Origin of the sequence: Mucisphaera sp., assembly GCF_965279675.1 — a bacterium.
In the GTDB taxonomy this organism is placed as follows: domain Bacteria; phylum Planctomycetota; class Phycisphaerae; order Phycisphaerales; family Phycisphaeraceae; genus Mucisphaera.
In genome coordinates, this window is sequence record NZ_CBDIIJ010000002.1 from 2,347,927 (window position 1) to 2,463,269 (window position 115,343).

Annotated in this window: 90 protein-coding genes, 3 tRNA genes and 1 pseudogene (2 of these 94 only partly in view); 47 read left to right on the top strand and 47 right to left on the bottom strand. The window is 62.4% G+C overall.

Translation table 11 applies throughout. The features are described from left to right. A protein-coding gene (gene lptE, locus ACQZAB_RS10095; protein ID WP_428389391.1) for an LPS assembly lipoprotein LptE crosses the window boundary here: on the top strand, window positions 1–213 show its end. The gene continues 264 nt to the left of window position 1, outside the view; only the last 213 of its 477 coding nucleotides appear in the window; the start codon falls outside the window, past its left edge; it ends in the stop codon at window positions 211–213. A 115-nt stretch (window positions 214–328) separates the two neighbouring features. Beyond that, a complete protein-coding gene (gene ftsH / locus ACQZAB_RS10100) occupies window positions 329–2,389 on the top strand; it encodes an ATP-dependent zinc metalloprotease FtsH (protein WP_428389392.1) in 2,061 nt (686 codons plus the stop codon). Between the two features lie 7 nt (window positions 2,390–2,396). Here the strand turns inward: ftsH and ACQZAB_RS10105 are convergent, their stop codons facing one another. Beyond that, entirely contained in the window at window positions 2,397–3,458 is a 1,062-nt protein-coding gene (locus ACQZAB_RS10105; protein WP_428389393.1) for an N-acetylneuraminate synthase family protein, read from the bottom strand. Between the two features lie 25 nt (window positions 3,459–3,483). Beyond that, window positions 3,484–4,533, bottom strand: a complete 1,050-nt coding sequence (rfbB, locus tag ACQZAB_RS10110) for a dTDP-glucose 4,6-dehydratase (RefSeq protein ID WP_428389394.1) — start codon at window positions 4,531–4,533, stop codon at window positions 3,484–3,486. 116 nt (window positions 4,534–4,649) lie between these two features. Here rfbB and ACQZAB_RS10115 point away from each other — a divergent pair, with 116 nt between their 5' ends. From ACQZAB_RS10115 to rfbD, 4 genes are read left to right on the top strand one after another with little or no spacing between them, the layout of a single operon-like run. Beyond that, the gene (locus ACQZAB_RS10115) at window positions 4,650–5,405 is read left to right on the top strand and encodes a sugar phosphate nucleotidyltransferase (protein ID WP_428389395.1); all 756 of its coding nucleotides are present in this window, start codon (window positions 4,650–4,652) and stop codon (window positions 5,403–5,405) included. Window positions 5,406–5,422: 17 nt separating this feature from the next. After that, complete coding sequence (locus tag ACQZAB_RS10120) at window positions 5,423–6,046, top strand: isopropylmalate isomerase (protein ID WP_428389396.1); 624 nt, start codon at window positions 5,423–5,425, stop codon at window positions 6,044–6,046. Then, on the top strand, window positions 6,036–6,599 hold the full coding sequence (gene rfbC / locus ACQZAB_RS10125; RefSeq protein ID WP_428389397.1) for a dTDP-4-dehydrorhamnose 3,5-epimerase: 564 nt from the start codon (window positions 6,036–6,038) through the stop codon (window positions 6,597–6,599). The genes ACQZAB_RS10120 and rfbC overlap by 11 nt, the downstream gene beginning before the upstream one ends. Window positions 6,600–6,604: 5 nt before the next feature. Beyond that, window positions 6,605–7,438 (top strand): dTDP-4-dehydrorhamnose reductase, encoded by an 834-nt coding sequence (gene rfbD, locus ACQZAB_RS10130; RefSeq protein WP_428389398.1) that lies wholly within the window; start codon window positions 6,605–6,607, stop codon window positions 7,436–7,438. A gap of 9 nt (window positions 7,439–7,447) precedes the next feature. Here rfbD and ACQZAB_RS10135 read toward each other — a convergent pair whose 3' ends face one another. From ACQZAB_RS10135 to ACQZAB_RS10145, 3 genes are read right to left on the bottom strand one after another with little or no spacing between them, the layout of a single operon-like run. Next, entirely contained in the window at window positions 7,448–9,235 is a 1,788-nt protein-coding gene (locus ACQZAB_RS10135; RefSeq protein ID WP_428389399.1) for an SLC13 family permease, read from the bottom strand. Between the two features lie 4 nt (window positions 9,236–9,239). Further along, window positions 9,240–9,878, bottom strand: a complete 639-nt coding sequence (gene cysC / locus ACQZAB_RS10140; protein WP_428389400.1) for an adenylyl-sulfate kinase — start codon at window positions 9,876–9,878, stop codon at window positions 9,240–9,242. Between the two features lie 3 nt (window positions 9,879–9,881). Beyond that, window positions 9,882–10,886, bottom strand: a complete 1,005-nt coding sequence (locus ACQZAB_RS10145; protein WP_428389401.1) for a 3'(2'),5'-bisphosphate nucleotidase — start codon at window positions 10,884–10,886, stop codon at window positions 9,882–9,884. Window positions 10,887–11,049: 163 nt separating this feature from the next. Here ACQZAB_RS10145 and cysD point away from each other — a divergent pair, with 163 nt between their 5' ends. Together cysD and cysN are read left to right on the top strand one after the other, a co-directional pair. Beyond that, a complete protein-coding gene (gene cysD, locus ACQZAB_RS10150; RefSeq protein ID WP_428389402.1) occupies window positions 11,050–11,994 on the top strand; it encodes a sulfate adenylyltransferase subunit CysD in 945 nt (314 codons plus the stop codon). Between the two features lie 17 nt (window positions 11,995–12,011). Then, a complete protein-coding gene (gene cysN, locus ACQZAB_RS10155) occupies window positions 12,012–14,000 on the top strand; it encodes a sulfate adenylyltransferase subunit CysN (protein ID WP_428389403.1) in 1,989 nt (662 codons plus the stop codon). Window positions 14,001–14,006: 6 nt separating this feature from the next. On the opposite strand, the gene ACQZAB_RS10160 is transcribed toward cysN, so the two are convergent. Genes ACQZAB_RS10160 through ACQZAB_RS10180 form a run of 5 tightly spaced genes read right to left on the bottom strand, consistent with a single transcriptional unit; the run spans window position 14,007 to window position 19,393 of the window. Further along, window positions 14,007–15,182 carry a glycosyltransferase family 2 protein gene (locus ACQZAB_RS10160; RefSeq protein ID WP_428389404.1) on the bottom strand — a complete coding sequence of 392 codons (1,176 nt, stop codon included), beginning with the start codon at window positions 15,180–15,182 and terminating at the stop codon, window positions 14,007–14,009. Next, entirely contained in the window at window positions 15,179–16,390 is a 1,212-nt protein-coding gene (locus tag ACQZAB_RS10165; protein WP_428389405.1) for a glycosyltransferase family 4 protein, read from the bottom strand. Before ACQZAB_RS10165 ends, ACQZAB_RS10160 begins: the two co-directional genes overlap by 4 nt. Further along, a complete protein-coding gene (locus ACQZAB_RS10170; protein WP_428389406.1) occupies window positions 16,387–16,989 on the bottom strand; it encodes a D-glycero-alpha-D-manno-heptose-1,7-bisphosphate 7-phosphatase in 603 nt (200 codons plus the stop codon). Before ACQZAB_RS10170 ends, ACQZAB_RS10165 begins: the two co-directional genes overlap by 4 nt. Next, the gene (locus ACQZAB_RS10175; protein ID WP_428389407.1) at window positions 16,986–18,056 is read right to left on the bottom strand and encodes a glycosyltransferase; all 1,071 of its coding nucleotides are present in this window, start codon (window positions 18,054–18,056) and stop codon (window positions 16,986–16,988) included. Before ACQZAB_RS10175 ends, ACQZAB_RS10170 begins: the two co-directional genes overlap by 4 nt. Window positions 18,057–18,067: 11 nt before the next feature. Then, window positions 18,068–19,393: an O-antigen ligase domain-containing protein gene (locus tag ACQZAB_RS10180; RefSeq protein ID WP_428389408.1), complete on the bottom strand. Its 1,326-nt coding sequence runs from the start codon at window positions 19,391–19,393 to the stop codon at window positions 18,068–18,070. A 98-nt stretch (window positions 19,394–19,491) separates the two neighbouring features. Between ACQZAB_RS10180 and ACQZAB_RS10185 the strand changes: the two genes are divergently transcribed. Further along, window positions 19,492–19,564, top strand: a tRNA-Lys gene (locus ACQZAB_RS10185). A gap of 59 nt (window positions 19,565–19,623) precedes the next feature. Beyond that, on the top strand, window positions 19,624–20,640 hold the full coding sequence (locus tag ACQZAB_RS10190) for a dipeptide epimerase (RefSeq protein ID WP_428389409.1): 1,017 nt from the start codon (window positions 19,624–19,626) through the stop codon (window positions 20,638–20,640). A gap of 15 nt (window positions 20,641–20,655) precedes the next feature. Here the strand turns inward: ACQZAB_RS10190 and ACQZAB_RS10195 are convergent, their stop codons facing one another. After that, window positions 20,656–21,732 (bottom strand): Gfo/Idh/MocA family protein, encoded by a 1,077-nt coding sequence (locus tag ACQZAB_RS10195; protein ID WP_428389410.1) that lies wholly within the window; start codon window positions 21,730–21,732, stop codon window positions 20,656–20,658. A gap of 107 nt (window positions 21,733–21,839) precedes the next feature. On the opposite strand from ACQZAB_RS10195, the gene ACQZAB_RS10200 reads away from it, so the two are divergent. From ACQZAB_RS10200 to secD, 11 genes are all read left to right on the top strand, one after another. Then, entirely contained in the window at window positions 21,840–22,775 is a 936-nt protein-coding gene (locus ACQZAB_RS10200; protein WP_428389411.1) for a hypothetical protein, read from the top strand. A gap of 56 nt (window positions 22,776–22,831) precedes the next feature. Beyond that, on the top strand, window positions 22,832–23,533 hold the full coding sequence (locus ACQZAB_RS10205; RefSeq protein WP_428389412.1) for a MotA/TolQ/ExbB proton channel family protein: 702 nt from the start codon (window positions 22,832–22,834) through the stop codon (window positions 23,531–23,533). 27 nt (window positions 23,534–23,560) lie between these two features. Continuing rightward, entirely contained in the window at window positions 23,561–24,046 is a 486-nt protein-coding gene (locus ACQZAB_RS10210; RefSeq protein WP_428389413.1) for an ExbD/TolR family protein, read from the top strand. Continuing rightward, entirely contained in the window at window positions 24,043–24,519 is a 477-nt protein-coding gene (locus ACQZAB_RS10215) for a biopolymer transporter ExbD (protein WP_428389414.1), read from the top strand. The genes ACQZAB_RS10210 and ACQZAB_RS10215 overlap by 4 nt, the downstream gene beginning before the upstream one ends. Further along, the gene (locus ACQZAB_RS10220; RefSeq protein ID WP_428389415.1) at window positions 24,516–27,086 is read left to right on the top strand and encodes a hypothetical protein; all 2,571 of its coding nucleotides are present in this window, start codon (window positions 24,516–24,518) and stop codon (window positions 27,084–27,086) included. Before ACQZAB_RS10215 ends, ACQZAB_RS10220 begins: the two co-directional genes overlap by 4 nt. A 41-nt stretch (window positions 27,087–27,127) precedes the next feature. Then, entirely contained in the window at window positions 27,128–28,198 is a 1,071-nt protein-coding gene (locus tag ACQZAB_RS10225) for an aldo/keto reductase (protein WP_428389416.1), read from the top strand. Then, window positions 28,195–28,728: an NUDIX hydrolase gene (locus tag ACQZAB_RS10230; RefSeq protein ID WP_428389417.1), complete on the top strand. Its 534-nt coding sequence runs from the start codon at window positions 28,195–28,197 to the stop codon at window positions 28,726–28,728. Before ACQZAB_RS10225 ends, ACQZAB_RS10230 begins: the two co-directional genes overlap by 4 nt. After that, entirely contained in the window at window positions 28,725–29,609 is an 885-nt protein-coding gene (locus ACQZAB_RS10235; protein WP_428389418.1) for a rhomboid family intramembrane serine protease, read from the top strand. Before ACQZAB_RS10230 ends, ACQZAB_RS10235 begins: the two co-directional genes overlap by 4 nt. Before the next feature lie 24 nt (window positions 29,610–29,633). After that, window positions 29,634–30,914 (top strand): tRNA guanosine(34) transglycosylase Tgt, encoded by a 1,281-nt coding sequence (gene tgt, locus ACQZAB_RS10240; RefSeq protein WP_428389419.1) that lies wholly within the window; start codon window positions 29,634–29,636, stop codon window positions 30,912–30,914. Continuing rightward, window positions 30,907–31,326, top strand: a complete 420-nt coding sequence (yajC, locus tag ACQZAB_RS10245) for a preprotein translocase subunit YajC (RefSeq protein WP_428389420.1) — start codon at window positions 30,907–30,909, stop codon at window positions 31,324–31,326. Before tgt ends, yajC begins: the two co-directional genes overlap by 8 nt. A gap of 66 nt (window positions 31,327–31,392) precedes the next feature. After that, window positions 31,393–35,214 carry a protein translocase subunit SecD gene (gene secD / locus ACQZAB_RS10250; RefSeq protein ID WP_428389421.1) on the top strand — a complete coding sequence of 1,274 codons (3,822 nt, stop codon included), beginning with the start codon at window positions 31,393–31,395 and terminating at the stop codon, window positions 35,212–35,214. A gap of 82 nt (window positions 35,215–35,296) precedes the next feature. Here the strand turns inward: secD and ACQZAB_RS10255 are convergent, their stop codons facing one another. After that, the gene (locus ACQZAB_RS10255) at window positions 35,297–36,085 is read right to left on the bottom strand and encodes a class I SAM-dependent methyltransferase (protein WP_428390156.1); all 789 of its coding nucleotides are present in this window, start codon (window positions 36,083–36,085) and stop codon (window positions 35,297–35,299) included. Window positions 36,086–36,090: 5 nt separating this feature from the next. Continuing rightward, window positions 36,091–37,017, bottom strand: a complete 927-nt coding sequence (locus ACQZAB_RS10260; RefSeq protein ID WP_428389422.1) for an MBL fold metallo-hydrolase — start codon at window positions 37,015–37,017, stop codon at window positions 36,091–36,093. A gap of 249 nt (window positions 37,018–37,266) precedes the next feature. On the opposite strand from ACQZAB_RS10260, the gene ACQZAB_RS10265 reads away from it, so the two are divergent. Continuing rightward, window positions 37,267–38,535 (top strand): ATP-binding protein, encoded by a 1,269-nt coding sequence (locus tag ACQZAB_RS10265; protein WP_428389423.1) that lies wholly within the window; start codon window positions 37,267–37,269, stop codon window positions 38,533–38,535. Window positions 38,536–38,629: 94 nt separating this feature from the next. Beyond that, a complete protein-coding gene (locus ACQZAB_RS10270; RefSeq protein ID WP_428389424.1) occupies window positions 38,630–39,259 on the top strand; it encodes a response regulator transcription factor in 630 nt (209 codons plus the stop codon). 104 nt (window positions 39,260–39,363) lie between these two features. Here the strand turns inward: ACQZAB_RS10270 and ACQZAB_RS10275 are convergent, their stop codons facing one another. After that, window positions 39,364–40,128 carry a DUF6503 family protein gene (locus ACQZAB_RS10275; RefSeq protein WP_428389425.1) on the bottom strand — a complete coding sequence of 255 codons (765 nt, stop codon included), beginning with the start codon at window positions 40,126–40,128 and terminating at the stop codon, window positions 39,364–39,366. Between the two features lie 191 nt (window positions 40,129–40,319). Here ACQZAB_RS10275 and ACQZAB_RS10280 point away from each other — a divergent pair, with 191 nt between their 5' ends. The 4 genes from ACQZAB_RS10280 to ACQZAB_RS10295 all read left to right on the top strand — a co-directional run bounded on the left by ACQZAB_RS10280 (window position 40,320) and on the right by ACQZAB_RS10295 (window position 45,231). After that, window positions 40,320–40,883, top strand: coding sequence for a TetR/AcrR family transcriptional regulator (locus ACQZAB_RS10280; RefSeq protein WP_428389426.1), 564 nt, complete (start codon window positions 40,320–40,322; stop codon window positions 40,881–40,883). A 411-nt stretch (window positions 40,884–41,294) separates the two neighbouring features. Continuing rightward, a complete protein-coding gene (locus tag ACQZAB_RS10285; protein ID WP_428389427.1) occupies window positions 41,295–42,323 on the top strand; it encodes a glutamine synthetase beta-grasp domain-containing protein in 1,029 nt (342 codons plus the stop codon). Window positions 42,324–42,460: 137 nt separating this feature from the next. After that, window positions 42,461–43,651 (top strand): serine/threonine protein kinase, encoded by a 1,191-nt coding sequence (locus ACQZAB_RS10290; protein ID WP_428389428.1) that lies wholly within the window; start codon window positions 42,461–42,463, stop codon window positions 43,649–43,651. 182 nt (window positions 43,652–43,833) lie between these two features. Continuing rightward, the gene (locus ACQZAB_RS10295) at window positions 43,834–45,231 is read left to right on the top strand and encodes an aminopeptidase C (RefSeq protein WP_428389429.1); all 1,398 of its coding nucleotides are present in this window, start codon (window positions 43,834–43,836) and stop codon (window positions 45,229–45,231) included. Between the two features lie 16 nt (window positions 45,232–45,247). On the opposite strand, the gene ACQZAB_RS10300 is transcribed toward ACQZAB_RS10295, so the two are convergent. The 6 genes from ACQZAB_RS10300 to ACQZAB_RS10325 all read right to left on the bottom strand — a co-directional run bounded on the left by ACQZAB_RS10300 (window position 45,248) and on the right by ACQZAB_RS10325 (window position 51,504). After that, complete coding sequence (locus ACQZAB_RS10300; RefSeq protein ID WP_428389430.1) at window positions 45,248–45,724, bottom strand: PEP-CTERM sorting domain-containing protein; 477 nt, start codon at window positions 45,722–45,724, stop codon at window positions 45,248–45,250. Between the two features lie 219 nt (window positions 45,725–45,943). Further along, entirely contained in the window at window positions 45,944–49,033 is a 3,090-nt protein-coding gene (locus ACQZAB_RS10305) for a hypothetical protein (protein WP_428389431.1), read from the bottom strand. 85 nt (window positions 49,034–49,118) lie between these two features. Then, complete coding sequence (locus tag ACQZAB_RS10310) at window positions 49,119–49,874, bottom strand: polysaccharide deacetylase family protein (RefSeq protein WP_428389432.1); 756 nt, start codon at window positions 49,872–49,874, stop codon at window positions 49,119–49,121. Window positions 49,875–49,911: 37 nt separating this feature from the next. Further along, window positions 49,912–49,984, bottom strand: a tRNA-Thr gene (locus ACQZAB_RS10315). A gap of 16 nt (window positions 49,985–50,000) precedes the next feature. After that, window positions 50,001–50,073 (bottom strand) — tRNA-Thr (locus tag ACQZAB_RS10320). A gap of 72 nt (window positions 50,074–50,145) precedes the next feature. Beyond that, complete coding sequence (locus ACQZAB_RS10325) at window positions 50,146–51,504, bottom strand: DEAD/DEAH box helicase (protein ID WP_428389433.1); 1,359 nt, start codon at window positions 51,502–51,504, stop codon at window positions 50,146–50,148. Window positions 51,505–51,837: 333 nt separating this feature from the next. On the opposite strand from ACQZAB_RS10325, the gene ACQZAB_RS10330 reads away from it, so the two are divergent. The 4 genes from ACQZAB_RS10330 (at window position 51,838) to ACQZAB_RS10345 (ending at window position 62,164) form a co-directional block, all read left to right on the top strand. Then, window positions 51,838–56,844, top strand: coding sequence for a hypothetical protein (locus ACQZAB_RS10330; protein WP_428389434.1), 5,007 nt, complete (start codon window positions 51,838–51,840; stop codon window positions 56,842–56,844). A gap of 77 nt (window positions 56,845–56,921) precedes the next feature. After that, window positions 56,922–58,613, top strand: coding sequence for a PQQ-dependent sugar dehydrogenase (locus ACQZAB_RS10335; RefSeq protein WP_428389435.1), 1,692 nt, complete (start codon window positions 56,922–56,924; stop codon window positions 58,611–58,613). Between the two features lie 25 nt (window positions 58,614–58,638). Beyond that, complete coding sequence (recQ, locus tag ACQZAB_RS10340) at window positions 58,639–60,513, top strand: DNA helicase RecQ (protein WP_428389436.1); 1,875 nt, start codon at window positions 58,639–58,641, stop codon at window positions 60,511–60,513. A gap of 76 nt (window positions 60,514–60,589) precedes the next feature. Then, on the top strand, window positions 60,590–62,164 hold the full coding sequence (locus tag ACQZAB_RS10345; protein WP_428389437.1) for a serine/threonine-protein kinase: 1,575 nt from the start codon (window positions 60,590–60,592) through the stop codon (window positions 62,162–62,164). Here ACQZAB_RS10345 and ACQZAB_RS10350 read toward each other — a convergent pair. The 9 genes from ACQZAB_RS10350 to ACQZAB_RS10390 form a co-directional block, all read right to left on the bottom strand. Next, window positions 62,161–63,390, bottom strand: coding sequence for an OmpP1/FadL family transporter (locus ACQZAB_RS10350; protein WP_428389438.1), 1,230 nt, complete (start codon window positions 63,388–63,390; stop codon window positions 62,161–62,163). The two genes, ACQZAB_RS10345 and ACQZAB_RS10350, sit on opposite strands and share 4 nt — an antisense overlap. A gap of 67 nt (window positions 63,391–63,457) precedes the next feature. Beyond that, window positions 63,458–64,249, bottom strand: a complete 792-nt coding sequence (locus ACQZAB_RS10355) for a polysaccharide deacetylase family protein (RefSeq protein ID WP_428389439.1) — start codon at window positions 64,247–64,249, stop codon at window positions 63,458–63,460. Beyond that, a complete protein-coding gene (locus tag ACQZAB_RS10360) occupies window positions 64,246–65,238 on the bottom strand; it encodes a hypothetical protein (RefSeq protein WP_428389440.1) in 993 nt (330 codons plus the stop codon). Before ACQZAB_RS10360 ends, ACQZAB_RS10355 begins: the two co-directional genes overlap by 4 nt. 34 nt (window positions 65,239–65,272) lie before the next feature. After that, the gene (locus tag ACQZAB_RS10365) at window positions 65,273–67,315 is read right to left on the bottom strand and encodes a hypothetical protein (RefSeq protein WP_428389441.1); all 2,043 of its coding nucleotides are present in this window, start codon (window positions 67,313–67,315) and stop codon (window positions 65,273–65,275) included. Between the two features lie 130 nt (window positions 67,316–67,445). Then, window positions 67,446–68,420 (bottom strand): S1C family serine protease, encoded by a 975-nt coding sequence (locus ACQZAB_RS10370; RefSeq protein WP_428389442.1) that lies wholly within the window; start codon window positions 68,418–68,420, stop codon window positions 67,446–67,448. Continuing rightward, window positions 68,417–70,618 (bottom strand): hypothetical protein, encoded by a 2,202-nt coding sequence (locus tag ACQZAB_RS10375; RefSeq protein ID WP_428389443.1) that lies wholly within the window; start codon window positions 70,616–70,618, stop codon window positions 68,417–68,419. Before ACQZAB_RS10375 ends, ACQZAB_RS10370 begins: the two co-directional genes overlap by 4 nt. A 186-nt stretch (window positions 70,619–70,804) precedes the next feature. Next, window positions 70,805–71,350, bottom strand: coding sequence for a type II secretion system protein (locus tag ACQZAB_RS10380; protein ID WP_428389444.1), 546 nt, complete (start codon window positions 71,348–71,350; stop codon window positions 70,805–70,807). Between the two features lie 82 nt (window positions 71,351–71,432). Then, complete coding sequence (locus ACQZAB_RS10385; protein ID WP_428389445.1) at window positions 71,433–71,744, bottom strand: P-II family nitrogen regulator; 312 nt, start codon at window positions 71,742–71,744, stop codon at window positions 71,433–71,435. Then, window positions 71,744–72,709 (bottom strand): sodium-dependent bicarbonate transport family permease, encoded by a 966-nt coding sequence (locus tag ACQZAB_RS10390; RefSeq protein WP_428389446.1) that lies wholly within the window; start codon window positions 72,707–72,709, stop codon window positions 71,744–71,746. Before ACQZAB_RS10390 ends, ACQZAB_RS10385 begins: the two co-directional genes overlap by 1 nt. 148 nt (window positions 72,710–72,857) lie before the next feature. Here ACQZAB_RS10390 and ACQZAB_RS10395 point away from each other — a divergent pair, with 148 nt between their 5' ends. Together ACQZAB_RS10395 and ACQZAB_RS10400 are read left to right on the top strand one after the other, a co-directional pair. Next, a complete protein-coding gene (locus ACQZAB_RS10395; protein WP_428389447.1) occupies window positions 72,858–74,012 on the top strand; it encodes a trans-sulfuration enzyme family protein in 1,155 nt (384 codons plus the stop codon). Window positions 74,013–74,153: 141 nt separating this feature from the next. Further along, window positions 74,154–75,860 carry a 2-oxoadipate dioxygenase/decarboxylase family protein gene (locus tag ACQZAB_RS10400; protein ID WP_428389448.1) on the top strand — a complete coding sequence of 569 codons (1,707 nt, stop codon included), beginning with the start codon at window positions 74,154–74,156 and terminating at the stop codon, window positions 75,858–75,860. Between the two features lie 139 nt (window positions 75,861–75,999). Here ACQZAB_RS10400 and ACQZAB_RS10405 read toward each other — a convergent pair. From ACQZAB_RS10405 to ACQZAB_RS10420, 4 genes and pseudogenes are all read right to left on the bottom strand, one after another. Beyond that, window positions 76,000–77,413: pseudogene (locus tag ACQZAB_RS10405) on the bottom strand (GH1 family beta-glucosidase). A 55-nt stretch (window positions 77,414–77,468) separates the two neighbouring features. Then, a complete protein-coding gene (locus ACQZAB_RS10410) occupies window positions 77,469–78,623 on the bottom strand; it encodes a glycosyltransferase family 4 protein (RefSeq protein ID WP_428389449.1) in 1,155 nt (384 codons plus the stop codon). 21 nt (window positions 78,624–78,644) lie between these two features. Continuing rightward, on the bottom strand, window positions 78,645–79,892 hold the full coding sequence (locus ACQZAB_RS10415; RefSeq protein ID WP_428389450.1) for a radical SAM/SPASM domain-containing protein: 1,248 nt from the start codon (window positions 79,890–79,892) through the stop codon (window positions 78,645–78,647). A 5-nt stretch (window positions 79,893–79,897) separates the two neighbouring features. Further along, entirely contained in the window at window positions 79,898–81,298 is a 1,401-nt protein-coding gene (locus ACQZAB_RS10420; RefSeq protein WP_428389451.1) for an O-antigen ligase family protein, read from the bottom strand. A gap of 210 nt (window positions 81,299–81,508) precedes the next feature. Here ACQZAB_RS10420 and ACQZAB_RS10425 point away from each other — a divergent pair, with 210 nt between their 5' ends. Continuing rightward, entirely contained in the window at window positions 81,509–82,618 is a 1,110-nt protein-coding gene (locus tag ACQZAB_RS10425; protein ID WP_428389452.1) for a hypothetical protein, read from the top strand. Window positions 82,619–82,628: 10 nt separating this feature from the next. Then, a complete protein-coding gene (locus ACQZAB_RS10430) occupies window positions 82,629–83,540 on the top strand; it encodes a sulfotransferase (RefSeq protein ID WP_428389453.1) in 912 nt (303 codons plus the stop codon). A 92-nt stretch (window positions 83,541–83,632) separates the two neighbouring features. On the opposite strand, the gene ACQZAB_RS10435 is transcribed toward ACQZAB_RS10430, so the two are convergent. Next, the gene (locus tag ACQZAB_RS10435; protein WP_428389454.1) at window positions 83,633–84,823 is read right to left on the bottom strand and encodes an aminotransferase class V-fold PLP-dependent enzyme; all 1,191 of its coding nucleotides are present in this window, start codon (window positions 84,821–84,823) and stop codon (window positions 83,633–83,635) included. Window positions 84,824–84,911: 88 nt separating this feature from the next. Between ACQZAB_RS10435 and ACQZAB_RS10440 the strand changes: the two genes are divergently transcribed. Next, window positions 84,912–85,886 carry a peptidylprolyl isomerase gene (locus ACQZAB_RS10440; protein WP_428389455.1) on the top strand — a complete coding sequence of 325 codons (975 nt, stop codon included), beginning with the start codon at window positions 84,912–84,914 and terminating at the stop codon, window positions 85,884–85,886. Window positions 85,887–85,962: 76 nt separating this feature from the next. Next, the gene (locus ACQZAB_RS10445) at window positions 85,963–87,165 is read left to right on the top strand and encodes an aminotransferase class I/II-fold pyridoxal phosphate-dependent enzyme (RefSeq protein ID WP_428389456.1); all 1,203 of its coding nucleotides are present in this window, start codon (window positions 85,963–85,965) and stop codon (window positions 87,163–87,165) included. Between the two features lie 10 nt (window positions 87,166–87,175). On the opposite strand, the gene ACQZAB_RS10450 is transcribed toward ACQZAB_RS10445, so the two are convergent. Beyond that, window positions 87,176–87,838, bottom strand: a complete 663-nt coding sequence (locus tag ACQZAB_RS10450) for a hypothetical protein (protein WP_428389457.1) — start codon at window positions 87,836–87,838, stop codon at window positions 87,176–87,178. A gap of 95 nt (window positions 87,839–87,933) precedes the next feature. Here ACQZAB_RS10450 and ACQZAB_RS10455 point away from each other — a divergent pair, with 95 nt between their 5' ends. The 8 genes from ACQZAB_RS10455 to rsmG all read left to right on the top strand — a co-directional run bounded on the left by ACQZAB_RS10455 (window position 87,934) and on the right by rsmG (window position 98,481). Next, window positions 87,934–89,046, top strand: coding sequence for a Nif3-like dinuclear metal center hexameric protein (locus tag ACQZAB_RS10455; RefSeq protein WP_428389458.1), 1,113 nt, complete (start codon window positions 87,934–87,936; stop codon window positions 89,044–89,046). A gap of 112 nt (window positions 89,047–89,158) precedes the next feature. After that, complete coding sequence (gene rpsR, locus ACQZAB_RS10460) at window positions 89,159–89,401, top strand: 30S ribosomal protein S18 (RefSeq protein ID WP_428389459.1); 243 nt, start codon at window positions 89,159–89,161, stop codon at window positions 89,399–89,401. 101 nt (window positions 89,402–89,502) lie between these two features. Further along, window positions 89,503–92,529, top strand: coding sequence for an excinuclease ABC subunit UvrA (uvrA, locus tag ACQZAB_RS10465; RefSeq protein ID WP_428389460.1), 3,027 nt, complete (start codon window positions 89,503–89,505; stop codon window positions 92,527–92,529). A gap of 177 nt (window positions 92,530–92,706) precedes the next feature. Then, entirely contained in the window at window positions 92,707–93,852 is a 1,146-nt protein-coding gene (locus ACQZAB_RS10470) for a hypothetical protein (protein ID WP_428389461.1), read from the top strand. 5 nt (window positions 93,853–93,857) lie between these two features. Next, window positions 93,858–94,121 carry a F0F1 ATP synthase subunit epsilon gene (locus ACQZAB_RS10475; RefSeq protein ID WP_428389462.1) on the top strand — a complete coding sequence of 88 codons (264 nt, stop codon included), beginning with the start codon at window positions 93,858–93,860 and terminating at the stop codon, window positions 94,119–94,121. 150 nt (window positions 94,122–94,271) lie between these two features. Continuing rightward, complete coding sequence (locus tag ACQZAB_RS10480; RefSeq protein WP_428389463.1) at window positions 94,272–96,521, top strand: peptidoglycan D,D-transpeptidase FtsI family protein; 2,250 nt, start codon at window positions 94,272–94,274, stop codon at window positions 96,519–96,521. After that, window positions 96,521–97,741: an FtsW/RodA/SpoVE family cell cycle protein gene (locus tag ACQZAB_RS10485; RefSeq protein WP_428389464.1), complete on the top strand. Its 1,221-nt coding sequence runs from the start codon at window positions 96,521–96,523 to the stop codon at window positions 97,739–97,741. Before ACQZAB_RS10480 ends, ACQZAB_RS10485 begins: the two co-directional genes overlap by 1 nt. Further along, window positions 97,738–98,481 carry a 16S rRNA (guanine(527)-N(7))-methyltransferase RsmG gene (gene rsmG / locus ACQZAB_RS10490; RefSeq protein WP_428389465.1) on the top strand — a complete coding sequence of 248 codons (744 nt, stop codon included), beginning with the start codon at window positions 97,738–97,740 and terminating at the stop codon, window positions 98,479–98,481. The genes ACQZAB_RS10485 and rsmG overlap by 4 nt, the downstream gene beginning before the upstream one ends. Before the next feature lie 9 nt (window positions 98,482–98,490). Here the strand turns inward: rsmG and ACQZAB_RS10495 are convergent, their stop codons facing one another. Next, entirely contained in the window at window positions 98,491–99,675 is a 1,185-nt protein-coding gene (locus ACQZAB_RS10495; RefSeq protein ID WP_428389466.1) for a DegT/DnrJ/EryC1/StrS family aminotransferase, read from the bottom strand. A 65-nt stretch (window positions 99,676–99,740) separates the two neighbouring features. Here ACQZAB_RS10495 and hisC point away from each other — a divergent pair, with 65 nt between their 5' ends. Further along, window positions 99,741–100,829 (top strand): histidinol-phosphate transaminase, encoded by a 1,089-nt coding sequence (gene hisC / locus ACQZAB_RS10500; protein ID WP_428389467.1) that lies wholly within the window; start codon window positions 99,741–99,743, stop codon window positions 100,827–100,829. Between the two features lie 21 nt (window positions 100,830–100,850). Further along, window positions 100,851–101,471, top strand: a complete 621-nt coding sequence (hisB, locus tag ACQZAB_RS10505) for an imidazoleglycerol-phosphate dehydratase HisB (RefSeq protein WP_428389468.1) — start codon at window positions 100,851–100,853, stop codon at window positions 101,469–101,471. A 3-nt stretch (window positions 101,472–101,474) separates the two neighbouring features. Here the strand turns inward: hisB and ACQZAB_RS10510 are convergent, their stop codons facing one another. From ACQZAB_RS10510 to ACQZAB_RS10560, 11 genes are all read right to left on the bottom strand, one after another. After that, window positions 101,475–101,900, bottom strand: a complete 426-nt coding sequence (locus ACQZAB_RS10510) for an HIT family protein (RefSeq protein WP_428389469.1) — start codon at window positions 101,898–101,900, stop codon at window positions 101,475–101,477. Window positions 101,901–102,149: 249 nt separating this feature from the next. Next, window positions 102,150–105,734 (bottom strand): hypothetical protein, encoded by a 3,585-nt coding sequence (locus ACQZAB_RS10515; RefSeq protein ID WP_428389470.1) that lies wholly within the window; start codon window positions 105,732–105,734, stop codon window positions 102,150–102,152. A gap of 29 nt (window positions 105,735–105,763) precedes the next feature. Continuing rightward, a complete protein-coding gene (locus ACQZAB_RS10520) occupies window positions 105,764–107,275 on the bottom strand; it encodes a PulJ/GspJ family protein (protein ID WP_428389471.1) in 1,512 nt (503 codons plus the stop codon). Then, window positions 107,275–108,399, bottom strand: coding sequence for a type IV pilus modification PilV family protein (locus tag ACQZAB_RS10525; RefSeq protein ID WP_428389472.1), 1,125 nt, complete (start codon window positions 108,397–108,399; stop codon window positions 107,275–107,277). The genes ACQZAB_RS10520 and ACQZAB_RS10525 overlap by 1 nt, the downstream gene beginning before the upstream one ends. Then, window positions 108,400–109,179, bottom strand: coding sequence for a prepilin-type N-terminal cleavage/methylation domain-containing protein (locus ACQZAB_RS10530; protein ID WP_428389473.1), 780 nt, complete (start codon window positions 109,177–109,179; stop codon window positions 108,400–108,402). It abuts the gene before it with no gap. Window positions 109,180–109,198: 19 nt separating this feature from the next. Further along, window positions 109,199–109,894: a type II secretion system protein gene (locus tag ACQZAB_RS10535; RefSeq protein ID WP_428389474.1), complete on the bottom strand. Its 696-nt coding sequence runs from the start codon at window positions 109,892–109,894 to the stop codon at window positions 109,199–109,201. A 9-nt stretch (window positions 109,895–109,903) separates the two neighbouring features. Beyond that, window positions 109,904–110,923 (bottom strand): type II secretion system protein, encoded by a 1,020-nt coding sequence (locus ACQZAB_RS10540; RefSeq protein WP_428389475.1) that lies wholly within the window; start codon window positions 110,921–110,923, stop codon window positions 109,904–109,906. A 49-nt stretch (window positions 110,924–110,972) separates the two neighbouring features. Next, on the bottom strand, window positions 110,973–111,503 hold the full coding sequence (locus ACQZAB_RS10545) for a hypothetical protein (protein ID WP_428389476.1): 531 nt from the start codon (window positions 111,501–111,503) through the stop codon (window positions 110,973–110,975). Between the two features lie 41 nt (window positions 111,504–111,544). Then, complete coding sequence (locus tag ACQZAB_RS10550; protein WP_428389477.1) at window positions 111,545–112,753, bottom strand: type II secretion system F family protein; 1,209 nt, start codon at window positions 112,751–112,753, stop codon at window positions 111,545–111,547. A 175-nt stretch (window positions 112,754–112,928) separates the two neighbouring features. Further along, window positions 112,929–114,668, bottom strand: a complete 1,740-nt coding sequence (locus ACQZAB_RS10555; protein WP_428389478.1) for a GspE/PulE family protein — start codon at window positions 114,666–114,668, stop codon at window positions 112,929–112,931. 180 nt (window positions 114,669–114,848) lie between these two features. Beyond that, window positions 114,849–115,343 carry the end of a type IV pilus twitching motility protein PilT gene (locus ACQZAB_RS10560; RefSeq protein ID WP_428389479.1) on the bottom strand. Its footprint extends 630 nt past the window's final position, so 495 of the gene's 1,125 nt are visible here — the last part of the coding sequence; the start codon falls outside the window, past its right edge; its stop codon occupies window positions 114,849–114,851.

Genomic DNA, 115,343 nt, shown 5'->3' on the forward strand with positions numbered 1-115,343 from the left:
GGACTGCCTCAGGAACTCGAACTCCGGGTCCGGGTGGATTTCGAATGGCGTGACCTTCGCGACGGGACCGAGCGGGCCGGTATTCGCGGACTCATGGGGGTGGGACGGCAGGTGGCCGCCGGCCCGGCCGTTGAGCGGCTGGAAGTGGCCAGGCACACCGCGGCTGAGAACCTCGCACGGACCATGGTCTCGGAGATGCGAGCCGATTGGTGAACCCCGGACGGGGGACCGATGTAAGGATGGGGATCTTCCAGGCCCGATGCCTGCGGCTGAAGCGGTCAGGCGGCTATGATTCGGGTGGATGAGACGCACGCCAGTAAGGAACAGCATGTCCGATCCGGATCGAGACCTCGACAAGCAGCACCGACAGGACCAGGACGAGACCACGCCCGAGCGCGGCGACTCCGATCCGAAGAACCCGCAAGGGCCCAAGCCGCCGAACATGATGTCGCGGGGGCTTTTCGGCTGGATCATGGTTGGCACGCTGCTGATCACCGTTCTCTTGCTTGCCGGCAACGTCCAGCAGCAGGCCAAGGAAATCAGCTGGAATGAGTTCCTGAGTCTGGCCGAGACCGGTCAGTTCGAGGAAGCCGTGACGGTGCACGACGCCAAGATTGTCGGCAAGGTTCGACCGGAAGCGCCGGGCGTGGCTGGTGAGGGCGACAACCGGCTTCGGCAGACCGTGATCAGCCCAGAATCCAAGCCGCTCCGTCTGCATCAACTCGACGAAGCCAAGCAGGAGGTGGTTGAAGAAGTCAACAACTCCATCCTCATGCCCTTCCTGCTGGCATGGGGCCCGATCCTCTTCATCGTTATCCTGATCTACTTTTTCTTCATCCGGCCGATGCGCTCGGGCGGGGCCGGTGGTGGGATGCTTGGCGGCTTCGGCCGCAGCCGTCACAAGCTGATGACCAAAGAGCTCTCGACCATCCGGCTGGATGACGTTGCGGGCATCGAAGAGGCCAAGGACGAGGTGACCGAGGTCATCGAGTTCCTCAAAAACCCCAAGAAGTTTCAGCGGCTTGGCGGGCGTGTCCCGCGAGGCGTGCTGCTGATCGGTTCGCCCGGTTGCGGCAAGACCCTGCTGGCCAAGGCCGTCGCCGGCGAGGCCGACGTGCCCTTCTTCTCAATCAGCGGCTCCGACTTTGTCGAGATGTTCGTCGGCGTCGGTGCCAGCCGCGTCCGCGATCTCTTCAAGCAGGCCAAGGAATCGTCGCCCTGCATCATCTTCCTCGATGAGATCGATGCCGTGGGCCGCAAGCGTGGGTCGGGCTTCAGTTCCGGCGGTCATGATGAGCGCGAGCAGACACTCAACGCCATCCTCGTCGAGATGGACGGCTTCGAGTCCAGCGATCAGGTCATCGTCATGGCCGCGACGAACCGTGCCGACGTGCTCGACCCGGCACTCATACGGCCGGGCCGATTCGACCGCCAGATCCAAGTGCCTCTGCCCGACGTGGCGGGGCGGCTGGAGATCCTGAAGGTCCATGCGCAGAAGATCAAGCTCGATCCTTCGGTCGACATGGAGAAGATCGCCCGAGGCACGCCGATGTTCTCCGGTGCCGACCTCTCGGCGATCATCAACGAGGCTGCGATCTCGGCGACCATGCAGGGCAAGGAGTTTGTCGAGCACGTCGACCTTGAAGAAGCGCGCGACAAGGTTCGGTGGGGCCGGTCGCGCAAGAGCGCCAAGCTCGAAGAGGAAGAGAAAAAGGTCATCGCCTACCACGAAGCCGGGCACGCGATCATCATGAAATACGATGACGACGCCGAACCTCTGCACAAGGTCACAATCATCCCGCGAGGCCGGTCCCTCGGCAGCACCTATATGTTGCCCGAGAAGGACAAGCACATCCTCTCGAAGAAGCAGCTGCTGGGGCACATGCGTGTCGCCTTTGGTGGCCGGATTGCCGAGGAGATGTTCACCGGCGATCAGTACAACGGGACGGCCGGCGACATCCGCCAGGCGACCGAGATCGCCCGATCCATGATTACCGAGTACGGCATGAGCCAGCGGATGGGCTTCCAGTTGTTTGGTGTAGACGACGCCAAGAACCCCTGGGAACAGCCCGATCGGCTCTACTCGGACGAGACCGCGAAGATGATCGATGAGGAGGTCCGCGGGCTCATCGATCGGACCTACAACGAGGCCAAGACGCTGATCGAGACGCATCGGATCGAAACCGAGCGGCTGGCCGAAGCGTTGATGAAGTACGAGACCCTCACGGCGGAGGAGGTCGATAAGGCCGTCAACGGCGAGCCCATCGGCCGCAAGACGGTCACCGATGTCATCGAGGCCGAGAAGCAGCGTGACGACAGCAAGCCGGCTAAGCCTGCGTCGCCCCCTGAGCCCGATCTGCCGCCAGGGTCGATGCCTAGCCCGGCCTGATACGACGTCAGATCAGGTCATCATCAACCAGCAGTTCATTCGCCCCCTTGTCACGTCGCATCGAGCGGCCGAGAACTTCTTTCAGGCGCTTTGGTCGGATGCCTTCGCCGGGCCGTTTGATGGTCAGGTCGGCAGCGGTCAGCCGGTCGCCGGCTGAGACGGCTCTCGTTAGGCAGAGGCTCTGCCGAGAGAGACGGCGAACATCCTCTTCTTCCGGACCCGCGGATTTGTCGATCCTACCAAGTGCCTGCGCGGCTTCCCGAGCCCCTGAGACATAGGTCCTCATCTGCTCGGGATTCAGGCTGGCGGCGTGGTCAGGGCCTTCGGCCCCGGTGTCGTAGGTCAGGTGCTTCTCGAGCAGACAGGCACCCGCCGCGACCGCCAAAGCGCCGGTCAGGGTCTCGCTGGTGTGATCCGAGTAGCCGATGGGGAGCTGGTGCCGGTCTTGGAGCCAGCGGATCCCGCCTAAGGCTGCTTTCTCCATGGGGGTCGGGTACGAAGAAACGCACTGCAGAAGGGCCCCGCCCGGTTCGTAATCTGACAGCCATTCAGCGGCCTCACTGATCTCGTGCCCCTCGCTGGCACCGGTGGAGATGAGCACGGGCTTGTCGAGCTTCAGCACGCGCCTGATGAGTGGGCGATTAATGACGTCCGGCGAAGCGATCTTCACGGCATCCAGTTCCAGGTCGGCAAGCTCCTCCACATCCTCCAGACTGAAAGGCGTAACCACCAAGCCCAGCCCGGCTTCGCGAGCAGCCTCGCGCAGGGTCTTCAGTTCTTTCAGACTCAGAGTCAGCTTGCCGAGCAGGTCCTCCGCCGACTTCGCAGACCCCTGCTGATAGGCCGCCAACTCAGCCTGCTTCGATAGCAGACGCTCCGGGCGGAAGTACTGGAATTTGACGGCATCGCAGCCAGCGCCTTTGGCCGATTCGATCAGGGTTTGGGCACGCTCCAGAGACCCGTCGTGATTGACGCCGATCTCGGCAATGACGCAGACCTTTGCCGGGTCGTGCTCGCCGGCGTGGGAAAAGACCAGGGGGCGTGGTTGGTTGGTTTCGGACTCGCTCATACGAGCGTTGTACCCAGCAACCGTTTCACGTGCTCAAAGACCCGCTGCCGGCCTCGTACTGCTTGGCGTAGTACTCGCGATAGGCGCCCGACCGGATCCGCTGCCACCAATTGGCGTTTTCCTGATACCAACGGCAGGTCGTCTCGAGAGCCTCGGGCCAGGCCGACCGGGAGGGTTCCCATCCGAGTTCACGGGCGATCTTGCTGGCGTCGATGGCGTACCGACGATCATGCCCCTTGCGGTCGGCAACCCGTTCGATCATCTCCTCGCCATGGCCCATGATCTCGAGGATCGCGTGGGTCAATGCGAGATTCGAACGCTCGTTATTCCCGCCGATGTTGTAGGTCTCGCCCGGCTCGCCCTTCTCAGCAACCAGCAGCACGGCCTCGCAGTGATCTATGACGTGCAGCCAGTCGCGCACGTTCTGCCCGTCGCCATACAGAGGCACCTTCATCCCCTGGATCAGGTTGGTGACAAACAGCGGGATGACCTTTTCAGGGAACTGGTAGGGCCCGAAGTTGTTTGAGCAGTTGGTGATGCAGGCCTGGATCCTGTGCGTGTGCTGACAGGCTCGGACCAGGTGGTCCGAAGCGGCTTTGCTCGCCGAGTAGGGGCTGCTCGGGGAATAAGGCGTCGTCTCCGTGAACTTGATCTCAGGACGATCCAGCGGCAGATCGCCATAAACCTCATCCGTCGAGACGTGCACCAGACGTTTCTGATTCTTCGGATCGGCCCGCCTGAGCGCATCCAGCAGACACTGCGTGCCCAGGACATTGGTCTCGACGAAAGGCCGCCCGTCGATGATCGACCGGTCCACGTGGCTCTCAGCGGCCATGTGCACCAAGACATCGACCTCAGCGATGAGGGAGGTCATCAGCTCAAGATCCCGGATATCACCCTTCACGAAGCGGTACCGATCCGGGAATCGGCTCTCGATGTCCGCCAGACTCTCGGGATTTCCCGAGTACGTGAGCGCATCGAGATTGACCATCGCCGTGTCGTCGCGGGATTCGAGCGCAAAACGAACAAAATTAGACCCGATAAAACCGCAGCCGCCGGTGATCAGGATCTTCATGCGTGTTCTCCAGGTCTTCGGGAGGTGAAATCAGTCCGTCGTTAAACCATCGGCTTGACCCTACCCCCGGATTGACCGATCCTCAATCCTAAATCGACCTAACTTAGGGGCTACCGATGAAGGGTGTCATTCTTGCAGGCGGACTCGGGTCACGTCTCCGGCCGCTCACGCTGGTGACCAACAAGCACCTGCTGCCGGTCTACGACCGACCGATGATCTATTACCCGATTCAGTGCCTGATCAACGCCGGGATCAATGAGGTCCTCATCGTGACCGGTGGCGAGCACGCGGGCGATTTCCTCAAGCTCCTCAAAAACGGCAAGCACCTCGGGCTCAAGCAACTGGCCTACACCTATCAGGAGGGCGAGGGCGGCATCGCCGATGCCCTCAAACTCGCTGAGGACTTTGCCGACGGCGACAAGATCTGCGTGATCCTGGGCGACAACATCATCGAAGGGAACATCCGCAAGGCCGCGGGCGATTTCTTCACCCAGGGCTCCGGTGCCAAGCTGCTGCTCAAGGAAGTCTACGATCCCGAACGCTTCGGGGTGGTCGCTTTCGATGACGAGGGCAAGGTCAATCAGATCATCGAGAAGCCCGAGAACCCGCCCAGCAGCATGGCGGTGACCGGCATCTATTTCTACGACAACGACGTCTTCTCGATCTGTCAGGAACAGAAGCCCTCCGGCCGTGGCGAACTGGAGATCACCGACGTCAACCAGGCCTACCTCGACCGGGGCGACCTGACCTATGAAACCCTCGAAGGCTGGTGGACCGACGCCGGCACCTTCGAAAGCCTCCATCGAGCCAGCATTCTGGTCAAAGAGGCGGGGGCCAACCGGCTCGATCTCACTGTCCCGCAGTCCGTCTGAGCAGGGGGCCGCCGTCGTTGTGTCCCCAACTTTTCATCGCGCAGGCGCAGGATGCCGGCTGGCACTTCGGCCTGCACGACCCCAGCTTCGAGGGCTGGGCCATCCTGATCGCCTATGCACTGGCCGCCGCTATCACTCTCCAGGCAGCAGCGGGTTCTACGGGACGCGACGCCTTCTTCTGGTGGATCGTGGCGGGCCTGATGGCGTTTCTCTGCCTGAACAAGCAGCTCGATCTCCAGTCCCTCGTAACCGACTGGGGGCGCTCACTGGCTAAAGAGCAAGGCTGGCTCGATCGGAGGCGATCTCTGCAGGCAGGTTTTGTGCTCGGCATCGGTATCCTGATGTTTATCGTTGCCGCGGGCATGCTCTGGTTCATGCGGCGTTCGCTCTGGCGGCTGAGACTCGCGATCCTCGGGCTGACGTTCGTGGCCGGCTTTGTGCTGGCCCGTGCGGCTTCCTTCCATCACCTCGACAGCTGGCTCGGCACGCCCATCGATCCGGGCAACTACTTCAGGTACAACGCCCTGTTTGAACTCCCGGGTATCGTGCTGATCGCCATCGCCGCACGTTTACACGTCCGCGCAACGAACAAGCCTAAATCTTCACCCAACCCGAGGCACAGGTCCACCCATGCAGATTGAAGCCACCCACATCCCGGACGTCAGGATCATCACGCCCAGGAAACATGGCGACCATCGCGGCTTTTTCATGGAGAGCTTCAGCGCTCCGCGGCTGGCCGAGGCCGGGATCACTGACGTCTTCGTGCAGGACAACCATTCGCTCTCCGCAGCCCCTTACACCCTACGCGGCCTCCACTGCCAGACCCCGCCCCACGCTCAGGCCAAGCTCGTCCGGGTCACGCGCGGCCGCGTCCTGGACGTTGCTGTCGATGCCCGCAAAGGCTCGCCGACTTTTGGGCAGCATGTGGCTGTGGAACTGAACCCCGACAGCGCCCGCCAACTCTACGTGCCGTTCGGCTTCCTGCACGGATTTCTGACCCTAGAGCCCGACACCGAGTTCCAGTACAAGGTCAGCGACATCTACGCCGGCGACTGCGATACCGGCGTCCGTTTCGACGACCCCGATCTTGCCATCGACTGGCAACTGGGCGGCCGATCACCGATCCTCTCCGAGAAAGACCAGAAGCTTGTGGCCTGGCGGGATTTCGACTCGCCCTTTGTCTACGAAGGCTGATCCTCATGCGTGTCCTGCTCATCGCTCCTAACGGCATGCTCGGCCGAGCCTGGAAGCAGCTGCTCGAAGCCCAGGCGATCGACCATCAGGCGGTCGCTCGGCCCGATCTGGACCTGGCCGACCCGCGCAGCATCCACTCGGCTGTCACGGCCGACTTCACACACGTCGTCAACGCCGCCGCCTGGACCGATGTCGATGGCGCTGAGGAGCACGAAGCCCGGGCGACACAGATCAATGGCGACGCCGTTGCCGAACTCGCCAAAGCCTGCAAGACCCGGGATGCCCAGCTCATCCACTATTCGACCGATTACGTCTTCAACGGCCAGGCCACCAGCCCCTACCCGATCGACAGCCCCCGCGATCCGGTCAACGCCTACGGCCGCTCCAAAGCCGCTGGTGAAACCGCCATCGAGGCCTCCGGTGCCCGCCATCTGACGCTGCGCACGAGCTGGGTCTACGCCCCCTGGGGGAAAAACTTCGTGCTGACCATCCGAAAGCTCGCCGGCGAGCGTGACGTGCTTCAGGTTGTCGCCGACCAACGCGGGCGTCCCACCTCTGCGCAGCATCTGGCCAAAGCTTCGCTCGACCTGATGCGCGCGAAAGCCGAAGGCTATCTGCACGTGACCGATGGGGGCGAGGCCACCTGGCACGACCTCGCCGTCCACGTCGCTGAGCGCTCTCATTCGCCCTGCAAGATTCTTCCCTGCACAACCGACACGTTCCCGCGTCCAGCCAAACGGCCCGCCTACTCCGTACTCGACCTGGCACCCACCGAAGCCATCATCGGCCCCATGCCCTCTTGGCGAGATAACGTGACCGCCGTGATGAAGCAGCTCTGAGCCTACATCTCAGAAGGGCCAGACCATCGGAACCAGCAGGACCGTGATCACCAGCAGCAGCACCGTCAGGGGCAAACCGATCCGCGTGTAATCCGTGTATCGATACCCGCCCGGACCGTAGATCATGAGGTTGGTCTGGTAACCAATCGGCGTCGAGAAGCTCGCCGAAGCCGCGATCATGATGGTGATCAGAAACGGCATGGGTGACAGCTCCATCGCCTCGGCACTCGCTGTGGCGATGGGGTAGACCAGCAAGGCCGCCGCGACGTTCGTCATCAACTCTGTAAACAGGTTGGCGAGCACGAAGATGATCGCCAGCGCCAGCAGTGGGTTGCCGCCCGTCAACGACATCATCGCATCGGCCAGCCCATCGGCAGCGCCCGAGGCCGCCACCGCCGACCCGAGGCCCAACGCGGCGCCGATGACCACCAGTACCTGCCAGTCGATGGACGCCCTCGCCTCACTCGCCGTACAGCAGCGCGTCAACCACATCAAGCCAGCGGCCAGCATGGCTCCATGAAGCATGCTGAGCAGCCCCGTGCCGACAAGCACCACGAGCAGAGCCAGCACCCCGATCGCCAGCCAGGCCCGTTCATGCCTGACGATGGTCGACTCCTCGATCGGGCTGACCAGATAGAAATCCTGGCTGTAACGTCGCTCATCGACGAAGCTCGAAGGCGCTTCCATCAGCAGCGTGTCGCCGGGCTGAAGCACGATGTCGCCGATCTTCTGCTGCAGCCGCTGACCGTCGCGGGCCACGGCGATCACCGCCGCGTTGTAGACCGAGCGAAACCGACCGTCTCGAATCGTCTTGTTTACCAGCGGGCAACGGCTGGAGACAACCGCTTCGATCAGCCTCCGCGACGACCGGGGCGCGTCGAGCTTGAAGACCTGATGCTCAGCAGGAGCCAGCCCCCGAATCTTCCGAAGGTCGACCACCGAAGCCACCATCCCGACGAAGACCAGCCGGTCGTTGGAGGCCAGCTTCTCGTTCGGGCCGACCGCTGCCATCGACGTACCGGCGCGGTCGATCTCCGCCAGATACAGGCCGGGCAGATGACGCAGCCCGGCCTCCTCGATCGTGCTCCCCACCAGCGGGCCATCCGGTTCCACGATCATCTCGACCGCGTACTCCCTGGCCCCGTTCTCCTGCCGCAGGGCCGGCTGACGATCGGGCAGCAGCCAGCGGCCCACCAGCAGCAGGTAGGCCAGCCCCGCCAACGCACAAGGGAGCCCAACCCAGGCGATCTCGAACATCCCCAGACCACTGCCGATCGATGGGTCTTCGAGCATCCGACCGTGCACAACAAGGTTGGTCGAAGTGCCGATCAGGGTGCACATCCCGCCAAGCATCGCCGCATAACTCAGCGGGATCATCAGCCGTGACGGGCTGACGCCGATCTTCTTCGACCAGTCGCCCACGATTGGCAGAAAGACCGCCACCACCGCCGTGTTATTGAGAAATCCCGAGAGCAACGCCGCGGGCGGCATCAGCCGCGACTGGGCCGCCAACGCACTCTTCGGCAGTCCCAGAAACCACCGCGCCATCATCTCCGCCGCCCCGGTATGACGCAGCCCCGCTGCGACGATAAACAGCATCGCAATCGTTATCAGCCCGGGATTCCCGAATCCCAGCACGAGATCGCCCGCGTCCGGCATCCGATCGCTAAACAGCGACAGACTCGCCAACAAGACCACCGTGCCCAGCAGCACCACATCAGGCCCGGTCAGATTCCAGGCCAGCGCGAGCATCATCAGCCCGAGCGTTCCAAGCGTGATCCAGGCTTCCCAGGGCATGGCTTTAAGATCGGTCCGTCGAAGCGTCCACGTTCAGAAGCCCACGGCGCTCGAGATCGCCGATCACCGCGGCTACCTCCTCCTCCAGCGTCATCCGATCGGTATCAAGCACCAGCTCCGGCGTTTCCGGCTTTTCGTAGGGTGAACTGATGCCCGTGAAATCAGAGATCTCCCCCGCACGAGCCTTCCTATAGAGCCCCTTAGGGTCACGGCTCTCCGCGGCTTCCAGCGAACAATCCACCAGCACCTCGATAAAGGCCAGCCCCGCCGAGGCATGCAGCTCACGCACTTTCCGCCGATCCTCACGAAAAGGGCTGATGAAACTGGACAACACCAGCACCCCCGCATCGGCAAAGAGCTTCGCGACCTCGCCGATCCGTCGGATGTTCTCGACCCGGTCTTCTTCAGAAAACCCCAGGTTGGCATTGAGCCCCATCCGGACGTTGTCGCCATCGAGCCGGTAGCAGAGACGACCCCGCTTGATCAGTTCGGCCTCCACGGCCACCGCCACCGTGCTCTTGCCGCTGCCCGAAAGGCCCGTGAACCAGATGGTCGCCCCATGCTGGCCAAGCAGTCGCTCGCGATCGGCTCGGGTCACCTCTCCGCCATGCCAGGTCACGTTGGTCGCGCGTTGATCAGACATCATTCACTCCGCGGGCAGCGTAGCAACGGCATTCACCGCCTCGATCACCCGATCGTGCTCAAAGCCCAGACTCCCCGCGATCCCACGGTTGGCCGTCAAGGCACGACCGAGCGAGAAATCCAGCGGCTGACCGAGCACATCGGTCACGGTCCCACCCGCCTCCTCCACGACGATCGAGCCCGCCGCGTGATCCCAGATCTTCTCCCGGTAGCCCGGCCGTGTCGGCATCCGCAGGTAGATCGACGCCAGCCCGCTCGCGAGCGCCGCGTACTTGGCCTGGCTGTCGATCCGGTAGGGGGGTTCGGTGACACCGAGGCGCTCGGCGATTGCCGCCGCCTGCCCCTGATCGCTATGCCCCGACTCCACCGACTCGCAGAATCGCAGCGGGGCATCCTCGATCGCTTTCAGGTCCCGTGCTTCAAGAGAGCCGTCTCGGCCCAAGGCGTACCGCGCGACCCCGCCTCCACGTCTCGCGGCCAGCAGCGTCCCTAAGCCCTGGCTGTCCGGCATCTCCAGATTCGGGCAGGCCAGCACCCCGAGGACCACCTTGCCCCCTTCAATCAAAGCCAAAGCGACCGCGTACTGCTCACCCCGCAGAAATCCCTTGGTCCCGTCGATCGGGTCCAGCGTCCAATATGCCCCCTTGCCCGCCGTGATCTCGACCGACCCCCGATCGATCCAGGCCAGCACCTCCTCTTCGCCGCAGTCCCGCCCCAGCGACGCCGAGACTTCCTCCACCACGGCTTCCCGGGTGCTTCTTTCCTCGTCGCTCCGCAGTTCGTCCGCAGACTCCTCGCCGACCACCGCGGTCACGCTCGGATGAGTCGCCAGATGCTGGCAAACAAGGGCCTGAGAGGCAAAATCAGCGACCGTCACCGGGCTTTTGTCCCGTTTTTCAAGGGTCTGAGGCGTCACCCGCCTGGCCTGAACCCGCTGGCAGGCCTCCGCTGCCAGCACCGCCGCCTCGATGGCCAGCCGGTAGGTCATCTCGTCCTGTGAAACGCTCAAGCGATGCTCCTGTTCCCAGCCGGCTCGATCTGGACGCCGCCGAGCCACAGCCGCGATCCGGTCGCTAATCTGTAGGGTTCTCGAAAAACGCCGATGAACCCCTAACGGGGATCGTAACACCCACAGCCCACCGAGTGCCGCGAGCCAGAGAGACCGACACCCCTTGACCGACACAGCCACCCCAACCAGCCAACACCTCGATGCTTATCGGCTCACCCACCTCCGCACGCTGGAGGCCGAGAGCATCCACATCATCCGCGAGGTCGTCGCCGAGTTCGACAAGCCCGTGATGCTCTTCTCGATCGGCAAAGACTCCTGCGTGATGCTCCACCTGGCACGCAAGGCCTTCGCCCCCGGCAAGCCTCCCTTCCCGCTCCTGCAGATCGACACCGGCTGGAACTTCCAGTCCATGTACGACTTCCGCGACAACTACATCGCCGGCGAACTCGGCCTGGAAGTCCTGGTCCACATCAACGAGGAAGGCGCCAAGCAGGGACTCAGCCCCTTCATCCATGGCAGCAAAACCTTCACCGATGTCATGAACCTCGGCGCTCTCCGCCAGGCCCTCGACAAATACGACTTCGACGCGGCCTTCGGCGGCGGACGCAGGGACGAGGAAAAGGCCCGAGCCAAGGAACGTGTCTACTCCTTCCGTGACGAGAACCACCGCTGGGACCCCAAGAATCAGCGGCCCGAGCTCTGGAACATCTACAACGGCGCCGTCCACAAAGGCGAGCAGATCCGGGCCTTCCCGCTCTCCAACTGGACCGAGCTCGACATCTGGCAGTACATCCACCTGGAGAACATCCAGCTTGTCCCGATCTACTTCGCTTCCGAGATGGATGTCGTCGAGTTCGAAGGACAACTCATCGGCGTCGACGACGACCGCGTGCCCGAAGACCTCCTCAAGCAGAAACGCAAGGAATGGGTCCGCTTCCGCACGCTCGGCGACTACCCACTCTCCGGTGCCACCCCCAGCAAAGCTGAAACACTCCCCCAGATCATCCAGGAAATGCTCCTCGCCACCCGCTCGGAACGCGAAGGCCGCGTCATCGACAAGGACCCCGGCGCGAGCATGGAAGAAAAGAAACGCCAGGGCTACTACTAGCCGCTGAATCACCGCCCATGACCACCAGCCCCACCGATCCCAACCCATCGTCCAGCTACGCAGCCCGCGAAGCCGATCGCATCGCTACCGATATCGACGGCTATCTCAAGCAGAACGAGCGCAAGGAGATGCTCCGCCTGCTCACCTGCGGCTCTGTCGACGACGGCAAGTCCACGCTCATCGGCCGCCTGTTGTATGACTCCAAGATGGTCTACGAAGACCAGCTCGCCGCTCTCCAGGCCGACTCCGATCGCTACGGCACCACCAACACTGATTTCGATCCGGCCCTTCTCACCGATGGCCTCAAGGCCGAGCGAGAGCAGGGCATCACCATCGATGTCGCCTACCGCTACTTCTCAACCGCCAAGCGCAAGTTCATCATCGCCGACACCCCCGGCCATGAGCAGTACACCCGCAACATGGCGACCGGCGCGTCTAACTGCGACCTCGCCATCATCCTCATCGATGCCCGCCACGGCGTGCTAACCCAGACACGCAGGCACTCCTTCATCGTCTCCCTGCTGGGTATCCGACACGTGATCGTCGCCATCAACAAGATGGACCTTGTCGAACACAGCGAAGAAGTCTTCGACCGCATCCGCTCGGAATACACCGACTTCGCCGCCCGGCTCGACCTGCCCGACATCCGCTTCGTGCCGATCGCCGCGCTCCACGGCGAGAACGTCGTCAACCCCTCCGAGAACATGACCTGGTACAAGGGCGCGACCCTGATGCACCTCCTTGAAACGGTGCACATCGCCTCCGACCGCAACCTCATCGACCTCCGCTTCCCGGTCCAGATGGTCAACCGGCCGAACCTCGACTTCCGCGGCTTCTGCGGGACCCTCGCCTCTGGCATCGTCCGGCCCGGCGACGAGGTCATGGCCCTCCCGTCTCGCCAGACCTCGAAGGTCAAGAGCATCGTGACGTTCGAAGGCGAGATCGATGAGGCCTTTCCGCCCATGGCGCCCACGATCACCCTTGAAGACGAGATCGATATCTCCCGAGGCGACATGATCGTCCACCCCCGCAACCTGCCCCGCATCGCCCGTCACTTCGAGGCCATGCTTGTCTGGATGACCGACGAGCCCATGACCCCCGGACGTGGCTACCTCATCAAGCAAACCCACAAAGTCGTCCCCGCACGCATCAGCGACCTGCGCTACAGCATGGACATCAACGCCCTGAGCCGTCAGGACGCCGACCAGCTCGAACTCAACGGCATCGGCCGCTGCCGGATCACGACGGATGAGCCGCTTATCTATGACCCCTACAAGACCAACCGCACCACCGGCTCCTTCATCGTCGTTGACCGCCTGACCAACAACACCGTCGGCGCTGGCATGATCCTCGACGTCTCCGCCGAACTCAGCGAGAAGGCCGAAGAGCACAAGACCGTCATCCAGAGCCCCTTCGTCGTCGGCAAGACCAGCGACATCACCCCGATCGAGCGAGCCCGCCAGCTCGGCCACCAGGGCTTCACCCTATGGATCACCGGCCTCACCGGTGCCGGCAAAGGCGCGCTGGCCTACGCCATCGAACGCCGACTGTTCGACCGCGGCTGCGCCGTCCACGTCGTCGATGGCGGGAGCACCCGACTCGGCCTCAGCCGAGGACTCGGCTTCGACGCCGATGACCGCACCGAGCACACCCGCCGGGCCGCCGAGGTCGCACGCATCTCCAACGACGCCGGACTCATCACGATCGCCTCGTTCCTCTCGCCCAGCGCCGCCGACCGCGCAATGGCCCGCGAACTCGTAGGCGCCAGCCGTTTCGCAGAGATCTATCTCTCCGCCCCGCTCGAATACTGCAGGCAACGTACCGGCTCCGACTTCTACGCCCAGGCCGAAGCCGGAAAGATCCAGGACGTCGCAGGCGTCAACGCGCCCTACCAGGCACCCACCGCACCGGACCTCGACCTGCCCACCCACGAACTGGACCTGGATGCCTGCGTCGAACGCGTGATCTCACTCATCGAAGCCCGCGGCTGGTTCGATGCGAAATAAGCCCGGTCAGTCTCGCTCGGTCCGCACCCACGCCGTCTGCCTGGCCACCACATATTTCACATACACCGGGATCTTCCAGAGCACGTAGCCCGGCACCGCCAGCAGATCCATCAGCCGCACCCGGCCCGCACCATCCCGGATCACCGCCACCACAACGGTCAGGCCAAGCAGAAAACCCCAGACGAGCAGCAGCGTGCTCGCTGATTCCCCCTCGCCCGTGATGGCCCATACCAGCAGACTCAGCAACAGGGCCGCAACCCATCCCATACACAGCATCGCCAGCGGGGGCACCGCCAGATCGATGCCCATCACCACCAGCGAGGGCCGACCGCTCAGAAGCCCGCGCACGATCAGCCCCGGCGCTCGTTTGAGCAGCGTGTTGAGGTGACCATGCTCCCAGCGAGTGCGCTGCGTGGCTCCAGCATCGTCACTCCCAGCCGCCGGACTCGTCACCAAAGCCGCTTCACACAGCATCGGTGCATGCCCCTGCCCCGCCAGATTCAGCCCCAGCTCCATGTCCTCGACCAAATCACCAGATGCCCAAGGAACTAGTTTGACCACTGCCCAGGGGAACGCCATTCCGGTACCCGTAAGCTGTGTCGGTAAGCCCAGCCGTGCAAGCCCACGCGCACGAACCAGGTTCTTAAAAAGAAACGCAAGCACCGAAATACGTGTCTTTAGTCCAGCTCGATGAGATGGATCCATCAGATAGACGGCTTGTGCAGGACACGACGTCACCTCAGCCTGACGAGCAATGGTTCGCAGTGCACCCGACACGACTTCGCAGTCCGCGTCCACCACGATCAAAATGTCAGGTGGTCGCTCAGCAAGTCGCTCAATCCCGAATGCCAGCGCGTAACCCTTCCCCCGCTCGCTGGCGTGCTGACGCTCTATCACTTCAGCGCCCGCTTCACGAGCCAACGCAGCCGTATCATCGGTGCAGTTGTCCGCGATCACCATCAGCCGATCGACTGCCCGCAGTTGCTCACGCAGCGACCGCACCGTGTCAGCGATCCCGCCAGCCTCGTCATGGGCAGGCACCAGCACCGCGATCGGCCCGGGCTCTCTCCGATCGGAATCAACACTCTCAGGCAGCAGAAAACCAGCCCACGCCTCGAAGACCACCACCGCGATCCCCATGACCACCGGAAACACCACAAACAGCAGAAGCCAGGCGATCATGACGATGCACGCCCCCCGAACCGTTCGAAGGCCGTAGCCAGCGTTCGTGCTTCCTTGCTGGCGTCGTGACGCTCAAGCACTGCCTCACGCCCTTTCTCGCCCATCGCGCTGAGTTGCTCCTGGTCACTGGATAGCAACGCGACCAGCGCTTCGGTCAGTGCCTCCACATCACCCGCCGGCACCAGCCAGCCGTTCTCCCCATCCTCGACCAGCTCAGGGATCCCCGCGATGTAGGTGCTCACCACCGGCCTCCCGAGTGCCATCGCCTCCATCAGCACCACCGGCAACCCTTCGGCAAAACTGGGCAGAACCAACGCCCGGCTCGACTCGATCTCCGATCGAACTCGCTTGGCATCGACCCAGCCCGTGATCGTCACGAGGTCATCAAGCGCCAGCTCCCGGACGCGCTGTTCAATCACCCCGCGCATCTCGCCGTCACCCGCGAGCACCAGCTCGACCTCCATACCCCTGTCACGAACACGAGCGATGGCTTCCAGCAGCAGCAACTGACCCTTCTGCTCACACAACCGCCCCACACACACCAGCCGCGGACGCTCAGGCAAAGGCACAACCTCGGCCTCCAGAAAGAGGCCATCGAGCCCGCAGTGCACCTCGAAGATCTTCCCCCATGATTCGGCAGCCATCCACCGCATCAGTTGGCTCCGGCAGTAAGAGCTGATCGCCACCACCCCCTCGGCCGCTACCAGCTTCCTGGGAAGCCCGATCGCCGCCACCTTGTCGAAATCCTCCGGCCCGTGAACGGTAAAGCTCCAGGTCGGCCCGCCGAGCATCCGAGTGAGCAAACCCACCGTCGCCGAATTCGTACCGAAGTGAACGTGCAGGTGATCCACCGGACGCTCTTCGAGGTCGGCCACCAGCCTGGCCGCTTCCATCAGATAAATCAGATGCCGCAATACCCCGCGATCCGACTTCCAGCCCATGCCCAACGCCGTGAGGCTCGCCCGCGTCCACCGAATCGGATGCCTGAGCTTCCACCAGGCAGCGACCAGAAGCAGGTTCCAGAACCCGCGCAGCAAAACCGTCGTTCGCTCGGCCTCGGCACGATCAGCTTCATCCACCAACGAATCGGTCTGACGAACCGAGTAACGATCCACCCGATGCCCAAGCGCCTCCAACGCAGCGATCTCCCGCCGGATAAAGCTGTGACTGACCTTCGGATACTGATTAACGAGGTAAGCGATCTTCATCCGCAGCCCTCCGACCGTGACAGAATCACATCCGCCGCCTCACGCAGCGTACCCACACGCGCCGTAGCGATAAGCCCAGAAGCCGCCGGCTCCCGTCGTCCACCAGTGTCCACCAGCACCGTCCCCTGGCACCCGGCATGACGCCCGGAAACGACGTCGCGCTCGGCATCACCCACCATCCAACTCCTGGTCAGATCGATCCCGTGCTCCCTGGCCAAGGTCACCAGCATCCCCGCTCCGGGCTTGCGCTCAAAATGCTCGACCACCCGCCGATCATCCGTCGCCGGTGCCGTCCCGCTGAAAGCCATCCCGACGAAGTGAATCCCATGCGGTTCCAGCAGTTCGGCCGTCCGCCGATTACATCGCTCGGCGTCCTCAGCCGTCATCCACCCGCGCCCGATGCCAGACTGATTTGTCACGATAGCCAGCAGATACCCCGCATCCCTTAACCGCCGCAGACTCTCCACGGCATCGGCCTGCAGCGCCACTCCATCCGGATCGGCCAGGTAATCGCGATCTTCGATCACCGTGCCATCCCGGTCCAGAAAGACAGCACGCTGCCCGCCCACCACCGGCCAGCCTGGACCTCTGCTGCTCAACCCTCACCTCCCAATCTCGAAACAGCCACGGGTCGGTCATACTCGATCAGCCCCGTCCGTCGACCCCGCAACCGATTCAGCAGGTAGGTCATCCCGCCAAGTAGTTCTGGGTACTTCCCCAGCATCAGAAAGTACGCATACAACCACGACCGCCGGCCCAGCCGATGCCGGAAAGCCATGACGATCCTGACATAAGCCAGCAGGTGAGCCAGCAGCAGCCCAACGACCAGAACCCACCAGTAGCCCCCAGCCACCAGCGACATGACGAGTCCGAGCAGGAGCATGACCGGCATCACACCGGCCCAGAACATAAAACGCAGCACGGGACGCACCTCATGACGCTCCGGCCCGAAGCCGTGCATCGCCATCCCCTCCGCGTAGGCATGACCGGTCCGCTTCGACCGCTTCCACCACTGCGAAAAGCGCGTGATCGCTGAATCATGCTTCGTCATCGGATCAGACAACTGCAGCACCTTCCAACCCAGGGCTCGGATGCGTATAAAAAGTTCGGCTTCTTCCCCAGCGATCAACGACGGATCAAAGCCGCCAACCTCGGCAAACACCTCGACACGCATCATCACATCCCCACCCGTCGACTTCACCTCGCCCAGCGGCCGATCCCATTCCACCTCCGCCAGATAGTTATAAATCGAAGCCTCCGGGAACAACTCCCGCCGCCGACCCGAAACCGCCGCGACCGAAGAGTGCTCGTCCAAGGCCCCCGCCGCCCGCGCGATCCAGCCCGTCTCTACCTCGCAGTCACCATCCACAAATTGCACGTAATGCAGACCCGGGTAGAGCTCGATCAGCCTCGAAAACCCCTCGTTACGACCACGCGGCATCGTGAACGGCTTCGACAAATCCAGTTCGTGCACCTCAAAGCCTATCGACTTCGCAAACGCCACCGAGCCATCGGTCGACCCCGAATCCACATAGACCAGCCGCTCGATACGCTGGTCGGCAAGCGACTTCAAACACCGCTCCAGCCGCTCACCCTCGTTACGCCCGATCACCACCACGCCAACCGCGTCCGCAGTTTCCTTGCCTGAGTCCGTCACCTGATGCATCGCTGGATCACTCAAGCCCTTCGCCCCGGTTTCGGAATCAGCGTCGACACGCCGATCAGCGAGCCGAGCACCAGCGTATAGACCGGATTCACCATGGCGTTGAGAATACAGTCCACCTGGTAAAGCAGCACTACCACCGTCAGGCCCGCGAAATACGGCACCCAATCCAACTCCCATAGCTGCGATCGAACCCGACGCAGCAGCACCCAGCCCGGGTAGCTGAACGCCAGTGTGAACGCACCCAAAGACATCAGCCCGTTTGTGCCTGCGATAATGATCCAAAGACCGTCGGTTATCGTGATGTCACGGCCATCTTCGCTCCTGACGCGATTCCTGCCCCACCCCCCCCAACCGAACAGCGGACGCCGCATCGCATGCTCACTGAGCTGGTCCTCATTCGTCATCCGCGTGCTCAGTGACCCGATCCGTTGATCGGAGAAAAAAGGATCGGCCCAGGCAACCACGGCCCCGCCCGAGACTATTCTCGGGTAGCGAACTCCGTAATACAACGCTGGCCCGAGCACGATCGCCGCCAGCAGCAGCACACGAAGCATCGGTTGTTTGAATAACAGAAGCATCATCCCTAGCGCCATCAAAATCCACGCGCCGGTCGACTTGCACAAAATGGCCGTCACGGTCATGAAGGCCGCCAGCCAGCCCATCGGGAAACCCGCCATCTGTTTGATCGCCCCGCTACGCCAAAACCACAACGCCAGCAAGGCGCTCATACACATCCACATGCCTACCATCAGCCCGTGCTGCATGAAGACCACCGGCCGCCAGCCACCCATCCGGAATGTCTGGCCGAAGCTGTGCTGATGAAAGCCGTAAACCATCGTGTGCAGCTGTGGGCTCATCCGGATCTCGTACAGACACAACGGCACGTAGATCAGCCCGCCGATCACCAGCCCCCGGGCCAGTTCCTTCATCCCCTCCGTGCTGCTGAAGTAGGCCCGCCCGATCAGATAGGGCAGCCCCCAGGTCACAATCTGGCTGATGGTCGCCGACATCCCGTCGTATGGGCCCAGACCGTTCGTGACCGAGGACACAAAAGGCGACAGGCAGAACACCACAAACGGCAGGTCCACCCATCGGGGCTTGAGCCGAAGCATCGTGTCCGGGTCAAACAGCAGCGAACCCAGCAGAATCCCCATGCACGTCGCCGACATCTTCGTGTAATCAGGCAGCCCCGGCAGCGGATAACCCGTCATGGGCAGCATCAGCCAGCCCAATAAAATCGCCCACACCACAGCCCGCCGAGCGGGCAGGGTCACAAACAGGACCAGCACCGCCGGGATCCAGGCGATCATCACAACCTGAGCAATCGCATTGCCCATAGGCCTCCTATCGTCTACTCAGACAAACAATCACGCATCAGGAGGCTCCAGCGCCCAAAACATCACCTTTGTCCGATACAATTCCCGCCCACACCCCCGACCGGGTAGCTCAGTCGGTAGAGCATCGGCCTTTTAAGCCGCTGGTCCTGGGTTCGAGTCCCAGCCCGGTCATTTAGCCCCAGACACCTATCACCTACGCTCACCAGGCACCCGGAGATCGCCTCCCGATCATGCAACTGCGGATTCACCCCCTCGATCTCCCCCTCCGACATCCCTTCCGCGTCGCCCATGGCGTCCGCTCCGAACAACACAACCTCGTCGTCGAACTCATCGACGGCCCCTTCCATGGCTACGGCGAAGCCGCTGCCATCCCCTACTACAACGTCTCCCAGCAATCGATGACCCAGACCCTCGAACGCTGCCGGGAACAGATCGAATCAACCCCCTGGCAGACCCCCGAGCAGCTCTGGCAGGCCCTCCGGCCGGCCTTTGGAGAGGACCGTTTCGCTCTCGCCGCCGTGGACGAGGCCGCCCACGATCTCTGGGGAAAACGCCTCGGCAAGCCCGTGCACCAGTTGTGGGGGCTCGATCCCGCCAACATCCCCGTGACCGACTACACCATCGGCATCGACACCATCCCGAAGATGGTCGCCAAGATGAAAGAGTTCGACGGCTGGCCGGTCTACAAAATCAAGCTCGGTACCGACGACGACCTCGCCATCGTCCGCGAACTCCGGCAGCACACCGAGGCCACCTTCCGCATCGACGCCAACACCGCATGGACCGCCGAGCAGACCATCGACCTCTCGGGACCGCTCAAGGAACTGGGCGTCGAGTTCCTCGAACAACCCCTCAAAGCCGACGACTGGGACGGCATGGAACGCGTCTACGCCGAATCAGCCCTGCCCGTCATCGCCGACGAGAGCTGCATCGTCGAAGACGACGTCGACCGCTGCGCCCCCTGTTTCCATGGCGTTAACGTCAAGCTGCTCAAAGCCGGCGGGATGACCCCTGCCAAACGTATGCTCGACCGAGCCCGCCAGCTGGGACTCAAAACCATGGTCGGCTGCATGACCGAAACCTCGGTCGGCATCGCCGCCATCGCCCAACTCCTCCCACTGCTCGACTACGTCGATATGGACGGCGCCCTTCTGCTGGGAGAAGACCCCGCCGAAGCCGCCACCATCGAGCGTGGCGTCGTCACACTCCCAAACCGCGCCGGCAATGGCGTTCTCTGGAAACGTTGACCGGGCCCGAGAGCATCAACCGATGCTGACCTCGACCCCGCCACTCTCCGCCGAACGATAAACACCATCCAGCATCTGCTGAACCATCAGCCCGTGCTCAGCCGGCGCCATCGTCTCCGCACCCTTGCTCACGTGATCCACAAAATCACGCAGCTTCAGATCGAAGTACTCCGGGAAGCTCACACTCTTGATCCAACCCGGCTTGATATCGAGCATATGGCCATGATCGTCGGTACGGATCACCGGCTGATCCCACGTCGCACCACCCTTGGTACCCATGATCTCGAAGTCCAGCTTGTCCTCGGTGTGCGCCGCGAAGCTAGCCTCAATGTGAATGGTCGCACGATTCTCAAAACGGATCGTACCCACCGCGATGTCTTCCACCGTGTAGGTCTGGTAGTCCCAGCTGCCCCACGGCACGTGGATCTTGTCCGAAGGCTGATCGCCGATGTACGTCCGGCACATCCCCGTCGCCGCCACCGGCTTAGGCGAACCCATGACGTAATGACACTGCTCGAGCATGTGCACCCCGATGTCGATCATCGGCCCGCCACCCTGCAGGTCCTTCCGCCCAAACACGCCCCAGTTCGGAATCCCACGCCGACGCATCGCCTGAACCCGCCCGAAGAAAAGGTCGCCCATCACCCCATCATCCACCGCCCGCTTGAGATACTGCGTCCGCGGATCAAAACGGAACTGGAAGCCGATCACCAGCTTCTTACCCGATGCGTTCGCCGCATCGATCATCTCCTGAGCCTGCTCCGCCGTCATCGCCATCGGCTTTTCAACAATGACATGCGCGCCCGCCTTGCTCGCCGCAATCGCGTTCGGAGCATGCAGCCCATTAGGCGTGCAGATGCTCACCGCGTCCGGCTGAACCTTCGCCAGCATCTCCTCGTAATCGGTAAAGCAGCCCGTTACCGGGATGTCATAATCCTTGGCCCGCTGAGCCATCGTCTTCTCGCTGATGTCCGCCAGAGCAACGAGTTCAACCTCGTCCTCCATCTTTTTCAGAGCATCCAGATGACGAACGGCAATCCCGCCAGCGCCAATAATCGCAAACCGCAGCTTCTTTTCGCCCGATGAGGACATAACAAATATCTCCAACCCTTCGATCCGCATCGACCTCAGGGTCGCGAAGTATCGGGCTCACCGGCTCTCACTGCAAGCCAAGCCCCGCTGACGCACAATAACACCCGATGAGCACGTCCTCTCCTGCCACCGCCAGCACCCGACTCCGCAGGGCCATCGAACCCTGGGCCATCTCCGCCGCCGTCCACGGCATCCTCGCCCTGGCCCTGGTCTATCTCATCCAGATCGCCCCCCTCGACCCCGAAATCCCCACCACCACCGCCGAACCCGCCGAAACCGTCGTCATGCTCGCACCCGCCCCAGCGCCCCTCGACGCCCCGCCCATCACCGCCGAACTGACCGAAAGCCTCGGCACCCCACTCTCCGACAGCATGGCCCTTGCCGTCGCCCCGGGACCTGCACCCGGCGCCGTCGCCGCGCCCGGACTCTCCGCCGCCAGCATGACCCCGCCCAGCCTCGGCTCACCCGACCTCCTCGGCTCGGCCAACCCCGGAGCCGCCTCCTTCTTCGGCATCGCCGCGCGATCTAGCAAAGTCGCCTACGTCGTCGACGCCTCCGGCTCCTCCGCCGCCGACCTCCCCCAGATCCTCGCCGAACTCCGAAACGCCATCTCCGGCCTCGACCCCAGCCAGTCCTTCACCGTGCTCATCTTCGCCAGCCGCGGCCTCGTCGAAGCACCTCCCGAAGGACTTAAGCCCGCCGACCCCGCCACCACCGCACGCATCCGCGCCTGGCTCACCAACGACACCGCCGCCATCCGCCCAGGCGGCCGCTCCGACCCCATCCCCGCCTTCGAACGCGCCCTAAACCTTGGCGTCGAAGAAATCCTATTCCTCTCCGACGGTCTCGCCGGCTCCATCGGTGCCGAACAGATCCTGCCCCGCGTCGCCGCCGCCAACAACGGCCGCGCCGTCATCCACACCATCCACCTCCGACCCCAACCCGAGGACGAAGGCCCCAACTCGATCATGGCCCGCATCGCCGCCGCCCACAACGGCAACTACCGCATCGTCCAACCCGATCCCGAACCCCTCTTCCCCTAAGGCCACACAACCGCCGTTAACATCCGAGTGCCCAACGCCTCAGGAGACCGTTCAGCATGACCCATCCGCTCGTGACACTCATCGCCCAGGCAGAACAGGCCGAACCCGGCTCGGGCGTCACCATGTTTTTCATTGCAGGCGACAGCTTCGGCCAGGTCATCCTCGCCATCCTCTGGCTCATGTCCTTCACCGGCGTCGCCATCGCTATATGGTCCTGGACCCGTGCCCGATCCGAACTACAGATCCCCCGCAACGCCGACAGCCTCCTACTAGCACCCGCCCGCCGAGGTGACGCCCGCGAAGCAAGATCCGCCGCACAGAGCCTCAAAGGCGTCTTCGGCCGCCTCACCCGTGCCGTCACCACCGCGCCCGATGGCGAAGCCGCTCGCCACGCCGCCGACGAAGCCGCAGCCATCGAGTGGCAACGCCTCTCAAAACCCGCCGAACTCATCGCCCTCATGGGACAGGTCGCCCCCATGGTCGGCCTCTTCGGCACCGTCTACGGCATGATCCGAGCCTTCGTCGCCCTGGTCGAATCCGGACCCGCAGGCGGCGGCGATCTCAAGCTCGCCGCCGGCATCTCCACCGCCCTTGTCACCACCTTCTGGGGACTGGTCGTCGCCATCCCCGCCTCGATCATCGCCCAGATCCTCCTCTCCTCGATCGAACAGAAACTCTCCGAAGCCCTCGCCATGGCCCAGCGCCTCTCCGGCCTCCTTCAGGCCGGCGGCGAAACCGACACCACCACCCAGGCCTAACCCCGCCCGCATCCGAGGACGCCACGCATGAGCGGTTTCAACCGCCATTTCGACCGCAAGCCCCTCTCCCTGCCGCTCACGCCGCTGGTCGATGTCGTCTTCCTGCTCATCGTCTTTCTCATGCTCGTCGGCACCCGCTTCGAAACCGGCGCCGATGCCGCCCGCCTCCCCGAACTCGAACTCACCGCCCAGCCCGACTTCCAGCCGCCCGAGCAGTACGTCATCGATGCCTACGCCGGTGCCGACCCGTTTGATACCGCCCAGGCCACCCTCCGCTACCAGTCGCTCGAAGCATCCTTCGACAACGCCGCCGAGATCGCCGCCGCCGTCGCCGCAGACCGATCCCGCACACCAGGCGTCCCCGTCCTCCTCCGCGCCGATGCCGACCTGCCCATGGCCACCGCACGCACACTGCTCAACACCCTCCGCGAAAGCGGCATCGAAGCCATCCGCGTCGCCGCCACCCGGCCACGTACGGAGGCCAATGCAACGACGGCAGGGGGGCAACCATGAAGCACCGCACCACCCGCTTCAGCAAACCCCGCTCCGGCATCACCGCGCTGCCCGTCGCACTGGTCGACATCGTCTTCCTTCTGCTGATCTACTTCGTCGTCGCCCTAGACATCACCCCCGACCGCGCCGAACTCGACGTACCCATCCCCTCCTCCGATCCCGCCGCCGCCACGCCCGAACGGCTCCCGGTCCAGCCCGTGCGCATCACCGTCGTCGCCACAGCCGACGGCTGGGGCGCCAGCGTCCCAGGCCGCCTTGGCTTTGTCACCGATCTCGAAACCTTCCAAACCTCCGTCGAGCGCCTCGTCTTCAACCCCAACGGCTCCTCCGGGCCCGGCTACATCATGCCCACCGACCCTGTCCTGCTCAGCCTCAGCGACGGCCTACCCTGGGGGCTCGCCGTCAACCTCGCTGACGCCGCCAGACTCGCAGGCCTACGCGCCGTCGCTCTCGATCCGGAGCCACAGCCGTGATCGATCGCCTCTGCAGAGTACTCATCCTCATCGCCTGCCTGCTGACACCCGCTGCTGCTCAGGACCTCTCTATCGACGACCTCGCCGAACGCATCGACCAGAGCCGCCAGCAGGTCACCAACCCCAACGCCGCCCCACAGGACCGCGCCGCCGCAGCCCGCGCCCGCATCGACGCCCTCCGCCAACTCGTCCTGAACTTCCCCGACGCCGAAAACCACCCCACCAACCTCGCCGACTGGGCCGAGGCCGAACTCTACGAAAACCTTGGCGCCCTCCAGAGCCTCGCCATCCCGGCCCACGAGTTTGGCGTCACCTCGCCCGCCCAACGCCAGGCCCTCGCCGACGCCATCCCCCTCATCATCCAGCAGATCGAAGCCTTCGATTACGACAACGAAACCGTCGAAGCACCCCTCCGATGGCGCCTGCTCCTCTCCCTCGCCACCGCCGGCCACGCCGCCGGCTTCCTACCCGGCGTACCAGCCAACCAACACCGCTCCGACGCCCTCGCCGCCCTCGACCAGATCATCGAAGAACTCCAAAACCGCCCCACGCCCCCGCCCGTCACCATCCTCCAGGCCCGCATCCAACTCGGCCTCGGCCATCCACAGGCAGCCCTCGATCGCCTCGCAGACATCCTCCAGGCCGATCCCTACCCCGACGACGGCCCTCACCGCCTCGCCCTCCTCACCGCCGCGCAGGCCCTGCGACAACTCGACGACCCCGCCAGCAGCCAGACCATCCGCCGCCTCGAACGACGCCTTAACCGACCCGAGGACGCAGCCTGGCGGCTCCTCGTCGCCGACTGGCACGTCGCCCCGCTCCGCCAAACCGGATCGACCCTCGACATCCTCGACCGCTACCGCCCCCTCACAGCCGGCGGGCCCGGTGTCGAATGGATCCGCGCCACCCTCGCCGAACGCTGGCTCAACCAGTTCGCCGACGACACCACCGAGACCCTCGCCCAACTGCCCCTCTGGCTCCGCAGCCAGATCCTCGAAGCCGCCTGGTCAAGACTCCCCGTGCACCCGGTCGAAGCCCTCGCCTTCGCACCCACCTCTGTACTCACACCCGACCAACTCGATCGCGTCGGCTGGGTCGCCCGCATCGCCCAGACACTCGCCGAAGACCCAAGCCTGCTCTCCGCTCCCCGCGCCGAAGCAGCCCGCATTCAGACCCTCGCCACCTTCGCCGCCTCCCAGCGCACCGCCGAAGACGCCATCACCGCCGCCGATGAACTCCTGGCCCTCGCCGATCAGAACAACCGCTCACCCCTCGCCGTCACCGCCAGCCTCAACGCCGCCGACCTCCTCTGGCCTCACCAGAACACATTCCTCACCGACGCCGACAACCCCATGCCCCTGCGCCTCGCCACATCCCTCCAGACCGTCCTCGACCGCAACCCGATCCTGCTCACCGACACACCCAACCACATCCTCATGGCCGCGCACCACTTCGACCGCGCCAGCACCCCGCCCGATGAGATCGCCGCCTTCTACCGCAGCGTCCCACTCGAAGCCTCCGGCTACTGGCAGGCTCAACCCCTGCTCCTGCTCGCTCTCCGCAAGGGTGCGATCGAGTCCGGCGATCCCCCCGTCCGCCGCCGCTTCCGACAGCAGCTCCAGGTCGAACTCGCCCGCATCGACGCCGAAGCACCCCGACAGATGCAGAACCCCGATGTCACCGCCGCCCAACGCGACGGCGCGCGCACGGCCCTGTTCCGCGTACGCCTGATCCGAGCCCAACTCGCCGCCGACCAGTCCGACTACCCCGTCGCCGAGCGCTGGCTCGACCAGGCCCTCGACACCGACGCCCGCCCCGGTGCCCGCCTCGAAACCGCTGTCCTCCGCACACGCTTCCTCCTCAACCAGAACCGCTTCACCGACACCGCCGATCAGCTCGACAGCCTCCCACCTGACGCCGAGCCCGTCCGCCGACTCGCCATCGATCTCCTAAGCGCCATCGAAGAGCGCCTCACCCCCGTCGCCGCCCTCGAACTCGACCCACCCGAACTCGTCGCACCCCCTCCCCCAGCCGATCCCCAGCTCCTCGCCTTCGCCCGGCGCGTCGCCGCTCGCAGCACGGCCAACATCGACCCCGAGGAAGCCGAACCCACCGCCAGAGCCGAACGCTACGCAGCACAACTCCTGCTCGCCTGCGTCCACCTGCTCGAAAACAACCCCCGAGCCGCCGCCGAAACCGCGGAGTCCCTCATCGACGCCGACTTCGCTACTCCCGAGGCCATCGAACTCGCTCAGGTCGCCCGCATCCGGGTCGGCGACCACGCCTCACTCTCCGCCGCTGCACTCCTCGCCGACCGCATCATCCAGGGCTACGACGCCCCACCCTTCCCGCCCCGCTGGTGGCGCTCCTGGCTACGCCGTCTCCTCGTCCTCGAACGCCTGCAACTCGGCGTCGCCCAGATCGCCCCCCAGGTCCGACGCCTCGAACGCATCAATCCCAACCTCGGCGGGCCCGAACTCCGACCCCGCTTCCGCGACCTCGCCGACCGAGCCCTGAACCCCGCCCAACCGACCACCCCGCCCGACGGGCTACAATCCTCCCAGTAATCCAACTAAATCAGACCATCGAGCCCAGAGAAAGCATCACCATGGACCTCCGCACCGTTCCAGGCACCGACCTCTCCCTCTCCCTCCTCGCCTTCGGCAACTTCGTCTTCGGCACCAACTGGTGGGGTGACTTCACCGACGAACAGGCCGTCACCATGCAGAACCAGGCCGTCGACCTTGGCGTCAACTTCTTCGACACCGCCCCCGCCTACGGCAACGGCCGCGCCGAAAAACTCCTTGCCAAGACCATCAAAGACGTCGGCCGCGACAAACTCATCGTTTCCACCAAGTTCGGCTACGACCTCGTCGCCGACCCCGGCACCGAAGGCTCCCACCGCGAGCGCACCCAGAACTTCTCCCCCGACAACGTCCGCCGCGAACTCGAGCAATCCCTCAAAGACCTGGAGATCGACTGCATCGACCTCTACCAGGCCCACAACATCAAACTCCCGCACTACACCGATGAGCTCTTCGACACCCTCGAAGCACTCAAAACCGAAGGCAAGATCCGGCACTGGGGCGTCGCCCTCGGCCCCGCCATCGGCTGGCGCGAGGAAGGCCACCAGGCCCTCATCGAACGCAACGCCGCCACCGTCCAGACCGTCTACAACCTCTATGAACAGGCCCCAGGCCGCGAGCTCTGCGAGATCGCCGCACAAACCGGGAAGGGGGGCATACTCGCCCGCGTCCCCACCAACTCCGGCATTCTCGATGAGGAATTCAAATCCCCCGACCACAAGTTCGAGCCCCGCGATCACCGCAAATTCCGCGACAAGAACTGGCTTGTCTACGGACTGAAGAAAAACGACCTCATCCGACCCCTCGCCGCCGACCTGGGACTCACCCTCCGCCAGTTCGCCACCAAATGGCTCGCCAGCCAGCCCGGCATCGTCTCCATCGAGCCTAACCTGCTGTCGATCGAAGACGTCAAGGACTACGCCTCCGCTTGCCAGGGCGACACCCTCCCCGAAGACGTCCTCACCAGACTCGCCGAACTCTACGAAGCCGACTTCGGTCTCGGCGAAGACGCCCACCCCTGCGACATCAAATCCTCCACCGCCGAGTCCGGCAGCCTCCGAAGCGACTACCTCGCCCCGAGCCTCGCCCAATGACCGACGGCCAGCGATCCGAAATCTCAAGCCACCCACGCTTCAAGCTCATGCAGGCGCCCATCCCCCACATCGATGGCGGCACCGTTATGGGCCAGTACATCCACCCCAACGACGCCGTCGTCGTCCTCCCGCTCTTCGAGAACCGCGACGTCCTGCTCATCCGCAACCATCGCTTCGCCCTCGACCTCGAACTCTGGGAACTCCCCGCCGGCACCATCGACCCCGGCGAAGACCCCCTCACCTGCGCCGGCCGCGAGCTCGAAGAAGAAACCGGTTATCGGGCCCAGACCATCCAGCCCCTCACCGACTTCGTCACCTGCCCCGGCCTCTGCACCGAGCGAATCCACGCCTTCCTCGCCACCAACCTCACCCGCACCCAGCAATCCCTCGATCCCACCGAACGCATCATCCCTGAACGCCGTAGCTGGATTCAGACGATGCAGATGATCAGAGAAGGCACCATCGCCGACGCCAAAACCATCACCGCACTGCTCTACGCAGCCAAATTCACCGATGGAATCCACCCATGAGCTGGGAAAACCGAGACTACAACCGACCCGGACCAGGCGGGTTCAACCCACGCCCAGGCGGACGACTCGCCAGTGCCTCCGTCGTCAAATGGCTCCTCATCATCAACGCCGTCGTCTTCGTCTGGGACAGCATCATGCTCGGCAGCCGCCGCGGCTCCGCCCTCGGCTTCTTCCCCTATGGCTACTTTTCCGTCGATGAGGGCATCTACGGCCTCCAGGTCTGGCGACTCTTCACCTACCAGTTCCTCCACGCCGATCTCTTCCACATCCTCTTCAACATGATCGGCCTCTTCTTCTTCGGCCCCCTCCTCGAACAGACCCTCGGCTCCCGCCGCTTCCTCGCCTTCTACCTGCTCTGTGGCGTCTCCGGAGCCATCATCGCCTCCCTCCTCGGCGCGATCCCCGGCCTCATCATGATGCCGCCCAGCGCTATCCTCATCGGCGCTTCCGGCTCACTCTTCGGCATCCTCGCCGCCTGCGCCGTCCTGTTTCCCAACCTCCGCGTCATGCTGCTCATCCCGCCCGTTCCCCTCAGCATGCGCACGATGGCCCTCATCTTCCTCGGCATCGCTGCACTTTCTGTACTGGCGGGTGCGCAGAACGACGGCGGCGAAGCCGCTCACCTCGGCGGCGCCCTCCTCGGTTTCTTCCTCATCAAAAACCCCGGCTGGCTCGGTTTCGCCGACGGCCTCTCGATGAGCTCCCCCCGCGAACTCATCAACCGCAAACTCTCACAAATCCAGGCCGACCAGCTCGCCAAAGACCAGGCGGAAGTCGACCGCATCCTCGATAAGGTCCGCGACAAGGGCATCCAGTCCCTCACCCGCAGCGAGCGCAAGACCCTCCAACGCGACACCGACCGCAAACGCCGCGCCGGCTGACCGATCCGCTACCCTTGCACGGCTATGCCCGCGCTCAGCTACACCCTCATCAAGCAGGACGCCGACCCCGGCTCCAAAGCCCGACTCGGCCGCGTCGAGACGCCCCACGGCGGCTTCGACACCCCCGCCTTCATGCCCGTCGGCACCGCCGCCACCGTCAAAGGCCAACTCCCCACCGCCGTCACCGCCATCGGTGCCCAGATCATCCTCGCCAACACCTACCACCTCCTCCTCCGACCCGGCCCCGACCTCATCGCCGACATGGGCGGTCTCCAGCACTGGACCCGCTGGCAGAAACCCATGCTCACCGACTCAGGCGGCTACCAGGTCTTCTCCTTCGCCGACAAGAACGCCATCAACGACGACGGCGTCCGCTTCAAATCCCACCTCGACGGCCGATCCATCCATCTCTCACCCGAACGCTCCATCCACACCCAGAACGCCCTCGGCGCCGACATCATCATGGCCTTCGACGACTGCCCGCCCGCACCCGTCACCGAAGGCGATCCCAAAACCCCCCGCCACGCCATCGACTCCGCCGACTACGCCCAACGCCTCCAACACGCCAACGAACGCACCGCCCGCTGGCTCGAACGCTGCATCAAAGCCCACCAGCGCCCCGAAGATCAGGCCCTCTTCGGCATCGTCCAAGGCGGGATCGACCTCGAAGCCCGATCCCAATCAGCCCAGCAGATCACCCAGCACGACCTCCCCGGCTTCGCCATTGGTGGCGTCGCCGTCGGCGAGGGCTACGAACAACTCAAACGCGTCACCTCCCACACCGCACCCCTCCTCCCAGAAAACAAGCCCCGCTACCTCATGGGCGTCGGCTACGAACGCGATCTCGTCACCGCCGTTCGCGCCGGGGTCGACATGTTCGACTGCGTCCTCCCCACCCGAAACGCCCGCAACGCCAACGCCTTCACCCCAACAGGCCAGATCCGCCTCCGCAACGCCAAATACGCCAAAGACCCCCGTCCCATCGACCCCACCTGCGACTGCCCCGCCTGCCTCGGACCCGCCTATCCCACCCCCGACGCCCCCGATCTCGCCGCCAGCCCCACAGGCGGCTACGCCCGCAGCTACCTCCGCCACCTCTTCGTCGCCGGCGAGATGCTCGGACCCATCCTCCTTACCCTCCACAACCTCCGCCACTTCCAGCGGTTGATGTTGGACATACGCTCCGCGATACGGGATAACACATGGTCAGCCGTGGCCCAGAACTGGCCCGTGACCCGTGACGACAACGCCGGATCACCAGACCAGGGGCCCAACGACCTCCAGGAGCAAGACCAAGATGCCTGATCCTTACCCGGTCTGGATCGCCCAGGCCGCCGACGATGCCCCACCCGTCATCCCAAGCAACACCCCGACCATGGCACCCGCCGCGCCCGGCGGCATACCCGTCGATCCCAACGCGCCCGCCACCGCACAGCAGCCCGCCTCAGGCGGCATGGAATACCTCCTGCTGTTCATGATCGGGTTCATGGTCCTCATCCTCTTCTTCTCCTGGCGAACACAGTCCAAGGAAAAGAAGAAACGCGACCAGATGCTCGCCAGCATCACCAAGGGTGCCAAGATCCAGACCATCGGCGGCATCCTCGGAACCGTCACCACCCTCCGAGACGAAGAAGTTGTCATCAAGATCGACGAAGAGGGCGGCGCCAAAATCAAACTCGCACGCAGCGCCGTCCAGGCCGTCCTCTCCGAAGACTAAAAACAACACGACCGCGCAAACCAACACGCAAGTTTCAACCAACAGCCGACCCGGAATCAATCCGCCATGAACGTGCCTGCCTGGAAATGGATCCTCGTCCTACTCGTCTTCGGACTCTGCTTCGCCGCCTTCTACCCGCCCCAGCAGCGACTCAAGCCCGGACTCGACCTCGCCGGCGGCACCACGCTGGTCTACACCGTCGACATCCCCTCCGGCCGTGACCCCGCCACCGTCATCGACGAAACCATCGATGTCCTCCGCGACCGAATCGACCCCACCGGCACACGAAACCTCGTCTGGCGACGCGTCGCCGGCAACCGTGTCGAAGTCCAGATGGCACTCGCCAGCCCCGAAACCCGCGAACGCAGAGAAGAGTTCTACGCCCAACGCGCGGTCGTCCTGGAACGCAACATCGACCCCCGCCGACTCGACGCCATCGTTCGACTCGACACCGACGCCCGTAACCGCGAAATCACCGCCCTCGCCGACGGTGATCAGGCCTACTTCGAACAACTCCAGGCCTTTGCCGCCTCCCACGACTTCTTCACCAACATCCAGCCCGAATACCGCCAGGCCACCCAGGCCTTCGCCCAGGCCCAGGCACGCCTTGACGCCATGGTCGAAGGCACCCCAGGCATCGACGAACTCCGCGCACAAGTCGACCGGCTCTTCGACGCCATGACCGCCGCCACCACCCAGTACCTCGACGCCCGCGAGCAGCGCGCCCAGGCCCGCGAAGCCATCCTCGCCGCCAACGTCGAACCCCACGAAATCCAACGCGTCCTCGACCAGCCCCTCACCCGCGTCAACCCCGAAGACCCCAACAGCCTCACCCTCCGCGAGCAGGCCAAGCAGCAACTCGTTGAAGCCCACCTCGACCGCGCCGAAGCCCTCCGCACCGTCGTCGATGCCTGGACCGCCTACGAAGAAGTCAAAGGCCCCCTCGACGACCCCAATGACCTCATCGCCCTGCTCCGCGGCTCGGGTGTCCTCGAGTTCCGCATCGCCGCCATCGCCGACGAAATCAACGCCGCCGAATACCTCGAACAGATCCAGGAACGCGGGCCACGAGCCGGCTCCGACCGACCCTTCCGCTGGTTCCAGATCGACGACCCCGAAGAATTCGACGCCGGCGACGAAATCGTCCTCACCGAATACGCCGGCAACCTCTACATCCTCCTCGCCAACACCCGAGACAAATCACTCACCCACGACATCGAGGGCTGGCGACTCATCGGAGCCAGCCCCAGCCAGGACGAAATCGGCCAGCCCGCCGTCGCCTTCACCCTCAACGACTTCGGCGGACAGCTGATGTCACAGATCACCGGGCCCAATCAGTTCAAGCCCATGGCCATCGTCCTCGACGGCCGAGTGATCTCCGCACCCACCCTCCAAAGCCGAATCGGCAGCAACGGCCAGATCTCGGGCGGGCCAGGCGGTTTCTCCCAGGAAGAACTCACCTACCTCCTCCGAACCCTCAAGGCCGGTTCACTCGAAGGCCAGCTCTCCGAGTTCCCCGTCTCCATCAAAACCACCGGCTCCGCCGCCGGTGCCGACAACATCCAGAAGGGCACCTCCGCCGCACAGATTTCGCTGGTCGCCGTCAGCGTCTTCGTCCTTCTCTACTACCTCGTCCCCGGCTTCGCGATGGTCCTCGCCCTCGCCTTCAACATCGTCATCATCCTTGGCGTCATGGCTCTCCTCGGAGCCACCTTCACCCTGCCGGGCATCGCCGGCATCGTCCTCACCATCGGTATGGCCGTCGACGCCAACGTCCTCATCTTCGAACGCATCCGCGAAGAACTCCAGGACAAGAAACGCGACCTCCTCCTCGCCGTCCGCAACGGCTACGACAAAGCCTTCTCCTCCATCCTCGACGCCAACCTCACCACCCTCCTCACTTGTGTGATTCTCGGTGCCACCGCCACCTCCGAAATCCGCGGCTTCGCCTACACCCTCGGCATCGGCATCGTCGCCTCCCTCTTCACCTCGCTCTTCGCCACCCGCGTCATCATCGAGCTCTACCTCGGCCAGGTCCGCTCCCTGCCGATGCTACCCACCCTCTTCCCGCCCATCCGCCACCTGCTCCAGCCGAAACTCGACTGGATCGGACTCCGCTGGATCGTGCTCCCGCTCTCCGTCTTCCTCATCATCTGGGGAATCTGGATGGTCAACGAGCGTGGCGAAGACCTCCTCGACATCGAGTTCCGCTCCGGCACCCAGGTCAGCTTCACCCTCTCCAACGAACAACTCATGGAGAACGCCGAAGCACGCCAGCGCGTCGAATCACTCGGCGAAGTCGCCCGCCTCATGGATGCCGACAACTTCGATGCCTCCACGCTCGACCCCGAACAGCAGCGACTCCTCCAGGTCGTCATCGACATCGAAAGCGAGTCCGCCCAACGCATCGCCCGACAGCAGGAAGACTACGAAGCCGCCATCGCCGTCGGGCTCCAGGCCGACCCGCCCGGCGACCCCGCCGACCTCGAACTCCTCATCGGTGCCGCCGTCGTCCCCGAAGGCGACATCGAAGGAACCCAGGCCTCTGGCTTCAGCGTCGCCACCCTCATCACCGACCCCGACGCCGTCTCCGCCGCCGTCAAGGCAGCCTTTACCGACGTCCTCGACACCACACGCCCCATCGCCTTCGAAGGCTCCGACCTCGACGATATCGGCCAGGCACCCGCCTTCCCCATCGCCCGAGCCGACGGCGAAATCGCCTCCCTCGGCGAGAACATCGACCGACCCGACGTCACCGCCGACGTGACCGCCTACCTCGGCGGCGTCGCCATCGTGCTCGACGACCTCCGACCCGCAGCAACCCTCGAAGACCTCGAACGACGCATCGAGCGCATGCGCCGCCAGCCCGCCTACGAAGACCTCGGCTACCGCGAGTTCGCCGTCATCCCCATCGACCTCGCCGACCAGTCCGCCGAAGACGGCACACCCCTCTACTCGGCCGTCGCCGTCGTCACCCGCGACGACATCACCAACTACGCCGAAGACCCCGCCTCCTTCGTCGAGACCAGCGGCCTCGCCGCCACCGAATGGTCTCTCGTCGTCGACGCCCTCAGCCGAGACACCTCCCTCAACTCCGTCAGCAACTTCTCCAGCCAGGTCGCCTCCTACCTCCGCAACAACGCCATCGCCGCCGTCCTCCTCGCGATGGTCGGCATCGTCGCCTACATCTGGATCCGCTTCGCCGGCTTCGGCAAAGGCCTAGCCGCCACCGCCGTGCTCGCCCTCGCCACCTTCGCAGGCGGCCTCGCGCAGCTCGTCATCGGCCAGTACTTCGGCATCGCCGTCCGAGGCGACGGCTTCTGGATCCTCATGGGCATCGCCTTCGCCCCACCCGCCATCGTCCTCGCCATCGTCACCTGGTACTTCCCGGCCCTTCGCTACGGACCCGCCGCCATCATCGCGCTCGTCCATGACGTCACCATCACCCTCGGCCTCGTTGCCACCGCCGGCTGGATCTACCAGATCCCCGAACTCAGCTGGCTCGCCCTCGAAGACTTCAAACTCAACCCCGCCATGATCGCCGCCATGCTCACCATCGTCGGCTACTCACTCAACGACACCATCGTCGTCTTCGACCGCATCCGCGAAACCAGAGGACGTCTCCCCTACGTCACCAAGGACATGATCAACGTCTCCATCAACAAGACAATCTCCCGAACCATCCTCACGTCCTTCACCACCTTCCTCGCCGTCTACATCCTCTACTTCTTCGGCGGCGACGCCGTCCACGGCTTCGGCTTCGCCATGCTCATCGGCGTCCTCGTCGGCACCTACTCCTCCATCGCCATCGCCGCCCAGATCCTTCTGATCGGCAAACAACCCAAACACACCGAGCAAACCCCCGCCGACGCCGTCACCGTCGCCTGATGACCCCGACGACTGCCATCACTAATCTCTTCGAGCCCAGGGCGAGAGCCCTGGGTTTTTGATTCCTGTTTAGTCTGATCTCTCAATCCCCACCCAGGTACACATCAAACCGAAACCCACGCCCCTCAACCGAATGATGCGGCGCGAGACCCCCCACCACCCCCGCCCGCCGCGCACGCTTCACCGCCACTCGCCTCACCCCCTCAAGCCCCATCGCCGCCCGAAGCAACCGCTCATCCGCCGCCGCATCCCCCTCACCCGCCAACACCCGTAGCGTCTTCATCGCCTGACGCTCACCCGCCTTCCGCTCGGTCGCAAACATCGGGTCCATCACCACCACCTCCGCCCCCGCCAGCCCGCGCCCCAGCCCATCCCCATACAGCCACGCAACCTCACCCTCATCCGCCATGAGCATCCCACTATCCCCCCAGGCCAGCGAACATCGCGACGCCAACCCCTCCACGATCCCCGCCGCCTCCGCCCGACGAATCCCATCCGCCAGCAATTGAGCCACCACCGGATCACGCTCGCAGGCCACCACCTCGCACCCCGCCGCCACCAGCAGCAAAAGATCCTCTCCCCAGCCCGCCGTCGCATCCAGCACCCGCAGCCCCCGCAGCGAACGTCCCCTCGATGCCACCGCCCGAAAAAGCGGCGCCTTCAAACTCCGCCCCGGACCCGACCGCACATCCATTCCCGTCCAGTCCGCCCGCACCCGACGCCCCTCAGGATCAACCACGGCCAGCCCCTCCACACCCAGCCGCAACCCATACCCCTCCGCCAGCGACCCGCCACGCTCGCCCAGCCACAACGCCAGCGACTCAGCCGCAGCCTCATAAGCCGGGCTCTCCGCCGCGACCCCGCACCCCATCCCGCTCACGCGCCGTCCTTCGTCGCTTCGGCCTCCGCCTCCGCCAGCTGCTGCTCGTAACGCCGTCGATTTGTCCGGTGATCCATCAGCACAAACAACCGCTCCCGATCCGTCGCCGGAATCAGCTGCTCGATCGCCTTCCGCGCGATCCCCATGTTCGTCCGCCGCGACAAGTGCGTCAGCACCACATGCTGCGAAGCCGACACCTCCAGCAGCTTCGCGATGTGCTTCAGATGCAGGTGCTTCCCGATCTTCGCCCGCGCATGATCATCCTTCTCGAGGAACGTGCACTCCGTAATCAGGATCTTGCTCTGCAAGACATCCGCCCGCTCAAAATGCTCACCCCACGCCGTATCCCCCAGATAAGCCACCAGCGGGATCTCCAGCGTCCGTGTGATCTCCTCACCCTTCTGCTTGAGCTCCACCAGCTTCGGCTGCGGCAAACCCACATACTCCTGCTTCAGCTTGCTCCGACGCTCCATCACCACAAACCCAAGCGACGGCACCGTATGATTCGTCGCAAACGCCCGCAGATAGTGATCGTTCTTGATCTTGAACTCATCACCCGGCGTCATAGCCACCAGGTTGTAAGGCGTCTTCTGATTCTCTACACCCACCCACGCATCCATCAACCCCCGCAACGGCCCCTCTAACTCCGGATGACACAGCACCGTTCCCGTCCCCATCCCCTGAAAATGTCGCTGCGACAGGTAATACGTCAACGCCGCCGCATGATCCATATGCCCATGCGTGAGTGCCACATGATTCGCACTCAACGCCGACCGCGGACACAACCCGATATCAAAACAGATGTCCAACTCAGGAATCTGAACCACCGTCTCTTCGCCCGCCACCGAGATCCCCTGAACCCGGTAGGGCGGCAGATACAAAAACCCGAGCTGCGAGCGACGCTGCGGTTCGTGAGGAAGCATAAATAAACTCTGAAGGCCCGATGAACCAAAACACCAGTCGGTCAACGCTCACACGCACAGGCAGCCCGGCCGCAGACGCCCTGTACCAACCAGCCAATCAGCCGACACCACGCTGGCGACGCCGACCCAGTCACGAGAGAACACCCCTCGAACCCGTAGCATCCCCCGGCCACCTCAGACCGTCAAACCACCACCAAAACCAGCCAACTCCGTCTTTACACCCGGCCCCCACCCCGCCAGACTAAAACCATGCCCGCCCCCACACCCCCAAGCGATCTCAATCCCGCCACCCTCCCCACGCAGATGCTCAATTCCCTGCCATTCTGCGTCGCCTACGTCTCCCTCCCCGACGAAACCTACCGCTACTGCAATCCCGCCTACCAAACATGGCTCGGTAAACCCCCGGCCGAACTCATCGGCACGCCCATCCGCGACTTCATCGGCGAGCAGGCTTATGCCCTCATCCACCCCCACTGCCTCAAAGCCGCCCAGGGCCAGGTCACCCAGTACGAAGCCCAGATCCGGTTCCCCTCCGGAAAGGAACATGCCATCCGCGTTCGACTCTTCCCCGACACCAGCCACGGCACACCCTGCCCCGGCTGCGTTGTCATGGTCGAAGACATCGGCAACATCCAACTCACCCAGGCACAACTGCTCCGCCTCAACGCCGAACTCGAAGAAGGCATCGCCCGCCGCACCCGAGAACTCGAAGCCGCCAACGACGAACTCCGCGCCGAGATCGACACCCGCCACCTCGTCGAACAGCAGCTCGCCGAGCACCGCGAAGAACTCGCCCACGTCGCCCGCATCTCAACCCTTGGCGAAACCGCCACCGCCCTCGCCCACGAACTCAACCAGCCCCTCGCCGCCATCAGCAACTACGCCAACGCCGTCATCAAACGCATGCAGTCAGGTGACGCCACCATCGAGCAACTTGAAGTCCCCCTCCGTGAAGTCGCCTCGCAGGCCGAACGCGCCGGCAATGTGATCCGCCAACTCCGCGAGTTCTTCCGCAAGCACGAAACCCAGTCCATCAAACTCAAAGTCACCCCGCTGCTCGAAGAAACCCTCAGCCTCGTACAGCGACCGCTCGCCAACGCCAACATCACCCTCGACTATCAGGCCGCCCACAACCTCCCACACATCCAGGGCGACCCCATCCTCTTCAAACAGGTCCTCTTCAACCTCCTGAGAAACGCCATCGACGCCACCGTCGCCGCCGACGACCAGCAGGACGAACACCGACTGATCAAAGTCCGCGCCGTGGCCTCCCCCAACAAGAAATGGGTCCAGATCCGCGTCCGCGACTGGGGCTCAGGCGTCCCCCAGGAAGACCTCATCCGTATCTTCGAACCCTTCTACACCACCAAGAAAGACGGCATGGGCATCGGACTCGCCATCGCCAAACGCATCATCGAAGCCGAAAGGGGCTGTCTCTCCGCCCACCGCCGCCAACCCCAAGGACTCGAGATGATCATCGAACTCCCGGTCCGCAGCGACAACGAATTGAACGATTAGGACATTTTGACCTTTTCATGACGCCCTGTTTCAGCTATGCTGCACACAAAACAGCGGCAACCCAAGCACCCGCCGCACAGGGCTCAGAATCATGATGACGCACGCTTCCCAGTACCCCGTCTACGTGATCGACGACGACCCCGCCGTCCGCGACTCCCTCCGCTGGCTCCTCGAATCAGAAGGACACACCGTCCAACTCTACCCCGACGCCGGCACGTTCCTCGCCCAACTCGACCCCACCGCCCACGGCTGTCTCCTCCTCGACGTACGCCTGCCCGGTATGAGTGGCGTCGATCTCGTCGAGAAACTCGCCAACACCAACACCCAGCTCAAAGTCATCATGATCTCCGGCCACGCCGACGTCCCCGACGCCGTCCGATCCATGAAAGCCGGTGCCCTCGACTTCGTCGAAAAACCCTTCCCCCGCGAAGTCCTCCTCTCCCGCGTTAACGAAGTCCTCGACGCCTGCGAACGGGAACAGGCCCAGCAGACCGAGGTCCAGACCGTCAAAGAAAGACTCGCCACACTCACGCCCCGCGAAACCACCGTCATGGAATACGTCGTCCGCGGCATGCTCAACAAACAGATCGCCACCGAACTCGGCCTCAGCCAGAAAACCGTCGAGGTCCACCGCGCCCACGTCATGCAGAAGATGAGAGCCTCCAGCCTCGCCGAACTCGTCCGCATGTCCGTCGCCATCGAAGAACTCGCCGCCAGCAATTAGAACGACGACTTACTCGCCATCCGGCAACACGCCTCCGACCAACCAGCAACCCAAAAAACCCACGAGCCTCTCGGCCCGTGGGTCCGGCTCGTCGCAACGAACACTCACTCAACGATCTCAGCCCCACTCGGAGCCTCATACAGATTCGCGTCCGGCAGTTCGGTCCCGAGATCAATCCCGCTGATCTCGTAACTGGCACCCTCGCCCGGATCTGAAGGATTCCACCCCGGATAGAAGGTCAACTTCGCGGGTAACAGCAGACCATCGACCTCCGTGTAAGACTCATACACCCACGTCACACGCTCAACGCCCGTCTCGGTCACGCTGTGATTGAGGACCGCCACCAGATCCGTCTCGGGATCGATGTACAACTGATAATCATCCTCCGCCGAGTGCCCCACGCCGTCCTCATAGCCGATATGGATCACCCGGTACGTCCGACCATCAAACGTTCCCTCCCCCGCATCGGTGACGACCACGCCCGGATCACCAAAGACAAACGGCACACCCGCAAAGTAGAACGAGCCCAGATTGTAGAAGCGCGCCGGCAAGCCACCCAGCGCCGATTCCGCTGGCTCAACCCACGCACGCTCACCGTCCCACCCGGTCACATAACCCGAGCTCTCAATACGATTCTTTCGGTGCTGAAGGTCCACCGTCGACCGACTACGCTCGGCCACCTCTGCGGTCAGCGGGAAGCCATCCATGGTGTAACTCAGCCGCTTCTGCTCCGACCACCGATCCAGCCCCCCGTGAGCCTCCCAGGTCGCGTCCAGCGGCGACGCCGCCACGCCCGCCGTCAGCGTCAGGGTGAGACCTGCAGCTAGCAAGCCGCGTGCAGTCAGTCCATGGAGTGAGTTCGTGTTCATCGCAAGGGCTCCTATGAGTTCTGAGGCATCCGCCTCAAGTGAAGGTTGGTGGCTGGCCAACGCCCGCCTGCGGGGGTAGAATAGACGTACTAGTCAGTATATTTCATGGCCTGCGTAAAAATGTGCATCCATCATTCCGCCACGCAGTCTAAGATCATGAAAATCCCAAACTTACGAACGCCCGAAGACCCATGAAAAAATCCAAACGCGACCATATCCTCGAGACCGCCCAGAAACTCTTCGCCAATCAGGGCTATCAGCGAACCTCCGTCGATCAGATCATCGCCGCCGCAGAAGTCGCCAAGATGACCGTCTACAACCACTTCCCCACCAAAGCCGACCTGGTCACCGCCGTCGTCCGCCGCCGTGACCAGGCCCTCATCGAGTACCTCACTACCAAGGCAGCCGCCGCCGACACGCCCCGCGAGAAACTGCTCGCCCTCTTCGACGCCCTCGAAGCCTTTGTCAAAACCAACCCCTCAGAAGGCTGCACCTTCCTCAACGTCATCGCCGAATACGCCAGCGCCGACGAGGAACCCCGGCAGGCCGCCGCGAACCATAAAGCCAGCTGCCACAAATATATCCAACACCTCGCGACCCAAGCCCGAGCCGCCGACCCCCAAGCCCTGGCCGATCAGCTCATGCTCCTCATCGACGGCGCTCTCTCCAACGCCAGGCGACTCAACAACCACAAACCCTCCGCCACCGCCAAACAGGCAGCAGCCATCCTCATCAATCAGCAGTTCGATCAATAGACCAGCAACGATACCGCTCAGCCTGTACCGTAAAGACACAAATTCTCTCTTAAACATCTGTCAAATCGAAGCTTAAGCAGCTGCTGCCACCTTTCGCAGCAACTTGGAACCCTTACGCTTGCACCCGACTGACCACGATTCGCTATAATATGTGGCATGGCTGAGCTGCCACTCCTATCATATGTGCTGAAAGTCGAGGTGTATGCCCAATATATGTGCGATAGGCTCATGCGACACCGAGATGCTGCATTAAATATGTGCAATCGCACCCGACGCACCAACCAGATTTCGGCTACAACTACAGGCTTAACTCTCAGAGACCAACACAATCAGGCTGGTCGCCATCAGCCGATGCGTCGCAGGTAACAACCACCCAACTGTTTCGATTCTTTTAAGGAGCGTGCAAGAACCATGAGTAAGGCGAAACTCGAATACATCTGGCTCGACGGCTACAAGCCCACCCAGAGCCTCCGCAGCAAGACCCAGATCGTCAAGGATTTCAGCGGCAAGCTCGAAGACTGCCCGATCTGGTCCTTCGATGGCTCCTCAACCGAGCAGGCCGAAGGCGGGAGCTCCGACTGCCTCCTCAAGCCAGTCTTCGTCTGCCCCGATCCCGGCCGCAAAGACGGCTACCTTGTCATGACCGAGGTTCTCAACCCGGACGGTACGCCCCACGAATCCAACGGCCGTGCCCTCATCGACGACGATGACAACGACTTCTGGTTCGGCTTCGAACAGGAGTACACCCTCATGGACCCGTCCACCGGGCTCCCCATCGGCTTCCCCCCGGGCGGCTACCCCCGCCCCCAGGGTCCCTACTACTGCTCGGTCGGTGCCCAGAACGCCTTCGGCCGCGAACTCGTCGAAGAACACCTCGACATGTGTCTCGAGGCCGGCCTCAACGTCGAAGGCATCAACGGCGAAGTGATGGCGGGCCAGTGGGAGTTCCAGGGCTTCGCTAAGGGTGCAGCCCAGGCCGGCGATGAGATGTGGATCGGCCGCTACCTCCTCGAACGCTGCGGCGAAAAATACGACCTCGCCATCAGCTGGCACTGCAAGCCCGTCAAGGGCGACTGGAACGGCTCCGGCATGCACGCCAACTTCTCCAACGGCGTCATGCGCGATGCCGGCAAGAAGGAAGTCTTCGATCAGATCTGCCAGGCCTTCGGCACCCCCGATCGCATCAAGGCCCACATCGATGTCTACGGCGCCGACAACGACCAACGCCTGACCGGTCTCCACGAGACTCAGTCCATCGATAAGTTCTCCTATGGCGTCTCAGACCGCGGGGCCTCCATCCGCATCCCCATCGGCACCGTCGAAGCCGGCTACAAGGGCCGCCTCGAAGACCGCCGCCCCAACTCCCAGGCCGACCCTTACAAGGTTGCCGCCGCGATCATCAAGACCGTCAAGTCTGCCTGCAGCAAGCTCGGAATGTAGACCAGACAATTTTAACCCCGGATCCGAAAGCCCCGGCACCAGCCGGGGCTTTTTTGTGCACCCACAGCGAGACGTTCGCACGCCACGATGCCTTCGGGCAAGACACGCCTGGGCACGAATCGCGCTAGAATGGCACCATGGGTAACTCGGAAACATCCCCGCCAAAAAGCCCTCAGCACGCAGATAAGCAGGCCCCCTCAGACAACCCGAGTTCAACCACAAAGAGAATCCATCGGGAGGCCACCGACGAACTCTTCCCGCAGCACTGGAAAAGCGGTTCGCTGAAATACACCGACTTCAAACCGCTGACCGAAGGCGGAACCGCCGAACTCCAGACCTGCCTCGATCGCAACCTCAACCGCATCGTCGTCTACAAAACGCTCCATCCGCACCTGGCCAGCTCGGAGATGGAGAATGCCCGATTCCTGCGTGAAGCACGCGTGACCGCACTCATCTCTCACCCCGGCACTGTCCCCCTCTACGAGATCGGTCGAGACCGAAGCGGCGCGATGTACTTCACCATGAAGAAACTCGAAGGCCGGGACCTCTCCGCCATCCTCAAGGGAAGATCGGCCAGGTACCGCGAGATGGAAGCCGAGTACCCCCTCTCCCGTCTGATCGACATCATGATCCAGGTCTGCCAGACACTCAGCTTCGCCCACGCAAGCGGCATCATCCACCGCGACATCAAACCCGCCAACATCCTCGTCGGCCCCTTTGGCGAAGTCACCGTTCTCGACTGGGGGCTCGCCAAAGTCCAGGGCGAAGAAGTCAAAGACCTCGAAAGCCTTGCCAGCGTCGAGGTGCCCCAGGGCAAAGAAGCCGTCCGCATGGAAATGACACAGCCCGGCCAACGCTACGGAACGCCGCTCTACATGTCGCCCGAACAGGCCGAAGGCAAGGCCAGCATCGACGAACGAACCGACATCTACAACATGGGCAGTCTCCTCTTCGAAATCCTCACCCGCGAAAGCCTCGTCTTCGGCAGCAAGATCGACGAAGTACTGGCGATGATCCTCGAACGCCCAACCCCCGAGCCGATCAAAGTCGCCCCGCGCGAAGACATCCCTAAAGAACTCAATGCCATCTGCATCAAAGCGCTCCAGAAAGACCCGGACGATCGCTACCAGTCCATGAACGACTTCTGCAACGACCTTATCGCCTACCGAAACGACGGAAGAGTCTCCGTCTACCGCCACACGCTCCGCGAGAGCATCGCCAAGTTCAACCAGCGACACGTCATCGCCCTCACCGCACTCGGCTCCCTCATCGCCGGCGCGCTCCTCTGCTGGCTCTTCCTGAACGTCGCGCAATCCGCCGGGTCCTAGTCGCCCGCCCACAAAGCACCAGCGAGAGCCTCCACCGCAGCAGCCGGCACTTGCCTCGAATCTAGGCAACGCTCGAAACCGCCGATGACATTCTTCACGCTGGCCCGAAACACCTAGCGATCTCGCCGCAACCGGGCTACCGTACGATGAACCTTTGAACACACTTAACGAGCCATTTTTCGATGACTTTGACCCATTCTGGCCCAAAAACAGCCGTTTCTGACCCAACCGGAACCCTCACCAGCAGCCAGACCGCCGCCTGGCGCGACCGCTTCACTGCCACCCCCAGCGCACGACTCGCCCAGAACGCCGTCTGCCAGCAGCCCATCGATGAAATCGCTCTCAACCGCGAAATCCTGACGAGCACCGACTTTACCTTCAGCCACGTCCTCGACGACTGGGCCGTCACCGCACAAAAACAGTCCGGCCGCTGCTGGCTCTTCGCCGGCCTCAACCTCCTCCGTGTCGGCGCGATGAACAAAATGAACCTCAAACAGTTCGAGTTCAGCCAGAACTACGTCTTCTTCTGGGACAAGCTCGAACGCGCCAACTATTTCCTCCAGCGGATCATCGAGACCACCGACCGGCCGCTAAGCGACCGACACGTCGCATTCCTGCTCGACCGGCCGTTCGACGATGGCGGGCAGTGGAACATGTTCGTCAACGTCGTGAAGAAGCACGGCCTCGTCCCGCAGTCGGCCATGCCGGAGACCCAGAGCTCCGGATGCACCCCGCGGATGAACGGCAACATCCGCCACAAGCTGCGTGAGGGTGCTCACAAGCTCCGGTCGGCGGCGGAGCAGGCGGCGTCGGCGGAATCGCTGGAAGAACTCAAGCTGGAGGTGCTCGACGCCGTGTATCGGATGCTGGCGATCCATCTGGGGACGCCGCCGACCGCGTTCGACTGGCAGTGGAACGACAAGGACCGCAAGTTCCATCGCGACGGCCGGATGACCCCGCAGCAGTTCGCCGAGCGCTACACGGATATCGATCTGGATGATTACGTCTGCCTGGTCAACGATCCCCGGGCGTCGAGCCCGTACGGCAGGACCTACACCGTTGAGTTTCTCGGGAATGTCGAGGGCGGCGACCCGACGGTTTATCTGAATGTCGAGACGGAGACGCTGAAGAAGATCGCGATGGAGACGATCGTCGAGGGCGAGCCGGTCTGGATGGGGTGCGATGTAGGGCCGATGATGCAGCGGCAGCAGGGCGTCTGGGACGCGGATCTCTACGACTACGCCGGGGTGTACGGCACCGAGTTCTCGCTGAGCAAGGCCGAGCGTCTGGAGTACCACCAGTCGCTGATGACCCACGCGATGCTGTTCACGGGCGTCGACATCGTGACCGAGGATGGCGAGGAGCACCCGCGCCGCTGGCGGGTGGAGAACAGCTGGGGCGACGAGCTCGGGCGTAAGGGCTTCTTCCTGATGAACGACAGCTGGTTCGACCAGTACATGTTCGAGATCGCGGCCCCCAAAAGGCACCTGACCAAAGAACTCCAGCAGGCCCTCGACACCAAGCCAACCGTTCTCCCGCCCTGGGACCCGATGGGCTCCCTGGCGGGCGGTCGGGTTTGATTTCGATAGCCGTTTGCTATGGCTGTTGCTTGCGTGTGCACATGCCTAGCAGGGGGATGCCCAGCAGCAGAAGGGTGGTAGGCTCGGGGATGTAGAGAGCGAAGGAGACGGTGTCGGTGTCGAAGACCTCGAAGGATCCGAGGAAGCCGCCGACGGTTGTGCTATCGATCGAGACGGTGTAATCGGCCTGAGAGAGGCCGACAAACTCGTACAGACCGGTGTCGTTGTTGAGGCTGTCGACGATGTTGCCGCCGCCGTCGATCAGGTTGACGATGACGTCCGTGGGCGGGACGTTGGTACCAAGTGCGATGGCGACGACACAATCATCCTTGCAGGTGGAACCCTGGCCGAGTGACCAGTCAGCGCAGCAGGGCACATCGGTAAAGGTGTGACAGACGCCGTTGGACTGGGTGATCTTGACCGTGGCGGCTGTAACGCCGGCAGGCAGCAGACCTGACAATGTCAAAGCCGTAACGAGCATCATCGTGCGCATGATCTTCTCCTGGTTAGGGTGACACACTGTGAAATGCGTGAGACGATTCAGAGACAGCCACGAGCGTGATCCGACTCGATCACTCCCTGAAGTTAGTCAAAAGCTAAGGCTGCACAAGGGTTTTGGCGAAGACCCTAATGCGGGAATGCCCTATCGAACGCCTGCGTCATTGCTTGGCTACAGGTCAGCGGATGCTCTCTAGCAGTGGGAGTACGGGACTCAGCCGCGGCGTATGGTGGCTAAGCCCAGCAGCGCGAGCAGGGCGGAGGGTTCTGGGATGGGGTTGGGGGCTGACTGGCCGAAGTTGCTGGCGAGGAGGCTGAGGTCGATGAGGTCGACGGTGTTGTCGGCGGAGAAGTCGCCTGTTCCCCAGGTGCCGGTTGTGTTGAAGCTCGAGGCGAGCAGGCTCAGATCGATGAGATCGACGGTGCGGTCGAGATTGGCGTCGCCAAGGACGGTGCCGTAGAGGTTTTCGATCCAGACTCGTGTGTCGTCGGCATCGATGGTGCCGCTTGCGTCGAGGTCGAAGGTGGTGTTCGTGGTTCCGAGCGCTGCGTAGAGGAGGTCGAGGTCGGCGATGTCGAGGGTTCCCGAGTTATCGAAGTCGCCTGGGATGGGTGCGTTGATGTCTGTGATGAGGAGTACGAGTTGGGTCTGGCTGTCGATGGTCTCGGTGAGGATGTCGTAGCGGAGGTTGGTTGGGAATGTGTCTGAGTGCGTGAGCGTTTCGGCTCCAGTGATGGTGCTGGCCTGTAGGAAGGCGAATCGGTCGCCGAGTTGTGGTTCGAAGTTATCGATCAGGTGGAATTCGAATGTGCTTCCCGTGAAGTGCACACCTGCATCGAAGTGCAGTTGATCGAATTGATCCGTCTGGGTGCCGGCGAGTTCGATCTCGATTGTGAAGTTGTTGAGTGTGGCTGGCTTGAGGAATCGCTGGATGCCGGGTGAATAGCCCGGGCGGAGTGTGCCTTCGAGGCCGTAGAGGGTGGCGTCGATATCGATATCGCCTTCGATGGTGCCGCCAATCATCTCGATTTCGGGAGCGGTGAGTTGATAGGGCTGGGGTGTGATGTTGTTTTGGAGGGCGCTTAGGGTGCCGTTGTTGTAGATGGTGAGTTTCTGGTTGAGTGATCTGTCGCGATCGACCTGCCAGGCTGCTTCCTGGGCTTCTTCGGCAAGGGCGTCTCCGAGTTCCTGAAGTTTTTCTACGCCTCCGCCTCGGTAGGTACCGAAGGAGATGCCGATGATGTCTTCCGGGAAGAAGAGTTGTGCGCCTTCGGCGATTTCCCAGTTGCCGCTGAGGATGACGCCGTTGGCGAAGGTGAGAGGGTCCGGGTTGGTGATGGAGAGGGTGCCGGCTTCGACGACGACGCGGCCAGTGTTCTCAAATTCCAGGTTGATGACGGAACCGGATGGTCCGGAGCGGGTGAGGGTGCCGTCGTTGCTGAAGGATGACCCGATTCCGCCGGATGCTGCGGTGATGTTGGTTGCTCCGGTGATCTTCCATGTCGCGTCTGAGTCGACGATGATGTCGGATCGATTGGTGTTTGTGAAGATGTTGGCTCCTTGTTCAACCTCGGCCTCGTTGAAGAGTCTCCCTGAGAGATTGTTGGTTCTTCCGGGTTCGATCGTGAGCAGCCCTCTGTTGTAGAAGGTGCTGTCCCTGGCGATCGTGATGTTCCCGCCAGCCCAGGCCATGTTCTGGTTGTTGAACATGTCGCCATCGGAGATGTCCAGAAAGCCTCTTGTGAAGCGGAATGCGCCTGTGCTGCCTGATGCGGACCCTACGTTGAGGGTCAGTTGGGTAAATGATGTGAAACTGGCTGACGTTCCATTCGTACCGAGTGCGACACTGCCCTGGCCCTCGAAGATGGTTTCTGACTGCCCCAACAGGTTTGAGTAGCTGCCGCTTCTCATCTGCAGCAGGGCGGACTGCGAGGCTTCGAATGTGCCGGCCAGTGTGCCGCTTTCGGTCAGTCGTAGCTCGCCTGCCTCGACTGTTGTCGTGCCACCAGCTCTCTGGCTGTAATTGCTGATCGTGAAGGCGGATGCAGGACCGGCACCGTCTCTGATGAGCGTGCCATCATTGGTTACGCGATCGATTCTGCCATCCCCGAAGGCTTCGATCGTGCCCTGGTTTTCGAAGATACCGCCAAATGGCATAACCACGGCAGCTGTTCCGCGGATATTCATGGTGCCGGTGTTAATCAGGTGTGCTTCGACTCGGAGTGTGCGAGAGACTTCGAAGGTTCCCTCATTTAGAACGACGCCGTTGCCCTCAATGTCCGTGCCAAAGGATGGCGTCGACATAAAACCGCGGTTGGTGATCCTTGGATCACTTCCGGTCCCGGAGAGTCTAACGCGACGTGGCTGGAAGCCGACTTGTGTGGGATCGAAGGCATCACCTGTGAGATCGACGGTCAGCTGCCCCGCGAAGCCGACTTCGGTTGACTGCATGAAGAAGTTGCCATCGCCAGAGACTGATACGTTTCCCATGACTTGATGATTGGAGCTGGTGAATGTGCGCCATGAGAGGTCTGTGTCCTCATCGACGAGAAAAGTGCCCGATCGGAACTTGGCCAGTCCTGAGATTTCGAGTTGCCCGCGGTCGATGTTGACGGTTCCGCTGGTCAATTCGAACCTTCCGCCGATGGTCGTGGCGGTGGTTGAGCTGCCGGTGTCGACGTTGAGCATGCCCCCGTTGAGCTCGAAGCGGTTGGTGAGCGACGTGCCACCGTTGATGGTTCCAGCGCCAAGGTTGGCGGTTACGTTGTTGACGAAGTCTTCGACGGAACGTTCGCCGGGTGCGAAGTTGACGGTCTCGTTGTTGATAAATCTGGCTGTGATTGGCGCGACGACGGTGAACGTCCCCTGATTGGCGTAGCTTCCGGTGCCTCGGAGGAAGACGCCGTTGTTGGTATTGGTGCCCGTGAAGTTGACTCTGCTGGTGGTGAAGATCTCACCGGCGCTGCCCTGGGTGAGGCCTTCAATCGAGGAGGTGTCTGCGAGGAGGAGGCTGCCGCTGATCTGGAGATCGGCGGCCTGGATCGTGGCCTTGACGAGGTTGAACGTGTTGATGAGGCGTGTGGTGCCGACGTTGGCGATGATGACTGAATCGCCTGAGCCTGGGATCTCGTCGGTGTCCCAGTTTGTCAGGGTGCCGAAAAGCCCATCGCACTGTGAGCTCCATAGCGGTGAGTTGTTGCTCATCGCGCAGTCGCCATCCCAGACGTGTGTGGTTGCGTTCAGGCAGGAGATGAGGGTGAGGCTTGTGACGAGGGCTGTTGCGGTTTGCCTATGTTGTCTCATTTAGCGACTCCCACGTACAGCCCAATATCTTTTGAACTTATCACAGGCTGGGCTCGGAGCCAGAAAAATAGGGTTTATCTCAGTTTTAAGACTTCTTGACGTGCTGAGCGATGTGGGTGGCGACGTCGTGGACGGGGGCGACCCAGAGGTCGGGCTGGAGGGTGGTGAGGTGGTTGAGGAGTTTTTCGTGTTCGTGGGCGTCGATGTGGAGGGGGTGTGCGTCGGGGCCGACGCCATGGATGCAGTAGATGATCCAGCCGGACTGCTGGAGGGTCTGGTCGATTTCGGGTTTGAGGTCTTCGAGGGTTCGGCTGTCGGCGCGGAAGCAGCCGAGGTTGTGGAGGTCGGCGGTGGTGGGGTCGATGATCTTTTGGGTGAGGTCGCCTCGCGCTGAGGAGCAGAGCTTTTTGACGACGGGTTCGATGGAGATCTCTTCGCCGGGCTGGCCGACGGTGGTGTTGTGGCAGGTGTTGCCGTAGGAGCGGTGGTCGCGGCCGTCGATGAGTTTGAGGACGGCGTTGGCGATGCGGATTTCTTCGTCGAAGCGTTTGAGTGAGAAGTGTTTGAGGTCGCGGGTGATGTCTAGCCATTCGGCGTTGGTGAGTTCGTCGCTTCGTCGGCAGGGGTGGAGGACGGTGTGGTTGCCGAGTTCGTGTCCGGCGTGTGCGAGGGATCGCCAGGCATCGGGGTTGACGATGAGGTCGGAGTCGGTGTTGGCGTAGAAGGTGGCGTGGAAGCCGCGGGCGGCGAGTTCGGGTCCGACGTGCTGGTTGTGGGCGGGGACGCCATCGTCGTAGGTGAGGGAGATGGCGGCGCGGCGGTTGTTGGGGAAGGGGGGCATGGCCGGTTTGTGGTTGGGAAGATGGCGATTGGCTGAAAGCCACCAGTCGGACTCGAACCGACGACCTGCGGTTTACAAAACCGCTGCTCTACCAACTGAGCTATGGTGGCGCGGGTCGGGAAAGGAAGCCATCGACTGGACTCGAACCAGCGACCTGAGCTTTACGAAAGCTCTGCTCTACCAACTGAGCTACGATGGCGGCGCTTCTTAGAAGCGGTGGACTGGAGAGTTTAGCGTGTCGGGGGCGGGGCTCAAAGTGGGGTTGGCGGGCTTAGATTCTGCGCCGGCGGCCTTTGTAGGGGCCCTTGGTTTTGGCAGATTTCTGGGGGCCGGCTTTGGCTGTGGGGTTGCGTTTGGTCTTGGGTTTGCGGGCGGTGGATTCGTCGGTGTTGTTGTTGCGTGGGCGTGCCGGTTTGCGGGTTTTGTGCGGGGGCTTGTTGTGCTGGGGTCGTTTGGGGCGGCGGCTGGCTCCGGGGGGTGGGGCTTCGCCGGTGGGGACGTCATCGGGGTGGTCGGTGAGGGGGGTGATGGTTTTGCGGATGGCCTTTTCGATGGCTCGGAGGGAGCTTCGTTCTTCGGCGTCGCAGAAGGAGATGGCTCGTCCTGAGGCGCCGGCGCGGGCGGTGCGTCCGATGCGGTGGACGTAGCTTTCGGGTTCGTGGGTGATGTCGTAGTTGAAGACATGGGAGACGCCATCGACGTCGATGCCTCGGGAGGCGATGTCGGTGGCGATGAGGATGTGAGAGCGGCCGGTGCGGAAGCTGTCGAGGGTTCGTTGGCGTGCGGCCTGGGTTTTGTTGCCGTGGATGGCTTCGGCGCGGATGTTTGCGCGGCCGAGTTGCTTGACGACCTTGTCGGCGCCGTGCTTGGTCCGGGTGAAGACGATGGCGCGTTGGATGGGGAGTGTAGTGAGAAGGTGTGTGAGGAGTTTGGCTTTGTGGGGTTTGTCGACGAAGTAGACGCCCTGATCGATGCGATCGACGGTGGGGGCTTCGGGTTCGATCTGGATGGCGACGGGGTTGGTGAGGAGGTCGTCGGCGAGGGTGCGGATAGGGCCGGGCATGGTGGCGGAGAAGAGGAGGGTCTGGCGTTTGCGGGGCACCTCGGCGGTGATGCGCCGGATGTCGGGTAGGAAGCCCATGTCGAGCATGCGGTCGGCTTCGTCGAGGACGAGGGTGGAGATGTGGTTGAGTTGGATGTGGCCCTGGTTCATGAGGTCGAGCAGCCGGCCGGGTGTGGCGACGATGATGTCGACGCCTTGGCGGATCTTGCGGACCTGGGGTGCCTGGCTGACCCCGCCAAAGACGAGGGCTCCGCGGACGGTCATGTGTTTGGCGTAGGCGCGGAAGCTGTCGGCGATCTGGACGGCGAGTTCGCGGGTGGGTGCGAGGATGAGGCAGCGGGGGGCGGGGTTTTTGGGTTTGGTGAGGGGGGTGTCGTGGAGGCGTGAGAGGATGGGTAATGCGAAGGCGGCGGTTTTGCCGGTGCCGGTTTGGGCGCAGCCGAGGACATCGCGTCCTTCGAGGATGGGGGTGATGGCCTGAGCCTGGATGGGGGTGGCGGTGGTGTAGCCCTTGTCGGCGACGGCGCGCAGGACGGGCTTGGCGAGGGGCAAATCTTGAAAGTTCATGTCGTTCCTAGGGTTGCGCTCGACAGTGATGTGCGGTCTACGCCGCAGGGCAACCGGTCGGACGCTTGGTGGGTTGTGGCAGGGGTGTTCTGGCCCGGGTGGGTCTGAGTCCTGTCCACGACTTGCGGTCACGCAGCGTATCAGAATTCGGGTTGAGCGAACAGGGTTTTTGTCTGAAAACCCTATCAGGGAGTGATTTAGGCTCGCCTTTGCGGGGTCTGTGTGTCATGTTTGGGGGGCTTGGGGAGGATTTTGAAGGGGCAGGTCCGATCTGGATGTCGGGCTATTCTTGTTGGGATGTAGGACGCTTATTCACGTTATTGAGGAGAAGTGATGGAAGTTTTCACGAAGCGGTCTGGTGTTTCGGCGCGTCTGGCGGCCTGGCTGGGGATGGGGCTGGTCTTGTCGCAGGCGGGTTGGGCGGCGGGGCAGGTGACGGCGACGTGGACGGGGGGTGGGGGCAATGACAACTGGTCGGACCCGCTTAACTGGGACATCGGTGTGGTGCCGGTGAACACGGGGGGGACGACGTATGACGTGGTGCTGCCGGGCGGGGTGAGTGTGGATGTGGATGCGGGGACGCCAGCGGCGTTTACGGTGAATTCGATCACGGGTCCGTTGTCGGTGAATCTGGATGTTGAGGCGGGCCGGGTGTTGACGGTTCTGGATGATGCGGGGTATCAGGCGACGACCTCGCTGTTTTCGTCGTCGCAGTTAGTGTTCAGCGGGACGAGCGGGTCCTTGCAGACGGGGCCGGTGACGCTTAATGGGGGTAGTACGTTTGGTTCGGTGGCGCCGACGTACGACCTGGTGGATACGGGGACATCGACGGTGCTGAATGTGTCGAGCAGTGGGTCGGTGGCGGACCTGAGTAGCGCGACGACGCTGTTGTTCGGGAATACGGCTGCTTCAGCGAGTCAGTTTCTAACAGCCAATCTTGGTCTGATCGATTTGTCTTCGGTGACGACGCTGACGGCGAACGACGTCAACGACTCGCTGACGATTCGGACCATCAGTGCGGGTTCGGAGATTCGTCTGGGCAGCCTGACGACGTTGGCTGATCGGGTGGATCTTTCATCGGCGGGTGCGGGACCGGGGGTTGATGTTTCGGGTTTGACGACGTTGGGTGGTGCTTCGGATGTGTCCTTCACAGCTTCTTCTTCGGGGTTGCTCGATGTGAGCGGTCTGACGACGCTGGGCAGTGGGACAGATATCGATCTGACCGCGAGTTCGGGGGGGATTCTTGATCTGAGTTCCTTGACGACGTTTGGTTCGGTTAATGATCTGGCGATCGCTTCGAATACCGGAAGCACGCTTGATCTGAGTGGTGTGACGACGTTCACCAGTGGTGACGACGTTTCGTTCACTGTGTCTGGCGGTGTGCTTGATGTGAGTGGTCTCACGTCATTGGGGTCGGCGACGGACGTGACCTTCACGGTTAACAATGGCGGGTCGATTGATGTCAGTGGGCTGGCGGCGATTGAGGATGTGGCGATCAGCCTTTCATCGAGTGGCAGCACGTTGGTAACGGGTGGGTCGCTGGTATCACTGGATCGGAGCACGCTATCGGTGGCCAGTGGGGCTATCTTCGCTCCGGCTATCACGAGCTATTCGGGGCAGGAGACCGGGAGTGCGACGCTTCTGAGTGCGTCGACGAACGGTTCGGTGCTTGATCTGTCGGGGGTGACCACTTTTTCCTATGGAAACGCGGGTACCAACACGACCCAGTTTGTGACGTCTACGGGTGGTCTGATTGATCTGTCGGGCGTGACCGCTTTTGCGCCGGTAGACAGCGGGGACACCTTGAATGTGCGTGTGCTCAGCGCTGGCGGTGAGATTCGTCTGGGGTCGGTGACGGTGCTGCCTGATCGGATGAGTCTGACTGCGTCTGGCGCGGGGGCCTTGCTTGATCTGAGTGGTGTGACGACGTTTGGTTCCAGTGAGGGATTGACGTTGGCGACCAGTTCGAATGGTTTGCTGGACCTGAGTTCCCTGACGACGTTCGGGAGTGGTCAGCGTACGAGCATCACGGTGAGTTCTGGCGGTGTGATGGATTTCTCGTCGCTGAGTTCGCTGGGCTCGGGGGACATTCTGCGGGTGACCGTGAACGTGAACGCGTTGCTTGATCTCTCCGGCGTGACGACGTTCACCAGTGGCGACGATATTCAGCTGCGAGCCAACGGGGGTGTGATTGATCTGAGTGGCGTGACGGATGTCAGCGCGGCGACGGATCTGGATCTGACCATCAACTCGGGTGGGTCCATTGATCTGAGTGGCGTGACGTCGATTGAGCATGCATCGATCTCGCTGTCCGGTGCGGGCAGCATGCTGGTTGCTCCCGGGCTGGTGTCGTTGGATGGCTCGTTGCTGTCGGTTGCGAGTGGTGCGACCTTTATGCCCGGCGTGACTTCTTATTCGGGTGTTGGCACGGGTGGTTCGGCGACGCTGTTCAATGCCTCGACAAACGGTTCGGTGCTGGACCTGAGTTCTCTGACCTCGTTTTCCTACGGGAACGCCACGACGGATTCGGCGCAGTTCATCACGTCGGTTGGCGGTCTGATTGATCTGTCGAATCTGGCTTCGGTGTCGCCTAGCGATGGTGGCGATCAGCTGAACATCCGTGTGCTGAGTGGTGGGGGTGAGATTCGGCTGGGGTCGCTGGCGGCGTTGCCGAGCAATCTGACAGTTTCATCATCGGGGCTGGGTGCGATGGTTGATCTGTCGGGTCTGACGACCTTTGGCTCGTTGGATAATCTCACGATGACCGCGTCGAGCCAGGGTGTGATTGATCTGAGTGGGTTGACGACGTTTGGCGGTGCCACGGATGTGAGTCTGACAGCGGGTTCGAACGGTGGGTCGTATGACTTTTCGTCGCTGACCTCGCTGGGTACGGGCGACGATCTGACGCTGCGGGCCAACAGCGGTGGTGTCATAGATATGAGTGGCGTGACCTCGTTCACGACGGGTGATAACGTCTTGCTTACGGCGGCGGGCGGTTCGATAGATCTGAGCGGGCTGACGAGCCTTTCGACGGCGACGGATGTTGATATCACGGTGTCGAGTGGGGGCACGTTGGATGTGTCGAGTCTGACGGCGATTGAGGATGTAGACATTCTGATCTCGACTGCAGGGAGTTCGCTGGTGACGTCGGCGTCGCTAGTGTCTCTTGATCGATCGCTGCTGACGGTGAACTCTGATGCTGTTTTTGCACCGGGGATTACGTCTTATTCCGGTGAGGAGCTTGGCACGCAGACGATCTTCAGTGTGAGTGGGGGTACGCTGGATCTGTCTTCATTGACGAGTCTTGCTTATGGCAACAGCGGGACGGACACGACGACGTTCATTACCTCTCAGAATGACGGTGTGATCGATCTGTCGAGTCTGACGACGCTCACTGCTGTTGATTCGGGTGACACGCTGAACGTGCGTGCCCTCACGGGGGGGGCTGAGGTGCTGATGGGTTCGGTGAGTTTGCTGCCTGATCGGGTGACTGTCAGCACGGCTGGCGTCGGGGCGATGATCGATCTTTCGGGGATGACGACGTTTGGCACGAGTGAGCGGCTTTCCTTCAGCGCGACCACGGAGAGTCTGCTTGACCTGTCATCGGTCACGACGCTTGGCAGCGGTGCGATGACAGACATCACGGTTGCGAGTCAGGGCGCGGTTGATCTGGGGTCGCTGGTGTCGCTTGGGTCCGGTGATGATCTAACGCTGCGTGCGAACGATGGCGGAACGCTCGATCTCTCGACGGTCACGGCGTTCTCCAGCGGTGATGGCGTGTCCGTTACTGCTGTTGGCAGTGGTGTTGTTGATCTGAGTGGTGTGGGTGATCTGAGTACGGCGACTGATTTGTCGATCTCTCTTTCTACGGGTGGTACGGTCGATCTATCGAGTGCGGTGGCGATTGAGGATGCGACGGTTTCGCTGAGTGGTGTCGGCACTCAGTTGGTGACGGGGGCTGGCTTGGCTTCGCTGGATCGGACGACGTTCACGGTTCAGGCGGGGGCGACATATGCTGCGGACGTGGCGTTGCTTGACTATCGCGGGCTGGGCTCGGTTTTCTACATGAACGTGTCGTCGGCTGGTTCGGCGTTGGATTTTTCGGAGGTGACGGAGCTACGGTATGGGAATGAGGCTTTCGGGACGTCGCCACAGATCCGAGCGAATGATGGGGCGCTGATCGATCTATCGGGTTTGACGACGCTTGTGTCGACGGAGCAGGCGAGCAGTCTGACGCTAGGCGCGATCAACACGAATGCGACCTTGTTGCTTGGATCGCTTGGTTCGGTGAACGAGCGGACGACGCTGAATGCGACGGGTGCCGGGACGTTGCTGGATGCACGGAGCGTGGTGATTGATGGATCGGAGGCATTTGTCAATGTGATTGTCTCGACGGGTGCCACGATGCGGCTGGGGAGCATCCTGCGGACGAGCACGCAGGATGTGGATATCACGGGTGGCGGTGAGCTTGAGCTTGGTGGTGATTTCATCAACGTGGATCCGACGGTCAACGATGTGGATCTGGCTGGGGGCACGGTGGCTTTTCGCCGTGGGGCGGAGGCGTTTCTTGAGGTGGGTGGCGTTGATTCGGGTCTGACTGTGACGCCTTCCGGTAACGACAACTTCGGGATCGGCGTGCTTGAGCTGGGTGGGGATGGTCAGGCGGCGACGGTTTATCTGCTGGATGCTTACTTGCAGGGCGGCCGTTCGGCACCGGGTGTCAACGAGGCGCTGTATCTGTATGGCGTTTCGGGTAGTGACGGGCTTTCGCTTTTGGATGGTTCGGAGCTGGTGCTGGACGGCATCAATGTTTATGCGAATGTGAGTGGTGTGCTGACACACCTGAATGCGTTGTTCGGTCCGACGGACACGGTGATTGCGTTTGGTGGCGGCACGCTGCGGCTGGAGCGTTCGGCGGGTCTGCTCGGCGATTTGGACCTGGATGGTGACGTGGATGGGGATGACATCACGCTGATCTTGGGTGCGGTGGCGAGCGGATCGGGTCAGGCGGCGTTTGATCTGGATGGTGATCTGGATGTGGACGCGGCGGACTCGGACGAGTTGGTGCTGACCATCCTAGATTCGTTCTATGGGGATGCGAATCTGGATGGTGCGGTTGACCTGATTGACCTGTCGACGCTGGCGACGAACTTCGGTGAGTTTGGGAAGTGGTCGTCGGGTGATTTCAATGGTGATTACACCGTGGATCTGATCGACCTGAGTATTCTGGCGACCAACTTCGGATCGACCAGCGCAGTGCCGGAGCCGGCGGGTGCTGCGTTGGTGGGTCTGGGTGCGTTGGTGGTGGGTCGTCGCCGATCGGCCCGGTGTTTGGGCTAAGTATGGTGGCGGCTGGTGATTTCGGGGCTAGGCTTTCTTGATAATTATCCATGCGTGCTTTTTAAGCGAGGTGTGATGTGCGACTTGGTTTACTGGCAGGCGTGATGGTGGCGTGTGGTGGTTCGGTGGTGGTGGGGCAGCAGAACCCGATCACGGCGGTGGTGCCGTCTTCGGGGTATCGGGTGGTGCTGGAGGAGGTGGTGACGATCCCAAACAGTCTGGGGACGTTTCCGCGTTTGGAGGAGTTGACGTTCGCGCCGGGTTCGGATCATGCATTTGTGCTGGATCAGAATGGATTGGTTTACCGGTTTGATCCGTGGTCGGGAAGTCCGACGCCGGAGGTGTTCCTGGATGTGGCTTCGGCGGTGCCGGCGGGATTCCGGACGGGATCGCAGGCGGGTTTGCGGGGCTTGGCGTTTCACCCGGATTTTGCGACGCCTGGTGCGGCGGGGTATCGGAAGCTGTACACGGCGCACAGCCGGGATGCGTTTACGGGGATTTTCTTTGGGGCTGGGGTGGACCCGGTGATCTACGGGGCGCCGGGGAGTGTGAATCATGATTCGTATGTGGCGGAGTGGGAGGTGGATGCGAGTGGGGCGGTGATTGAATCTTCGTATCGTGAGATTCTGCTGGTGGGTCAGCCGCGTTTTGATCACAACGTGGGTCAGATCGGGTTCAACCCGGCGGCGGAGCCCGGGGACGCGGATTACGGGAATCTGTACGTGATGATGGGGGATGGGGGCGGGGCGAATGACCCATCGAATCTGGCGCAGAACATCAATCAGCCATTGGGGTCGATGCTGCGGATTGATCCGCTCCGGAATGGGAGCGATCCGTTCTCGGTGCCGGGGGATAACCCGCTTCGCGTGAGCGATGATCCGGGGACGGCACGGAATCTGATTTATGCGTATGGGCTGCGGAACCCGCATAAGTTCACGGTGGATCCGGTGACGGAGAAGATGCTGGTTGCGGACATCGGGCAGGCGAACATCGAGGAAGTGAACCTGATTGTGCCGGGTGGGAATTACGGCTGGGATGTGCGCGAGGGGACGTACACGATCAATGGTGCGAATGTGCCGGGGACTCTGCCCGGGAGTCATCCGACGGATGCGTTTACGTATCCGGTGGCCCAGTACGATCATGATCCGGAGAACGATGGGCCGGGTGGGTCGTGGGCGATCGCGGGCGGGCATGTGTATCGGGGGAGTCTGGTGCCGGAGTTGACGGGGCTTTACCTGTTTGGGGATTTCGGGACGAATAGTGGGCCGATCTTCGCGGCGGATGTGGATGATCTGGTGCTGCGGAATGATCTATCCAACGTGGATTCGATCAATGGCGGTTATCTGGCGCCGCTGGTGGAGTTGGTGCTGGAGGTGGAGGGTGACGGGACGGATCGGACGTTCCGGGACATTGTGCGGCTGACGAACCCGGGGACGAGCCGGACGGATCTTCGGTTTGGGATTGACTCGCTGGGCGAGATCTATCTGCTGTCGAAGCGGGATGGGAAGGTTCGGCGGATCAAGGAGGTTCTGGGTTTGCTGGCGGGTGACGCGGATCGGAACGGGGTGGTGGATCTGGTGGATCTGTCGATGCTGGCGACGTCGTTTGGAGGGGGTGGTGACTGGAGCAACGGAGATTTCAATGGTGATGCGGTGGTGGACCTGATTGACCTGAGTCTGCTGGCGACGAATTTTGGGGCGTCATCAGATGTGCCGGAGCCTGTGCTTGGGTTGTTGGGCGGGTTGGTGCTGCTGGCGCGGAGGCGTTGATCGGTCTTGGCGTTACAGTGCGTGTATGAGTTTGCTTGATGGACAGGGACATTTGGAGGGTACGGTTGGGCGTGGTGAACCGGAGACGGCTCTGGGTGTGCTGGAGCGTGTGTTTGGGTATCACTCGTTTCGGGGGGATCAGGCGGAGGTGATCGAGACGGTGATGGGAGGTGGGGATGCGTTGGTGTTGATGCCGACGGGTGGGGGTAAGAGTCTGTGTTTTCAGATCCCGGCGATGCTGCGGCGGGGGGTTGGGGTGGTGGTGTCGCCTTTAATTGCGTTGATGCAGGATCAGGTGGCTGCGCTGAAGCAGGCGGGGGTGGCGGCGGCGTGTCTGCATAGCGGGGTGGACTATGGGGATGCGCTGGCGACGGAGCGGGAGTTGTTGGAGGGGCGGCTGGACCTGGTTTATGTGGCTCCTGAGCGGCTGATGACGGAGCGGTTTCTGGATTTGCTTGGGCGGGTGGAGGTGGCGCTTTTTGCGGTGGATGAGGCTCATTGTGTGAGTCAGTGGGGGCACGATTTTCGGCCGGAGTATCGTCAGCTGACGGTGTTGCACGAGCGGTTTCCGGAGGTTCCGCGGGTGGCGTTGACGGCGACGGCGGATGAGCGGACGCGTGGGGATATTGTTGAGCGGCTGGAGCTGGGTTCGGCTCGTCGGTTTGTGAGCGGGTTTGATCGGCCGAATATTCGGTATCACGTGACGCTAAAGTCGGGCGGGCGGAAGCAGCTGCTGGGTTTTCTGGAGCGTTTCGAGGCGGGGGACGCGGGGATTGTTTACTGCATGACGCGGAAGCGGGTGGATGAGACGGCTGCGTATCTGCGGGGGCAGGGGTATCGGGCGCTGGCGTATCACGCGGGGATGTCGGCGGAGGAGCGGGCGGTGAATCAGGAGCGGTTTTTGAAGGATGAGGGGGTGATCGTGGTGGCGACGATCGCGTTCGGGATGGGGATTGATAAGCCGAACGTGCGGTTTGTGGCGCACATGGATCTGCCCAAGAGCCTGGAGGCGTATTACCAGGAGACGGGGCGTGCGGGCCGGGATGGGCTGCCGAGCGAGGCGTGGATGGCTTACGGGTTGGCGGATGCGGTGCAGGTTCGGGGGCTGATCGATCGTTCGGAGGCGAGCGTTGAGCAGAAGCGGGTGGAGCGGCAGAAGCTGGACAGTTTGCTGGGGTATGCGGAGTCGGTGGCTTGTCGGCGGCGGGTGCTGCTTGGGTATTTCGGGGATGAGCACGAGGGTGGGTGTGGGAACTGTGATAATTGTTTGACGCCTCAGGCGTTGATCGAGCAGCCGGAGGCGACGGAGTTGGCGCGCAAGGCGCTGAGCTGTGTGTACCGGACGGGCCAGCGTTATGGCGCGGGGTATGTGGCGGATGTGCTGGTGGGTGAGGGGGATGAGCGTATCTCGCGGAACGGGCATGACTCGCTGAGTACTTTTGGCATTGGGTCGGATCGGTCGAAGGCGAGTTGGATGGGGGTGCTGCGGCAGTTGGTGGCGGGGGGGGTGCTGGCGGTGGATGGGGAGTTCGGGTCGCTGGTGTTGACGGAGCGGGCGCGGCCGGTGTTGCGGGGTGAGGAGGCGGTGGAGCTGCGGAAGGAGCCGGAGCGGAAGCGTGAGCGGGGTGGTTCGCGTGCGGGTGGTGCGGGTGTGAAGGAGGCTTTGTCGTCGGAGGCGGATCGGGCGTTGTTTGAGCGGCTTCGGGAGGCTCGGCTGGCGTTGGCGCGGGAGCAGGGGGTCCCGCCTTATGTGATCCTGCATGACGCGACACTGGCGGAGCTGGCGCGGATTCGGCCCGGGACGCTGGCAGAGCTCGGACGGGTGCATGGGATTGGGGCGACGAAGCTGGAGCGGTATGGGGGGGCGATTTTGGAGGTGTTGGGTCAGGGCACTGCGTGATTGGTGAGTGTTACGGGAGGAATGGTTAGACTGCTCTTGGGTAGCAGGTCTGTCGTGCGTGCAAGAAGGGCGTTTGATGGCGAACGAGGGTGATACCACGCGTTCGGTTGGTGATCGGCCTACTGGGTCGTATGTGACGCCTGCTTCGCCAAGTCGTGTTGCAAGCGGGACGCTTATTGGCGGGCGGTATCGGATTGTGGAGCATCTGGAGGATGGGGGGTTTGGTTCGGTGTATGTGGCGGAGCAGACGGATCCGATTCGCCGGCTGGTGGCGTTGAAGGTAATCCGGCTGGGTTTGGATACCCCACAGGTTCTGGCTCGATTTGATGCCGAGCGTCAGGCGATGGGGATGATGAATCATCCGCACATTGCGAAGATTTACGACGGTGGCGTCACGTCGGATGATCTGGGTGGGACGCCTTTTTTTGTGATGGAGCTTGTGGACGGGGTGCCGATCGATCGGTTCTGTGATTCCCGTCGGATGTCGCTGGTTGATCGCGTGCGTCTGATGCAGATGGTTTGTGGTGCTCTGTATCACGCGAACAGCCGTGGTATTGTTCATCGCGATCTTAAGCCGAGCAATATTCTTGTATCGATGGAAGCAGATCGTCCGCACGTGAAGCTGATTGATTTTGGGGTTGCGAAGGCGCTGACAACGCCGCTTAGTAAGGATGCTGTCTACACGCGAGATGGGCAGGTTGTGGGTACCCCGGGTTACATGAGTCCGGAGCAGGCTCTTGGTCGGGCCCGAGATATCGATCAGCGATCTGATGTGTATGGGGTGGGGGCGGTTCTGCATCGACTTCTTGTGGACAAACTGGCGATCGATCCCGCTGATTTCACGGATCTGGAAGCTTGGAAGCATCACTTGATGGAGAGCGAAATCCTGCGGCCTAGCGATACTTTCTTGTCCTTAGACAGGGCTTCTCGCGAGCGGGTTGCAGACCTTCGAGGCCTGACGGCAACGACACTGGTTGCCTCTATGCGGGAAGAATTGGACCTGATTGTGATGCAGACGATGCGTGTCATGTCGAGCGATCGTTACGCGAACGCCCGCGATCTTGAACAGGACCTGGAGCGTTTTCTGGTGGGTGAGCCTGTGGAGGCTCATCCGCCTTCGGTGACTTACTTTGTGAAGCGTTGGGTGAGTCGTGGTGGGAGGGCTCAGCAGGCGGGCATGATTGTGTTTCTGTTTGCGCTATTCGGGGTGCTATTGAATGGGGGGACTGCCGTGCTGGGAGCCGTTGACTATCTGCTTGGTACAGCGATCCTCAGGGATTATGGTGTTGGCGAGCCCATGGACTGGCTGGGTTTTTTTGTGTTTATGCTGGGTTTTGCGGTTTGTGAGGCTGGGATGTGTGTGGCGGGTTTGCGTTTTCACCTTGGCAAGAAGCGCTATCCGGTGATTGTGATGATCACGGCTTTGGTGCATGCGGTGTGGTTGCTGGTTGTGATTCTTGGTGTGATCGAATTTGATGTCTTTGGGCTTCATCCGGAGCAGCGGTCGCTGGCGATGATCTATCTATTTTTCCTGATGATGGTGATGGTGATTTTCCTCGCGGCGGCGGTGGGGTTGATGCATAGCGGGAAGCACTCGGTTTCAGGAGGGACTGTGATGGGGCGAGGGACAAGCCTTGGTTCCGGTCTTTAGCGACGGGCACTGCCCAGGGGGATGGTGATGGTTGCCATGAGGGTGTTGGTCTGGTCGTCGTATGTGCCATCGGGTGAATTGGAGCTGTTGTTGATCGTGCGGGGCATGCGATGAACAAACTGATAGGCGAGGTCGATCTGGACGGGTCCGAGGAGGAATCCGAGGCCTGTGGAAAGCAGGTGTGCGTCGAGATCGGGGACGAGCGGCGAGAAGGTTGCAGTGGGGCCGACGTTTTCGGAGTAGAGATAGCCGGCTCTGAGTGCGAGGTTGTCATGGATCCAGTATTCGGTGCCAATGGCGATGTAGAAGGCGGTTTCGTAGTCGTAGCGTTCGGCGGGGAAGGCTGAGAGTATGGGGTCAGGGGTGGTGATCGGGCTGGCGTTGAAGTTTTCCCAGTAGGTGAGAGAGGCGTCGAGGTTCACAGTCCAGCGGTCGTCGGGTGTCCAGGAATAGCCTGCGGTCAGCATGAGAGGCAGGTCGATATTGACTGCGGCGGGTGCGTTGGCCAGTGATCCTACGCCTGGGACGCTGAGGGTGGCGTCGCCTTCCAGGTCGATGCGGAAGGGTGTCCGGACGACGGCGGCGAAGGCGTGTCGATCATTGAGTCGGTAGCGAGCACCGAACGTGCCGTTCACGGCGAAGCCGTCAGCCTGCAGGCTGAATCTACCGGGCCCGACGCCGGGAACAAAGGGATTGGATTCGCGGTCGATCTGGCCGAATGAGGTGTTGAGGGTTGCCCCGATTGAAAGATGGTCGTCGACTTGCCAGCTCAGTCCTACGGCGAGGGTGTTGATCGAGAGTCGTGCACGATCGACGAGCGTGTTGAGGGGGCCGTTGGTGGTCCAGTTGGTACCGAGGCCGAAGCTGTTGTAGAGGCCGATGCCAAGGGTGAGGTCGTCGTTGAGCGGGAATCCCCAGAAGCCGTGTGGTACGGCGTAGGTGTCGTTGTGGTTGTCGGTAAGTCCTGTGGATGAGGTGAAGTTGGTATCGAAGTGGACGATGTAGATGCCGGTGCTATTGACGATATGTGTGAGGTCTGCCATCGCGGCCGGGTTATAGAAAACAGACTCGGGCCCCATGTTGTCGGCGATGGTGGCATTGGCCATGCCTACGGGGCGGGCGGCTTGCTCGTAGACCGTGAATCCTTGGGCGAAGACGGTGTTTGCCTGGGTGAGTGCAAGCACACAGATGACCCATGTTGCGAGGCGACGGGAGAATGGGTGCATATACCTCTCCGAACGGTCGTGATGCTGCGACAGTCCGTTTAGAGGTTACTCGGCAGGGCGGCTGGTGTCATGGTTTTGGGATATCGAGGATCTGGTCGATTCGGGAGAAGCGGTAGCCGCGGGTGGTTAGTTCGTCGAGGAGTTGGGGGAGGAGGCGGGCCATGTTGTCCTGGCGTTGGCTGCCGAGGTGGAGGAGCAGGAGGTGGCCGTTGAGGCCGTTGGGGGCGGTCATTTCGTGGGTGAGGATGTCGTCGAGGATCTGGGTGGAGGGTCGGAAGGCGGGGTGGCCTTCGGGCGCCCAGTCGCGGTGGGAGCCAGAGCCGGGGGTGAAGTTGAAGAGGAGGACGCCCATGTCGGCGGCCCATTGGGCGTGTTGGGTGTTGTACCACTGGTAGGGCGGGATGAAGTAGATGGGCCAGGCTTTGGGGACGCCGAGGTCGTGGAGTTCGTTGATGTTTTTGCGGAGGTCTCGTTTGAACTGAGATTCGGTGACGAGAGATTGGTCGCGGTCGTCCCAGGGGGCGAGGAGGAGGTGGGCGTGTCCGTGGGGTCCGACGTGGTGGCCCTCGTCGATCATGCGTTGGATGTGCTGGTCGTAGCCGGGGACGTCGAGGTAGTCGCCGGTTGGGAAGAAGGAGGCTTTGATGTTTCTCTCGGCGAGGGTGTCGAGGATGAGGGTGGAGTCGTAGCCGTGTTCGCCGCCGGTGAAGACGAGGGCGATTTCGCGGCGGTTGGGATCGGCGCGGGTGACGCCTTGGTGGACGACGGTCCAGCCTGGGTTGTAGAGGTCGGTGGTGACTTTGGTGGTGCAGGCGGGGAGGACGAGGAGGCAGAGGAGCGGGAGGAGGTGTCGTGTCATGGTGTGTTCTCGTCGAGCACCTGTTGGATGAGTTGGCGGACGGGCTCTCGTCGGCTGGGGTCGATGTTGTAGAAGCGGAGGTCTTCGGGTTGGATGGCGAAGTGGCCGGGTTGGTGGGTGATGGCGTAGGTGATGCCCTGGGAGCGGATTTGGTTGGGGAGTGAGGCGTCGTCATTGGCGACGATACGTGGTTGGTCGCGCCAGGTGCGGAGGGTTTGGGTTATGGCGTGGGTGTCTCCGGAGACGTGGAGCCAGAAGAGGAGGCCGGTGTCGGTGTAGGGGGCACCCATGAGGATCTGTTTGGCGTAGAAGCCGGTGTCGGCTTTCATGGCGGGGGTGAGGTCCTGCCAGGTCTGGCCGGGCGGCGGTTTGGCGACGACGGACGTGGTCCAGTCGGAGGCTTGGCCGAGTTCACCTCGGACGAAGGGTTCGAGCCAGAAGTAGCGTTGGATGGCGTAGGGGGAGCGCTGACCGAACTGCTCGTAGGAGCGTTGGATGTAGTCGATGATCATGTGTGCCTGGACCTCCGGTCGGTCGCGGCAGAAGGCGTAGATCTGGGCGTTGGTCCAGTCGGGGTCGACGCCATAGGGCGGGCCGTAGATCTGGCGGATGTTGGTGACGGTGATCTGCCAAGGGCCGATGGTGGTCTGGCCGATCATGTCGGCGGTTTCTTCGGCGGTGGTTTTGCCCCAGAGGCGGTTGGGCTGTTTGAAGAGGGTGAGGGCCTCCTGGAGGGAGTGGGCCCAGAGGTCTTCGAGGCCGACGAGGCTGGCCTGGCCGTTGGCGTGTTTTTGCTGGAGGGCGGCGTGGGCGGTGTCGAGGACCTGAAGGCCGCCTGGGTGGTAGAGGTCGGGGTGGTTGAGGATGAAGGCGCGGATGCGCTGGTGGCGCTGGTCGAGGGTTGGGGATGTGTCTTGAGGCTGGGGTGTCGCTGCGCAGGCGAAGAGGGTGAGGGTGACGAGGAGTGCGAGCAGGGTGGGGAGGATCATGGGCGTCCCGTGCTGATCGGCGGTGGTTTAGGATCTACTCGATTGGGAGCGCCTGCTCGGCGTGGATGAGGAGGCCCTGGTTTGAGAGGGTGATCTGTGTGGCGTTGACGCCGAAGGAGGCTTCGAGGTCTTCCTCGGAGGGGAGGAGGGCCTTGATGCGGCTGGCGAGCTGGGCGTTGTCGTCGTTGTCGTCGAGGGCTTCGATGGCGGTGCGCAGGCTTTCGACCATGTCCTGGCCGGAGTCGGCGATCTGGGTGAACATGGCGGGTCGGAAGTTGATGAGGTTGTCGGCGTCGCGGTAGAGCTCGCTGTTGGCGAGTGCTGCGTCGCCTTGGGGTGGGTTGTTGAGCAGGGCGATGACGCGGTCGGTGATATCGGGTCCGACGGTGTAGACGAGTCGGTCGTTGCCGAGCATAACGGCCATCTCGGGGTTTTGTCCGGGGGTGGTTCGGATGCCTGAGAAGCCCTGCTGGTCGGCGAGGTCGAAGATGGCGCCGGGCTGTCCGACGAGGAAGGTTTTGGCCTGGGTCATGATGCGCTGCCATATGTCCTGGTCGGTGAGGTCCCAGACGAAGGCGACGGGTGTGACTTCCTCTTCGACCATGACGGCGTCCCAGTCGTCGGTGTTGGGGTTGTATTCAAAGTCTTCGACCATGACGTCGACGGGGTCGGAGGCGACGATGGTGTGTCGGGTGCCGAGGCTGGCGAGGATCTGGCGGATGTCGGCCTGGACGAATCCCTGGGCGGCTCCGTTGCCCATGGCGATCTGCTGTTCGGCCTGCATGCCGCCTATTTCGGTGGCGGTCTCGACGATGACGTCGTATAGGAGGGCGAGGTCGAAGCCGATATGTGCGTAGTCGATGTCGGCGGGGACCCATGCGGATGGGATGGGTGAGAGGGTGACGGCGCCGAGGACTTCGAGGATGCCGGCCCGGGGTTCGGGCATGCTGATGAACATGCTCTGGTTGAGTGACTGGCCGTTGAGTGAGACGGTGATGGCGGTCATGCCGAGGTTGTCGAAGCCGATGCTGCTCATGACCGTACGGGTCATTTCGGCCTGTTCGGGGCCCTGGTCGTTTTCGATCTGGTTGGTGAGGAGTTGGATGAGGCGGCCCAGGTCGGCGTAGATTTCGAAGAGGCTTCCTGCCTCTGGGATGATTTGATCGATCTCGCGGTTGGCTCGGAGTTTGTTGACGAAGGGGTCTTCGGCGCCGTCCTCCATGGCGGCGAGATAGCGGGCGGTGACGGCGTGGAGGGTCTGGACGTCGGTCAGGGCTTCCCAGTCGGTGTCGGGGTTGTGGAGGGTGTCGTGGTCGAGGTTCGTGAGTTGCGGCATGCCGATGGTCACGATCATGCGGCCGGGTGCCTGTGTCAGGAGCATGTGTGACATGTCGGTGACGATGGGCTCGGCGGCTTCCTGGCGGAGGCGCATCTGTTCCTGCCAGTGTTCCCGCATCTGCTGTTCGTCCATGTTCTGAAAATCGGGCGGGACGGGCTGGTAGTGGCTGTGATTGATGTCGACTTCCGGCCAGGAGACCTGGCGGACGTCGTAGCCTGCGAGTTCGAAGTCGATACGGGTTGATGGGAAGGTGGCGTCTTCGTTGTTTTCCTCGAAGGCGCGGTCGTAGGCTTCGAGAAGCTTTGCGCTCATCTCTTCTTCGATGTCGGCCCAGAGGATGACGATCCAGCGGGGTGTGGGCTGGTCATCGCGGGGCTCTGCGACGATGGCGAGTCCCCAGTTGCTGGTGGCGAGGGTGATGAGGTCTTCGGGGGTGAAGCCGGCTTCTTCGAGGTTGTCGACAAACTCCTGGAAGGCGTCGGGGTTTTCTTCGGTGATGAGGGTTTTGATCTGCTCGAGGCGGTCGTCGGTGAGGATGCGTTTGCCGAGGGCGGTGGTATCCCGGAGCTGGTCGATAAAGGCCTGGGTGCTCGGCATGCGGATGACGGCGACGGTTTCTTCGGGGAGGGCTTCCCAGCCTGGTCGGAACTGGGCGTGGGCGTTGGTGGTGAGAATGCAGACGGTGATGGCCGACAGCATGGTGATGAGGGTTTGGTGGATTCGGCTGGGTGTCTGCATGGTTTGCCTTTGGGGCGGTTGTTGTGCTGCTGTTGTTTGCCCACCTTGCCCTTCGGGACAGGGTGAGGGACCCGGACTCATTCAGCGGGGTCGTTCGTTGCAGTTTAACGGGGGTTGCTTGTTGAGTTTATCAATCGTCGGAGGGTTGGTTGAAGGGGGGATCGACGTAGTGGACGCCGTTCTGGGGTTGGGTGGGGTCGTAGAGGTAGGCGTCGTGGTTGTCGAGGAAGTCGAGCAGGTCTCGGGCGGGGATGCCGAAGGCGAGTCCGTTGAAGAAGGTGAAGCCGGCGCAGGCAACGGCGACGACCTCGCCTCGGCTGTTGAAGAGGGGCCCGCCAGAGTTGCCGGGATTGATGGAGGCGTCGGTCTGGACAAAGCGGAGGTTGCCGATGGTTCTTGTGGTTGAGCTGACGATGCCCTGGGTGACGGTGCGTTCGAGGCCGAGGGGGTTGCCGACGGCGAAGATGAGGTCGCCGACGTCGAGGTCGTTAGCGCTGGCGATGACGGTGGGCTCGGGCATCTCGCCGTGTTCTTCGGGGTCCCATTCGACCTGGAGGAGGGCGAGGTCGCGGTGGGGTTGGAGGGCGATGATGCGGACGTCGCGGATTTCGATTTTTTCGCGGCTGTCGTCGGCCTCGCGGGAGATGGTGACGGCGATACGGGTTTCGCCTTCGACGACGTGGTAGTTGGTGATGATGTGCCCGCGGGGGCTGATGAAGAAGCCGGTTCCGAGCCCGCCTGAGGTTCGGACGACGACGACGGCGTCGCCGACGCGGTCGACGAGTCGTTGGATGGGTGCGGCTTCGAGTTGTCCGGTGGTGTAGAGGTCGTTGGTCTGGCTTTGGTCTTCGGTGGCCTGGGCTTCGGTGGCGGTGACATCGAGGATCTTGTCGTCGGGGATGGCGAGGACATCGATGTCGAGGTCGATGACGATACCGGTGTCGGTCTGGCGTAGGAGGGTGCCGGTGACTTTCGAGCCGCCGACGACGGTGGCGGTGACGACCTGGCCAACGAGGGAGTCGGGTTGGTGCTGTGCGTACGCGGCGTTGGCGGCGAGCAGGAGCAGGCCGATGGTGAGTGTGCGGAGGATGTGGTGGCCGGTCACTGGGCGGGCTCCCGGGCGAGGTAGAGGAGGAGTCGGTCCTGGCTGAGCAAGGCGAGGTCGCGGAGGCCGTCGCCATCGATATCGAGTGCAACGATTCGGCGGGGTTCGGTGATCTGTTGATCTTCCTGGCCGCCGTAGGGATAGGTCTGGTCTTCGAAGACGGGCCAGGAGAGGGCGGCCTGGAGCTGGTCGTCCTGCATGGTCATGAGGGTGAGTTGGTGGCGGACGTCGTCGGCGAGGATGATGTCCTGCTGGTTGTCGTTGTCGATGTCGGTGGCGAGGACGCGGTGGACGGCTGCGTTGGAGGTTCCAGTGGGTCTTCCGGATCGGCTGTCGATGGACTGGATGACTTCGAGTTTGAGGGGTCTTCCTTCGGCCATGCGCGTGACGCCGCCGGCGTCGGTCATGAGGAGTCCGAGTCCGGGCTCGAGGGAGAGTGAGCGTCCGCGGTCGGTGCGTGTGGTGGTGACGACGCGGAGGACGCCGGCGCTGTCGGGTGCGAGTCCGTGGATGGCTGCGCCGCCTTGTTCGAGGGCCCAGGCGAAGCCTTCGTTGATGAGGACGAGGTCGGCGATGGCGAGTCCATCGGGGAGCATGACCTGGTCTTTGGCGTGGAGGTCGTCGTCGAGCCATTGGAGGACGCCTTCGGTGATGCGGCCGAGGGCGTCGGGGTAGAGGCGGAACTCCTCGAGCTTGGTGCGTGCGAGGTGGGAGGGTGTTTCGGAGGTGGCCTCGCCGGTGGTGGGGTCGAGGGTGACGAGACGGACGGAGCGGGCGAATTTATCGAGGACGAGTAGTCGGGTGGTGCCGAGCCAGATGGCGTTCTCGGCTTTGTCGGCGACGCCTGGGTAGATGGTGGTGGTGGGTTCGGAGCCGGGGTTCCAGATGCCGAGGTGGATGTCGTCGTCGACGCGTTGGATCCACCAGGTGGTGTCGGCAACGCGGCCGAGTCCGAGGATGAGTCGTTCTTCGGCGTCGGTGGCGAGCCCGAGGGGCTGGGGGAAGGTGAGGCGGCCATCGGCCCAGTGGGTTTTGAAGAGGTCTTCGGCGTCTTCGGACCAGAGAAGGATGGCGCCGGGTTCGGCGGGGGGTGAGAGGAGCGCTTTGACCTTGGAGGTGACGGGGTAGCTGCCGGCCTGGATCCAGCCGTTGCCGTCGTGGGTGTAGAGGGTGGCGCGGGGTTGTTCGGGATCGATGGCGACGAGCTTGGGCGTGTTGTCGATGTTGGCGACGGCCCAGACGGCTTTTTCGGCGCCGGCGAGGGCGAGAGGGTCTCTTTGGCCGAGGTCCTGGGTTTCGCCTCGGGTGAGCTGGTAGCGTCGAACGAGGTTCTGGGGGTTGGATTCGAGGACAACGAGTTCATCGGTGTCGTTGGGTCGATGGACGACGACGGCTCCGTTGATGGAGCGGTCGTGGAGGACCTGGGCGGGGAGGAGTCCGGCTTCGGTGACGGGGTACCAGCGGAGGGAGCGGTCGTCGGCGGTGGTCCACTCGATGAGGTCTTTGTCGCCGTCGTTATCGAGGTCGGCGAGCCACCAGTCGTTGCGGCCGAGGGATTCGCGGGGTTCGATCCAGCTGGTGCGGCCGATGGTTTCTTCATCGTCGGCCTGGATGGGGAGTCGCTGGATGCCTTCCTGGTAGCTGATGAGCAGGTCGATGCCGTTGGTGTGTTCGAAGAGAAGGAGGAGGTCGTCGGCGGGTGTCTGGCGGCCGGCGCGGAGTTCGTAGGTGTCGGTGGCGGTGTAGTTGCCTTCGTTGTCTTTGGTGAATTTGAGGACGCGGTTGGGATCGGTCACGAGGACGTAGAGTTCGGGTTGGTTGTCGCTGTCGGCGTCGGTGACGAGGACGTCGTGGGGGAGTTGGCTGATGGGGATTTCGGTGCGTTTGATCTCGGGTGCCATGGGGAGATCGTTGGGGTGGCGGTCGTCGAGGTCGGTGGGGTCTTTGCGGTCTTCGGGTTGGAGCCAGCTGTAGATTTCGAGTCGGGCCTGTCGGGTGTTGACGATGAGGAGTTCGTCGTGGTTGTCGTTGTTGAGGTCGGCGGTGGTGAGTCGGTAGGGGTAGCCGTCCTGTTCGATGATGCGCATGGTCTGCCAGCCGGGGAAGGCTTCGGCGAGGGTGTTTGTCGTGGTGAAGAGGGTGAGGAGCAGGGTGATGGCGCACGTTGCCGCGCGGCGATGAGAAGGGGTGGGCGTCACGGGGCTCCTCCAGAAGCGGCGGGGACAGGGCGGTGTCATCAGCAGAGTGGCAAGACTTTAAATCGTTGATGGAGGGGCGTCAAAAAGACAGACGGACGGAGGCTGTGTGGTTCAGACGGCGCATCAGAGCCAGGCGAGTCCGGCGGAGGCGGCGGTCTTGGTGTGATGGGCGACGTGTGGGAGGCGTTAGCCGCCTGAGTCGAGTTCGGCGGCTTCACGGGCGCGGTCGACGAAGTTGCCGATGGCTCCGCGTGAGGCGGTGACGTCGACGGTTCCGGCGTCGAGGATGAGGTAGAAGCGTGCGCCGAAGCGTCGGAAGCGTCCGGTGTTGAGGTCGCCATCGTCCAGGCGGTAGTCGATGGTTCGGAGGGCGAGTAGGTCGGGGCTGTCCCCACCGAAGTGGACGCCTATGGCGGCGGTGACGCTGCCGACGTCTCGGGTTTCGGAGTCCCAGTCGCCGCCCAGGGGTGTGGGGCGTTGCCAAGTGTTGGCGTCGACATAGGGGAGGAGTTCTGAGGGTGGGTTGCCGGTGTTTCCGTCGGAGGGCCAGTCGCCGTGTTCGGCGTGGTAGAGGTCCATGGCTCTGGCGAAGTGGTTGAGTGTGGTGATGAAGGCGGTAGTGTTGGCGTGGTTGCTGGCAGTTGAGACGCGTGGGACGGCGATGGCCGTGACGACCGCAAGGATCGCGAGGACGAGCACGAGCTCGATCAGGGAAAAGGCACGCTTCTGCATGGGGTTGTTATCGGTCGTTGGTTGGGCGTGAATGAGTGGGGTTTCTGGCGGGTGTTGTGTCTGGCGCGGTTGTGCGTGTTGTTCAGGCTTCGTTCTCGTGGTGGATGAGTCTTTGGCAGGGTGAGACGAGGCAGAGGCCACCGGCCTCCTGCAGGATGGGTTGGGCGGCGGCGGTGATGGGTTCGACGAGGTCGTCGGGGACGGCGACGAGGAGGTAGGCGTTGCTGGAGGCCCCGCTGAGTTCGTCGGCGGCCTGGGGTCCGCGGCCGCCAAGGCCGGAGACGTTGTGGATGAGTGTCCATCCTGTGGCTCCGGCCTTCTCGATCTTTCGGATGAGTTGCTGGAGGTGGGTGGAGCCGACGACGATTTCGATGCGTTGGTTGTTTTTCATCATCAGAAGGACTCGATGATCCAGAGGTACATGGGGATGCCGATGGCGATGTTGAAGGGGAAGGTGATGCCGAGTGAGAGGGGGAGGTAGAGGCTGGCGTTGGCGTTGGGCAGTGCGAGCCGTAGGGCGGCGGGGACGGCGATGTAGCTGGCGCTTCCCCAGAGGACGGCCATGAGGAGGGTGTCGCCGTCGGAGAAGCCGAGGGCCTTGCTGAGGCTGATGCCGATGACGGCTTGTATGGCGGGCATGGCGATGGCGAAGAGGATGAGGAAGGGTCCGAAGCGTCCGAGGTCTCTGAGGCGTTGGGCGGCAATGAGTCCCATGTCGAGCAGGAAGAGGCAGAGGAGGCCGTAGAAGGGCTCGTCCATGAAGGGTTTGATTTTGGCGTAGCCGTTGTCGCCGGTGACGTAGCCGATGAGGAGGCTGCCGAGGAGGATCAGGACGGCGGAATTGAGGAAGGCTTCGTGTCCGAGCTTGCCCCAGGGCATGGGCTGGGGGTTGGTGCGGTTCTGGCTGAGTCTGGCGATGAGGACGCCGACGATGATGGCGGGTGATTCCATGAGTGCCATGGCGGCGACCATGTATCCGCCGTAGGGAATCTGTGAGGCGTCGAGGAAGCTGGTGGCGGTGATGAAGGTGACGGCGCTGATGGAGCCGTAGCAGGCGGCGACGGCGGCGGCGTTGATGGGATCGAGTTTGAAGCGGAGGACGGCGTAGCTGATGAGGGGGACGAGGATGCTGCCGAGCACGGCGATGGCGAGGATGAGGGTGATGCCGGCGGTGATGCCCGACCGGGCGAGTTCGACCCCGCCGTGGAGTCCGATGGCCATGAGGAGGTAGATGGAGAGTCCACGGGCGATGGGGGTTGGGATGTTGAGGTCGGAGCGGATGAGGGTGGCGATGACGCCAAGGAGGAAGAAGAGAATCGCTGGCGAGGTCAGGTTTTCGATGACCGGGCTGGGGTTCAAAGCGGTTCTCCGGGCCTTTGGAGGGGCCACTTTAGTGGGATGGGGTGGATCGTGCGGGGCGGCGGCTGGCGGTGGTCGGGTGTGCTAGACTCCGGGGCTCGGCGGTGCGGGTTGGTTTGGGCCCGGAGTTGTTTGTTACCTAAACAGGATGGATGACGTGAAGCAGCAGACGAAGGCGATTCATGACGGTGTGTATCAGGATCAGACGTGGCGTTCGGTGACGACGCCTATCTATCCGTCGTCGACGTTTGCGTTTGAGCGGATCGGTGAGCATCCGACCTTTGACTACACGCGGTCGGGGAACCCGACGCGGGCGGGTCTGGAGGAGAATCTGGCGGGGCTCGAGGGAGGGACGGTGGCGTTGGCGACATCGACGGGGATGTCGGCGATTGCGACGCTGATGTTTCTGTTTGAGTCGGGTGATCACATCGTGGCGGGGAATGATATTTACGGCGGGACGTATCGGCTGTTTGATGCGGTGATGCCGCGGATGGGGATCAACTTCACGTTTGTGGATATGCGGGATGCGGATGCGGTGCGTGCGGCGATCCGTCCGGAGACGAAGTGTCTGTGGATCGAGACGCCTAGTAACCCGTTGCTGAACATCGTGGATATCGAGGCGATGGTTGGGCTTGCCAAAGAGAAGGGTTTGCTGACGATCGCGGACAATACGTTTATGTCGCCGGTGTTTCAGCGGCCTTTGGATCTGGGCGTGGACATCGTGATGCACTCGACGACGAAGTACATCAATGGCCACAGTGATGTGGTGGGTGGGGCGATCATCGCGAAGGACCCGGAGCTGGGTGCGAAGGTGCGGGATGCGGGGAACGCGATCGGGACGGCGTGTTCACCTTTCGATGCATTTCTGGTGCTGCGTGGGATCAAGACGCTGCCGGTTCGGATGAAGGTGCACGAGCAGAACGCGATGGAGCTGGCGAGGTGGCTGGAGGCTCATCCGAAGGTGGGCAAGGTTTATTACCCGGGGCTGGCGAGTCACCCGCAGCGGGCGTTGATTCAGAAGCAGATGCTGGGCAACGGCGGGATGCTGGCTTTCGAGCTGGACGCAGAGGAATCGCAGCTGACGAAGTTTTACGGGGCTCTTGAGCTGCTGTTGCTGGCGGAGTCGCTGGGCGGGGTGGAATCGCTGATTGAGCAGCCGTGGTCGATGAGTCATGCGTCGATGGGCCCTGAGGGGCTGGCGGCTTCGGGTTTAACGCCTCAGACCGTGCGTATCAGCGTGGGGTTGGAGGCGGTGGAGGACCTGAAGGCGGACCTGGAGCGGGGCTTTGCGGCGATTGGGTAGGACTGGCCAGGTGGTTCGAAAGATTGAGGTCTGGGGGCCCTGGCAGCTTGGCTGGCGGGGTGTGTCGGCTATGATTGTGTACGGATCGTTTCGTATTTTTCGGTTGCTTTTTGTGCGCGTCGTACCTGAGGAGGCTTTGTGATGAGCGGTGTGTTTGTTGATCGGATCGAGATGCAGAATCGGTTGTTTGCTGAGCTGTCCTCGATGTTTGGTCAGGAGGTGCCGCTTTATGACAAGTCGCTGCTGGTGAATCTGGTTTGTAATCGAGCGGTGTGTGCGCTTCTGGGCGAGCGGTATGAGGGGTTGTCGCTGAGTGATGCGGACATCGAGCGGACGAGTGGGGAGCGTCACGGGGCGATTCGAATCGGGCGGCCGGACGAGTATCGGTGGATCGGTCGGTTCTTCGGTGTGTTCGCGATGGAGCCACACAATTTTTATGACATGACGGCTCTGGGGGCGAAGAGTCAGCCGGTGATCTCGACGGCCTTTCGTTCTGCGGTGAATCCCGAGCACCGAGTGTTCTCGTCGCTGTTGATGACGGACTATTTCGATGCGGAGACGCAGGCTCGGGTGGAGAAGCTGCTGTCGGGTCGTCAGGTGTTTTCGGATCGGGCGAAGGCGTTGATCGAGAAGTCGGAGCGGCAGGGCGGGCTTGACCGCGAGGATGCGGATGCGCTGATTGCGGAAGGGACGGAGCGGATCTTCAAGTGGATGGGGACGGCTAGGGATCACGGGCTTTACAAGGATCTGTGTAAGGGTGGCTTTAAGATCGCGGCGGATGTGGCGTGTTTCAATTCGCATCATCTGAATCACCTGACGCCTAATACGTTCTGCATGGATCTGTACACGGCGGCGATGCGACATGCCCTGGGTGAACACGATCGGGCGGGTTTTGTGGCTCGGGCGGAGCGGGCGCTGGAGCAGCTGCTGGTGGATGCGGATCGGGATTATCTGGTGCTGCACTTCAAGCATCTGGCGAAGACGGAGATTGATGGCTTTGACGAGAAGGTGGTTGCGGAGGGGGCTGTGGAGCGGATCGCTGCGGCGTTGGCGGATCGGCTGGCAGAGGCTGACCTGGATCTATCGGGGTTGGATCACTCGGGCTTCAAGGATTACACGGAGGGGCCGGCGGTGGGGGTGCCGGTGCTGCTTCGGCAGGATGCCTACAAGGCGTTGACGGAGGCGGTGTCGTTCGCGAATGAGGATGGGACGACGACGGAGACAGAGCACACGGCTCGGTTCGGTGAGATCGAGCAGCGTTTTTATTCGACGACGCCGGCTGGTCGTGAGCTTTATGACCGGTGTCTGGCGAAGCATGAGAAGACGCGGGCCGAGCGGCCGAACCTGGTGAAGGAGGACTATCCGACTTATCAGGCGGCTCAGGCTGAGGCGTTTTCGGCGTTTCCGCGGAAGCTGTCGGAGCTGCTCGCGCGTGGGTTGGTGTACGGGAAGTACGAGCCGACGGCGGCGGGGCTGGCGGCGGCGGGTACGCTGGAGCAGACGGACCTGATGTCGCTGGCGGCGGCGGGCTACGTTCGGATCGATGGGCTACGGTATGAGGATTTTCTGCCGTTCAGTGCGGCGGGGATCTTCGCGAGCAATTTGAATCAGTACGGGACGGCCTCGACTTCGACCGAGCGGCGCACGTATCAGCAGTCGGACTTGGAGGAGATTCTGGGTCGGCCGATCATCGATGTCAACGTGGCTTATCGCGGGATCGAGGCGAAGTCGAAGCTGGATACGTACGAGCGGCTCGGGCTGATCGAGCGGCTGGACGCGGCGGTGCTGGCGGAGCTTCGTGAGGCGGCGGCGGGGGCGCCTGAGGGTCTGGACCTGATGGCGGTTTAGGGGCCAGGCGTATTCTTCTGGTGAGTCGCGATGCCTTGGAGATGTCTGGTTCTGTGGGCACGCAGCGTGCCCCCAGCCACCCCTGACATTTGTGAACACGGCGAATGTTTGCCTCAGTACTTATCCGGCTCATCGTCGGCTAAGTATTGAGGGTGATGGGCTGCTGCAGCGCTGCGCCGTTGGATTCGATGATGGTTTTGTACCAGTGGGCAGAGGTTTTGGGGGTTCGTTGGAGGGTTTGGTAGTCGATGTGGATCAGGCCGAAGCGCTGGTGGTAGCCTTCGGCCCACTCGAAGTTGTCCATGAGGGACCAGTGGAAGTAGCCGCGGATGTCGATGCCTTCGTTGATGGCGTCGAGGAGTCGGCCGAGGTACCTGCGGGTGAGGTCGATCCGCTGGGGGTCGTGGACGTTGCCGTCTAGGTCAACCCAGTCGTGTCCTGACATGCCGTTTTCGGTGATGACGATGGGGAGCTTGTAGCGCTCGTGGAGGAGTTTGGGTCCCCAGTAGAGGCAGTTTTCATCGACGGGCCAGCCGAACTTGGTTTCCGGGTAGCCAGCGGGGCGGTCTTCGTTGTCGTTGTCGTCGATGGGGTAGCCGCTATAGATGTTGGCGCCGTAGAAGTCGAGGGGTTGGTGGATGATTTTGAGGTCGTCATGGGTGATGCGGGGCAGATCCTCGGCAAAGACTTTGAGGGCGTCTTCGGGGCAGTGTCCGAGGACAGCGGGGTCGGAGTAGAGGGTGTTGCTCCAGTAGGTTTTCTGTTTGGTGGCGAACATGGCTTCGCGGGCGCGATCGAGGTGTTGGGGGTTGTTGTTTCTGGGGTAGCGGACGACGCCTACGGGTGCCCAGCCGATGGTGGGTGGGGTTTTGGCGTGTTCGCGGATGACGCTGACGGCGTGGCCGTGTGCCATGAGGGCGTGGTGGCCGGCGGTGAGGACGTCTCGCCAGGGGAGCTTGAGCCCCGGGGCGTGGGTGCCGTTCTCGTGGCCGAGGCCGATGAAGCACTGGGGCTCGTTGAGTGTCATCCAGTGCTGGACGCGGTCGGAGAGACGGTCGACGATGACGCGGGTGTAATCTCTGAACCATTCGGGGCTTTTGGGGTTGAGCCAGCCGCCTCGGTCGTAGAGTGCGAGGGGGTAGTCCCAGTGGAAGAGGGTGGCCCAGGGCTGGATGCCGTTTTCGAGGAGGGCGTCGACGAGTCGGTCGTAGAAGGCGAGGCCTTTTTCGTTGGTGGCGCCTGTGTTCGGGCATGACGCGTGGCCAGCTGATGGAGAAGCGGTAGCCCTTGAGGCCGATGTCTTTCATCAGGGCGACGTCTTCGTCGAGGCGGTTGTAGTGGTCGCAGGCGGTGTCGCCGGTGTGTCCGTCGCGGACCTTCCCAGGCCATCGGCACATACGGTCCCAGACGCTTGGGCCTTTGCCATCGGTGTTGTGAGCGCCTTCGATCTGGAAGGAGGCTGTGGCTGCTCCCCAGCAGAAATCGTCTCTAAAGGGCATCTTTGGTCTCCGCATTGCTTTTGGTGTTGGGCCCGCGCAGGGCGGGTCGCCCATCCTAGTGAGGATTGGTGTGCGATGCGGATGTGATGTGATGTGATGTGATGTTGCCTCAGGCGGCCCGGCGGGTTTTGCGGTCGAGCAGGTGGTCGTAGATCCGGATGACCTTCTGCATGCGCTGGTCGAAGGTGAAGTGGTTTTCGATGCGCTGGCGACCTGCCAGGGCGAGTTGCTGGCGGGCGTTGTCGTCTTCGAGCAGGTTGGCGATGGGCTGGATCCAGTTGGTGACGGGGCCGGCGAGCAGGCGGCCGGCGTTGCCATGATCGAGGAGGTCCGGGACCCCGCCTACGGGTGTGGCGGCGACGGCGGTGGATCGGGCCATGGCTTCGAGGAGGGCGTTGGGTAGGCCTTCCTTGTCGCTTGGCAGGAGGACGAGGTCGGCGGCTTCGAGGAGGGCGGCTGTCTGGTTGAGCCAGCCGTGGAAGACAACGCGGTCGGTGACGCCGAGGGTGGCTGCCTGGTCCTGGAGTTCGGCGCGGAGCGGACCGTCGCCTGCGAGGTGGAGTTCGGCGTCGATCTGTTTCTTCTGTAGTTCGTAGAGGAGGGCGATGGCGCGGTCGATGCGTTTCTCGCCTGAGAGGCGGGCGGAGACTGCAATGACCTTGCGGTTGGGGTCGATGCCCAGGGCTTGCCTGGCTTGTGCGGTTGTCTGTGTTCGCTGGTTGGCCTGATGGTCGATGCCGTTGGGGACGTAGGTGAGGTGGTTGTCGTTGACACCTGCTTGTCGGGCGGCATCGGCGAGGTCGGGGCTGACGACGAGGACGTGGTGATAGCCTCTGAGGCACTGCCGGCCGACTTCGTAGAGCACCTGGGCTTTGCGGTCGGCGTGGACGTAACCGTGGAGGGTGGAGACGAGGCGCATGGGGAGCACGCCTTTGAGCATGAGGCCGATGGCCTCGCTTTTGTAGTCGTGGGCGTGCCAGATCCGGACTTCGAGGTCGTGGCAGAGCTGGGCGAGTCTGAATGCGGTGCCGACGTCGAGGGCACCGCGGTCGGGAATGGTGAAGACGGGTGCGTGGCGTTGGCGGGCGCGTTCGAGGATGGGCTGGATGCCGTCGTGATCGGGCGGGTGGATGTAGGCGATGGCGGCGCGGTAGCCGGCGGCCTTGAGGTGTTTGATGGAGTGGAGGATGGTTTTGTCGGGACCGCCGCCTCGGTCGGCAAGGACGCGGACGTGCAGGACGGTGGGTCGGAGGGAGAGCTTCATGGCATGACCTGTGGTTGTGGGTTAGAGCATGAAGCCGGGGCAGGTGGCGCAGGCGTTGTTTTCGGCGTCTTTGTCGGAGAGCTTCTTCGTGAAACTGCGTCTGGCTGCTCGGTATTGCGCTCCGTTCCAGACTTTGGCGAAGCCGTGCTCGAAGACATTGCCCATGTCCTCGGCGGGGTCGAAGGACCCGCAGCAGGTGACGACTTCGCCGTCCCAGTTGATGACGGATTGCCGCCAGGGCCAGTCGCAGTTGAAGATCTTGGAGCCGTTGAAGCTATCGGCGTCGAGGGGTTTGCCGTCGAGGAGGTCGCGGTAGGGTTCGAGGGCGTACTCGTCTTCTTCGGGCAGCCATTTCTGGATGTGCGAGCGGATTCGCTGTTCGAGGACGTCTTCGGCGAGGCCGAGGGGGACGAGCTGCTTGTCCTGGTTCTGGAAGCGGATGTTGAGGGAGGGGGTGCTGAAGACGGCTTTGCAGCCGAGTTCATCGGCGAGTTTCTGGAAGGCGTCGCGCTCGTGTTGGTTGTATTTGGTGACGACGAAGTTGAGCTGGATGTGGGGTGTTTTGGAGCCCATGGCGTCGCGGGTTTTGAGGATGTGCTTGAGTTTGGCGAGTGTGTCGTCGAAGCTTTTGCCGGGCTGGTAGATGGCGAAGGTTTCCTGGGTGGCTCCGTGGAGCGAGCAGGTCATGAGGTCGAGGCCGGACTCGACGAGTCGGGTGGCCTGGTCCTTGGTTTCGCCTTTGCGGGGGTCGATCTTGAAGGCGTGGAGGTTGGAGCTGATGTAGGTCCAGATACCGCGGTCGTGGGCGTAGCTGATCATGTCGTAGATGTCGGGGACGATGAGGGGGTCTCCCCACATGGAGAGGTCGAGCGCGTGGAGGTGCCACTTGAGTTCGTCGATGAGCTTCTTGTAGTTGGCGGTGTCCATCTTGCCTTTGGGGCGGCCTTCGAGGCCGATGCCGGTGGGGCAGAGCTGGCATTTGGTGTTGCAGATGTTGGTGGACTCGATCTTCATGGCGTAGGGGCGTCCCCAGACGGTTTCCGTCTTGAAGTAGAACTGGACGTTGACCGCGGCCATGTTGATGAGTTTGGCGAAGGTGTAGTAGCGATGGTTGCGGTAGAGGTGGTAGACGCCTTTGGCGGCGATATCGATGGCGGCGCCTACGGCGGCGAGGCCGCGCCAGGTTTTGTTCAGGCGTCGTCGCCAGCTTCCGGTGCGCTTGACGATGCGTGCGAGTCCGGCGTCGAGATCGATGGCGATGGCAGTCATCGTGATTAAGCTCCACGCAGCCGGAGTCCGGCTGGCAGGGGTTGATGGCTCGTGGGTTTGGGGCCGGGGACGAGCCAGGGTTCGGGTTCGTTGCCTGGCGTGAGTTCTTCGGGTTCGGTCTGTTGCAGCCGGTTTCGCAATGCGGTGGGCACGACGGCTCCGAGGACGATAAGCAGCCATGCGAACTCGAAGACTTCAAGGGAGAGGAAGACCCCGCCGACGAGGAAGGTGACGAGGCTGGTCTGGAGCCCGATGCAGACGAGGGCTGATTGCCTGAGGTCGTTCTGGACGTCCGGGTCGAGTTCCTTCTGATTCTTCAGGGTTCGGGTGGCCTGTTTGGCGACGGAGCCGAGGTTGTAGAAGGCGATGCCGACGATGGTGAGGTAGAGTGCAAGCGCGGGGATGCCGGAGTCTGCTGATATCTGCAGGTACTGGTTGTGGACGGTTCGGTTGGGGTTCTGGGTTCCGTAGTTCTGGATGAGCAGCGGCGAGTTGCGGATACCTGTGCCGAGGATGGGGTGGTCCATGGTGATGGCCCATGCGGCGGACCAGGTGACGAAGCGGGACTGGGCGGAGGGATCGGTGTCGTAGTGCTGCGCGGAGAGGAATTCCTGGCGGATCTCGGGGCCTGCGAGGACGGCCATCGCAACGACGAGGATCACTGCTCCGCCGGCGGCCTGCCAGCGGGGTGTGTGGCGGCAGGCAAGCCAGAGCAGGCCGGCACAGCCGGCGACCATGGCCCCTCGGGAGTAGCTGAGCATGGTGGCGTGGATCATGAAGAGGCCGGCGGCGGCTGCGGCGATGCGCAGCCAGAGTCGGCCGGGCCCGCCTGCCCCCATAGCGAAGGCGTAGGCGATGGGGATGCCCATGGCCATCATGAGCCCGGCGCCGTTGTTATCCAGACCTGCGTAGCCGCGATGGAAGATGTCCATGCGGTAGCCTTCGAAGAGGTACTGGTAGTTGAAGGTGTAGGCGACGTAGCCGACGCCAACCATGATCATGAGTGCCATCGCACGGATCTGCCAGAGACGTTCGATGACGAGCATGGCGAGGACGGCGACGAGGAGGACTTTGGCGTATTCCATGCCCCAGACGCGGGCGCTGTGGGTGTCGTAGGCGGTGAGCGTGCTGAGCAGCAGGCAGATGGAGAAGCCCATGAGTGCGATCAGGACGGGTGTCAGGCGGATGCGCTTGAACAGGCCGGAGAGGTGCAAGAACACAGACAGGAACAGGAGGCAGGCGGCGACGAGCGACCAGCGGACCTCCATGGGCAGGGCCCAGTTCCAGAGGGCCTGGGGGCGCATGACGGCGAGGCCGTAGTAGAGCAGCAGCGGCCAGAACGGCGAGATCATGGCGCCGATGGTGGTCAGGAGGACCAGCGTGCTGAGGAGGAGGAACTGCTTCACGACGGCCTTTCGGGTCCGCGGGGCGATTGGGAGAGCCTGGGCGCAGGCTTTCCGCTACAGACCGGATCGTCGGCACGATCGGGGCAGGCCTTAAGGTCCGATTCGCTGGAAAGCTGCGGGGTTTGGCGGGGCTGATTACCGGCCTGTGGCTGTGTCTGTCGACGGCGAGTCGGGGTTAGGTCGATTCAGGAGGGGTAAGGACCCTTGCCTGTGACGAAGCTATCAGCGACCGACGCTCGAAATGATCTGTTTTGTGATGAGCCTTCACTGGCCCAGCGGTTTCGGTGGCTGGGGACGCGGGCTTTGCTGCGACCGTTGGTGCGTTGGCGTCCGATCGAGGCTCCGCTGCTGGGGTACACGCTCGTGATGGGTGCGACGCGTGGTTTGATGCCTTTGATCGATCTGCATCTGCGCTTGATCGAGCGTCAGGACCGGACGGGGCTGGAAGAGATACTAGTGGTAGTGGATGGGCCCTTGCAGGGTGTTCGCGATGAGGTGACGGGGTTGCGGGAGCGGTGGTCTCACTTGCCGGTGCGATTTGTGGGTTACGGGCTGTTTCAGAGCTTGGTGCTGGATGCGATCGGCTGGTCGAAGTGCTACTCGTGGGCGTCCTGGACGATTGGGCTGTCGAAAGTTCGGAGTCGGCATGTGCTGCTGCATGATTTCGATGCGTTCCTGCTAGAGCCGGATTTTCTCAGGCAGCGGCATCAGTTGATTCGAGGTCTGGATGCGGTTTTTTTAGGTGTGGAGCGTTACAGGCACCCGCCTGTGCTGGCGTCGGATGGTTTGGTGGGTACGTGGGAGATGATGCTGGATGCGGCCTGGGTGCGTCGTCGGGCCAGGCCGATTGATGTGTTCAATGTTCGCAGCGAGGTGGGTGGTCGTCGTGTGGATCTCGATACGTTTCATGCCTTGCAGGCTCGGGCCGGGGCTGTGTTTGAGCCGGCTTCGGTCGGTGCTTTGGTTCATGCGACGCAGATGATCTGTCAGGCCGGTCAGGTTGAGCGGCAGGGGGGCTGTGTGGCACCTCGAAATATGACGACGCCTCTTATTCCTTATCTGTACGAGGCGGCGGGGCAATCTGGTGCGATGAAGCGCGCGGTGATCGAGGATCGCTCGATCTATCTGCTTGGTCAGCGGGTTGGACTGGCGCAGCTCACGCGTGATCGGGTCCATGGTCTGCGGACGATGGCTTCGGCAATCGATCGGGTGCTTGTTGGGAAGCTGCGTCCTGAGGCTGAGGCGTATTTCGATCGGCTGGACGCGGTGGCGGTGGCTAATGAGTCGAACGGTGGCTCTGATCTGAAGGCGGCGGCTTGAGGAGTCTGCGATGACGATGATGGCTTCGGAGCCGGGTGTCGGGAGAAAGTCGGTAGCGACGGCTGGTCGTTTGCCGAGTTTTCTGATTGTTGGCGCGGCGAAGTCGGGAACGACAACGCTCTGGCATCTGCTGCGTCAGCATCCCGAGGTGTACGTGCCTGCGGTGAAGGAGCCGTGGTTTTTTTCGCATCACTACGAGCGAGGCCTGGGGTGGTACGAGGGTCTGTTTGACGGGGCGGTCGGTGAGAAGGCGCTGGGTGAGGCGTCGGTGACGTACACGATGCGGGAGAGTTATCCGCGGGTGGCGGAGCGCATCGCAAGGGACCTGCCGTACGTGAAGCTGATCTATCTGGTGAGGCATCCGCTTGAGCAGATCGAGTCGATGTATCTGCAGCGGCGGAAGGTATCGGGGCATCGGATGCCGCATGATTTCAATCGAGCGATTCGGGAGCGGCCGGCGCTGGTAGATGGGGCCTGTTATGCGCGGCAGTGGGGTGTGTATGCCGGGTTGTTTTCGGCTGAGCAGATGCTGCCGGTGTTGTTTGAGGATCTGAAAGCGGACCCGCATGGGACGCTGGCTCGAGTGCTGGATTTCATTGGTGTCGATTCTGGTTTTGAGCCGGAGGATCGTCGGGTTCGTAATGTGTCTTCGGGGCACACGGTGGACACACATGCGGCGTCGTGGCTTCGGCGGATGCCGGGTTTCCGGTGGGTGGCGGATCGGTCGCCTCGGTCGGTGATTCGGATAGCTAGGGGGGTCCTGAAGCGGCCTATCACTGAGCGTCCGGGTTGGACGCGGGAGACGCTGGCTCGGGTTCTAGGTGAGGTGCGTCCTGAGGCTGATCGGATGCTTGCGATCCTCGGGAAGCCAGCGGCTACTTGGGATCTCTCGGAGCGGGCGGTGCGGGTGGCTGAACGATAGATAGTTGGCCGGGTCTGGCGTGGCGACTGCCAGAATCTGGCAAGCACGGTTATGGTTCTGGCCGCGTGGCGGCCGTGCCATCAGCTGGTGGGTTAAGCGGTGATGGAGGCTTTGGCTTCGGCGAGTTCGAAGAGGGCGTCGCAGGCGTATTTGACTTCCTGGTTGGAGAGGAAGGGGCCGAAGCTCAGGCGTGTGGTTCCGCCCAGGTCGTGGGTGCCGACGGTGGCATGGGCGAGGGGAGCGCAGTGGATGCCGGAGCGGGTGAGAATGCCAAAGCGTTCTTCGAGGTCGTTGGAGAGGTCGACGGGGCTGACGTAGCCGTCGATGCGGATGCTGAAGACCCCGCAGCGGTTGGCGACGCCGGGCGGTCCGTAGAGGTGGACGCCTGCGGACTCGGCAGAGGTGAGCCCTTCGAGCATGACTTTGACGAGTCCCTGTTCGTGGGCCCAGAGCTTGTCGATGCCTTTACTGAGGATCCAGCCGACACCCTCGGAGAGACCGATGAGGCCGATGGCGTTGTGGCTGCCGGGCTCGTACTTGTCGGGCATGAAATCGGGTTGGACGTCGAGTTCGGAGACGGAGCCGGTGCCGCCTTCGCGGACGGTCTGGAGCTGTTTCTCGAGGCCGGGTCGGATGTAGAGCCCGCCGGTGCCGAGCGGGCCAAGGAGGCCTTTGTGTCCGGGGAAGGCGAGGAGGTCAATGCAGTCGCGCTGGACGTCGATGGGGAGGTGGCCGATGGTCTGTGCGGCGTCAACGAGCAGGGGAACGGCCATCTCGCGACAGACTTTGCCGATCTCGGCGATTGGCTGGACGGTGCCGGTGACGTTGGAGCCGTGGACAACGGCGACGAGTCGGGTGTTCTTTTGGATGGCTTGGCGGATGTCGTCAGGATCGACAACGCCTGAGGTGGGATCGCATTCGACGCGGGTCTGTTCGACGCCGGCGTCATCGACGAGTTTGTTGAGGGGGCGGAGGACGGAGTTGTGGTCCATCCATGTAGTGACGACGTGGTCGCCTGGGCGGACGAGCCCACGGATACCGAGGTTGAGGGCGTCGGAGGTGTTGAGGGTGAAGATGACGTGGTTCGGGTTTTCGCCGTGGATGAGCTGGTTGATGCGCTCGCGGCAGAGGTTGAGCAGGGCTCCGGCTTCCTGGGCTTCGGTGTAGGCGCCTCGGCCGGGGCTGGCGCCGATCTCGGTGGCGAAGCGGGTCATGGCTTCGGCGACCGCGGGTGGCTTGGGGAAGCTCGTGGCGGCGTTGTCCATGTAAATGCGTTGGTTCACGGGTAGACCTCCGGAGAGATTCTAGGGTGAACGGCGGGGGATTCCATCCTGTGTTGACCCTTGTGCCCGTTGGCGGGAGGATTCTGCGATGCGAAATCTCTTTCTGATAGCCATGGCTTTGGTGATGGCGGGCTGTGAGGCGGGGGGGGGGCGTGGTGGCTCGGTGATCGGGGTGGGTGGGGATCGTGAGGCGGTGGGTGCGTCGTCGGTGGTGGTTTACCTGGGGGCAGAGCGGCTGAGTCGGGAGGATCTGTATGAGGCGATGCCGCCTTCGGCCTGGGCTGCGGCATTGGCGGATCGGGTGGTTCGTCGGGGGATTGAGCGGCGGCTGACCGCTCGGGGGCTTGAGGTGAACGACGAGGATCTGGAGGCGGAACGAGAGCTGCTGATGCGGCAGTTGAGTCCCGATCCGGATGAGGCGGCGCGGCTGGTGCGGGAGCTTCGGCGGCGTGAGGGTTTGGACCTGGTGGCGTTCGAGGCGGTGCTGGAGCGATCTGCGGGTTTGCGGAAGCTGGTGGCCTCGGAGGTGGTGGTGGATGAAGCGGCGATTGAGCGGGCTTATGAGCTTCGGTATGGACCTCGGGTTCAGGCGAGATTGATCGTGGTGGACGAGTTGGCAACGGCTTCGGAGGTGCTGCGTCGGCTGGGTGAGGATGCATCGTTCGGGGCGTTGGCGGCGGAGCTGTCGACGGATCCTTCGGCGGTGCGGGGTGGGTTGCTGGAGCCGCTCAGTCCGTTGGATCCGACGTTGCCTGAGGCGATCCGCGCGGGTCTGCGGGGTTTGGCGGAGCGGCCGGCGGGGTTGTCGGACATCCTGGCGCTGGAGACGGGGTATGCGGTCTTGCGGTATGAGCGGACGGTGGAGCCGGATGAGCGGCCGCTTTCGGAGGTGCGTGATGATCTCGCGCGTGAGGTGCGGGCTCGTGCGGAGTCGCTGCGTATGCGGGAGCTGGCACGGGTCATCCTGAGTGAGGCGGATGTGACGGTGCTCGACCCGAGGTTGTCGGATGCGTGGCAGGAGAGGCGTCGGGCGACGTCGGCGACGGGTCTTCTAGAACGCTGAGGCGACCGGTTGCGATGACGGTGGACTCGGCGACCGATGATTACAATCGGGGATTATCTGATGGAGATGGATTGATATGGATATTCAGCCGGCGGCTCGGATCGATCGTTTGCCGCCTTACATTTTGGGGCAGCTCAAGACGCTGATTTATGAACGTCGGAAGGCTGGCGGGGATGTGATTGACCTCAACATGGGGAATCCTTCGGATGCGCCGCCGGACCCGGTGGTGGAGAAGATTCGTGAGGCGGTGCTGGACCCGCGTAACTCGCGGTACTCGGCATCGGCGGGGATCTACAACCTGCGTCGTGACATGGCGCAGAAGTACGAGCGCAAGTGGGGCGTGGAGCTGGACCCTGAGACCGAGGTGATCGCGACGATCGGGTCGAAGGAGGGTTTCAGTCACATGTGTCTGGCGCTGTTGGGTGCGGGTGATATCGCGGTGGTGGCGGACCCGGCGTTTCAGATTCACACGTATGCGGTGGTGTTGGCGGGTGGGTCGACGGTGACGGTTCCGCTTGGGAATGACGATGCGTTTCTGGAGCGGATCGATCAGGTGCTGGATACGCTGACGCCTCAGCCGAAGGTGGTGATCCTCAACTACCCGCACAACCCGACGACATTGACAGTTGATCCGGATTTCTTCGACAAGGTGGTGGAACTGGCGGCGCGGCATCAGGTGATGGTGCTTCACGACTTTGCGTATGGGGAGACGGCATATGACGATTACACGCCGCCTAGCTATTTGCAGGCAGCGGGTGCGAAGGCGTATGGCGTTGAGTTTTCGACGCTGTCGAAGCCCTACAACATGGCGGGGTGGCGGATCGGTTTCTGTTGCGGGCACCCGCAGATGATCAAGGCGTTGTCGACGATCAAGGGGTACTACGACTACGGGATTTTCCAGGCGGTGCAGATTGCTGCGATCATCGCGATGCGTGAGGGGGATGCGCACATCGAGAAGCAGAACGAGGTGTATGGTAAGCGTCGTGAGGTGCTGGCGTCGGGTCTGAAGAAGATGGGCTGGGAGGTGGAGCTGCCCCGGGCGACGATGTTCGTTTGGGCGAAGGTGAACCCGGAGCACCTGGCGGCTTACGGCGGATCGACGAATGAGCTGTGCCTGGCGATGGTGGATCAGGCGGAGGTCGCGATGACACCTGGCGCGGCGTTTGGTCCGCGGGGTGAGGGGTATGTGCGGTTGGCGCTGGTTGAGAACGAGCAGCGGATCCGTCAGGCGCTTCGGCAGATGTCTCGGGTGCTGATGCCTGCTGCGGTCGGGTCGTGAGTTTGTTTGGTCAGGCGGCGCTGGGTTGGTTGACGTCGGTGGGGGTTGATGTGGTCTGTTCGCGGAGTTGGGCGAGCAGGCGGCCATAGACCGGCGGCTTCCTGGTGGTCTCGGTGGGGGTGGGCTGGGGTTGGCTGGTCGCGTCGGCGAGGGGGTGTTTGGGTGTGACCTGCTCGACGGTTGTTTCTTCGAAGGCGGTCGGTGGCTCGGCCTGGGTTTTGGGCTGCCAGGCCTCGATGGATTGAGCGGTTGGCGGGGTGAGGCTGAGCTGGTCGATCGGGGCTGGGCGTGACTCGAGTTTGATGATGGCGCTGCTGAGTTCGGCGGTGTGGCGGTCCTGGAGGTCGAGTCGGCGGGCGAGCTGCTGGGTGGTGCGTTCGGAGGCCGCGAGTTGCTCGGTGAGGATGCCGAGGGCCTGCTTGAAGGCGTCGTTGTCGGTCATGCGCCGCTGCTTCTCGTGGGTGAGGCTCTTTTCGAGCTCGGTGATGGTCTGCTCGGCCTTCTGGAGTCGCTGGCGGAGGTGATCGATGGAGCTGGCGTTGTGCTTGTGGAGTTCTTCGCGGGCTTCCAGGCGTTCCTGCGCGGCTTTGAGAAGTCGGGCGCCGAGTCGGACACGTTCTTCCACGCGTTCGCTGGTCATGGGTCCGGTTGGGGTTTGGCTGGTGGGCGTCATGTCTGTCCTGAACTTTTTGGTTGTTTGGCCTCCCTAGTCATCGACCGTGGCGTGGTGTGGCTGCAAAAACCTGTGTGTGGGCTTATTCTCAGTCCATGCGTGTTCAAGACATGATGAAGGTGCTCGACGGGCTAGCCCCTGAGACTCTGGCTGAGCCCTGGGATCAGGTGGGGCTGCATGTCGGGTCGGTTTCGGCGCGGGTGCGGAAGGTCTTGTTGTGTATTGATCTGACAGAAGCGGTGCTGGATGAGGCCAAGCGGGTGCGTGCGGACATGGTGGTGGCGTACCACCCGCCACTGTTCAAACCACTGGCTCGTTTGACAGATGAGACGGGGAAGGGGGGGCTGATCTGGCGGGCGGCGCGCCAGGGGATTTCGGTCTACAGCCCGCATACGGCGCTGGATGCGGCGGAGCAGGGGGTGAACGATCACCTGGTCAGCTTGATCGGGCCCGGGCGGGTTCGGCCGATCTCGTCGCGTCCGGCGGGGGCGGAGCGGCAGGTCAAGCTGGTGATGTTTGTGCCTAAGGCGCAGGAGAACCGTGTTCGCAACGCGTTGTCGAGCATCGGGGTGGGGGTGATCGGTGATTATGAAGCGTGTTCGTTCGTGACGGAGGGGCATGGGACGTTCCGGGGGCTGCCGAGCACGAATCCAGCGGTGGGTCGGGCGGGGGAGTTAGAGCGTGTGGCGGAGTTGCGGCTGGAGATGGTGCTGCCGAAGCGGTTGGTCGAGGCGGCGGTGGGGCTGCTGCGGTCGGTTCATCCGTATGAGGAGCCGGCGTTTGATCTGATCGCGCTTGAGGAGCCGCCTGAGACGCCGGCGACCTCGGGGCAGGGGCGGATTCTGGAGCTTCGGCGGGTGATGCCCTTCGGCAAGCTCGTGGAACGGCTGAAGAAGGGGCTCAAGCAGGACTATCTGAAGGTGCATCGGCCTGGGAAGGCGGGGGTTCGGCGGATCGGGCTGTGTGCCGGCGCGGGAGCGAGCCTGCTTGGGGAGGCTGGGGACATCGATGTCTTTTTCACGGGAGAGATGCGGCATCACGACGCTCTGGAGGCTGTTGAGAGGGGGGTGGGGCTGATTCTGGCCGGGCACACGCAGACTGAGCGGTGCTATCTGCCGGTCTACCGGAAGCGGATCGTCAAGGCGGCTGGCGGGGCGGTTGAGGTGGTGGTGAGCAAGGCGGACCGGCCGCCTGTGGAGGTGATCTGAGCCGTTGGGGGCGATTTGGCGTCGCAGGCGGGCTGGTGTATTCTTTGGGGCTCGAATATTTGATCACCGTCGTCCCGGTCTTCCGGGGCTACAACCAGGACGGAGCTTTGAGATGGCAGATTTCCGATCGTTTACCCCGGGTGCCCGTGTTCAGGTGACCGCCAAGTCGTCGAACGGCACGACCTATGTCGACTACAAGCGGAGCGAAGATCTTCGCCGGTTCCTGACGCCTAACGGCAAGATCCAGTCTCGGAAGAAGACGGGTCTGACGGCACGCGAGCAGCGTCTGCTGGCTCAGGCGATCAAGCGGGCCCGCTTCATGGGTCTGCTGCCGTTCACGAGTGCGACGCTGTAAGACCGTGGCCAATTAAATTGCCCCCCCCCGCTCAGGCCCGCTGTGCTCCACCAAGCACGCGGGCCTGCTTTTTTTGGTGAGGTGGTTCCTATACTCCGGCCATGCCAAGTGACCGACCAGCGACGCCGATGATTTCGATCCGTGGGGCGAAAGAGCACAACCTCAAGCATGTGGATTTGGATATCCCGCGTGATCAGCTGGTGGTGATTACGGGGTTGTCGGGTTCGGGCAAGTCGACGCTGGCTTTCGACACGGTGTATGCCGAGGGTCAGCGAAAGTACATGGAGTCGCTGTCGGCGTATGCGCGGCAGTTTCTGGATCAGCTTCAGAAGCCGGATGTCGAGTCGATCGAGGGATTGCCGCCAACGATCGCGATCGAGCAGCGGTCGGCGTCGCACAACCCGCGCTCGACGGTGGCGACGACGACGGAGATTTATGACTACCTCCGTTTGTTGCTGGCCAGGGCGGGTGAGGCGCGGTGCTGGCATCGGGACTCGGAGGATGAGCCGGCGTGCGGGCATCCGATCGCGATGCAGTCGGCGACGCAGATTGTGGATCACGCGATGTCGCTGGACGAGGGCACGAAGCTGATGGCGCTGGCGCCGGTGATCCGGGGCAAGAAGGGTCAGCACAAGGAGGTGTTTGCCAGTCTGCTTCGGCAGGGTTTCGTGCGGGCGCGGGTGGATGGCGAGGTCATGGATCTGCGGGAGGTGGTGGAGTCGAAGTCGGGGACGCCTTTCACGACGAAGGTGTCGCGGTATCAGGCACACAGCATCGATGCGGTGGTGGACCGGATTGTGATCCGGCGTGGGGATGAGGAGGCCGAGTCGTCGACGCGGACACGGCTGGCGGATTCGATTGAGCTGAGTCTGGGGCTGGCAGAGGGGCTGGTGATCCTGGCGGTGGCCGACTCGGAAGCCGAGGGCGGCTGGGAGGATCGGTTGTTCAGCGAGAAGCATGCCTGCCCGATTCATCCGGAGTGTTCGCTGGAGGCGTTGGAGCCGCGGCTGTTCTCGTTTAACTCGCCTTACGGAGCGTGCCCGACGTGCAATGGTCTTGGCAACATCCTGGAGTTCGATCCGGACCTGATTGTGGTGGACCCGTCGCTGGGCTTGAGCACGGGTGCGATCGAGCCGTGGCGGAAGAACGGCGTGCGGATGAACATCTACTACGCGCGCACCATCCGGCGGTTCTGCAAGGACTTTGGGGTCGATCCGGAGACGCCCTTCAACAAGCTGCCGAAGGCGATCCAGCGGATTGTGATGGAGGGGACGACGGCGAAGGACGAGGCGAAGTACGGGACGCATTTCGAGGGGGTGGTTCCGAACCTTCAGCGGCGGTGGGAGACGACGGACTCGGAGTTTGTGAAGGCGCGGCTGCACGGGTATCAGTCGGAGAAGCCGTGCCAGACCTGCCGGGGCGGACGGCTGCGGACCGAGGCGATGCACGTGTTTCTGTCGGCCGAGGAAGCGGCGGGGCCTTTCGGGATCGACGAGAACACGTTCATGAATCCCGGCGACCCCCCCGCCCCCCCGGACCCCCCAGTCAAGCCCAGGCGATTGGTCAACATCCAGGACGTGGTCTCGATGACCATCGATGAGGCGGCCGAGTTCTTCGAACACCTGATCCTGACCAAGGAACAGGCGGCGATCGCGGAGCCGATCCTCAAGGAGATCCGGGCGCGGCTGGGGTTCATGATGTCGGTGGGTTTGGACTACCTGTCGCTGTCGCGGAACACGGGCTCGCTGTCGGGCGGGGAGTCGCAGCGGATACGGCTGGCGACGCAGGTTGGGTCGGGGTTGGTGGGGTGCTGCTATGTGCTGGATGAGCCGACGATCGGGCTGCATCAGCGGGACAACGATCGGCTGATCGCGACGCTACGGCGGCTGACGTCGATCGGCAACACGGTGCTGGTGGTGGAGCACGATGAGGACACGATCCGTGCGGCGGATCGGCTGATCGACATTGGGCCGGGACCCGGGCGGCATGGCGGGCGCGTGGTGAGTCAGGGAACGCCCGACGAGGTGGCTTCGGACCCGGATTCGCTGACGGGGCAGTTTCTTTCGGGGGTGCGTGAGATCCCGGTGCCCGAGGAGCGGCGGGTGCTCTCGGAGAAGGATGCGATCACGGTGGTCGGGGCGGCGGAGAACAACCTGCGGTCGGTGGATGCGGTGTTCCCGTTGGGCGGTCTGGTGGTGGTGACCGGCGTGTCGGGCTCGGGTAAGTCGACGCTGGTGAATCAGATCTTTCTGAAGGCGGTCAAGCGTGAGGTGCTGGGCTCGAAGGACAAGCCCGGTCTGCACAAGCGGATCAAGGGGGCCGGGTCGATCGATCGGATCATCGAGGTGGATCAGAGCCCGATCGGCCGGACGCCGCGGTCGAACCCGGCGACTTATACCGGGGTGTTTGATCTGATCCGGAGTCTGTTTACGAAGACGCGCGAAGCCAAGGCGCGGGGTTACAAGCCGGGTCGGTTCTCCTTCAACGTCAAGGGGGGGCGGTGCGAGGCGTGTCAGGGTCAGGGCGTTAAGCGGATCGAGATGCACTTCCTGCCGGACGTGTTCGTGCCGTGTGAGACCTGCAAGGGCTCGCGGTACAACCGGGAGACGCTGGAGATCAAGTATCGGGGCAAGCACATCGCGGATGTGCTGGATATGACGGTGGAGGATGCGCTCGGGTTCTTCGATGCGTTCCCGGACGTGAAGCGGCTGCTAACGGCGTTGAACGATGTAGGGCTGAGTTACCTGCAACTGGGGCAGGCTTCGACGACGCTGTCGGGCGGGGAGGCGCAGCGGGTGAAGCTGGCAACCGAGCTCGGCAAGCGTGCGAGCGGGCACACGCTTTATGTGCTGGACGAGCCGACGACCGGCCTGCATTTTGCGGATGTGGAGCGGTTGCTCGCGGTGCTTCAGCGGCTGGCGGACGCGGGGCACACGGTGCTGGTGATCGAGCACAACCTGGACGTCATCAAGACGGCGGACTGGATCATCGACCTCGGGCCGGAGGGCGGCAGCGGGGGCGGGACGATCGTGGCGAAGGGCACGCCCGAGGAGGTGGCGGAGAATCCTGAGAGCTACACAGGGAGGTACCTAGCGAAGGTGCTGTATGGCGAGGCGGTAGGGGTTTAGCTGCAGCATCTCCCCGTCGCGCGAGACCATTCGGCTTCAGACCGGCTGCGGGTAAGTCCCATTGGCTTTATCTATATAAAATCTAAAATACCTGTATATCCGTTCATTGTCGGCGGTAGCAACTGAGGCTGGCATGTGGGTAACGTTCCATGGTTGGTTGCAGGAAGGGAGCTAGGGATGAACCGCTCGGTCTTGGTGGTTGCTGTGATCTGGCTGGTGCTGGGTGGCATTTCCCCGGTTTGTGCGGTGGACCGAGTGCTGACGCCGGTGGCTGACGGGACGATTGCTTACAACGGCGTGGGCTCCAACAGCACCTCGTCGGTGATGCAGACGGAGTACTCGGAGGGGACCCGCTATCTGTATGGGGCTCGGCGGATCCTGATGAAGTTTGATACGCGTTGGTCTTCGGGCTACTTCCTTCGGCGCGCCAAGTTGTTTGTGTATGGCGGGTCTAACTCGGGCTCATCGCCGGTTCACGCTTATCACTATTCGGAGGATGGTTATACAGAGGCGTCGATGCCATTCCCCATTGACTTTCGCAGCCGTTATCTCGCCAGCACCACAGTGTCGCCTTGGGCTGGGCCCGGGTATCCGGGACAGTGGTATGCGATGGATATCGGTTCATCTCTGGGCACTTTCGATGCTGATGGGTACCTGTCGATCAGCCTCCGCAACGGCAATTCGGCCTTCGGTAACAGCGTGAGCTTTGTGACGCGCAACAGCCAGACCTGGAACGGGACCAAGGGGTTTGAGCCATTCATCGTGTTTGGTGCTTATGGTGATGTGGTGACGCTGAATCCCGATTTCAGGGATGGCCTGGACAGCTGGGTGGTCAGTTCGGGAGGGGGTACGGCGTCGCTGGTGCCGAATCCGTATGAACCTGATGACGATCAGCTTCTGTCGATGGTGGCGGGATCCTCGGTGTCGGTCTCCCAAGTGGTGGATACGCCCGCTGAGGTGTTCTACCTGCTGTTCGACTACGAGCATCGGGTCGCGGGTGGTGCGCTGGACCTGACGCTGACGGATCGTGACGGGCGGACGCTGGTGCTCGATCGCCTGGCCCCTGAGGGCATCCTGAAGTCGGGTGGCCTGCGTCGCGGGGTCGTGTGTATCGATGATCCCAGCTGGCTGGGGCTGGATCATGTGGCGCTCGATCTGACGTTTGATGGCGAGACCGGGGCGGAGGTCTGGCTGGACAACATCCGCTTTGCCGACGTGGTTCCGGCCCCCAGTGGCGGGCAGGCGATCCTGTTGGCGGGGCTACTCTTGGCTGGCTGGGAAGGCAGGCGATGTCGTGCTAAAGTGATGGGTCTAAGGAGCTGACCCTGATGCCGACTTTTCGCTGCACGATCATCACGCCGGAGAAGCAGGTTTTCGACGAGCAGGTGGCTTACGCCTCGATCCCGCTGCATGACGGCAAGCTGGGTGTGATGAAGGATCGGGCCCCGCTTCTGGCGGAATTGGGGCCGGATACGCTCCGGGTGGACCTGGAGAAGGGGGGCTCGAAGGCGTTTTCGATCCGCGGGGGTTTCGCTCAGGTTCAGGACGATGTGCTGACGGTGTTGACGCCTGAGGCGAGCGAACTGGACTAAGCGGGTCCGGATCGGCCTTAATTGTGCGGAAAATGGCTGGGTGGGGTGGTCTATTCCGGTCTCATCCGTTTCTGACCCGATAGCCTGTTAGAAGGATATCGGAGGTGTACTGATTTGATCCGACGGGCCTTACGCAGCGCGGTTCCCAGCATGTTCCATCGGCGGCTCTGGCTGCTGTTTGCTGTGGCCACGCTGGTGACGCTTGCTTTGGGCGGGCAGGCGGCCCGGCTGTCGCTTGGCCCGATGCACCTTGATCGCCTGGAGCGGGCCCAGCAGGCGATGCAGACGCCAGCGCTGGTTGAGAGTCGGCGGGGGCGGATTCTGGATCGGTATGGTCGGGTGCTGGCTCACGATGAGCCGGGTTGGGATGTTGCGGTCGATTACACGGTGATTACCGGGGAGTGGGCCTACGCGAGGGCTCGGAGTGAGGCACGCAACCAGGATCGGGCCTGGTGGGCGGAAGCTTCTGCGGAGCAGCGTGAAGCGCTGGTGCAGCGTCTGGCGGTGGGGTATCTCGAACAGACCGAGATCATGTGGCAGACGCTGGCGGATCTGGGGCAGTGGCGGCCGGGGGATTTGTCGCGGGCTGATATCGAGGTCTCGAAGAACGACATTCGTCGGCGGGTGCAGACGCTGGCGGCTCATGTCTGGGCGGTGCGTCAGCAGCGGCGTTCCGAGGACGATGGGGAAGCGGTGACGCTGGCCGATGTGGCGACGGCGATCGCGGAGCAGCGGCAGCACTATTCGGTCGTGCGGGATGTGTCGGATCGGACCCGGGTGCAGGTGGAGGCGTTCATCGCGGAGGCTGAGTCGGATCCAACCATGCGGGTCTGGTCGCAGGTGCGGATGGAGCGGCCGAGGCAGAGGCGCTACCCGCTTGAGACGATGACCGTGGAGGTCGATCGGCAGGGGATGCCCGGGCCGCTGCAGTCGGATGAGCCGGCGCTGATCGAAGTTGCAGGCGTCGGTCTGCATATGATTGGTCAGCTTCGGCGGACGTACGAGGAGGATGAAGAGCGGCGGCCGTTTCGGGTGACGCTGCCATCTGGGGAGATGGCGACGGACCTGCGTGGGTATCTGCCTGGGGATCGTGCTGGGGCGTTCGGCATCGAGCGCACGCAGGAGGATCGTTTGCGCGGGGCGCGTGGTCGGATCGTGACCTATCTGGATACGGGTGAGGAGGAGCGGCTCGACCCGGTGGCGGGGCAGGACGTGCGGTTGACGCTGGACATCGATCTGCAGGCGCGGATTCAGGCGTTGATGGACCCGGAGATCGGGTTGATGGTGATGCAGCCCTGGCATCGGGCTTCGGCCAGCGGGCAGCTTGGTGAGACGCTGGCGGGCTCGGTGGTGGTGCTGGACGTGGAGACTTCGGAGGTGCTCGCTGCGGTGACGGCGCCTGGGATGTCGATCCGGAGTCGGCGGGAGGAGCCGGATCGGGTGTTTCGGGATGCGGCGTTGCTGCCGTTTCTGAATCGACCGGTGAGCCGGGCCTATCCGAGCGGGTCGACATTGAAGCCGCTGGTGCTTGCTGCGGCGATGGCGGAGGGCTTGATCGGGCCGGAGGACACGATCGCCTGCAACGGGCATTTGTATCCGGCCCATCACGATCGTTTTCGGTGCTGGATCTTCAAGCGTTTTCTGATGCGTCACGGCCCGCTGGACGGGGCAACGGCACTGGAACAGAGCTGCAACATCTACTTCTATACGCTGGGTGCTGATCTGGGCATGCCGACCATGGTGCGTTGGCTGCGTGGGTTCGGGCTGGGGACGGGGACGATGAGCGGTCTGCCCGATGAACACGCGGGAGATCTGCCGAGGGACGAGGTGCTTGCCTCATTGACCGAGACCGATGCGATCCTGATGGGGATCGGGCAGGGGCCTGTGACCTGGACGCCGATGCAGGCGGCGGCGAGCTACGCGACGCTGGCGCGCGGCGGCGTCGTGCATCATCCGACGGTGCTGCTGGTTCCCGAGCCGGAGGATCGGGGTGGGGCTCGGCTGGCGATTCCGAGGTCGGCTGTGGATGAGACGATGGCTGGTCTGCGGCAGGTCATCGAGGCGCCGCAGGGAACGGGGCGATTCATGCAGGTCGATGGCGAGCGGTACAAGATCAACAACGTCGAAGGGGTGACAGTCTGGGGCAAGTCGGGAACGGCGGACCCTGGGACGATTCGGTGGATCGATTTTGATTTTGACGGCGTTCGCGACGAGGGCGAGTCCTATCGGATGGCGGATGATGAGGACCACGCCTGGTTTGTCGGGATGGTCGGGCCGGAGGGAGGGGTGCCCGTCGCGGTGATCGCGGTGGTGGTGGAGTACGCGGGTTCGGGGTCGCAGGCTGCGGGTCCGATCTTCAATGAAGTCGTCCGAGCGCTGCGGGTGGAGGGGTATCTCTGATGCCGATGCCTGAGGTGCTGGAGACGATCTGGGATCAGGTCTCGCGTGTGGTTCGTAAGAGCCCGGCGTGGATGATGGTGGTCTGCGCGACGCTTCTGTCGGTGGTTGGTCTGTTGTCGATCGGGATCGTGGAGCCGGGACTGGGAGCTCGTCAGGGTCAGGTCTGGCTGCCGATGGCGTTGCTGGCGGTGCTGATTGCGTTTCTGCCGAGGCCGCGATGGATCGGGACGTGGGCTTACCCGCTGATGGCCTTCACGCTGGCGTTGCTGGTCTTGCTGGTGATGCCGTTCACGCCAAGATGGCTCGTGCCGGTGATCAATGGGGCGACGGCGTGGATCAATCTGGGAGTGATGAATTTTCAGCCGGCGGAGTTGGGTAAGGTGGCTTTTGTGCTTGCGATGGCCTGGTACCTGAGGCACCGGAAGAGTCACCGAACGCTGATCGGGATGCTCAAGCCGTTTTTGCTCATGCTGATCCCGGTCGCGCTGATCCTGAAGCAGCCGGACCTCGGTACGGCGATTCTGTTCGCGCCGTGTCTGTTCATCATGCTCTTGGCGGCGGGAGCGCGGCTCAAGCACCTGTTCGGGCTGCTCGGGGTGGCGGCGGTGGTGATCGTGGTGAATGTTCTCGTCGTGCTCTACGCGCCGTCGTCGATGCAGCTGCTCAAACCGCACCAGGTGGAGCGGATCGAGTCGATGATCTCGCTGGCTCAGGGAGAAACGCGCTACGTCAAGACCATCGGGTATCAGCAGGACACGGCGATGACGCTGGTCGCGGCAGGGGGGCTGACAGGTTACGACCCGCAATCGGCGGAGGACATGATCGAGCTGAATCGGCTGCCTTTCGATCACAACGACATGATTTTCGCAGTGATCTGCGCAAGGTGGGGCTGGCTGGGCGGGATGGGCGTGATGCTGCTCTATCTTCTGCTGGTTGGGTCGATGGTGATGATCGCGGCGGAGCTCAAGGATCCGTTTGCGCGGCTGGCCACCGTCGGCTTTGCGGGGATCATGTTCACGCAGGCCTCGATCAACATCGGGATGACGGTCGGTCTGCTGCCGATCACCGGGATCACGCTGCCGTTCGTGTCCTATGGCGGGTCGTCGCTGCTGTTCTCGGCGGTGATGATCGGGCTGGTCCTGAATTTTGCATCGAGACGGCCGGCACCTTTGGCGCGGCCGAGTTTCGAGTTTGATAACGCGGAGGCGATTTTCCAGTGAGTGAGGCGGTTGAAGCGTTGGTCGTGCCCGCGGGGATCCGTGAGGATGCCGTGCGGCTGGGCTTTGAGATCGAGGAGGAGACCTGGAAGCGGCTGGGCCGCTATCTGGGGTTGTTGCTGGCGACGAATCAGACGATGAATCTCACGGCAATCCGAGAACCGGAGGCGGCGTGGTCGCGGCTGATTCTGGACTCGCTGACGGTGCTGCCTGCTTTCGAGTCGTTGCCTGAGGAGCAGGCCCGGGTGCTGGATGTCGGCACGGGGGGTGGGCTGCCGGGGATGCCGCTGGCGATTGCTCGGCCGGACCTGTCGTTCACGCTGGTCGACAGCACGCAGAAGAAGATCGGCTTCCTGAATGAGGTGGCCGATCGGTTGGGGCTTACGAGGGTCAAGGCCGTGGCCGGTCGTGCCGAAACGCTAGGTCATCAATCGGGCTATCGGCAGCAGTTTGACCTGGTGGTGTCCCGCGCTGTCGGGCCGCTACCGGTGCTATTGGAGTTCACGCTGCCATTTGTCCGGGTAGGAGGCTGGTGCGTGGCGATGAAGGGGCCGAAGGCCGAGCAGGAGTTGGCTGACTCCGGCGATGCGCTGGCCGCTTTGGGCGGCGGGGAGGTTCAGGTGGTGGAGGCGTATCCCGAGTCGTTTGAGAATGATCTGGTCTTGGTGTTGATCCAGAAGGATCGTGCGACGCCGAAGACGTATCCGCGCGAGCCAGGATTGCCGAAGCGTTCACCGCTTTGAGTTCAAGACTCACCGCCTGAGCAGTTGTTCGCGTTGAATCATGACTTTGAGGGTGTGGCAGACGAGCTCGATCTGGGTGCTGTCCATCTTGTTGAAGAATGGCAGGGCGATGGTGCGGTCGCTGATGGACTCGGCGACCGGGAAGTCGCCGGGCTTGTGTCCGAACTGCTCGCGGAAGAAGGGTTGGAGGTGGATGCAGGGGAAGTAGTTGGAGGCCCCAACATCGTGTCGGCGGAGGCCGGCGATGATGCGGTCGCGCTCCTGGCGGCCGTACTCGGCGGTCAGGCGGATCACGAACACGAACCAGGACATGCTCTCCTCGTGATCGACCGGGACGGTCGGGAGGATGATGTCTTCGAGTTCCTTCAGGCGCATGATGTATTCGCAGGCGACGTCGCGGCGTTTTTCGAGGATGCCTTCGAGCCGATCGAGCTGAGCGATGCCCAAGGCCGCGGAGATCTCGGAGAGTCGGTAGTTGTAGCCGAGGCGTTCGTGCTGGAGCCAGGAGCCGGTGGACTGCCCGCCGCCGAAGGGCTCGCGGGGTTGTGATTTGGGATCGGGCCGGCCCTGGTTGCGCATCGATCGGCAGAGGGAGGCAAGGCGGTCGTCGTCGGTGAGGATCATCCCGCCCTCGCCGGTGGTGATCTGCTTGTTGGGATAGAAGCCGAAGACCGAGGCTCTCCCGAAGCTGCCGAGTTTGCGATGGCCGCTCTTGCCACCGATGGCCTCGCAGGCGTCTTCGATCAGCGGGATCTCGCGGGCGTTGGCGAGCCGTTCGAGTTGGTCCATATGGGTCGGGTTGCCGAAGACCTCGACGCCGAGGATCGCCTTGGTTTTCTCGGTGATGACCTTCTCCGCCGACTCAGCGGTCATGTTGAGGCTGGTGGGATCGATGTCGGCGAAGACGGGCCTGGCCCCGCACATGGCGATGGCGTTGGCCGTGGCGATAAAGGAGAAGGGGCTTGTTACAACCTCATCGCCGGGTCCGACACCCAGGGCCAGCAGCACGAGGTGGAGACCTGATGTGCCGGAGGAAACGGCGATCCCGTGTCGCCGGCCGATCCGTCCGGCGAGGACGTCCTCAAAGAGTTCCTGCTTGGGGCCGATGCTCAGACGCCCGGATCGGAGTACATCGACGACGGCGTCGACTTCGGCATCGGTGATGTCTGGCATACTCAGCGGGAGGTCGGTCATCCGTGATCTCTCAAAAGGGCTTTGGAGCAGTGTAGCGTGAGCGTCGGGTGATCTACACTATGGCCATGCCCTACGAGCGTGCGAATATCTCGGCGTTGTCGGCTTATGTCTCGGGTGAGCAGCCCGAAGACCCGCGGACGATCAAGCTCAACACCAACGAGAGCCCCTACCCGCCTTCGCCGACGGTTAACGAGGCCATCGGGCGGGTGACGGGCGAGCAGCTCCGTCGGTATCCCCCGCCGACAGCAGCAGCATTTCGACAGGCGGCCGCTGAGGTCCATGGCGTGACCCCGGATCAGATCATCGCCACGAATGCCGGGGATGAACTGCTCCGGCTGGCCCTGACGGTGTTCACCGATCCGACCGATTCGGGTCGTGGGATCGCCGTCGCTGAGCCGACGTACACCCTCTATCGCGTGCTGGCGGGGATCCACGGGACGCCGGTGGTCTCGGAGCCTCTTACTGATGACTTTGGTCTCCCTAGCGGCTGGGAAGAGCGGCTGGCCGATGCTGGGATCGGCATCGCCTTCGTGGTGAACCCGCACGCGCCATCCGGGAGGCTCGAGTCGCTCGACCGACTACGCTCGGTGGCGGAGGCTCTGCGAGGTCGGGGCCTGCTACTGGTGGATGAGGCCTACGTCGACTTCTCGGGTCAGTCGGCCTTGCCGCTGGTTCGGGAGGACAGCGGCCTCGATAACGTGCTGATCCTGCGGACGCTGTCGAAGGGCTACGGGCTGGCCGGGTTGCGGTTCGGCTACGGGATCGGTCACGCCGATCTGATTGCCTCGATGAACAAGGCCAAGGATTCGTTCAACACCGACCTTCTGGCTCAGGTGGCGGCCGAGGCAGCGATCCGGGATCAGTCCTACGCCCGCGAGACCTGGGACCGGGTGATCGAGCAGCGGGCCGTGCTCAGCGGGTCGCTGCGGTCACGCGGGTTCGAGGTGCCAGACAGTCATGCCAACTTCGTGCTGGCTCGTGTTCCCCATGGGGCCTCTGCCCGCGAGCTCTATGAAAGGCTCAAGGCGGAGGGCATTCTTGTGCGATACTTCGATCAGGACCGGCTCCGCGACAGGCTGCGGATCACGGTCGGCACCCCGGAACAGAACCAGACGCTGCTTGAGGCGCTGGATCGGCTGCTGCAGCCCGCCTGACCCGACAACGCGAGTAAACCCTTGGCTTCCAACGCACCTTCATCTGACAACCGCCGAACCGCCGCGATCGAGCGGACCACCAACGAGACCTCGATCCGACTCGAACTCGGGTTCGACCCCGATAGCGCTCCGAGCTACGAGCACAAGACCGGCGTCGGCTTCTTCGATCACATGCTCGATCACATCGGCAAGCATGGCCGGCTGGATCTGAGGATCGAGGCAAAGGGTGATACCCACGTCGACGATCACCACACGGTCGAAGATGTCGGCATCGTGCTCGGGCAGGCGCTGGATCAGGCGCTCGGCGACCGGAAAGGCATCGAGCGCTACGGCTTTGCCTCCGTGCCGATGGACGAATCCCTGGCCCGGGTCTCGATCGATCTGTCGGGGCGGTTCGCGCTGGTGTTCGATGCCGGTTTCAGCAGCGTGGACGCCAAGATCGGCAGCTTTGACGTGCAGCTCGTGCGCGAGTTCTTCTACGCCGTGGCTCAGGCCGGCCGGTTCAACCTGCACGTCGAGGTGCCGAGCGCCGGGAATGACCACCACGTCGCCGAGGCGATCTTCAAGGCCTTTGGCCGGGCGCTCTACCAGGCAACCCGGGTGACCCGCGACGACATGCCTTCGACGAAGGGCTCGCTCTGAGTCTCAGCCGATCCGTCCGGTGATCTCGGCGACCAGTTCTTTGGCCCGATCGGGGTCGAGCTTGCCCGCCGGCCAGTCAAAACGGAAGTCCGAGTCCGGTAGACCACGCGGGATGATGTGGAAGTGCACGTGCATGACGGCCTGCCCGGCCTCGCTGCCGTTGTTCTGCAGGACGTTGTAGCCGGGCGCACCAACGGCCTCACTGACGGCTCTGCCCAGCCGGGGCAGCACGCGTCCGATCGCTGCGGCGATATCTTCCGGCAGTTCATCCAACCGTTCGTAGTGGGCCTTGGGGATGAGCAGGCTGTGGCCAGGGGCCGTCGGGCCGACATCCAGAAAGGCCAGCGTGTTCTCGTCCTCGTACAACCGGTGGCAGGGGATCTCCCCGGCGACGATGCGGCAGAAGATGCAGTTGGGATCGGTGATCATGGCGGGCTCCTGAGAGGCTCTCACCGGGAGCCTAAAAGAAGAGCCGGCGGCGGGAAAGGTGCCCGACGCCGGCCCAGGAGGAGGAGAAGAGAAGTAACCCCAGTTTAACAATCAGGGCTTACTTTCCTAGCTTTTTCTGAACCCGATCGATGGAATTCAGGGGCAAGCGACAGCTAATCCGCGTGGACTGCCGGGCTTAGCGATTTTATCGGTCCTGCCGGGTGAAAAAACCGCGAGCGGGAAGCCGGGTTAACGATCCTCGGTGAACATCAGGACCCTCGGCTTGTCGCCGGCCTCGTTCACGTTGGACCGGTCGTAGGTGACGATGAACCGGCGCTCGACGACCTTGTCGTAGAGCAGCGGGTTGTCGGCATTGGGCCGCCGGCCCTGGAGGATGACGTAGGCCGTAAAGACATCCGACCGCACGGAGATGAGCCCCGCGGTGCGCATGAAGGGGAGGAGTTCTTCTTCGAGGTCGTTGTCGACTGCGTCGACGGTGAAGTCGCCATCGGTTTCGTCGGCGTTGCCGGTTCCTTGTGCGAGATAGTCGAAGCGGTTGTCAGAAACTCCACCGCCACGGATCAAGGTTAATTCGCCGATTGACGCGAAGCCCGGAGAGGCTCTAATCGTTCCTGTACCAGACGTCGTAATGTCGGGGATTGCGGCATTACGCGTTCCCCCGACGGTCGAGAAGGGGCCCGTCTCTGGCAGGTCACGGTAGTCGAGAATACCTTCGGCCAACTGCTGGCCATCGCGAGGTGGCGGCAGTGTCATTGGATGATTATCTGTGGCGTTGCCGCCGAGGACGAAGGGCAAGGCTTCGAGGACGCGTCGCGGGGCGGTGTTGATGTTGACGACGCCGAAGGCCATGCCGGGGTTGAGGGCCGGACTACCAGAGATGGCTGTTGAATCTGGGCCATCGAGGGTAGTGAACTGGTCCATCAGGTGGACGGCATCAGGGAGAGACTCGCCATTAGGAATCTCCGTCCAGTCGAGTTTGCCGAAGTATCGTTCCTTGCCAGCGGTAGCTCCAACCAATGCACTCCCAAGGCGTTCAGATATAGGCACGTTCGTATCTGCTCTGTGTGCAACGACGGGCAGCATCCCAAGCTCTGCCACTGAGTCAAAGGCGGGAGCGACGGGATTGGTTGCTGTGCCATCTCCGACCTTACCAAGGTGTAGTTGGAACGCGGGCGGCGTAGGATTGAAGTTGACGCCATTACCAGCATCGCCAAAAGTCTCATCTAGTTCGCCCGAAAAATCTGCAGGAAGTGGAGTTGCTGTGGTGAAGACAGAGCGCGTCGGGGTTGTCGACACTTCATTCTGACTGTCACGCTCAAGCACGTAATGAGGGGTGCCATTAGTCTCTCGGTCGTCTCTACGTAGATAGCTCGTGTAAACCACGGTTTCACCATCGACGGGAGCCAGCCGTCCGCCATAGACGTTCGTCTCATCAAGAGGAAAATCATCGTTGACTGCTGGCGGACCGACAGTGTTATGTGCCCTAAAGCGATCAACCACTTCGCCACCGTACTCTAACCTGAACTCGATGGACTGCCCTTGTGTCCAAGCGTTGTTTGGAAGGATGGGTTGAGCCGCTGGCCCTGACACACTGGGATTGAGTGAAGTGATGTTCATGCCGGGAGAGTGAAGAAGTACTTCCTCTCCGGCTGCTAATGTGCCAGCGTTAAGAGTGATGCTTGTGTCGGTACCGCCTGCAGTAACTACAATCTCAAAGTCGCTAAGTTCTACATCCGTCTCATAGCCATTAGCGGTAGCGTCCCAGGGATTGGCGATTTCTACAATCAAGTAACGATCTTCTGAAGTGACGCTCACAGTACCATCGGGAGGGTCTTCAGCGACAATGATGGAAGCGGCTTCTCTAAAAAATGGTTGCGCTTCCAGGCCCAAAGATCTCTGTCCGCCCGCCGATGCATTACTGGTTTCAAAATCGCTCAACGCACTCCAGTCGTCTGCTACGCCAAAGCCAGTATCGACATCGTCGTACGTTCCAGGCACTCGATACGCGAAAGCATTGGCGGCGAGTGCCACTGCATCAGCAGCATCTACCCCAGCTTCTCTGGCACGCTCGACAAAGTCATCGATGTTTGTTTCATCTAGAAGGTTGATATTGAACTTCGCTCGACTCTCCGGGTCGGCATAGTCAACGGTTCCACCGCCAGCCAGGTTCGGCCGCACCTGCCGTGCTCCCGAGTAGGTCGTTAGCAGGTGGCGGACGCCTTGGCGCATCTGTCGGCGGGAGGCCCAGCCGGGGGTCTCGACGCGGTTGGAGCGGAGGACGGACCAGGCGTCGCCGTCGGTTGGATCGGAATCTTCTTGCAGCAAGCTGTATTCAAGTGCCGACCAGCCGGAACTGTTAAGACCAAAGCGTCGGCGGAGTTCGGCGAGGGTGTCAGTTCCGAACGGTAGATATGTTTGGTTATTGAGAGTCAGCGTTTCATTCTCGTTATAGGGGGCATCGAAGTCGACAGAAGCTGTCGTGGTATACACAGGTGGCACATCCAGATTCCGCCCAAACATCTGCCATCGCAGATCGCGATCCGCACGGCCATATCTGGCCGATGTAAATGCTGTATTGGTTACGTCGACGCGTGGATAACCGAGTGACGTATACAACGCACTGCGCGTGAGAGAATTACCTTCGGTAATGAAGTCAAAAGAGAACTGACCAAGAGTCGGTGCGTTTCTGGAACCGGTCGTAAAGCCGATTGATTGGGTAACTGTAGTTACATCGCCACTGAGCTGTTGGTAGTCCTCGCCGACCGAACTCCACGGGAGGTTGTTCGGTGCATCGCCCCAGTCGGCGTTGGTGCCCACCGTGAAATCAGCTCTAGCGAGCAAGCGCTTGAGGTTCAGGTCGTGTGGGGTCGATCCGAGCACCATGTGTCTGCGCTTATCTGCCTCTGTGCCGATTGCTTCATGGAGTTCCCCCGCCGTATTCACATTCGCCAGGCCGGTCTCGTCGATGATGCGGACGGCGGCGGCCCAGCGGAGGCCGCCGGGGGTGTTGATCGGGAGCTCGACCCAGCGGGAGTCGATGTAGCCGTCGCCATCGGCGTCGGCGGTGGTGGCGAGGAAGAACTCGGCGTTCTCGTCAGTCGCTGCTCCGCTGCTTAGGTCGGGCAGGCCATCACCTGTCATGGGCTCGTTGTAGCCAAGGTTGTCTTCGCCAAAGGTCGAGCCTGCGCGCACAGGGTGATAGGCCAGTGTTGGCTTTTGGTTGGTCAAGGTATTGATATCAAAAGTATTTCCTTCAGGAATATCCGTGCCAACCGGCTGGAAGTAACGGACATCGATGAATGGAAGTTCGGCTGTGCCATCCGCAGTAGGCAAGTTGCTGATTTGCCGCCAGACATCCCAGTCGTTGTCGGTTGTGCCGTCGCCGTCGCTGTCTCCGCCGAGTTGTGCCTGCTCGATGAAAGACCAGCTTTCGAGATAGATCTGGGTCGTTCCGTCAAAGCGTGAGAAATCCTCCGGCTCGATCGTTGCGAGCCAGCGGTCGCTTGGGCCGGGGTAGTCGTAGTACTCGCTGGTGCCGGTCGTGGGATTGCTGGTGTAGTCCGTCCAGTCCTTGGCGATGACCTGGCCGATGTAGTCGACGGTGGCTTCGATGGCGGCGTCGGTGTTGGAGGTGCGGGCCGAGGCGGACCCGGCGATCCGGAGGGATTGGGCGCCGGAGACGAAGGCGACGCCGGCGAGGAAGACCAGCAGCAGCACGCCGACGGCCAGCAGCAGGGCGGAGCCTCTGCGGGCGCCGAAGATCTGGCGGCTGCGGGTCGGTGTCGTGGGATCGTGGTGCATCGAGGTGGCCATGGCGCACTCCTTAAAGCATGAGCGTCGCGTTACCGCGCGTCGCGCGGCGGGACCCGGAGAATGAGTTGGAGACGTTGCCCATCGGGCTCGCCGGAGACGGTCCAGCGGGGACGCCCGCGTTGTCCCTGGCCCTGAGCTTCGATGAATTCTTCGGTTTCTTCGGCCCGCTGGTTCAGGTAGCCCTCGCGGTCGTGGAGGACCATGGTGATCCGGAGGAGCACCGGCCAGGCACGGTAGATGCCGGAGGTCGGCACATCGCGCTCGAGGCCTTCGCCGTAGATCTGAAAGATACCTGAGGCCGAATCCAGATTGTCGTTATTGCCATAAACCTGACCGTCAGGTCTGATACCACCGACTTCATCATGCTGAAGGTCGTACGCAAACGCTCGAATATCTCCGACGGTGGCGTAACCGATGTTGAGAGGGCTTGGGTTACGAAGCTCTGGGCCGGGATTGAGACGGTGCCAGATGATGTAAGGCGGGTTTTCGTCGCCAGTATCACGCGGGCGGATGTCCACAGCCCCATCGGGGCCGGAGCCGGCCGTGATGTCGTAGTTACCGGCTGCAATGGTGGCGTTGTCTGCAACGTCCAGCGCGTACTCGATCTCGAAGTGAGAGCAGTAGGGGGCAAGTGTGGCCGCAACGTTGGCGCTTTGCTGTGCGGCGGTATTCGTGTTGTTGAGAATCCCGGGCAGGTTGAAGTCTCTCTGGCCTGTTCTTCTCGAGGTGGCAAGAGCCAGGTAGAGATAACCGTTCGTGGCGTTATTACTGAAGGCATTGACGATCGCGTCTTTGTAAGTAGCCAACGAGCCGATCGCGAGATCGGTTGTGCCAGCGTCAAACCGAAAGCTGGCTTCAGGATCGCTGCCTCGCAATGAGGGGAGAACCGTGTTGGGATCGTCATCGGTGTTCCGCCAGAGGCTATCGGTGTAGTGCTGCGTTCCCCCGAGGCTCGAAGGTGTTGGCGGGATGACAGGCGTGACCAGCGTCGCGCGTCTGCCGAGTGTCCAGCGGTGGGGCGGAATAACGCTGTTCTGATCGACCGATCCGTTGACGATGTTCAGAAACGGTGGGGCGTTATCGAAAGGTGCACCCAAAGAGGTTGCATCATTAAATCCGGCTCCCGGTGCCCTCAGATGCCCGTACCAAATCCACGCAGCTGACGCCTCGATGCTCGGGTCCAGGACGGACTGCCAGGGCCCGTTGGCGAAGAAGCCGAGCTGGTCCATCCGGTAGGACCTGCGGAGATCATCGGGATCGACGCCCGGGACCGGCAACTCGAAGCGATGGGCTCGGAGCACCATGAAGCCGTCGTGGCTCAGCCTGGCGATGTCGGAGCGCATCCGGGTCTCGACGACCTGGGCGACAGAGAGGACTTCATCCTGAGCCCCGCCGAGGTTCACGGTGTCACGCACGGCGTCGATGATGAAGGCGACCACCAAGAACACGAGCGCGAGCACGGTGACGGCGGTCAACATCTCGATGAGCGTGAAGGCTCGTCGACGCTGAGGCTGCGTTGGGCTGGGGGATGGGTTACGCATCAAGGAATGATCCCCGTCACGATGGCGGCGGTTCTCGCCGGGAGCCAGTAGATTTCGTATTCGATGAAGTCACCTGCTGCAGGCGAGCTGCCTACCGTCGCCGGGTTTCTGAAAGCCGGGGGGCGTCCAGAGCCGAGCACCGCCACGAGTTCATCGCTGTCGTGCACGAAGCTACCCACGATCTCAGCGATGTAGGTGGGCTCGGTATTTGGAGCGACCTCGCGAATCATCATGCGATGGTTGCGGATGCCGCCGGTATCGAATTCAAGATCGAACACTTCACTGTTATTGAGGTCGCCGATCTGATCGCCGGTGGTCAGGTTAATCTCGTTCCTGAACTCGCTGGCTGCGCTATTGTCATCCCAATACGTGATGTCTCCGAAGTTTTGACTGTCGCTATCGCCATCACGGTCGAAGTCATTGATCACCAGCGCCTCGGGCACGGCGACTTCTTCTCTACGGAACACAAACACGGCGACCTCGTAGGGGTCTCCGGCGGCGGGGCGGCGGACCAGAAGCCGGTGTTCGTAAGTGGGCACACTGGCGTCGACGGCCTCGGGTACCCGGCGGTCGTAGCCGTCGCGGAGGTTCTGAGTGACATCGCGAATCAGGCTCCGGCGGGGATAGCGGGCGACGAGATTCTCGGTGGTGGGGCCGTAGAGATCGACGCCTTCACCTCGCTGGTGCAGCTGCGCCTGATAGATGTAGTTCTCGGCTGGCGGAGCAATAAATGGAATCCCATATGCCGTTGACTCTCCCAGTCCCGCGCTCAATGGGTTGGCATCTGGAATCCCAGAGCTATTCAGACTGATGTTATTTGTAAATGGTACGAAGGCATCTCCAGCAGTGATCACACCGGGTGCTGCCGCATCATCAATTCCGTCCGCCCCCATCGCCTGGAGCACGGCGAGGACGTTACGGGCGTGGGTGTGGGCGAAGGTGTCGTCGGCGGCGTTCTTGCGGGCGATCCCGCCAACCGGGAACAGGGCCGAGAGCAGGATCAGGCCGAAAGCGAGGATGCCGGCCGAGACGAGCATCTCGATGAGCGTGTAGCCGCGTCGGGAAGCCCGGTTCTGCGGCCGGTTGAGTCGTCGTCGGATTGGACGGGGTGAGACGGCGATCACTTAAGGCGTCTCCTGATTCCGCTGAACCGAAGGCAGCCCGGTGTTGGGTGCAAAGGTCACGATGGCGATATCGGCGTCGATGAAGCTGCCGGTAGAGGCGTCGCCGAGATAGCCCTGTTCGAGAAAGAGTTCGATGCTGTCATTAAAGAAATTAGAATCATTGGCGTCGTAGGCAGCACTCATTTCAATCTGAAACTCGCGCTCATCCAGCACGCTGAAAAACCTGGTTGTTCGGGCGACGTGTACCACGTTGCTCCCACTGGCGCCTTGTGGGTCGAAGTTGTAGATGTAAGCCGTGTCGTCCGGATTCACACTGCCATCAGGATTAAATCGAAGAGCCAGGACAATTGCTGGATCGTTGCGACTTTTTGGGTAACTAGGAGCCGTCCAAAGTCGCGCTGGCCCTACCATGGCTTGCCCGGTAACCCGGACGCCTTCAGGCAGATCAACACTGCGGATGTCCGTCAGCCGTTGGAACTCGGTACGTGAAGGTGTTTCCACCAGCGAGGCAACTTCTACCAGCGTCCGCTCATTGATATCGGGATCCTCAATACGGAAGACCAAGGCCGTCTGAACGCCATCACGCAGAGCGATCGATCGTGCCAGTCCAGCCTGGGCGTTGATGGCGTTGACGCCGTTGCCAACAGCGTTGGCTCGCATCAGGGTCAATACAGCACCGACGGTTGTCGCCGCGAGTAAGAGGATGATGCCAAGCACCACCAGCAACTCGATCAGTGAGAAGGCTCGCTGGGTGGAAGGGATACGATTTCTTCGGTCCATGGCGGTCACTCCTACAGACTTAGGGGGCGCTCGCGCTGTAGAGATCATCCGTACCGGTGATATCAATACGGTCAGGGAAGTTGTTGACAGTAAATCTTGCAGGTGCATCGTTAGCATTCAGATGATCCCACACGATCGGCGTATCCATACCGCCTTTATCTGGATCGATACTGCGGGCACTGCCGTTTGGCCCTGAGCTATAAAACCAAGGACGTAAACTTCGAATAGCTTCATCCGAGGAATCATCCGCAATCGCGTGCGGGATAATCGGCACGATGCCGAAGCCCCAGCCGTCGGCGATCGGTGAGGCGTCGCGGATGTCCAGAATGTCCTCGTTACCGGCGACTTCGGGCGGTGTCTGCAGGAGTGGACCCAGCATCGACCCGATCTCACCGTACTTCTGCATCTCGTCGAAGAACTGCTCGGGCCAACCGGTCATGCGGTTCTGGCTGCTGTTCCAGCTCACCGGGTCGGAGTTGCGATTGACACGCGGATAGCGCCCGTTGAGGTCGTAGTACTCGTCCACGGCGGCTTCGAGGGTGGCGAAGGTCGACTCCGTGGCCCACTGGTTGGCGTTGCCCGTGACAGCCGCGACACCACCGAGGATGAGAGCGATCAGCACCGCGATGATGGAGACCACCACAAGGATCTCGATGAGCGAGAAACCTCGTACCGTCAATAGATTCGTAGGTGGTATCGGTGATTGCTGTTTCATGGATGTCGCTTAGTTGGTGTCGGCGTAGAGCATGACGGCGTCGTTGCGTTCGTCGCCGGCTTCGTCTTCAGACCAGGGGAAGAAGATGTCATCGCCGGTGCGGTTGTCGTTCTGCTTAACAGCGAAGGTCTCCGAGAGCTGGGTTGCTGGCAGGATTCTGTCCCGGAAGGAAGCGCTGCCATCGTTCATGACCACGACGCCCTGCCAGGTAGCTGTATCACGGCTCCCCGAATTGAGTTGGTGGATGGAAACGCCACCCCTGGGATCGGGTGAAGAGCCCGTCTCGGCGGCAAAGGCGTTGTAGTCACCAGGCGACGTGTAATCGAACTCAGCCGGTTCAGAAGTCCTAGCGGTCAGTATGCGGTCTGAAATGACTGGTACCAGACTGCCAGAGTTATCCCGCCAGTTGCGAATACGAACGCGGTTGGTCGGGTTGTCATTGATGACGACTGGGTGCTCGTCGCCAAGACGTGGGTCCAGGTAGGCATACGAGTGCGCAGGACCTTCCGCTGAAGTCCTCAGGTCAAAGAAATCACCTACGGTCGTGTCGGTGTAGCTGCCGTCCCATGGTTCCTTGCCGCGTTCAGCAGGAGAGATAACCGCATCGGGCGTGACGCTGCCTTTATTGAGCAGGGTCCAGACGATGGCATCAGCCCACCACTCCGGGGTCTCATCGAGGCTTAATCCACTCAGTTGCGCTTCGAGTTCAATCACGCTGGTTTCGTTGGTTTGACCGACATAACCTCCTCGAACAAAAAGCGAGGGGTCTGCAGTCCCCTGAGAGGAAAGACCCGGATACCACGAATTATTGTCCTGCGCGAAAACCACCATCCCGGTCTGCAGGTTGCGTGCCTGCGACTGGGCTTCGGTCTGGCGCACGACCCGCTGGATGGCACCGAGGGCGGGCAGGAGGATGGCCACGAGAAGGGCAATGATCGAGATCACGACCAGCAACTCGATGAGGGTGAAACCCCTGTGAAGGAGCTCGGGTCGTTGCTGGCTGTCCGTTGTCGTGTAAGCAGGCGTCATGGCTTGTCCTGGAGCGCGCCCTGCGGCCGGGCGCCTCGGTCAGTAGGAACTAAAACAGTTGTTCGAAATCCGAGCTGTAGCTGTCGTCAATCAGAGCTTCGATCAGTGCGGGGTCATCGGCCATCGCATCACCAAAGGTGAGGTCGGCCCCCGCGGAGACGAACTCACCCACAGGCAGAGCGCCGCGTGAGGTTTCGCTGTAGGCCAGCGGGGTACCGTAAGCGTCCAGCGGGACGGCCACGCCGTCCGGCCGCATCGCGATCGGCAGGCCGACAAGTGTCGCCCGGGTGCTCTCAAGCCCGGCGAGCGTTTCAAGTGCTGTGGCGGCCGAGCCGCTTGGCAGGGTTCCGCTGATCGTCTCGTAACGCTGTAGAGCCGAGCCGTAAGCCGTCAGGATGTCTTCGTTGGCTTGCTTCCTCAGGCTTTCCGCGTACCCGGCCGTCAGCCATAGGCCGCCAGCCATCAGCAGCACACCAACCGCTAGAGACAGCAGAGTCTCGGCCCCGGTCAGCCCGCGACGAACCGTCACCGCCCGGCCCGTTGAGGGCGTGAGGGTGATCCGGGTTGTTGCTGAAAGCATGTTCACGGGGGCTTCCTGGAGGTTCTGAATAGACAGGCCGTTTACATCACGGACTGCATCAGCGAGATCATCGGCAGGAACATCGCGATCACGATGCCACCGACGATGACGCCAAGGAACACGATCATCACCGGCTCAAGTAGCGAGGTAAGCGACGCCACGGCGACGTCGACCTGCTCGTCGTAGTCGTCGGCGATCTTGAGCAGCATCTTGTCGAGGTCGCCGGTTTCCTCACCCACGTCGAGCATGTTGGTCACGATCGAGTCACAGACCTTGGCCTTACGAAGAGGCTCAGAGAACGAGTCGCCCTGACGAACCGAATCGTGGACATTCTCGAGAGCACGGGCGTAGATGTAGTTGCCGGTGGTTTCGGATGTGATCGTGATCGCATCGAGAATGGGCACACCCGCATGAATCAGGGTGCCAAGCGTTCGGGAGAAACGCGCGATGGTCGCAATCGCGACGAGACGGCCGACCACCGGCATACGCAGCAGGATCCAGTCCGTGGTTGCCTTGCCGATGGTGGTCATCCGGATCACCTTCAGGACGAAATAGGCAGCGAACGGGAACAGGGCCACCCAGACAATGCCGGGGATCGATTGCCCCTCAGGCGCTTCGGCGCCCAGCCAGTCCAGGATCGGGCCTGCCAGCCAGGCCGAGGCTTCCATCAGGAAGATGGTCAGGGCCGGCATCTCCGCGTCGAAGTCGTCGAAGATCTCCATGAAAGACGGGATAATGAAGATCATGATGCCGAGCACGATGACCGAGGCGATACCAAGCACCGAGATCGGGTAGTACATCGCACCCTTGATCCGGGCCTTGAGCTTCTCGGCTTTTTCGAGGAACTCCGACAGTCGTTTGAGGATCAGATCAAGCACACCGCCGATCTCGCCGGCAGCGATCATCTTCGAGAACAGCTTGTCGAAGACCTTCGGGTGCTTGGCCATGGCGTCCGACAGCGACGAGCCCGATGAGACATCCTCGTAGACCAGGCCGAGGGTCTTCTTGAGCTTGCCCGCTTTCTGCTGGGCATGAAGGATGTCGAGCGAACGCAGAATGGGCAGACCCGCGTCCTGCAGCGTCGACATCTGCCGCGTAAAAGTCGCGAGCTGCTGCTGGGTCACGCCATCCAGGAAGGGGATCGTGATCTCGATCTCTGTGGCCTTCTTGCCGCTGCCCCCACCCTTGGCACCCTTGGCGTTCTTGTCGCCTTTCGGACCCTTCTTGCTCTTGGCCTTCTGCTCACGCACGGAGGTTGGGAACAGCCCCTGGGTTCGGATCTTCGAGATCGCTTCCTCAGAAGTCGAGGCAGAGATCGAGCCCTTCTGTGGCTTGCCAGCATCGTTGAGTGCTTCGTACTGAAAAGTCGGCATCGTCAAAATCCTGAAAGAGCATCAAGCAGACAGCTTGCACGGTTCGGTGACATCAGGCTTCTATGGCCAGGGTTTCCTTGACCACCTCTTCAATCGTCGTGGACCCGTCGTACAACGCGAGCAGGCCGGATTCACGCAGCGTACGCATGCCCCGCTTGCGAGCTTCCGCGGTCAAAACCTGGGTCGATGCGTTCTTCATGATGAGTTCACGCATCTCATCGTCGAGCGTCATCACCTCGTATAGGCCCATCCGGCCCTTGTAGCCCGAGCCGTTGCAGTAGTCGCAGCCCTTGCCGCGGAAGAACGTCCGGCCTTCGACATCCTCGGGCGTCAGCCGCAGCAGCATGAGCTCGTCTTCACTAGGCTCGTATTCGGTCTTGCAACGCTGGCAGACCTTCCGCACCAGTCGCTGAGCGACAATGCCTTCGATGGTGGCGGTGATCAGGAAGGGCTCAAGCCCAAGGTCCAGCAGACGAGCGATCGACGAAGGCGCATCGTTGGTGTGCAGAGTGGAGAACACGAGGTGGCCCGTGAGAGACGCCTGCACGGAGATCCGCGCGGTCTCCAGGTCACGGGTTTCACCAACCAGGATGATGTCGGGGTCCTGACGGAGGAAGCTGCGGAGTGCAGCGGCAAACGTCAGACCGACGCCCGCATTGACCTGCACCTGAACCAGACCATCAATGTCGTATTCGACCGGGTCCTCACAGGTGAGGATCTTCTCGGTGATCTCGTTCAGCTCAGCGAGAGCCGAGTAGAGCGTGGTCGTTTTTCCCGAGCCCGTCGGCCCGGTTACGATCACGATGCCGTTGGGCTTACGGATGAGCTGGCGGACTTCGTCCAGCGTGTCGGGCCGCATGCCGAGTTTGTCCAGGTCAAGCGCGGTGTTGCCACGGTCAAGCACACGCATCACGACCGATTCGCCGAACATCGTCGGCAGCACGGCGACACGCAGGTCGATTGGCTCACCGTTGACATCCAGCTCGATGCGGCCGTCCTGCGGCAGGCGACGCTCGGCGATGTCGAGGTTAGACATGACCTTGATACGCGAGACGATCGGGATCGCCATATGCGGCGGCGGCGGAATCATCTCGTAGAGCACGCCGTCGATGCGGTAACGCATCTTGAACTCGTCTTCGAACGGCTCGAAGTGGATGTCAGAGGCCTTGTCTTTGATGGCCTGCAGCAGCACGAGATTCAGGAGCCGACGAACCTTGTTGTCATCGGCGGCGGACATGACTTCATCGACATCGATCGATTCGCCACGCCCCGCGAACTCTTCGAAGGCCTCGTCTCCGGCCAATTCAGAGACCAGTTCGGCCAGCGATTCATCCGACTGGCCGTAGTGCTGATCGATCAGCTTGGCGAGCGTCTCGCCGGGCGCTACCACGGCTTTAACATCAAAGCCCATCAGCAAGCGCAGGTCGTCGATCGCACGAAAGTTGTCGGCGGACTTCAAAGCGACGGTCAGGCGGTTGTTGTCCGGGTCGTGGCTCAGAGGCAGCACCTGATACGCCTGGGCCATCTCCGCGGGGATCATCTTGAGAACCTCTTCAGGGATCTCCATGTCCTTGGGGTCGGTGGTCTCCATCCCGGCCTGAGCGGCCAGCGCCAGGTTGACCTGATCCGTGTTCACATAACCGAGTTCGATCAGCACTTGCCCAATCGGCAGCTTCCGCTCCTTCTGCAGGTTGAGCGCCTCCTGGATCTGGGCCCGATTGGTGTGACCCATCTTGGTCAGGATGCGGCCAAGCTTCCGGCCACGCAGCTCGTCTAGGGGGACCTTTGACATAGGTGCTCGCACGCTCCCGTTCAGGGGTCAGGCTAAGGGCGTTGCAGCCATCAAAGCCTCACCAGTTTCACTATGGGCTCGAAGACCGGCCCTGACAAGCAAAAAACAACGCTAGAAATCAATAGACAATGAGATGTCTAGACAAATAAGCCTGTCTCAACCTCATTCTGCCTTTTGATTTTATTCTTTCTCGCTCGATTCCTTGGCTTCATCGAGCTCGACACGGCCGACCTTCCCGCCGGCTCGGTGAACCTTCTCGATCAGCTCATGCGGGTTCTTGGCCTTGTCGATCATCTCGTCCGCAGCGATCCAGCCCTTCTGGTAGAGGCTCCAGAGGTGGTCATCCAGAAGCTGCATCCCAAACTTCTTGCCGGTCTGGATCTCAGAATCCAGACGGAAGGTTTTGGCCTCGCGGATGATGTTCGCGATACCGGGGGTCACCACCATGAACTCGTAGGCCGCCACCATGCCCTTGATGTCATCGCGTGGCAGCAACTGCTGGCTCACCACCGCCATCAGAGCCGTCGAAAGCTGAACACGGATCTGTGCCTGCTGACTCACCGGGAACGCGTCGATGATTCGGTTGATCGTGCCCGCCGCCCCGGTCGTGTGCAGGGTCCCGAAAACAAGGTGGCCTGTCTCGGCCGCTGTAATAGCTGACTCGATGGTCTCGAG

What these genes read in the sequence shown, in the direction of transcription:
- ACQZAB_RS10205 (WP_428389412.1), top strand. Translation starts at nt 22,832, where the DNA reads ATGACCCATCCGCTCGTGACACTCATCGCCCAGGCAGAACAGGCCGAA.
- ACQZAB_RS10520 (WP_428389471.1), bottom strand. Translation starts at nt 107,275, where the DNA reads ATGCGTAACCCATCCCCCAGCCCAACGCAGCCTCAGCGTCGACGAGCC.
- ACQZAB_RS10305 (WP_428389431.1), bottom strand. Translation starts at nt 49,033, where the DNA reads ATGAGACAACATAGGCAAACCGCAACAGCCCTCGTCACAAGCCTCACC.
- ftsH (WP_428389392.1), top strand. Translation starts at nt 329, where the DNA reads ATGTCCGATCCGGATCGAGACCTCGACAAGCAGCACCGACAGGACCAG.
- ACQZAB_RS10430 (WP_428389453.1), top strand. Translation starts at nt 82,629, where the DNA reads ATGACGATGATGGCTTCGGAGCCGGGTGTCGGGAGAAAGTCGGTAGCG.
- ACQZAB_RS10485 (WP_428389464.1), top strand. Translation starts at nt 96,521, where the DNA reads ATGCCGATGCCTGAGGTGCTGGAGACGATCTGGGATCAGGTCTCGCGT.
- ACQZAB_RS10400 (WP_428389448.1), top strand. Translation starts at nt 74,154, where the DNA reads ATGAGCGGTGTGTTTGTTGATCGGATCGAGATGCAGAATCGGTTGTTT.
- ACQZAB_RS10440 (WP_428389455.1), top strand. Translation starts at nt 84,912, where the DNA reads ATGCGAAATCTCTTTCTGATAGCCATGGCTTTGGTGATGGCGGGCTGT.
- ACQZAB_RS10160 (WP_428389404.1), bottom strand. Translation starts at nt 15,182, where the DNA reads ATGATCGCCTGGCTTCTGCTGTTTGTGGTGTTTCCGGTGGTCATGGGG.
- rfbB (WP_428389394.1), bottom strand. Translation starts at nt 4,533, where the DNA reads ATGAAGATCCTGATCACCGGCGGCTGCGGTTTTATCGGGTCTAATTTT.
- ACQZAB_RS10275 (WP_428389425.1), bottom strand. Translation starts at nt 40,128, where the DNA reads ATGAACACGAACTCACTCCATGGACTGACTGCACGCGGCTTGCTAGCT.
- ACQZAB_RS10555 (WP_428389478.1), bottom strand. Translation starts at nt 114,668, where the DNA reads ATGTCAAAGGTCCCCCTAGACGAGCTGCGTGGCCGGAAGCTTGGCCGC.
- ACQZAB_RS10535 (WP_428389474.1), bottom strand. Translation starts at nt 109,894, where the DNA reads ATGAAACAGCAATCACCGATACCACCTACGAATCTATTGACGGTACGA.
- ACQZAB_RS10445 (WP_428389456.1), top strand. Translation starts at nt 85,963, where the DNA reads ATGGATATTCAGCCGGCGGCTCGGATCGATCGTTTGCCGCCTTACATT.
- tgt (WP_428389419.1), top strand. Translation starts at nt 29,634, where the DNA reads ATGCCCGCGCTCAGCTACACCCTCATCAAGCAGGACGCCGACCCCGGC.
- hisC (WP_428389467.1), top strand. Translation starts at nt 99,741, where the DNA reads ATGCCCTACGAGCGTGCGAATATCTCGGCGTTGTCGGCTTATGTCTCG.
- ACQZAB_RS10325 (WP_428389433.1), bottom strand. Translation starts at nt 51,504, where the DNA reads ATGAACTTTCAAGATTTGCCCCTCGCCAAGCCCGTCCTGCGCGCCGTC.
- ACQZAB_RS10215 (WP_428389414.1), top strand. Translation starts at nt 24,043, where the DNA reads ATGAAGCACCGCACCACCCGCTTCAGCAAACCCCGCTCCGGCATCACC.
- ACQZAB_RS10255 (WP_428390156.1), bottom strand. Translation starts at nt 36,085, where the DNA reads ATGGGGTGCGGGGTCGCGGCGGAGAGCCCGGCTTATGAGGCTGCGGCT.
- ACQZAB_RS10300 (WP_428389430.1), bottom strand. Translation starts at nt 45,724, where the DNA reads ATGCGCACGATGATGCTCGTTACGGCTTTGACATTGTCAGGTCTGCTG.
- ACQZAB_RS10540 (WP_428389475.1), bottom strand. Translation starts at nt 110,923, where the DNA reads ATGACGCCTGCTTACACGACAACGGACAGCCAGCAACGACCCGAGCTC.
- ACQZAB_RS10515 (WP_428389470.1), bottom strand. Translation starts at nt 105,734, where the DNA reads ATGGCCACCTCGATGCACCACGATCCCACGACACCGACCCGCAGCCGC.
- ACQZAB_RS10115 (WP_428389395.1), top strand. Translation starts at nt 4,650, where the DNA reads ATGAAGGGTGTCATTCTTGCAGGCGGACTCGGGTCACGTCTCCGGCCG.
- ACQZAB_RS10475 (WP_428389462.1), top strand. Translation starts at nt 93,858, where the DNA reads ATGCCGACTTTTCGCTGCACGATCATCACGCCGGAGAAGCAGGTTTTC.
- ACQZAB_RS10355 (WP_428389439.1), bottom strand. Translation starts at nt 64,249, where the DNA reads ATGACACGACACCTCCTCCCGCTCCTCTGCCTCCTCGTCCTCCCCGCC.
- cysC (WP_428389400.1), bottom strand. Translation starts at nt 9,878, where the DNA reads ATGTCTGATCAACGCGCGACCAACGTGACCTGGCATGGCGGAGAGGTG.
- ACQZAB_RS10270 (WP_428389424.1), top strand. Translation starts at nt 38,630, where the DNA reads ATGACGCACGCTTCCCAGTACCCCGTCTACGTGATCGACGACGACCCC.
- ACQZAB_RS10295 (WP_428389429.1), top strand. Translation starts at nt 43,834, where the DNA reads ATGACTTTGACCCATTCTGGCCCAAAAACAGCCGTTTCTGACCCAACC.
- ACQZAB_RS10455 (WP_428389458.1), top strand. Translation starts at nt 87,934, where the DNA reads ATGCGTGTTCAAGACATGATGAAGGTGCTCGACGGGCTAGCCCCTGAG.
- ACQZAB_RS10385 (WP_428389445.1), bottom strand. Translation starts at nt 71,744, where the DNA reads ATGATGAAAAACAACCAACGCATCGAAATCGTCGTCGGCTCCACCCAC.
- ACQZAB_RS10395 (WP_428389447.1), top strand. Translation starts at nt 72,858, where the DNA reads ATGGATGACGTGAAGCAGCAGACGAAGGCGATTCATGACGGTGTGTAT.
- ACQZAB_RS10235 (WP_428389418.1), top strand. Translation starts at nt 28,725, where the DNA reads ATGAGCTGGGAAAACCGAGACTACAACCGACCCGGACCAGGCGGGTTC.
- ACQZAB_RS10495 (WP_428389466.1), bottom strand. Translation starts at nt 99,675, where the DNA reads ATGACCGACCTCCCGCTGAGTATGCCAGACATCACCGATGCCGAAGTC.
- ACQZAB_RS10200 (WP_428389411.1), top strand. Translation starts at nt 21,840, where the DNA reads ATGAGCACGTCCTCTCCTGCCACCGCCAGCACCCGACTCCGCAGGGCC.
- ACQZAB_RS10280 (WP_428389426.1), top strand. Translation starts at nt 40,320, where the DNA reads ATGAAAAAATCCAAACGCGACCATATCCTCGAGACCGCCCAGAAACTC.
- recQ (WP_428389436.1), top strand. Translation starts at nt 58,639, where the DNA reads ATGAGTTTGCTTGATGGACAGGGACATTTGGAGGGTACGGTTGGGCGT.
- ACQZAB_RS10225 (WP_428389416.1), top strand. Translation starts at nt 27,128, where the DNA reads ATGGACCTCCGCACCGTTCCAGGCACCGACCTCTCCCTCTCCCTCCTC.
- ACQZAB_RS10360 (WP_428389440.1), bottom strand. Translation starts at nt 65,238, where the DNA reads ATGATCCTCCCCACCCTGCTCGCACTCCTCGTCACCCTCACCCTCTTC.
- ACQZAB_RS10175 (WP_428389407.1), bottom strand. Translation starts at nt 18,056, where the DNA reads ATGCATCAGGTGACGGACTCAGGCAAGGAAACTGCGGACGCGGTTGGC.
- ACQZAB_RS10415 (WP_428389450.1), bottom strand. Translation starts at nt 79,892, where the DNA reads ATGACTGCCATCGCCATCGATCTCGACGCCGGACTCGCACGCATCGTC.
- ACQZAB_RS10530 (WP_428389473.1), bottom strand. Translation starts at nt 109,179, where the DNA reads ATGGACCGAAGAAATCGTATCCCTTCCACCCAGCGAGCCTTCTCACTG.
- rfbC (WP_428389397.1), top strand. Translation starts at nt 6,036, where the DNA reads ATGCAGATTGAAGCCACCCACATCCCGGACGTCAGGATCATCACGCCC.
- rfbD (WP_428389398.1), top strand. Translation starts at nt 6,605, where the DNA reads ATGCGTGTCCTGCTCATCGCTCCTAACGGCATGCTCGGCCGAGCCTGG.
- ACQZAB_RS10290 (WP_428389428.1), top strand. Translation starts at nt 42,461, where the DNA reads ATGGGTAACTCGGAAACATCCCCGCCAAAAAGCCCTCAGCACGCAGAT.
- ACQZAB_RS10450 (WP_428389457.1), bottom strand. Translation starts at nt 87,838, where the DNA reads ATGACGCCCACCAGCCAAACCCCAACCGGACCCATGACCAGCGAACGC.
- ACQZAB_RS10380 (WP_428389444.1), bottom strand. Translation starts at nt 71,350, where the DNA reads ATGCAGAAGCGTGCCTTTTCCCTGATCGAGCTCGTGCTCGTCCTCGCG.
- cysN (WP_428389403.1), top strand. Translation starts at nt 12,012, where the DNA reads ATGACCACCAGCCCCACCGATCCCAACCCATCGTCCAGCTACGCAGCC.
- ACQZAB_RS10230 (WP_428389417.1), top strand. Translation starts at nt 28,195, where the DNA reads ATGACCGACGGCCAGCGATCCGAAATCTCAAGCCACCCACGCTTCAAG.
- ACQZAB_RS10210 (WP_428389413.1), top strand. Translation starts at nt 23,561, where the DNA reads ATGAGCGGTTTCAACCGCCATTTCGACCGCAAGCCCCTCTCCCTGCCG.
- ACQZAB_RS10285 (WP_428389427.1), top strand. Translation starts at nt 41,295, where the DNA reads ATGAGTAAGGCGAAACTCGAATACATCTGGCTCGACGGCTACAAGCCC.
- ACQZAB_RS10350 (WP_428389438.1), bottom strand. Translation starts at nt 63,390, where the DNA reads ATGCACCCATTCTCCCGTCGCCTCGCAACATGGGTCATCTGTGTGCTT.
- ACQZAB_RS10135 (WP_428389399.1), bottom strand. Translation starts at nt 9,235, where the DNA reads ATGCCCTGGGAAGCCTGGATCACGCTTGGAACGCTCGGGCTGATGATG.
- ACQZAB_RS10190 (WP_428389409.1), top strand. Translation starts at nt 19,624, where the DNA reads ATGCAACTGCGGATTCACCCCCTCGATCTCCCCCTCCGACATCCCTTC.
- yajC (WP_428389420.1), top strand. Translation starts at nt 30,907, where the DNA reads ATGCCTGATCCTTACCCGGTCTGGATCGCCCAGGCCGCCGACGATGCC.
- ACQZAB_RS10180 (WP_428389408.1), bottom strand. Translation starts at nt 19,393, where the DNA reads ATGGGCAATGCGATTGCTCAGGTTGTGATGATCGCCTGGATCCCGGCG.
- uvrA (WP_428389460.1), top strand. Translation starts at nt 89,503, where the DNA reads ATGCCAAGTGACCGACCAGCGACGCCGATGATTTCGATCCGTGGGGCG.
- ACQZAB_RS10265 (WP_428389423.1), top strand. Translation starts at nt 37,267, where the DNA reads ATGCCCGCCCCCACACCCCCAAGCGATCTCAATCCCGCCACCCTCCCC.
- ACQZAB_RS10105 (WP_428389393.1), bottom strand. Translation starts at nt 3,458, where the DNA reads ATGAGCGAGTCCGAAACCAACCAACCACGCCCCCTGGTCTTTTCCCAC.
- ACQZAB_RS10260 (WP_428389422.1), bottom strand. Translation starts at nt 37,017, where the DNA reads ATGCTTCCTCACGAACCGCAGCGTCGCTCGCAGCTCGGGTTTTTGTAT.
- rpsR (WP_428389459.1), top strand. Translation starts at nt 89,159, where the DNA reads ATGGCAGATTTCCGATCGTTTACCCCGGGTGCCCGTGTTCAGGTGACC.
- ACQZAB_RS10195 (WP_428389410.1), bottom strand. Translation starts at nt 21,732, where the DNA reads ATGTCCTCATCGGGCGAAAAGAAGCTGCGGTTTGCGATTATTGGCGCT.
- ACQZAB_RS10165 (WP_428389405.1), bottom strand. Translation starts at nt 16,390, where the DNA reads ATGAAGATCGCTTACCTCGTTAATCAGTATCCGAAGGTCAGTCACAGC.
- secD (WP_428389421.1), top strand. Translation starts at nt 31,393, where the DNA reads ATGAACGTGCCTGCCTGGAAATGGATCCTCGTCCTACTCGTCTTCGGA.
- ACQZAB_RS10310 (WP_428389432.1), bottom strand. Translation starts at nt 49,874, where the DNA reads ATGCCCCCCTTCCCCAACAACCGCCGCGCCGCCATCTCCCTCACCTAC.
- ACQZAB_RS10545 (WP_428389476.1), bottom strand. Translation starts at nt 111,503, where the DNA reads ATGCTTTCAGCAACAACCCGGATCACCCTCACGCCCTCAACGGGCCGG.
- ACQZAB_RS10470 (WP_428389461.1), top strand. Translation starts at nt 92,707, where the DNA reads ATGAACCGCTCGGTCTTGGTGGTTGCTGTGATCTGGCTGGTGCTGGGT.
- ACQZAB_RS10480 (WP_428389463.1), top strand. Translation starts at nt 94,272, where the DNA reads ATGTTCCATCGGCGGCTCTGGCTGCTGTTTGCTGTGGCCACGCTGGTG.
- ACQZAB_RS10345 (WP_428389437.1), top strand. Translation starts at nt 60,590, where the DNA reads ATGGCGAACGAGGGTGATACCACGCGTTCGGTTGGTGATCGGCCTACT.
- ACQZAB_RS10365 (WP_428389441.1), bottom strand. Translation starts at nt 67,315, where the DNA reads ATGCAGACACCCAGCCGAATCCACCAAACCCTCATCACCATGCTGTCG.
- ACQZAB_RS10330 (WP_428389434.1), top strand. Translation starts at nt 51,838, where the DNA reads ATGGAAGTTTTCACGAAGCGGTCTGGTGTTTCGGCGCGTCTGGCGGCC.
- ACQZAB_RS10410 (WP_428389449.1), bottom strand. Translation starts at nt 78,623, where the DNA reads ATGAAGCTCTCCCTCCGACCCACCGTCCTGCACGTCCGCGTCCTTGCC.
- ACQZAB_RS10510 (WP_428389469.1), bottom strand. Translation starts at nt 101,900, where the DNA reads ATGATCACCGATCCCAACTGCATCTTCTGCCGCATCGTCGCCGGGGAG.